Source organism: Streptomyces sp. NPDC091387 (genome assembly GCF_044756945.1).
Taxonomy (GTDB): domain Bacteria; phylum Actinomycetota; class Actinomycetes; order Streptomycetales; family Streptomycetaceae; genus Streptomyces.
Genome location: NZ_JBIVTZ010000006.1, coordinates 286,513 through 401,187 on the forward strand (window position 1 = coordinate 286,513; position 114,675 = coordinate 401,187).

The following is a 114,675-nucleotide window of genomic DNA, read 5'->3' on the forward strand; positions in this document are numbered from 1 at the left end:
TCGTGTGAACCCAGAGCTGGTCGGCGTCACCGGCCTCGAGCCGACCGCGGTAGACATCGATCTCGTGGCCGCTGAGCGGCAGGTTCTCCTGCGACTCGGTGATTCTGGCTGTCGCTCAGGGCCTCGCGAACAGGCGGGCCACACTGTAGGAGTTGACGGCGATCAGGGCGCGGGCTCGGTGGGCGGTGGCCATGTCGCTCGCGGCGCGCCGGAGGTCGCTGATGAGAACGTGGCCACCCAGAGTCTTCCGACGAATCGACCGCGCAGAGGAGGCGGACAGCCCGCTTCCCATCCCTCTTCGTGGGGTTGCCTCCTTGACACCGCGCCGGCTTTTTGGCTTTCTCGGTCCTCGGTCATAGTCGGCGCCATGGACTATGACGTAGTGGTGGCCGGGGGCGGCCCGGTCGGATTGATGCTGGCCTGTGAGCTCCGGCTCGGAGGCGCGCGGGTGGCCGTCCTGGAGCGCCTCACCGAAGTGGACCCGACGATCAAGGGCGGGGCGATCACCACGCCCAGCGCCGAGGCGCTCTACCGCCGGGGCATGCTGCCCGCGCTGGCCGAGGTGCAGCGGCAGGCGATGGACCGCTTCCAGGCATTCATACGCGAACGGAACGGCGGGGACGGAGTCGGGGCCGCGGGCCAAGGGCTCGGGTTCGTCGGGCACTTCGCCGGAATCATGCTCCGCGCCGACCTGGTCGACCGTACGGAGCCGGGCCTCGGCGACGCCGGACCCGCCGCCGAGATCGCTTTCGTGGCACAGCAGGACATCGAGCGGCTGCTCGGCGGGCGGGCGGACGAGCTCGGCGTCGACGTGCGCCGGGGAGTGGAGGTGACCGGCTTCGACGCGGACGACGGGGCAGTCACGGTGCGGACCAGCCGCGGGACCATACGCGCCGGCTGGCTCGTGGGCTGCGACGGCGGCCGCAGCACGGTCCGCAAGGTCGCGGGGTTCGCATTCCCCGGCACGGACCCGGAGACCACCTGTCACCAGGCGGTCGTGGAGATGACCGGCGCCGAGGACCTGACGGTCGGCTGGACCGCCACGGACGCCGGGGTCTACGCCCACGGGCCGATGCCGGGCCGCATCGTCACCGTGGAGTTCGACGGCCCGCCGGTTGACCGGGAGGCGCCGGTCACCGCCGAGTGCCTCCAGGCGGCGCTGCGCCGCGTCTCCGGCGTGGACGTCACGATCACCGGGGTGCGGACCGCGACCCGCTTCACCGACCACGCCCGCCAGGCCACCGAGTACCGCAAAGGCCGGGTGCTGCTGGCGGGCGACGCGGCGCACGTGCACTCCGCGTTCGGCAGCCAGGGGCTGAGCCTGGGTATCGGGGACGCGATGAACCTCGGCTGGAAGCTCGCCGCGGTGATCGGCGGCCGGGCGCCGGAAGGGCTGCTGGACACCTACACCGTCGAACGGCACTCGGTCGGCGCGGGGATCCTCGACTGGACCCGTTCCCAGGTCGCGGCCATGCGCCCGGACCCGCAGTCCCGGGCGCTGCGCGCGATCGTCAGCGACCTGGCGGAGACGGTCACGGGCACCACGTACCTCACCGCCCGGCTCAACAGTGCCGGAGTGCGCTACGCGCTGCCGGGCGAGCACCCGCTGACCGGCCGCAGCGCCCCGGACCTCGAACTCGCCGACGGCAGCCGCCTCGCGGACCACGTCCACGGCGGCCGGGCGCTTCTGCTCGACCTCACCGACGACCCGGAGCTCCGGGCCCTCGCTGTGGGGTATGCCGACCGCGTCGACACTCTGACGGTCGGCTGCGCGGCCCGCCCGGAACTGGCGGCGGTCCTCGCCCGTCCGGACGGCTTCACCGCCTGGGCGGCCGACGCGGGGGCGCCGACGTCGACGGCCGGGCTGGCGGAGGCGCTGGAGGTGTGGTTCGGAGTGCCGGAGGATGCGGTGACGCCGGGCTGATCCGCCGCTCTGCTGACTGACTCGAACCACGAGCCGATTCCGCCCGCACCCCGGTCCCGGCCCAGCGGCAGCCCGGAGCTCTCACCGGCCGCCGACCGTACCCGCCGCCACACATAGTCGCCACGCCTTCCGTCGGTGTTACGGCTGCCGACACCCTGCGAGCCGGTGACCCGTGCAAACGTCACCGCCGGGACAGCCCCGGCGGTGACGGTCACGCACCCGGGTCACGCCTCTTCGGCCGCGTCCGGATCGCGCAGCGGGCGCAGGCCGCCCGGCAGTTCGGGGAGCTTGAAGGAGTACCGGCCGAGCATGCTGGCGTGGTGCCGTACGAACGGGGAGAGCCGGGCCACGTCCTCGTCGCGGACGTCGAAGGCCGAACGGTCCTTTGCTCTGCCGTCGAAGGCCACCGGGCCACGGTGGGCTTCCCGAGGCTCGGTGGCCGGGTCTGATCATTTCGGCCAATCGGTCACTTTGCGTCATCGTTGAGTAACAGGGAGGTGCGGGTGGGGGATCCGGGATACATAAGGGGAGTGGAGCAGCCCGCCCTGTAACGGCCGGGTTCAGATGGTAAGTCCGACCGGGGGCGGGACAGACAGAGTGCTGACGATCAATTTGGGGCTACTGCTCGCCGTCATCGTCATCTTCCGGCTCCGGCGGCGTACGCATGCCCGCAGCCGGACCGATGAGAAGTTCACCGTCGTCATCGTGCTCGCCTTGGGCGTGGTCATCGCTCCGACTCCGTTGGGCGAGGGGATCCTGGATTTCCTGAGCCAGCTCGTCTCTGGTATCTCCGACTCCAGCCGCTGACACCCGGAGCAACCCGTCGCCGCCCCGCGCAGGCCCTCACACCACCCCGTCGTGCGGCGCCGGACTTTCCCCGCTCTCGTAGGCAGCGCCAGCGGCGTGGTTCTCGGGTTCTGCTGCTCGTCGGCACCGGTCTGCTGGTGCCGATCCTGTCGGGCGCGCGGCTGCTGCACGGCCTGGCTCTGCCTGGTCGCCGTCGAGGTGGAGCTCACGCCGAAGCCGACGCCCGCGCTTCGTACGGGATCTCACCCCGCGACCACAGCAGCAGAGAGCTGCGGCATCCTTCCGGATGTGGCAGGGTGCCGCGGCGTGTTGACGGCTCAACCCGTACCTGTCGGAGCGGGCAGGGGCACCTGGCGGTGACGCGGCGTGGGATCAGCCGCAGCCGTGCCGGTCAGTGCGCTGGCTGAGGAAGAGAGCCGCACGGTCCAGTGCCTCGTCTGCCTCGTCCAGGGCGCCGGTGAATGCCTGGAACACGTGCGGCACGTCGGCGGTGATGTCCAGGATGACGTCCACTCCGGCCGACCTCGCACGCTCGGCAAGGCGTGTGGAGTCGTCCAACAGGATCTCGTTGGTGCCCACCTGGATCAGCATCGGGGGGAAGCCGGTCAGGTCGGCGAGGACGGCCGGGCTGAGCAGGGGCTGGTGGGGGTCGGCTCCGGCGAGCGCGTCGCGATCGTCGAACACCTGGCGCACCTGGAGTCGGACCAGTTGGAGTTCACCGCAGGCGTGCTCCGCAACACCTACGACGACACCCTCCAGGTCCTGCGGGAGACCGGCCGCCCGCACAACCCGGCCACCGTGGTCCACCAGGCGGTGCGGACGTTGTAGGTCTTGTCGGCTGGGACGGCTGGGCGGTGCCCGCCCTTCTTGTCCTTGGCTGCGGCGGCCCGGAGCCCGTTGTAGGTCAGCTCTCGTTGGAAGTCGCGTTGGACTTCCTCGGCCGCTACGCCTTCACCCGCCCGCCGGGCTGCGCTCGCTGCGTGACCCGAACACCGACGAGAAAGCGGCCGACGACGAGAACAGCTGACCGCTTCCCAGCGGTCAGGTCGTTCTGTTTGCTACTCGGCCTGCAGGACGAAGAACAGGAAGCACAGGAAGCGCGGCTCGGCCGCTATGGCCTCGGGGAACATCTCGCGGGCGGCGGGATCAGGATCCGGCTCGCTGATAACCGCTATCCGGAAACCGGCCCCGATGAAAGCCTCGATCATCGCGTGCAGCGGCCTGTGCCATCTGCTCACCAGGGCGGTCTGGCCGCCCACGGTCCACTCCACGGTCCAGTTGGTGGTGTCGAAGTAGTCGCACTCGGCCTCGCGGCCGGCCTCGCGGTGTATGAGGTTGACGGCAAAGGGATGGTCGACAGACGCGATCAGCCGACCGCCGGGCCTGAGTATGCGTCGCAGCTCGGCCAGCGCCGGCCCCCAGTCCTCCAGGTAGTGCAGCACCAGGGACGCCGCTACATCGTCGAACGTGTCATCAGCGTAAGGAAGCGGGCTGCCCAGGGCCGCCACCTGCAGATCCGCACCGTCGCCGAGCCGCTGCCGAGCCAACTCCAGCATCCCGGCACTCGTGTCGAAGCCACTCACAATGGCGCCACGGTCGCGCAGCGCGGCAAACAGGGCCCCCGAGCCGCAGCCGGCGTCGAGGATCCGCCGGTCGGCCACGTCTCCAGCGAGGGCCAGCATCGCGGGCCGCTCGTAGTAGGCATTGACCAGGTTGGTTTCGTTTGCGGCCGTGTACGCCTCGGCGAAGCTGCTGTAGTCGTTGGTCTTCGACGGATCCACACTCGCTGCGGACGGCGAGACCAGCTTGGTGGAAATCGCGTGCTCTTGGCGCTCGCTTGAAATCATGGTGCGGGAGACGTGCGCTGCAGCAGTTCGGTTCCTGCCTGCGGCCCACTGCTGCGCTGCGTCGTCGCACGGGTCGATCTCATCTACCTCGGAGTCCTCTCCCTGTCGGGCCGCGCCGGTGTGGCGGGCCCTTCCGGAATACAGCAAGCGCCCCCCGGCGCTGGTGCCGAAGCGCGAGGCTTACCCCGAAGCCGTCGAGCAGGCGCACGGCGACACGCTGACGTCTTACCTCCCTGCTCAGGCGGCGGTCCGCAGATGTTCGTGCGCCCACTCTTCGAAGCTGGTCAGGTCGATGCCCAGCGCACGAGCGAACTGCGGCCGGGCCGGCTGGCCGACGACCTCCATGAACTCGTGCGTGGCACCCATGTCTCCCATTCCGGCGGCGCGGGCCTGTTCCTCGGTCATGTCCGGGGCCGTCAGCGGGACGCCCACGGCCCCGGAGAGGATCTCGGCGATTTTGGTCATGGTCAGGTAGTCGCTGGCGAGCTCCAGTTCCACTCGGTGGAACTCGGCGGGGGCGGACATGGCAGCCGCCGCGGCTCGGCCCACGTCCTTGGCCGCTACGAGTGACAGGTGCGTGCTCGGTTTGACGACGGTGACCAGACCCCCTTCGACGCCGCGGGGGAAGTAGAACCGCATGGACGGCTCGAAGTTCTCCATGAAGAACGACGGCTTGAGCAACGTCCAGTAGGGAAAGTCGAGTTCGCGCAGCCGGTCCTGGATCGCAGTCTTCGTGCCGAGCGGGGCTTCCATCACCGCCCACCGGCCTTCGGCCCAGCCCGGGGCCTCGACGTGCTGTCCCACGCCGCTGGTGGAGGACTGGACGAACTGCTCCACACCGGCGGCCCGCGCAGTCGTCATGAGGTTGTCCGCCTGGCTGACCTCACCGGCGAAGTCGAACTCCTGCCCGGTGTATGCGGGCATCTGCACGGAGAAGACGGCCCGCACACCGTCCATGGCCGCCTCAAGGGTCGCGGGTTCGGTGAGATCGCCCACGAACAGGCTGGCGCCGAGCTCTTCGACGGCCCGCGCACGCGGCGTGCTCGGGTCACGCACCAGGGCGCGCACGGGTGTTCCCTGCGCGAGCAGGGCGCGGGCGGTGGCACCGCCTTGACGGCCAGTGGCACCGGCGACGAGAACCCGCGTTGCGGCAGTGGTCATGTGTGTACATCTCCTCAGCGGTCACGAACAGCGCAAACGGCGGGGCGCGCCGTTTCGTGTTCGCTACAATATGGCGGGGCCCGCCACTAATCAATGTTGGGGAGATCATGACCGGCCAGCGCTCGGACGCCCGCCGCAACTACGCGCACATCCTCGCCGTGGCCGAGGCCGAGGTGGCGGCCCAGGGGGCACAGGCGTCCCTGGAGCGGATCGCCCGCATGGCAGGCGTCGGATCAGCTACCGTGAGGCGCCACTTCCCCACTCGCAAAGCCCTGCTCGAAGCGGTCTTCAAACAGCGCGTCCATGACCTGTGCGACCGCGCTCGTACGCTCTGCGGCGAGCCCGACAGCCGCTCCGCGCTGGTGGAATGGCTGCGCGAGCTGCTCGCCTACTCACTCGCCGCACGCGGTCTGGCGGACGTCCTCTCCTACCAGCCCCTCCAGGACGAGGCCACCCAGGACTCCTGCGCTCCGGCCATCGGTGCGGCCGGCGCCCTGCTCCTGCGCAAGGCCATTGACGACCGGACTGTCCGGGCGGACATCACCATCGACGATCTGCTCGTACTGATCATCGGAATCGCCCTGGCCACCGAGAATTACACCGACCCGGCGACGCCGGCGGACCGCGCCTTCCGGCTCGCCGTCGCAGGCATCGGTGTCAACGGCACCTGAGCACTCACATAGGACCGTCACAGCCCTGGCAGCGGGGGACCGGATGTCGATGCCGTCCGGCCGGGCGGCCTGGGCGAGGGCCGCCCGGCGGGCCCGTCAGCCGGCACCCCCCGCCGCCATCGGATCGAGGTCCCTGCGCCGCCGGCTGATGGAGTCGGGGTCCCAGTCCGGCCGGGGAACGGATGCCAGCAGTAGCTGCGTGTACGGGTGTCCGGGGTCGGAGAGCAGCTCCGCGACAGGGCGGTGTTCCATGGTGCGCCCCCGGAACAGCACGAGCGCCTCGTCGCACACGTACCGAACGACGGCCAGGTCGTGGCTGACGAATATCAGGCCGATGCCGGTGTCGCGGCGGATGTCCGACAGGAGATTGAGCACCTGGGCCTGGACCGAGACGTCGAGCGCGGACACCGCCTCGTCCAGTACGAGCACCGCAGGTTCGACCGCCAGCGCACGTGCGATGGCGGCGCGTTGCCGCTGACCGCCGGAGAGTTTGCGCGGCAGGGCCGCCGCCTCCCGCTCTCCGAGGCCCACCTGGGCGAGGAGTTCCCGCATCCTGGCCGTACGGGCGGCGGGATCGGCGAGACCGTGCAGGCGCAGTGCTCCGTCGATGGTGGCGCCGATGGTGATCCGTGCGTCCAGCGACAGGTACGGGTCCTGGAAGACGATCTGCACCGCCTTGGCACGGGCGAGTCGGGCCGCCCTGCCGCGCACGCTCGTGGCCAGTGGTTCACCCTGGACGAGGATCTGGCCGGTGTCGGGGCGTTCGAGGCCGACCAGCATCCGGGCCGTGGTCGTCTTGCCGGAGCCCGACTCACCCACGATGCCGAGGGCGCCGCCGGCCCGCAGTGAGAACGACAGGCCGTCGACGGCGATGACCTCCGCCTTTCCCGTCCGGTAGGTCTTGCGCAGCCCGCTGACCCGGAGCAGTGTGCGGGCGCTGTTCTCGGCGGTCAACTGCCCTCCTTTGTGGCGGTGTTGTCCATGGAGGTGAGTGACTCTTCCGTGAGGTGGCAGGCGACCAGCGCCTTGCCGTGGCGCTCCAGCCGCGGCGCTGTCCGGTCGCAGACTCCGGGCCGGGCCAAACGGCAGCGCGCCGCGAAGGAGCAGCCGGGCGCCGAGTCGAGCAGTCCCATGGGGGAACCCGGGATCGGGGTGAGCCGGGCGGGCGGTCCGTCCGGGGCCTGGAGAGGTGGCGACGAGCCGAGCAGGCCCGCGGTGTAGGGATGGCGGGGTGTTTCGAAGAGCTGTGCGGTGGGAGCGGTCTCGACGATCCGGCCGGCGTACATCACGTAGATGCGGTCGCAGACCGCGGCCGCGAGTTCGATGTCGTGCGTGATGAGGAGCATGCCCAGGTCGCGTTCGCGCTGCAGCCGCCCGAGGATGGCCATGATCTCGGCCTGGGTGGAGACGTCGAGCGCGGTGGTGGGTTCGTCGCAGAGCAGCAGCCTGGGCCCGGCGGTGAGCGCTCCGGCGATCATGACGCGTTGCAGCATGCCGCCGGAGAGCTCGTACGGGTACTGGCGCAAGTGCCGTTCCGGGTCCGGGAGTCCGACCGCGCCGAGCAGTTCGGCGGCGCGGGCGTTGGCGCGGCCCTTGTCCCAGCCGTGGTTGATGCGCAGCGACTCGGTGAGGAAGTCGCCGATCCTGCGGACCGGGTTGATGCCTGCCCGGGGGTCCTGGAAGATCATCGACGCCGTGCCGGTACGGATCGACCGCAGGGCTGCCGGCCCGGCGCCCACCACCTCCGTTCCGTCGACGCGCACGTGGCCGTCGATGTCGGCCCCGGTGGGGAACAGCCCGAGGGCCGACCGCGCGGTGACCGACTTTCCGGAACCGGATTCGCCCACCAGCGCGACGATTTCACCCGCCGACACGGTCAGGTCGATGCCGTCGAGTACCGGCCGGGCCATGCCGGGCAGGGCGATGCTCAGGTTCTCGTACTCCAGCAGCGCCATCAGGTCTTCCTCCCTGCGAGCCGGTCGCCGACGTTCTCCCCGACGATGTTGAAGGCGACGACGACCACCACGACGGCGACGGCGGGCACGACCGCGGACAGCGGCTGGCCGCGCAGGACGGCGGCCTGGGACTGGTTGATCATGGCGCCCCAGTCCGGCGTCGGCGCCTGCACGCCCAGGCCCAGGAAGGACAGGGCGGCGAGATCGAGCAGCGCGTAGCCGAAGTTGACGGTGGACTGGGCGAGCACGGTCGGGCCGATGTTCGGCAGCAGCCTGCGGACGGCGACGTACACGGCGGAGTGCCCCTGCACACGGTAGGCCGCGATGTACGGCCTGGCCTGCTCCTGCATCGCGAGACCGCGCACCAGGCGTGCGGTGTACGGCATGTAGGCCACGGACATGGCGATCACCGGCGCCGTCATCCCCTTGCCGAAGACCGCCACCGCGAGAATCGCGACGAGCAGTGCCGGGAAGGCGAAGACGACATCGAGCAGCCGCCCGATCACGGTGTCGGCCCAGCCGCCCCGCCACGCGGAGAACAGGCCGATGGCGACGCCGGCGACGGTCGAGACCAGTACCACCAGCAGCGGTCCGACCAGACTCGTACGGCTCCCTTCGACGAGGGCCGAGAATGTGTCGTGCCCACCCTGGTCGGTGCCCAGCCAGTGGTCGGCGCTCGGACCGACGAGCCCCGTGCCCAGCTCTCCGTACGTCGGGTCCTGCGGTGACAGCCACGGTGCGAACACCGCGACCAGCACGAACAGGACGAGCAGGCCCAGGCACAGCTTCTCCAGCCGGCTGCCCCCCATGGAGCGCAGCTTGGCGACCGGTCCGCGGGTCAGTCCCGCCATCGGGGCGCTCATCGTGCACTCCCCGCTGCCGCTACCCGCGGATCGATCAGCGGGTGCACCAGGTCCACCAGGAAGTTGACCACGACGAAGGCGGCGACCACGAGCAGCACGATCGCCTGCACCACCTGGAAGTCCATCTGGTTGACCGAGGTCACCAGCAGGGATCCCACGCCCGACATGCCGAACGCGGTCTCCACGATCGAGGTGCTCACCAGCATTCCGGAGATGAGGAGCGCGGAGACGGTGACGATCGGGCCGAGGGCGTTGCGCAGTACGTGCCGCCGGATCACGGTCCACCGCGGGGTGCCGCGGCTGACCGCGACCTCGACGTGCTCACGGCCCAGTTCCTCCAGCATCGACGAGCGGGTCACCCGAGTGACCATCGCCATGAACGTGACGGACAGCGCGATCGCCGGCAGCACGACGTGGTGCAGCCGGTCGAGAAAGCCGGTGCCGTTCCCGATGGTCGGGAACCAGCCCAGCTTCACTCCGAACAGCGACCGCAGCAGCAGTGCGGCGACGAAGGCGGGGGCCGCGGCCCCCACCGTCACCAGCAGCATCAGCATCGAGTCGGTGCGGGTGCCGCGGCGCAGCGCACCGACGATGCCGGCCGCGAGACCGACCACCGCGATCAGCAGGGCGGAGGCGGCGATCAGCAGCAGGGTGGCCGGCAGCCGCGACCAGATGACCGAGCTGACGTCCTGGTGGAAGACGTAGGAGCGGCCGAAGTCGCCGTGCAGTACGCCGCCCAGCCAGTCCCAGTACCGGACGAGGAACGGCTCGTCGAAGCCGTATCTGTGGCGGATCTGGGCGAGTTCGTCGGGGCCGGCGCTGCGCCCGCGCACCAGGAAGCTCGCCGGGTCGCCGGGCGCCAGGTACAGCGAGGAGAACACCAGGAAGGAGGTGACCAGCAAGGTCGCCGCCATCCCGGCCAGGCGGCTCACGACCCCGAGTGCCCGGGTGGTCGTACGGCTCACTTCTTGGCCCCGATCTCGGCGGCCCACGGGTAGTAGAGGTAGGCGACCGACGGCTGGACGCCGGTGATCCGGTTGCCGAGGAAGACGTTTGTGGGCTGCGTGTACAGGGGCAGCCAGGGAAGTTCGCGCAGGGCGATCTTCTGCGCCTTCGCGCTCGCCGCGGCCCGCGCGGCCGGGTCGTAGGTGCCTGCGGCGTCCTCGATCGCCTGGTCGAACTCCTTGTTCGACCAGCCGCCGTAGTTGGTGAACATGCCGGTCTCCAGGGAGCCGTACAGATCCAGCGGGTCGGTGATCGACGTGTACCAGAAGGTCAGGAAGAGGTCGATTCCCTTGCGGGCGGCGGCGTCGGTGAAGAGCGTCGAGTACTTCTCCGGCGACAGCGTCTCGATCTTGGGGTCGAGGCCGATGGCCTTGGCGGCCTGCTCGACGGCCTGCGCGACGATCGTGGTCTGCGAGTCGAGGGGGCTGGTCGCGATGACGATCCGCTCCCCCTTCACCCCGGCCTTCGCCGCGATCTCCTTGGCCTTCGCCGGGTCGTACGGGTAGTGCGGCACGCCCTCGATGATGGCCCTGCGGTCCGCAGAGGGCGCCTGGTCCCACATGTTGTCGGTGACGAGGGCGTCGGCGACCTCGCCCGTCCCGCCGGCGCCGGCCTTGACGATGCCCTTGCGGTCGATGGCCATGAGCAGGGCCTTGCGCACCTCGGTGTCACCGAGCGGGCCCTTGAGGTTGCTGACGATCTCCTCGGCGACGGTGCTGTTGACGCCGTAGTAGAGCGTGCCGGCGGTGGACGAGCCGAGCTGGTCGTAGGCGTCGGCCGGGACCATCCAGCCACCGTCCACCTCACCGCTCCGGAAGGCGTTGACGCGGGTCGTCGGGTCGCTCAGGAACACGAACTCGACCTGCTTCGCCTTGGGCTTCAGCTCGGTGTTCCAGTAGCCGTCGAACTTCTTCAGGGTGAGCGACTGGCCCGACGCCCAGGACCTGAACGAGAACGGGCCCGTGCAGTTCACCCCGCCCTTGGGACTGCCGTAGTCCTTGCCGGCCTCGGCGAGCGTCGCGGCCGACTCGATGGTTCCCGAGCTGGTGGCCATCTCCTGGTTGAACACCGCGTCCGGCTTCGTCAGCCTGACGGTGACTTCCAGCGGCCCGGTCATGTCGATCGACTTCACGTTGCGGAACGTGTTCTCCCACGCGCTGCCCACGGCGGGGTCCATGTGGCGGCGCAGGGAGGCGACGACGTCCTTCGCGGTGAGGACCGTTCCGTCGTGGAAGCGCACGCCCGGACGGATCTTGTAGACCCATGTGGTGGGAGTCGGATTGGTGAACGAGGACGCCAGGTTCGGCGACGTCGTCAGGTCCGGGTTCCAGCGCAGCAGGCTCTCGCAGACATTGGCGAGGATCTGGTTCGGCGGGTAGTCGTATGCGTATGCGTAGTCGAGCGAGGAGGGCTCGGCGTAGATCGACCAGGTGAAGGAGCCGATGTCACCCGCGGCGGCGGGCGTCTGCCTGGTCAGCTTGTACGACGTGCCGGCGTCGGCGTCCTTGTCCGGGTTCGCCGTGCCGCTGCACGCACTGGTGACGAGTACGGCGCTCGCCGCGAGGAGGGTCCCCGCCACGCGGCGCACCGCCCCCATCCGTGTCGGCCGTCTGGATCCTGCACTCTGCGTTGGCACTGTCTGTCTCCGTCCGGGGTGGGCTCGATGAAGTGGGTGGGGGGCTGCGTCAGTCGGTCGACGCGGTGGGCGCGGTCGTGTTCGCGTCGAACACGAGGCGGCCTTCGACGTACGTCCGGCGTACCCGGACGTCGCCTATCTCGTCGGCGGGGTGCGTGAACGGGTCACGGTCGAGGGCGACGAGGTCCGCGTACTTGCCCACCTCGACCGTGCCGGTCACGTCGTCGAGGTGGTTCACCCAGGCGGTGCCCGCGGTGTACGCGGTGAGCGCCTCGGCCAGGGTCAGTGCCTGTTCGGGGTAGAACGGCGGATACGTCTCGCCCTCGGAGAGTTCCCGGGCGGGGGCGGCACGGTTGACCGCGACGTGGATGGCCCACAGCGGGTTGGGGCTGCTCACCGACCAGTCACTGCCGGCGGCCAGGTGGGCGCCGGCCCGGCGCAGATCCCCGAAGGGGTACTGCTGGGCGGCGCGTTCGGCCCCGAGGAACGGGATGGTCAGCTCGTCCATCTGGGGTTCGTGGGCGGCCCACAGCGGCTGGATGTTCGCGGCGACGCCGAGTTCCGCGAAACGCGCGATGTCATCGGGGTGGACGACCTGGAGGTGGGCCAGGTGGTGCCGGTGGTCATTGGCGCCGTTGGCGGCACGGGCCGCGCCCAGCGCGTCGAGTGCCTCGCGCACGGCGCGGTCGCCGAGCGCGTGGAAGTGCACCTGGAAGCCGGAGCGGTCGAGCGCGCACACCGCTTCCCTCAGCAGTCCTGGCTCGACGAAGCTCAGGCCGGAGTTGCCGGTTGAGCAGCCGCAGCTGTCCAGATAGGGCTCCAGCATCCCGGCGGTGAAGTTCTCCGCCACGCCGTCCTGCATGATCTTGATGCTGGTGGCCGCGAAACGGCCCGCCTGTCCGATGCGGCGGCGCTCCTCCAGCTCCGGAAGCTGCTCCATTTTGCGGTTGCGGTCCCACCACAGGGCGCCGACGACCCGGGCGAGCAGCGAACCCTCGCGGGCCGCACGCAGGTAGACGGGCAGGTTGTCCGGGTAACCGTGGAAGGAACCGATCATGGCGTCCTGCCAGCCGGTCACCCCGAGGGAGAACAGGTACTCCTGCGCTGCCAGCAGCCCGGCGTACGTCTCGTCCTCGGTCGCGACCGGAACGTGCTGGGCCACCAGTTCCACCGCGCCCTCGTGCAGGGTGCCGGCCGGGGTGCCGTCCGCCTCCCGCTCGATACGGCCGTCGGCCGGGTCGGAGGTGTGCCGGTCGACACCGGCGATCTCCAGCGCGCGGGTGTTGACCCAGGCGCCGTGGCCGTCGCAGTTCACAAGCAGCACGGGCCGGTCGGGCACCACCGCGTCGAGCATGGAGCGCGTCGGCGTGCCGCCCGGGAAGCAGTCCATCGACCAGCCGCCGCCACGGATCCAGGCCACGTCCGGGTGGTCCTTGGCGTAGCGGGCCACCACGTCGAGACAGCCCTCGGCGCTGGTCTCCTCGCTCTGGTCGCAGCCGAGCATCTGGGTGCCACCCATCACGGGGTGGATGTGCGCGTCCTGGAACCCGGGTACGAGCAGGCCGCCCTCCAGGTCGACGACCTCCGTACCGGCACCGGTCAGCGCGCGCACCGTACCCACGTCGGCGACGGCGATGATCCGGCCGTCCGCGACGGCGACGGCGGCGTCCACCGGGACGGGGCCCGTTCCGGTGAAGACCCGGCCCCCGACGAAGACGGTGTCGGCCCGTTCGCTGCTGTGCGCCATCGATTCAACCTCCAGCAGGGCGGAATGACCCGCCCGACGTGTTCGTTGAGGAGGAGTGAACGGCAGCGCAACAGTGCTGTCAACAGTGTTGCGCCCGCTGGATCCCGAACCGATACACTGGCCGCACCATGCCGAAGTCACCCGCAGCCAAGGCCCGGAGCAAGCGCGCCGGCAGTCAGCTCACGCCCGGCGCGATCATCGACGCGAGCCTCCGCATCGCCGCCCGCGGAAGCGCGGACGCCTTCACCGTCCGGCGCCTGGGTGAGGAACTCGGGGCGGATCCGACCGCGATCTACCGGCACTTCCGTGACAAGGACGAGCTGTTGCTGTCGGTCGCCGACCACATGCTCGGCGAGGCGCTCGACGCCATCCCCGACGGCCTCGGCTGGAAGGCCCGCATCCGGGCACTCGCCGACGCCTCTCTCGCGGTCGCCCTCAAGTACCCGGTGGTGGGCTCCGCCATGGCGAGCCGGACCACGCGCCGCCCCAACGAGTTCCGGGTCGTCGAACTCATCCTCGGCGCCGTCCGGGAGGCCGGTCTGGAGGGATCCGAGGCAGCCGTCCACTACCGCATGATCGGGGACACCCTCCTCGCGTACGTGGGCCAGCAGGCCGCCTTCCTGCTGTTCGACGCGGACGCCCGCGCGGCCGACGACTCCGCGTGGAACCGCGAGTACCGGCTGGTCGACCCGCAGCACTTCCCCCACATCGCCGGCCTCAGCGGCGAACTCGCCGAGGTGACGGACGAACAGATCTTCGACGCTACGGTCGAGGCCCTGATCTCGACCGTCGAGAAGTGCGCCGCGACTCCTCGGAGCGCGTGACCCGGCTCAGCCCAACGCCAGGCTGTCCGGCTCGGCCGTTCGTCGGTCCGGGGGCCTCGTCGGCCGCGCGCTGACCGGACTCGGCTCCGTCCTCCAGGTAGCCCTGCGGCCGCCGTCGGCCGGGCATGTGCTGGATCGCACCGGTCGGTTTCGCGGTGGCGTGAGTTCGTCCACTTGTCGGGATGGGAAGACCCGCGGCCTCCCGAAGGACTGCCGATCTTCCCCCGAACCCATGCCGATATGGATCTGGATGCGCCAACTCCATTTCTCAGTGGCCGAGTTGTGATGCGAGCTGAGTGGGATTCGTGAAGAGTCCGCGCAGGGCTCCTGGAATCCGGTCACGGGAGCGGAAAGCTCGAAGCACTGCTCGGCGCCTCCGAACAAGTCGGGAGCCGGCCCATGCGACGGGAGACTGATCAACGATGCTCACTCAAATGCGGAGCAGAGCGCGGACGGCCGCGCTCGCGCTTTCGGCCCTCGTGGCTCTCACCCTCGGCGCGCATGCCACGACCGGCGCGGTTGCCGCCCCCGCCCCGGCGAAGCAGGGGCCGACCTCGGTGGCGTACGTCGAGGTGAACAACAACAGCATGCTTGATGTCGGCAAGTACACCCTTGCCAACGGTGGTGGCAACGTCTTCGACGTCGCCGTGATCTTCGCGGCGAACATCAACTACGACTCGGGTGCGAAGGCGGCGTACCTGTCCTTCAACGAGAACGTTCAGCGCGTCCTTGACAACGCAGCCACGGAGATACGGCCGTTGCAGCAGAAGGGCATCAAGGTCGTCCTCTCCGTCCTGGGGAACCACCAGGGTGCGGGTTTCGCCAACTTCCCGTCCCAGCAGGAGTCTTCGGTGTTCGCGAAGCAACTGTCGGACACAGTGGCCAAGTACGGTCTCGACGGCATCGACTTCGACGACGAGTACGCCGAATACGGCAACAACGGCACTGGCCAGCCCAACGACAGCTCGTTCGTCAACCTGGTGACGGCGCTGCGCCTGAATATGCCGGACAAGATCATCAGCCTCTACAACATCGGCCCGGCCGCGTCGCGCCTCTCCTACGGAGGCATCGACATCTCGACCACGTTTGACTATGCCTGGAACCCGTACTACGGCTCCTGGCAGGTCCCCGGCATCGCACTGCCCAAGTCGAAGCTGTCGCCGGCGGCCGTCGAGATCGGCCGGACCTCGCAGAGCACGGCCGCCGACTTCGCCCGACGCACCGTCAGTGAGGGCTACGGGGTCTATCTGACGTACAACCTCGACGGTGCCGACCGCAGCGCCGATGTCTCCGCCTTCACGCGAGAGTTGTACGGCAGCGAGGCCGACTTCACGCCGTAAAGCGGGCTCGGTGCACGCCCGGGACCCCTGCGAGCGGACCGTTCTGCTGACGGCCGCCCGGCGGATCCGTACGGGCCTCAGGACATGCTGCCCCGGCACACCGTCCCCGGGGCCGGGGTGCGGCCCGTGCGGAGGTACTGGTCGACCGTCTTCGCGACGCAGCGGTTCTGCGGGTATGTGCCGTGGCCCTCCTCCTCGGCCGTCAGGAGCACGCCGACACCGTCGCCCAGGGCACGGGCCATGTGGCGGGCGCCGAGGTACGGGGTGGTCGGGTCGCCGGTGCCGCCGACCACCAGAACGGGGGCCGCGCCGTCGGCGCTCACCTGGGGCGTGGCGCGCTCGCCGTCGAACGGCCAGTCGTAACAGAGGTAGACGCCGGTGGACCAGGCCGCGCCGAAGACGGGTGAGGCGGCCTTGACGCGGGCCGCGTCCCTGTCGAGGCGTTCGAAGCCGGGGCGCAGGCTGGAGTCCGCGCAGGTGATCGCGGTCCGGGCGACGTGGCTGCTGTCGCGCGGGGCCGCCGCGCCGTCGGCGGAGCCGATGCCGTCCGCGCCCCTGCTCAGCTGACGGCCGTCGTTGTGGTCGATCAGCGCGGTGAGGGCCTTGGCGAGCGGCGACCAGCCGTCTGTGCCGAGGTCGAGATGGTCGCTGACGGCGTACGCGAGAGCGTCGGCGTCGAGGTTCCTTCCGCCGCCGGCCGGGGCGGGCTTCTTTTCCAGGCGATCGGCCAGGCGCGCCATGCGTCGCGCGGCCTCCTCGGGCCCGTCGCCGGTCGGGCAGTGGCGGATACGGGCCGCGCAGTGCGCGGCGAACCGGTCGAACGCCGCCTGGACCGCCTTGACTTGCGACACCTGCTCCTCGTCGAGGTCCTCGGTCGGATCGACGGACGCTTCGAGGACGAGCCGTCCGACGTGTGACGGGTACAGGTGGGCGTAGACCGCGCCGAGCGCCGTTCCGTACGAGACGCCGAAGTAGTGCAGCCGCTCGTCGCCGAGGAGGTAGCGCATCAGGTCGAGGTCGCGCGCGGTGTGCGAGGTGCCGATGTGGGGGAGGAGGGCCCCTGAGTGCTCGGCGCAGGCGTCGGCCCCGTCGTATCCGGTGTCGTCCGCGGTCTTCCCGCAGCGCACGGGGATGGTCGCGCCAACGCCGCGCGGGTCGAAGGAGACCAGGTCGTAGCGGTCGAGGAGCGGCTTGTACTGGTTGAGGCGCTCGGGCAGTCCGCTCACGCCGGACACGCCGGGGCCGCCGAAGTTGAGGACGAGCGAGCCGATGCGCCGGGCGTTCGGGCCGGTGGCCTTGTGGCGAATGAGGGCGACGTCGATCGTCCTGCCGTCAGGTCTCCGGTAGTCGAGGGGGGCCTTCATGGCGGCGCAGTCGTAGCCGGTGCGCGTGGTGGGAGGCGAGGTGCAGCGGGACCAGTGGAGGCGCTGGCCGGTGGTGAGCGCGGTGGGCAGACCGGCGGGTGGGTTGTTCGCGGTGAACTCCGTACGCGGCTCCGCACTGCGGCCGGGAGCGTGGTGCTGGAGCCAGGCGCCGATCGCCCCGATCGCGGCGAGGACGACCCCGGCGATGATGAGCGCACCGACCGAGAGGCCCGGTCCGCGGCTTCGTCTCGGATATGCGTCACTCATCGAAATCCCCGCGCTCCAGCCCCTGGACGCCTGCCCTTGCGGCACGCCCGTATCCGGGATCGTCCGATCGTCGAATGAGTGCAGGGTACAAGCCGCCTCCGACAGCACGGCTCGCGAGAGTGGTGGTGAACTCGGCCATGGCTTCCGCTGCGCCACAGGGACCGGCGGGCACTCTGTATCGGTGCTCCGAGTGCCCCCGATCAAGCTGAACGACTGCCCCTCGCGTCGGCGTCTCCAGATCTCATCGTGCTGTGCCGGTGAAAACGCGTGGTCGCGCACCTGTGCCTCCACGGTCACGTGATCGTCCGTGGGTGGTGCGTTGATCACTTGAGGGTGCCATGGTTTGCCGAGAGGCCGCCCACGCCGGTTCAAGCGGTCGTATCCCGTCGGCACGAGGTGCCGGTGTGCATGTTGGAAGAGGCGCCGGCGATGACGGAGTCGAGCCGGTCCCGGGTGTGAGCGAGGTCCTCGATGCGCCGGTCGAGGTGGTCGCGTTCCTCTGCCAGGCGCTGGAGCAGCTCGGGTGTGGCCTGGCCCTCGATGACACAGGGCGTGAGCTCGGCGATGGCCTTGCTGGACAGGCCGGCGGCGTACAGCTGACGGATCAGACGGATCCGGTCGACGGCGGCTTCCGCGTAGTGGCGCTGGCCGCTGCCGCTGCGCTCGGAGGTGAGTAGGTTCTGCTCCTCGTAGTACCGCAGAGCCCGGGTGGTGACGCCTGTGCGGCGGGCGAGTTCCCCGATGCGCATGTCCGGTTCCCTTCTTGTGGCGTGCGCCACAGGCTCTTGCCCTTCACGTCAACGTCAAGATTTAGCGTAGCCACATCGGGGCCGACCCGCGGGGGGCCTCGGCGGCGCCGGGGGCGCCCGCGCCTTCGGCGACAGTGCCCCTCTCGTCGGGCAAGGCCGGGCGAAGCTCGCCCACCTCAGCGCCGAGCGCATCCTCAAACTCAAGACCGCCCGAACCCCGCACCACACTGAAAGGCGTACGCATGCCCACGTACCAGGCGACCGGTCTCACCGGTCCCGAGCCCACCCCGACCGTATCGGTCAAGCCTGTCGTGCTGCGCAGGCCGCAGGGCGACGAGGACCTGCACGTACGCGTCTCCGCGCCGGCCACCGGCACCGGTCTGCCCCTCGTGCTGTTCGCCCACGGGTTCGGCTCGGACCTGGACGGCTACGCGCCGCTGGTCGACCACTGGGCTTCTCACGGCTTCGTGGTCGTCCAGGCCACCCACCTGGACTCCAAGCGGATCGGCCTGGCCGCGGACGACCCCCGCAGGCCCCGGTTGTGGCGCTATCGGGTGCACGACATGCAGCGCATCCTGGACGAGCTCGTGACTCTGGAGGCGTCCGTGCCGGGCCTGGTCGGCCGAGTTGACCACAGCCGTGCAGTCGCGGCCGGGCACTCCTTCGGCGGCCAGACCGCGGGCATCCTGGTGGGCCTGCGTGTCAAGGACCCGGACACCGGAGCCGCCGAAGACCTGTCGGACTCCCGGATCATGGGCAGCATCCAGCTGGCGACTGCCGGCAAGGGCGGCGACGAACTGACCCCGTTCGCCCACGAGAACCTTCCCTGGCTGCGCGATCAGGACTTCTCCCACATCACCGCCCCCGGACTCGTCGTCGCCGGCGACAAGGACGACCTCCCGCTCTCTACTCGGGGACCGGCCTGGACGACGGACCCCTACACCCTCAGCCGCGGCAACAAGAGCCTCCTCACCGTTCACGGCGGCGAGCACTTCCTCGGCGGTATCTCCGGCTATCGTGCGGCGGAGACCACTGACGAGGATTCCGGCCGCGTCGCTCTCGTCCAGCAGGTCACCCTCGCCTACCTGCGCCACGTCACGGGGACCGGCCACGCCGACTGGGAGAAGGTCCAGAGGGTTCTGGCCGACGGCCACCCGCTGGGACGACTCGAATCCAAGTGACCCCTGGACCGCATGCAGGTGCCCTTCTGCGTATGTGCAGCCGCTCCCAGCCTGCGGCGCGGGACGGCCGGCGCCCGGCCTTCGGGCTGCGGGACAGGATCAGCGGGGACGGCACGAGGTGCTGCGCGTGCTCGGTGGCCCCTGGGCGCGCGCGTATGCCTACGTGGCCGGGCCCCTTCGGCCGCGGAGATTCAAGACCGGGCCCCCAGCGCGTCGGCGAGGAAGCGTGCCTCGTTGCGTCCGAGCCTGGTCGCGATCACGGCCTCGCCGCCCGTGAGGCGGCCGATGACGGCGACCTTGGCGAGCAGCCGGTCCTCGCCCTGGACGATCGCCAGGGAGTCCGTGGGGGCGGTCCGGCCCGTCACCTTGCCGGTCAGGGTGGTGAACGCCTTGGCGTCCTTGTCCTCGAACGCCACCCGGACCGACCATCCGCCCGCTCCGCCGTCCCCCGTGTCCTCGAACGCCGAGACCTTCCTGAACCTGGTGACCGTCATGCCGGGAGCGGTGGAGACGACCACACACTGCTGGCGGTCGTCCGAGGTGAAGCCGCGGCCGGAGGGCACCCCGGGCTGCGATGTCGCGAAGGGGGCGGCTTCGGACGCCCCGCTGCCGGGGCAGGCTCCGGGCTGCTCGCGCTCCACCTCAAGGAAGCGCACCGGCTGGTCCGGGGCCCCCGCGGCGCCTTGGTCGCCGGACCCGTCCCAGGGGCTCAGCACCAGCAGCGTGCCTGCCAACGCGCCGACCGCGGCCAGCGAACTGGCGATCAACCACACACGCCGGCCCCGTCGGGACGCTGGTGTGGGCGCCGGTCCGGGGAGGCGTGCCGTCCCGGCGGGCCCTGCCACGGCCTGCGTGGGCTTGTCCGGTCCGGTGCGCGGTGGCGGGGCGGCCGCGCCGACGGCGCCGACGTGACGGAGCGCGTCGCGCAACGCGTCGGTGCGCTCGGCCCGGTGTCGCTCGATGGCTGCGGTCCACCGGACGCCCAGCACGCTCCCGTCACTGCGGGCCGCGGGGCCATCACCGAGGTGGGCGGCGCAATGCGCGATCAGCTCCGCCGGCGTGGGCCGCGCCCGCGGATTCAGATCGAGACAGGGCAGAACGAGGGCGTCCAGAGCGGGCGGAAGGCCGGAGACGTCGGTCTCACCGGTTGCCGCGCGCATCAGCAGCTCCAGGGCCGAGATCTCCTCGATGTCCAGGTAGGGCGGCCTCCCCGCCGCCAGGTAGTACAGAGTCGCCCCCAGGGAGAACACGTCGGACGCCTCAGAGGTCGGCTCCCCCCGGGCCTGTTCCGGCGACGCGTAGGCCACGGTGCCGAGCGCCGACTGGGTCCGGGTGAGGTCGTGCGCCTGCGAGATGCCGAAGTCGATCACGCGCGGCCCCTCCACGGGCAGCAGCACGTTCGACGGCTTGATGTCCCGGTGCACCAGCCCTGCCGAATGCAGGGAGGCCAGCGCCTCCGCCATACCGGCGGCCACCCAGTGCAGCGCGTCCGCTCCCAGCGTCCCGCAGTCCTCCACCAGCTCCTTCAGCGAGGGCGCGGGCACGTACTCCTGCGCCATCCACGGCACCTGCGCCGTGGGATCGGCGTCCACGACGCTCGCCGTGTAGACCCCGCGTACCCGCTGCGCGCACGCGACCTCGCGGGCGAACCGGCGCCGGTCGTCCGCGGAGTTCGTGATCAGCGTCTTCAGCGCGACTGTACGTCCCGCCGGTGACCGCGCCAGGTACACCCGCCCCATCCCGCCGCTCGCCAGTTCGGCCAGTACCGTGAACCGTCCGACCTGCTGTCCCGGACGTACTGTTTCCGCCCCACCCCACCGCATGCCCGTGCCCACCTGTCTCCCCATCGTGGGGAAGCCGTAGCCCAAGCGGTCGCGCCGCACTCGACTCGACCACTCTGCATGGTCACGTACGGGACTCGAACTGCGCATGCTTTTGGCCGTGTTCATCGGTGCGAGGCGGCGGACCACCGTGTGCGGCCGCCTCGGTGGTGCGCACCGGTGTGATCCGGGGGTGCGGGCGTATCCGGCGGGACGGCTGTAGTCGTGCTGGGCAGGCCACTGGCCAGGACGCAAGGCGGGCCAGGGCTCGCAGCGGAGCGGGACTCGCCATCCCGGGCTACGGCCACCCGTCCCTGCAGTCGGCCGATCAAGCCGGCACAAAGCTGCTCGCGGTGGCGGAGCGTCGGCCCATAAGCGGTAGATATCTGACGCCTCGTGATCTTATGGGCCGTGAGCTGCTCTGGCCGGTATGGGACGGGGCCGGGATCAGCCCTCACGTCGTGCCGGACTGCCGCCGGTTCTCGGCACCCGTCCCAGGGTCATAAGGAGACTTCGCCGTGAACAGGCAACGCGTGACCACTTTCCTGGGCGTCAATGCCCTCCTCACCGTCACCCTCCTCACCTGCGGTACCGCCGCCGGGGCCGCCGAGCGCACCGACAGCAACTCAGGCACCGTTGCGTCCCCGGACGGCTTCTTCGGCACGGGCGGCGGGAACGGTGACGCCATCGGCCGGTACACCGCGGGTTCCGCGGGTTCCGCGGGCGTCGCGGGCGTCGCGGGCGTCGCGGGAGGTGCGGGCATTCTGGCGCACCCGAACGGTTACTCCGGCACGGGCGGGGGGAGCGGCGGGAACGGGACCCTCGGGGATGCCGGCGGTGCCGGGGGTGTTGGCGGGGCGGGCGGCGCCGGGTTCGGTGACGGCACCGGTGGCGGCGCCGGCATCGGAGGGAACGGCGGCAGTGGCTCCGGCTCCGCCATCGGCGGTGCGGGCGGTGCGGGCGGCGCAGGAGGTGCGGGAGGCGCGACCGGCAACGGCGCCGCTGGAGCGAACGGCGGCACCGGTGGCAGCGGCGGGGTCGGCGGACCCGGCGGGGCCGGCGGAGGAGGGGGTGCCCGCGGCAACGTCTCTCACGCCAGCGGCGCCGGCGGTATCGGCGGCAACGGCGGCGCAGGCTCCCGAGGCGCCGGCGGAGTTGGGGGCGTAGGCGGCGCCGGCGGCGCGGGCGCCTCTGGCGGCCACGGCGGGCGAGGCGGCGCCGGCTGCTTCGGCCTCAACCCCGGTAGCCCCGGGTCTCCCGGCTCAGCCACCGGAACCGGTGGCGCCGGTGGCGCCGGCGGAGCAGCCTGCTGACCGGCGCACCACACGCCTCCCGCTACCAGGACAGACGGTGGGCGGCCTCCCGGCCTCCCTCCCGGCCAGTGCTGTGACCGCGAGGGTTCAGCTCCGAGTCGGGATGGTCTGGTCAGCGGTGTGGGGAGTTTGTCGTGCCCCCGCCTCTGCGACGATTGCCGAGTGAGCAAGCAGGAGTGGGACACGTTGACCAAGTCCGAAGAAGCCTTCATGGTCAATTCCTATGAGATCGACATCCTGGCTGGGGTCTGGGGCGATCTCGACGAGGCCGACCAGTCCCGACCTGTCAACGAGCTGGCGGCGGTCTTGCTCGCTCTCATCGATCGTGGGTGGATCGCGGTCAGCCGACTCGCGCCATGGACCTCCCCCGCCGGGGAGCGCGGGTTCCAGCCCGGCGAGCTGGTGCCTCGTGATCAGCTTCCGGCGATTCTCGAGGACGCGGCCAACTGGGAGTATCCCGAAGACGGGGACTGGATTGGCGCGTTGACCCTGGTCGAGACCGGGGCGGGAAAGAAGATCACTCGTCTTTCTCCCGAGGAGACGGCCGAGTAGGCCGTCGCGGCGGGAAACCGCAGGCTGCGGCCAATGGTCGGCCGCCCTCGCGGAGACCCTTCTCGCTGCGGATGCGGGCTCGTTCGCGGCGGTTGGGCGGCCAGGAGGTCGGGGTGGCGTGCGTCGGCATTGCGCCGGCGTGGATGGCGGTGCAGCTCGCGGGTCTGCATGGTTGCGGCGGAGGTTGACGCCCCAGAGGGTGTCGTCGTCGAACGCCGAAGGCTCCTTCCGGGCCCTGCCACGGCAGGTGGGCGAACCGTCTCTCGGAGTCCCTGAGCCATCCCTCGGCGAAGAGGCCGGGAGCCGTCGCGGAGAGGTGGGCGCACGGCCTGCCGGGACGCGTGCTTCCCGCGGCCTACTGGTCGACGCCGCCCGTGCGTTGTGCGGACATGGATCGGTTGGCAGGTGGTACACGGGGCAAGAGCCGGAGGAGCACTGTTGTTCGACTGATCGGAACGGAGAACGCCCATGCGTGAAGCCACGCAGACGGAGGTACGCCGCGCCTTCGACAGCGGGATGCCCGGCCTACGGCCACCGCGGTCCGTGATCGTCATCGGAGCCGGCCTCGCCGGCCTGGCCGTGGCCTACGAACTCGCCGCGCGCGACTGCGAGGTGACCGTCCTCGAAGCGGACACCCGGCCCGGCGGGCGCGCCTACACGTTACGGGCCCCGTTCGCCGACGGGCTGCACGCGGAGGCGGGTGCGATGACGCTGACGCCGCACTGTCACTACGCGATGCACTACCTGCGCGAACTCGGAGTGGAGACGGAGACCGCCGATCTCCTCGACACCACCTTCTCCTACTTCGCCCGGGGCCGGTTCTTCGACCCCGGCCCGGAGGCGGTGGCGGCAGCGGGACTGGCACTCCACCCGCACGAGGAGAAGCTGGGCGTCGCCGGCATGATCGAGCGGTACGTGACCGCAGTCAGCGACAGCCTCCAGCCGGACCTCAGCGCCCCCGACTGGGAGGCCACCGAGCTGCTCGCCCCCTACGACCGGCGATCGGTGCACCAGGTCCTCACGGACCGCGGCGCCTCCCAGGCGGCCATCGATCTCATGGAGCCCATGTTCCTGGAGATGCGCGGAGGCGACCTGAAGACGGCGTCCGCGCTTTCCTGGCTCCGCCACGAGGCGAGCCCGCACTCGCTCGGCAACGCCGACCCCCGCTGGGCGAAGGTGACGGGCGGCACCGACCGGTTCCCGCAGGCGTTCGCGGAACGGCTCAAGAGCAGGATCCACTACCGCCGTCCCGTGGTCCGCGTCGAACAGGACGAGGAGCGGGCCCGGGTCACCTACCTCGACCACGGCAGCCTGCAGACCATGGAAGCCGAGCGGGTCGTCGTCACCGTCCCGTTCAGCGCGATCCGGCACATCGACTTCACCGATGCGGGTCTCTCCGACGCGAAGCACGACGCGATGCGCCGGGTGAAGTACTCGTCCGTCGTCCGGGTGTACCTCCAGATGCGCCGCCAGTTCTGGCCGCAGCGGAACGCGAGCTTCTCCACCGACCTGGCCATACGCTGGATACGCGACGCGACGCCCCAGCTGCCGGGACCCAGGAAGATCATGGAGTGCCTGATGACGGGGTGGCGTGCCAGGGCGGTCTCCGTCATGACGGAGGAGGAACGCCAGAACTTCGTGCTCACCGAACTCGACCGGATGCTCCCCGGCGCCCGCGACCACTTCGAGACCGGCACGTCCGTCTGCTGGGACGAACGGCCTTACGCGGAAGGGGCGTACATCCTTCCCGAGCGCGGACACAGCGCCCTGCTGCCGGTGATCCGCAGGCCGGAGGGGCGCGTCCACTTCGCCGGGGACCACGCCGGGTTCGAGCCCAACGGCGGCTCGATGACCTTCGCACTGGAGTCCGCGGCCCGCACCGTCCTGGAACTCGGCCTGACTGGTACCCCCTGAGGACGGTCCGGCGGGGCCCGTCCGGATTCAGCGCAGGAGCGAGCGCAGCACATCGGCCCCGCCGGTCGTCATGACCGACTCCGGGCGGAACTGCACGCCCCGGACGGCCGCGCCGTGCATCGCGAGCAGCTCCCGCCGGTCCGGGCCCAGGCACAGGGCGGGCGGATCGTGGCGGCGCGCAGGCGCTGCGCCGGCCGGGCCGGACGTGAGCGCATAGGTGTTGCGGAAGGCCGCCGTGACCGGTCGGCCGAAGACCTCGACGTCCCTGCCGAGTCCGGTGCCGGTCCTGGCCGTGACCCGCGCGTCCGGCAGGGCGGCGAGCGCGAGCAGCTGGAAGCCGAGCCCCACCCCGGCCACCGGGGCGCCCCCGGGCGGCCGCTCCCGCACGAGGGACGCGCTGATCTGCCGGAGCACCGCCATCCGGGGGCTGCCGGGGTCGTCGGGCCGGCCCGGTCCGGAGGCCAGCAGCACGGGCCCCCGGTGCCGCGACAGGGTGTCGCCCGCGTCGGGATCCTCGTACCGGACCACCTCTGCCGGGCCGTGCACCGAGGTCACCATGTGGACCAGGGCGGTCGGGTCCTCCCCGCCCGGGTCGAGCACGAGCACCCGGTCGCCGCGCACCGTCGGCGCGCTCATGCCCTTCGTCCAGAACGACGAGAGCGCCGCGTGCCGCCGGACCAGGAGGTCATGGACGGGCCCGTGGGCATCCGTACCGCCGGGGGCGGTGCCGGCGGGCCCGCGGCGCCGGTGGGAGGCGGCCGGGGGCGGCTGCGTCGTGAGAGCCGTCAGCAGGGCAGCCGCCTTGGTCCGCGTCTCGGCCGCCTCCGACTCCGGCGACGACCGGCTGCCGACCGTCGCTCCCACCGACAGCCGTGCACGGCCCAGGTGATCGATGTCCAGGGTGCGTATCACCGCCGCGGAGTCCAGCTCCTCGTCCCCCCGGTCGTCGCGGCCCATCAGGGCGAGGAGCCCGCCGTAGTAGCCCCGGCCGGTCGTCTCGTAACGGTGGATGGCCCGGCACGCCTCGGCGAACGGGCTGCCCACCGCGGTGGAGGCGAACAGTGCCCGCGAGAGGGTCTCGCGGGCACTCGCCACCGAGGGGCCGCTGATCCGGCACTGCGTGTGCAGCAGATGGGCCATCCTCCGCAGGAACGGCCCCTCCACCCGTACACCCGGGCCGGCCAGCGCGCACAGCACCGTCAGCTCCGCGTCCACCGTGGTCGCCAGCTCCTCGGACTCCTTGCGGTCGGCGAGGAAGGCGAGCAGTTCCCCGGTGCGCGGCCCGTGGGGCGGATAGCGGTACGTACCGCACAGGGGGTTCATCACCACCCGGCGGTCCTCGATGGCCACGTGGCCCTGCGGGGTCGCCCCCACGAGCGTGGTGGGCCGTTCGCCCCCGGTGTGCACGAGGAACGTCCAGTACGCTCCAGACTCGGTGGTCAGCAACCGCCGGAACAGCTCCACCGCGACCGCCGGGCGGAAGCCGGGCAGCCGGGCGGTGCAGTCGCGCCGGAGCAGGACGTTCAGCCCTCCGCGGGCCGCGTCAGAGGCGGCGAACTCCCGTACCAGCCTCTCGTAGTGGGCGTCGTCCGTGGTGAAACCCGCGTCCTGCCACCGCACCGGCGCGCCGAGGCGGCGCGTGAGCGCCCCCTCCGGCAGTACGTGGTGCTCGGAGATCCGCAGGACGCGCAGCGGGGTGTGGTCGTCGTGGCATCGCAGGCCGTGCTCGGCCACCTGCCGGAAGGGCAGCAGGGCCAGGGCGCCGGGGCCCGGGGAGGCGTCGGCCGGTCCGGCCTCGTCCAGCGAGCGGACGGTCTCCATCTCCCCGAACAACACCTCCACCGGGCCCGGTCCGTGCCCACCGGCGCGCTGCCTGCGCAGCAGGGCGAAGGGCGGCGGGGCCGTCCCGTACAGGCGCTCCAGTACGCGAACGCCGCTCATGCCGGTGACATCGAAGTGCGTCGGTCCCATGTCCGGTCCCCTTCCCGGCCCGCCGGACGCCGGCCGATCGGTCTGATTCAACTGGTGCCCCAGCGGACAGGAGGTATGGCCTGACGGGCTTCAAATCGTCCATCAGCAGGGCCACTTGCTGCGGCCGGCCTGATTGCGCAGGTCGGCCGCCAGGTCTGTCCGCGCGCCACCGAGTCACTCGACCGAGTCCCAGTGAGGTGTCATGCGTATCGCGATTATCGGAGCCGGCCCCGGCGGCCTCTACACGGCCGCGCTCGTCAAGCGGCTCCGGCCCGCATGTGAGATCGACGTCTGGGAGACCAACGCCCCCGACGAGACCTTCGGTTTCGGTGTGGTCTTCTCCGAGGGGGCGCTCGGCGGTATCGAGGCGGCCGACCCCCTGCTGTTCGCCCGCCTCGCCGCCGCATGCGAGCAGTGGTCCAGGATCGACGTCCACCACCGCGGCCGGACCGTGCGCAACGGGGGCTACCGATTCTCCGCGATCGGCCGGCGCGTCCTGCTGAGCATGCTGCGCACGCGCTGCACGGAACTGGGCGTGACCATCCGCTACGGCACGCGCGCCCCCGAAGCGGCCCTGCTGGCCGGGACGTACGACCTGGTGGTGGCGGCCGACGGCGTCAACTCCGCGACGCGTGAGGCCCACCGCGAGGAGTTCGGTACCGAAGGGGGCGAGCGCGGATCGCGGTACCTGTGGCTGGGCACCGACCGGACCTTCACCGCCCTGACCTTCGCCGTCGCCGACACGGAGTTCGGCTCGATGCACGCACACGCCTACCCCTACGCCCCCGGGCTCAGCACGTTCATCGCCGAGGTCGACGACCACGTCTGGGAGGCCGCCGGGTTCACCGGGCGAGGAGCCGGCACGCCGGGCGGCGGCCGGGCCGACGCCGACCGGATCGCCGGATTCTTCGTGGACGTACTGGAGGGCCACCGGCTGCGGACGAACAAGTCGCGGTGGGGGCGCTTCGCCGTCGTCCGCAACCGGCGCTGGAGCCACGGCACCGTCGCCCTCCTCGGGGACAGCGCGCACACCACGCACTTCTCCATCGGATCGGGGACCAGGCTCGCCATGGAGGACGGCCTGGCCCTCGCCCTGGCCGTCGACGAACACGGGGCGGTGCCCGAGGCACTCATCGCCTACGAGGCGGAGCGCAGGCCGGACACGGAGTCCATGCAGCGCACCGCGCGGATCAGCCAGGAGTGGTTCGGGGAACTGGACCGGTACACGGACCTCGGCCTGGAGGCGTTCAACGCCCACCTGATCACCCGCAGCGGGCGGCTCACCCAGGACGACCTGCCGTCATGGTCCCCGGACCGCGTCGAGCTGATCCGCGACCGCTTCGCCCGCGCCGACAGCCGGCCGCGCGGCACCGCCGCCCGCTGACCCGGCGCTCACCACCGGGTCACGAGGGGGCGGAGCGCCGCTCGGCCACCGACCTGCCGCCCACGAACCAGTGCGTCGGCGACACCTCCTCCACGATCACCCGCACGGCGTCCTCCGGGGTGCCGAGTGTCTCGTGCACCGCGGCGGTGAGCGCCCGGCTCAGGGACGCCACCTCCCGCGGCGACCGTCCGTCCAGCAGAGTGACGTGGATGAGAGGCATCCCGAACTCCTTCCGGTGCATGCGTGCTGCGGATGAGGCGTGCTTCAGGACGTCGCGTTCTTCCGGTCGCGCAAGTCCGCGGCGAGACTGCGGCCCGTGTGCGAGTCCGCCGTCCTGGCCAGTTCGGCGGGCGTGCCCTCGAACACCACACGCCCTCCGTGGGCGCCGGCCTCCGGGCCGAGATCGACGACCCAGTCGGCGTGCTTGACCACGTCGAGGTCGTGCTCGATCACGATCACGGTGTTGTCGCTGTCCACGAGCCGGTCGAAGAGCTCCAGCAGCCGGCCGATGTCGCTCATGTGCAGGCCGGTGGTCGGCTCGTCGAAGACGTAGACGCTGCCCGTCTCCTTGAGACGGTGCGCCAGCTTGAGGCGTTGCCGCTCGCCGCCGGAGAGCGTGGAGAGCGGCTGGCCCAGGGTCAGGTAGCCGAGCCCGACCTCGGTGAGGAGGGCCAGCCTCCGCAGGGCGGGCGCGTCGTCGAAGAAGCCCGCCGCCTCCTCGGCCGTCATGTCCAGGACGTCGACGACGGTCTTGCCGTCCACGGTGTGGCGCAGGGCCTCGTCGTTGAACCGCCGGCCGTCGCAGCGCTCGCACACGGTGGTGACGGGGTCCATGAAGGCCAGGTCCGTCTCGATGACGCCCTTGCCCTTGCACTCCGGGCAGGCGCCTTCGGAGTTGAAGCTGAACAGGCCCGGCTTCTCGCCGGAGGCGCGGGCGAACCGCCGCCGCAGGATATCCATGATGTCGGTGTACGTGGCCGGGTTGGAACGCGGGGAGATGCCGACCGACGACTGGTCGATCACGATGGCTTCGGGGTACTGCGCGGTGAACACCCCGGAGATGAGGGTGCTCTTGCCGGAACCGGCCACACCGGTCACCGCGGTCAGCACCCCGGTGGGGATGTCGACCGTGACATCGCGCAGATTGTGCAGATCGGCGTCGCGAACAGTCAGGGCACCGGTGGGGGAGCGGTACCGCTTCCTGAGCCCGGGAATGCTCCTCAGCTGCTTGCCGGTAACGGTGCGGGACCTGCGCAGACCGGCCGGGGTGCCCTCGAACGTCACCTCGCCGCCGTCGCGGCCGGCCCCGGGGCCCATGTCGATGACGTGGTCGGCGATCGCGATGACGTCCCGGTCGTGCTCCACGACCAGTACGGTGTTCCCCTTGTCGCGCAGCGCGAGCAGGATCTCGTTCATGCGGCGCACGTCGCGCGGGTGGAGACCGACACTGGGCTCGTCGAAGATGTACGTCAGACCGGTCAGGCTGCTGCTCAGGTGCCGCACCATCTTGAGCCGTTGGGCCTCGCCGCCGGACAGGGACGTGGTCTGCCGCCCGAGGGAGAGATAGCCGAGCCCGACGGACGTGATGCGCTCCAGCGCGGCCCGCGCGCCGGCCACCACCGGCTTGACGGCCGGCGTGTCCACACGGGCGAGCCGCTCGGTCAGCTCGGTGATCTCCAGCGCGGCGAAGTCCGCGATGTTGTCCCCGCCGATGCGCGAGGCGAGGGCCGCCCTGTTGAGCCGGCCGCCGTGGCAGACGGCGCAGGGGCCCCGGGTCACCACCCGTTCGATCGCCTCGCGTTCCTTGCCCTTCGCGTGGTCGAGTCCGGGTTTGACGTACCGGCGGGTGAAGCGCTTGACGATCCCCTCGTACTCGTTCTTGTACACACCGTTGCGGCCGGCCCGGTCGACGGTGAACCCCTGGCCGTACAGCAGAAGTTCGCGGTCCTTCGCGGAGAAGTCGCGTAACGGCAGGTCCGGGTCGAAGAGCCCGGACTCGCCGTAGAGCTGCCACTGGAAGGTGCCGACCGCGAACGACGGGAAGCCGATGGCCCCCTCGTTGAGGCTCTTGCTCTCGTCGAGCAGCCGGTCGAGTTCCAGCCGCACCGTGGTGCCGAGCCCCTGGCACGCCTCGCACATACCGCGCGGGTCGTTGTAGGAGTACAGGTGGGAGGGGCCCGCACTCGGGCTTCCCGCGCGGGAGAAGAGCACCCGCAGCATGGGCAGGATCTCGGTCATCGTGCCGACCGTCGAGCGGGCGTTGCCGCCGACCTGCCGCTGGTCGATGACGATCGCCGTGGAGAGGTTCTTCATCACCTCGGCGTCCGGCCGCTCGTACTTGGGCATCCGGTTACGGACGAAAGCCGGCAGGGTCTCGTTGAGCTGCCGCTGGGACTCGACCGCGATGGTGTCGAACACCACCGAGGACTTCCCCGAACCGGAGACCCCGGTGAAGACGGTCAGCTTCCTCTTCGGAATGCGCAGGTCGATGCCCTTGAGATTGTTCTGCCTGGCCTCGCCCAGAACGATGAAGTCTTCGGGATCGGTCTTCCGGTGAGCCGCCATGTCAGCCCCTTCCATAGCTGGACGGGTGGTTTCCCTGTGGAAATCATTTCATGTGCTCCCCTCCTACCCGGCGACCGCGTAGGCCTGCGCGCCGCGCGGGCTGGCCGCTCCGAGCACCAGGCCGTCGCCCGTCAGGCCGGTGGCGCACACCTTGCTCAGCGAGTAGTCGGGCGCCAGCTCCACCTCGTGGCCCCGCCGCCGCAACAGCTCGAGTTCCTCAGCCGGCCAGCCGCTCTCCAGCACCACGGTTCCGGGGCGGAACCGGCGCGGGGCGAACGACGTGGGTACGTGGTCGGTGTGGAAGGTCCGCGCCTCGATGGCCGCCTGCGGGCTCATGCCGTGGTCCACGTGGTTGAGGAAGAAGCCCAGGGTCCACTGGTCCTGCTGGTCGCCGCCGGGTGTGCCGAACGCCAGGTAGGGCTGCCCGTCCCGCAGGACCATGGTCGGGCTGAGCGTGGTCCGCGGGCGCTTTCCCGGCGCCAGTGTGTTGCTGTGACCAGGCATCAGCGTCGCCATCTGGCCGCGGGTACCGAGGGGGAAGCCGAGCCCCGGTATCACCGGAGAGCTCTTGAGCCAGCCGCCGCTGGGCGTCGCCACCACCATGTTGCCCGCGGCGTCGGTGGCGGTGACGCAGCAGGTGTCGCCGGTGGCGGCGGTCAGCTTCATGATGGCCGGAATGCCCTGCTCCAGCTCACCCAGCCAGGCCGGGTCCGCCGGTGCGGAACTCTCGTCGTGCAGCGGCGGGAGCAGAGGCTCGCGCCGGTCGGGCCGGCCGGGCCGCAGCTCGACGGAGGCCTCGGACCCGATGAGCGCGCGCCGTTCGGCGGCGTACGCGGGGTCCAGCAGGGCTCGTAGCGGCACGTCCGCGTGGGCCGGGTCGCCGTACCACGCCTCGCGGTCGGCGAACGCGAGCTTGGCGGCCTCGACCACCGTGTGCACGTACGCGGCGCTGCCCGGTCCCATCCCGGCCAGGTCGAAGCCCTCCAGCAGCGCCAGTTGCTGGAGGAAGACCGGGCCCTGCGACCACGGGCCCGCCTTGTGCGCCGTATGGCCCCGGTACTCCAGGCTCAGCGACTGCTCCAGCCCCGGCCGCCAGGCGGCCAGGTCCGCGCCGGTCAGCAATCCGCCGTTGCGGCGTCCGGTGGAGTCCATCTCCTCGGCCTTGGCCAGATACGTGTCGATCGCCTCCGCCACGAAGCCGGTGTGGAACGCCTCCGTCGCCGCGTCTATCCGGCCCTCGCGGTCCCGCCCCGACGCCTGAGCCTCGCTGACGACACGCCGGAAGGTCCGGGCCAGTACGGGATTGGTGACCCGTTCCCCGGCCCGCGGGGCGACGCCCCGCCTCAGGTACGTGCGGCCCGACTCCGTCCAGGTGTCGCGGAAGAGTTCCGACAGTGCGCCGATCATGGCCGCCGCCTTGGGCAGCAGGGGGTAGCCCCGTTCCGCGTACCCGATGGCGGGCTCCAGCACGACCTCCAGCGGAAGCGTGCCGTACTCCTTCAGCAGCCGGAGCCAGGCGCTGAAGGCCCCCGGGACCACGGCCGGCAGCAGTCCGGAACCGGGGACCACGGACAGGCCCCGCTCGGTGAAGGCGTCCACGGTCGCCGCCGCGGGCATCGGCCCCTGACCGCAGATGACGTCGACCCGGCCGGACCCGGAACGGTGGGCGAGGATGGGCACGTCACCGCCCGGCCCGTTGAGGTGCGGTTCCACGACCTGGATGACGAAGGCGGCGGCGGCCGCGGCATCGAAGGCGTTGCCGCCGCGATCGAACATGGACATGCCGGCGGTGGAGGCCAGCCAGTGAGTGGACGCCACGGCACCGCGGGTGCCGTGCAGTTCCGGTCGGAAGAGCACGTGGGAAGTCCCTTTCTCCTCGTACGAGATCTCGGCGGGCGAGTCCGGCGGTCAGGGCCGTCTCGGTGCGTTCATCAGGCCGGACGCGGTGGCGGTGACCCTGCCGTGGACCGTGGCGGCCGTGGCCCGGCCCTCCCGCACGTCCACGGTGCACGAGAGGGTGGCCGGCCGGCCCAGGCCCTCGCCCTGGAGGACCCGGTAGGTGTGGTGGCCGTCGGTGCCGGGCAACGCCTTCTCACGGGCCAGCCAGGCGCCGAGCCCCAGGGCGGCGGAGGCGCAGGCCGGGTCCTCCGGCATCCCGTATCCGGGAGCGAACACCCGGACACGGGCGGTCCGGTTCTCGTGGTCGTACGCGACGAGCACCGCGTCGGGGCAGTCCTTCCAGACCGGGTCGGTGAGGTCGGCGCCTGCCCTGGCCAGCGCCTCCTCGCGTACCGGCAGGAAGTGGAAGGCCGGTCCGAAGCCGGTCAGGTGCGGCGTCGCGGAGAGGTCGGAGCCGGACAGGCCGCACGCCGCCAGGAGCGGGTGTGGATCCCACTCGGGCCGCAGCAGCGGCGCGCCCTCGACGGCCAGGGCGGAGCCGTCGGCCCCGGCCGTCACGGTGAGCTGCCGGCCGCCGCACTCCTGCACCGCCTCGCCGGGTGCCAGCCGTCCGGTACGGACCAGCACACTGGCCGTGCCCACCGCGCTGTGGCCCCCGAACGGCGACTCCCCGGCCGGCGTCATCACCCGGACCCGGTAGGCGGATCCGGGTAGGCCGGGCGGCAGGACGAACGCCGTCTCGGTCAGGGCGATCTCCCGGGCGACGGCGAGCATGTCCCCCTCAGAGAGCTCCTGCGCGTCGGGTACGACACCGAGGGCACAGCCGTCGAACGGGTTGTCGGTGAACATGTCGACGATCTCGTATCCGATCATCGTCCGCCTCCTGCCGTGGTCTGCCGTGTGGTGGCGCCCGTGGTCCGCGGGCGGGGGAGGAGCACCTCCTCCGCGACGGCCTCCAGCACGCGCGGATCGCCCTCGTACGGGAAGGACGCGCGCGGCCAGTGCACGACCAGGTCGGTGATGCCCAGCTCGCCGAACCGGCCCACCGCGTCCCGGTAGGACTCGACGGAGTCGAGCACTCCACCGACCAGGGCACCGGTCAGCAGGAGCCGGTTCAGCGTGGCCGGGTCGCGTCCGACCGCGGCGCAGGCCGTGTCCAGGCGGTCCAGCTGGCGAGCGATGTCGGGCAGCGCCTTCTCGTAGGGCAGGGCGTCGAAGCGGCCCGGTGGCCCCGCGGTGACCCAGGTGTCCGCCTGCCGGGCCGCCAGCCGCATGCCGCGCGGCCCGGTCGCGGCGACGGCGAACGGCGCCCTCGGGCGCGTCAGGCACCCCGGGTTCACGGGTACGTCGCGGAAGTCGTAGTGGGTGCCCGCGTACGAGGAGACCCGGCCGGTGAGCAGCCGGTCCAGCGCCTCGACGAACTCGGCGAAGCGGTCGGCGCGTTGCCGCGGGGTGCGTTCGGTGGGGTCCACCACCCGGTCGTCCAGGCCGCCCGCGCCGGCACCCAGGCCGCAGACGAACCGGCCCCCTGCGATGTCCTCCAGCGACATCAGTTCCTTCGCCAGCGTCACCGGATGGCGGTAGGTGGGGGTGGCGACCATCGTGCCCAGTGTGATCCGCGAGGTGACGGCGGCAGCGGCGGCCAGTGTGGGCACGCAGGCGAACCAGGGCTCGTCACGCAGCCACCGCCACATCAACTGGTCGTACGTCCAGGCGTGGTCGAAGCCGAGGTGCTCGGCCAGGACCCACTGTTCGCGGGCCTGCGACCAGCGCCGTTCGGGAAGGATCACCACTCCGTGACGCATTCGTTCCTCACTCCCTTCCGTGTCGGGTGTCTCCGTGCGGCGACGGCCGGTCAGGGTGCCGTGCTGTGCAGCACCTTCGGTTTGAGCTGCCGGGCCGCGACGTCGATCCGGCTCAGGGCCGCGTGGAAGCCCTGCTCGTAGCCCCGCACCTCCGCGCTCCGCAGTTCGGCGGGCAAGGCCGCGTCCTCCTCCGGCGTGAGGCCCGGGTAGAGCCCGTTGGTCGCGACGTCGAGCGAGATCGCGCGCAGCCGGCTCCGTAACTGGTCGACCAGCTCCACCGCGCCGACCGGCGTCCGCAGGGTCAGGAAGTAGTGGTCGTAGAGCAGCGCCTGCGTCTCGGGGCGCGTCGGCGTGGTTTCCGTGGCGGACTCCTGCAGCAGGGACCGGCCACCGGGCACCAGCTTGGCCGCCACCCCCGCGTGCACTGTGTGGTACATCTGCACGGCGTGCTTGAACGCCTGGCCCTCGGTCGTGCCGCTCCACTCGGTCTTCTTGCCCCTCAGCAGTCCCCGTACGGGCACGAAGTCCGGTGCCCAGGTGCCGCTGAAGCTTCGGTGCTGGAGGAACATGCTGGGCCGGATGACCGTGCCGTAGACGTCGGCCGGGCACGAGCTGGTGTAGAGCAGCATCGAGGTGTAGGCGTCGGTGAGGTCCGTCATCACGCGCAGGGACGGGGTGGGATCGGCCCGGACGCGGGCCTGGTACAGGGCGTGCGCGGTCAGCTGCCAGACGGCGAAGGTGGCCTGATGCCCCGTGATCCAGCGGAACCAGAAGAGCTGGTGGGAGAAGTCGGTCGTGGACAGGGGCGCACCCGTCCGATGGCAGACCGTGCTCCGGTCCACCAAGGACTCGTCGGCCGGCAGCACGTCGGGTATGTCGTGCCCGGCTTCGGACGTCGGCGGTTCGGGCAGGGTGAGCGGTTCCAGGCCGTACGGGAAGTCCCCGAAGTCCCAGCCGTCGGGTACGGGCAGTTCGGTCACAGTGCGGTGGACACCCTTGTTCATCGGTCTCCCCCCGGCGGGACGTAGGCGAACTCGAATTCCAGCCCGTTGACGTCCAGGACGTAGCAGCTCTGCACGCCGTCCGCGTCGGTGACGATGTCGGTGGGCCGTTCCTCGCCGGCGAAGGTGTAGCGGCCGGACTCGTACAGGTGGAACCAGCGGTCACGCCAGGCTCGGAGCTCTTCGGCCGATCCGGTGGACAGGCAGATGTGCTGGAACTGGCGGGTGTTGGCGCCGGGGACGGCGTCGTCGTGCCCGGCGCGTTCGAAGAGGTGGAAGCGCAGCCCGGCCACCGCCAGCTCGGTCAGCCGGGTGATGCCGGGCAGACGGCTCAGAGTGAGCTCGGAGAAGGTGTCCAGGGTCCAGTTCGGCCGGCAGCCGAAGAACTCCTGGTACCAGGCGACGGCGTTGTCGAGGTCGCCCGTCTGCACCCCCACGTGGTGAAGCTCCGGTACGAGGTCGAGGCCCGTTGGTCGCTCGGTCGCGGTCTGGGTTCGAGGCATGGTGCTGCGCTCCTTTCGTTCCGAGAGATCTAATCTTTTCTTTTCTCATTCAGGCTAGCGATTGCCCGGAAATCCGGTCAGGTAACGAAGTGGGATTCCTGGATTTCTCTGATGTGGTGGGACGGGATGCCGTGGGAGAAATGATCAGGGCAGCCCGAAGCTGCGGGTCAGGCATTGGTGAAGCGTCATCAATTCTTGTGAAATTTCCTTGACTACTTGCCAGGTGCCATCCTTTCCGGGGAATACTGGTGTCATGACACAGAATCAGTGGAGCGCAGTGGACGACTACTTCGATTCGGTTCTCGGTGACGAGGACCCCGCGCTGGCGGCCGCTGCCCAGGCGCACGTCGCATTCGATCTCCCCGATATCGGGGTCTCTCGGCCCCAGGGAAAACTGCTGCACCTGCTGGCCCGTATCCAGGGTGCCGAGCGCATTCTCGAGATAGGCACCTTCGGCGGGTACAGCACCATCTGGCTCGCCCGTGCGCTGCCCCCCGGCGGGCGGCTGGTCACCATCGAGTGGGAGCGCACGTTCGCCGAGGCCGCCGCCGGCCACCTGGAACAGGCCGGCGTCGCCGGCGTCGTCGACCAGCACGTGGGCAGGGCGCTCGACATCCTGCCCACCCTCGCGGAAGGCGGCGGCCCGCCGTTCGACCTGGTCTTCATCGACGCCAACAAGCCCGACACCCCGGAGTACTTCACCTGGGCGCTCGAACTCTCCCGTCCGGGCGGAGTGATTGTCGTCGACAACGTCGTGCTCGGAGGTGCGGTCGGCGAAGCCGGCAACCCGGACGGAGGCGTCCGGGGAATGCGGCGGTTCCACGAGATGCTGGCCGCCGAGCCCCGGGTCAGCGCCACCTCGATCCAGACGGTGGGAGGCAAGGGGTACGACGGGTTCACCCTGGCGCTGATCCTGCCCTGACGCGCCGCAGGGCCTTCGGGGGCGGCGGACCGGACACCGGCCGCAAGCCGCCCCCGAAGGCGGTCCGCCCCGGTACTCATGCCTGGTCGGGTCCGATCAGGTCGGGAGCGGTCCAGCCGTCCAGGTCGTACTCCGCCATGCACTCCTCCGCGAAACCCCGGTAGCCGTCGACCAGGCCGGAGGCCGTCTGGGCCATCAGGAGCTCGATGCGCACGTTCTCGTGGTTGCCCGAGTAGTTGCGCTCGTACAGTTCGTGCCGCCCCGCGAACTCCGTGCCCACCGAATCCCAGATCAGCTTCATCAGCTTGACCCGCTCCACCGAGTCGTATCCGTTGGAACCGCGCATGTACCGGTCCAGGTACGGCCTCAGCTCGGGGTTCTGGAAATCCTTGGCGTGCGAGTTCAGATAGATGAGACCACTGCTGAGATCCTGCAGAATGATCTCGCGTACGCGCGGATATCCGATGGTCATGAACCACCGGTACGCCATGCCGTAGTCCAGGTTCGGGAGCAGCCCGCCGTCGTGCCACGCATGGGGATTGTGCGCCATCGCGTCACTGAGGCCCCAGAACATGTTGCGCCAGGCGAGTACCTCGCCGACCCGCGTCTGAATTCCCCGGAAATCCTTCGTCCCGGTCACGTCCAGTCCCTTGAGCAGCAGACCGGCCAGGAAATCCAGCTTGACTGCGAGCCGGGTGACACCGTGGAACGTCAGCCGGTGCGTGAACCCGGACGTGTTCAGGAAGGTGCCGGCCTTCGCCGTGTCCCCGTAGATGAAGACGTTCTCCCAGGGGATCTTCACCTTGTCCAGGATGAATATGGTGTCGTTCTCGTCCAGCCGGCTCGACAGCGGATAGTCGAACGGGCTGCCCATGCGGCTGGCGGCCAGCTCGTACGACTGACGGCAGATCAGCTTCACCCCCGGCGCCCCCATCGGCAGTGTGGCCACCAGGGCGAACTCCTTCTTCTTCACCGGCAGGCCGTAGTGCGCGATGAAGTTGAAGTGGGTCAGAGCCGACCCCGTGGCGACCACCTTCGCCCCACTGACCACGAGACCGTCGTCGCACTCCTTCTCGACGTGCACGAACACGTCGTCGACCTCGTCCGACGCCCGGTGGCGGTCCACCGGCGGATTGATCACCGCGTGGTTCCAGAACAGCACCCGCTCCTGCGCCTCGGCGTACCAGCGCCGGGCGTTGTCCGCGAACTCCCCGTAGTACTCCGGGTTCGCACCCAGCGTCACCAGGAAACTCGCCTTGTAGTCCGGGCTCCGCCCCATCCAGCCGTAGGTCAACCGGGCCCACCGGGCGATGGCGTCCCGGTCCCCGACCAGGTCCTCCACACTGCGCGGCACCCGGTAGAACTTGTGCGTGAAGCCGTCGCTGCCCGTGTCGGTGGGCGTGGTCAGCGTGTCGTGGTGCTCCGGGTCGTGCAGGGCGTCGTACAGGCGCGCCGTCATCCGTGCCGTGTTGCGGAACGCCGGGTGCTTGGTGACGTCGTCGACCCGCTCCCCGTACGCCCAGACCTCCCGGCCGTCCCGGATGCTCTCCAGGTACTCGTCACCGGTCATCGGCCGGGTCACGCGGCGCGGTGCCGCGTCCGTCCGGTCGCCGGAGTCCGTCGTGCCGCTCACATCGTTCTTCTCCGTCATGTGCGTCAGTCCCTTGTCTCGTCTGTCTCGTCGCGGGCGTGGAAGTGCTCCACCGGGTCCATACCGTCCAGGCACAGCGACCAGGCGCCGGCGGAATCGTCCGGTGCCAGTTCCGGGAAGGCGCCGCGGTGGAACAGCAGCGGCCGTCCCGGACGGCTCTCGAACTCCTCGACGCCGCCGATGTGCAGCGTGTGGTCGCCCGCGTCGTGCACCTGCCAGGGGCGGCAGACCAGGTGGGCCACCGTGCCGGCCAGCCGCGGATGCGGTCCGCTCTCGTCCACCCACGGCACCGGGCCCGGCATGGGACGGCCGGCGAAGTGCATGGCGAGATCGCGCTGCGTCTCGTCGAGGATGTTGACGACGTACCCGCCGTCCTCCACCAGCAGCGCACCCGCACGGCTGCGCCGGTCCAGGGCCACCAGGGCCAGGGGCGGGTCCAGCGACACCGAGGTGAACGCGTTGACCGTCGTGCCGTGGACGATGTCACCCCGCCGGCAGGTGATCACCGTGACCCCGGTGGCGAACTGGCCCATGCAACTGCGCAGGGCGCGCGGGTCGATCGGGCGGGACGCGGTACGCACGCCGCCGTCAGGCATGTTCATGGGTCCCCCTGCTCTCGTGGACGGCCGCCCGGTCCGCGCCGGCCGGTGCCAGCGCACCGGTGAGCAGATCGGCGAGGATGCCGGGGCCGTCCTCGGTCAGGAACGACTCCGCGTGGAACTGGATGGTGGCCAGGGCCGGTCCGCGCAGGGCGATGACCTCGTCACCGAGGCGCTGCACCTGGACGGCCGAGTCGGACAGGGGCGGACGCAGCCAGTCGTCGTCCGCGCGCACGGTGAAGCTGTTGTAGAAGCCGGCCATGCGTGGCCTGCCCCACAGCGGGACCCGCAGCCGTCTGCCCTGCGCCGGGTCGGGCAGCCTGGCGACGGGCAGTCCCAGAAGGGTGCACACCACCTGATGCCCCAGGCAGACCGCGGCGAGCGGCAGACCGCCCGCGAGCCGTTCGGCGGCCACCGCCCGCAGGGCGAGCACCCGCGCGTTCGCGGAGTCCCGGGGGTCGCCGGGCCCCGGGCCGAGCAGGACGACGCCCCGGGCGCCGAAGGCGCCACCGGACCCGGCGGGTTCCTCCGCGCGGTACCACGGCACCAGGCGCACCGCGCACCCCAGCGACCGCAACTGGTAGGCGAGCATGGAGGTGAAGCCGTCCTCGGCGTCGACGATCGTGACCTCGACGCCCACGGCTTTCGCCGGACCGGTGCCGCCGAGCCAGAAGGCCGCCAGCCCGTCGTTGCGCGCGGCCAGTGCGCCGTGCACCGGAGGGACGTCGGCCAGCCCTGCGGCGGGGGCCCGGACGGGAGCCTTCGCCGTCCGTCGGCCGGACAGCGCGTCGAGCAGGCCGGACAGCTTGGCGGTGGTCTCCGCCGTCTCATGTGCGGGTACTGATTCCCGCACCACCGTGGAACCCGCCGTCAGCCGGATGGCGCCGTCCGTACCGATGTCCGCCGTGCGCAGCATGATGGCGGCGTCCAGCCGGCGCTGCCCGCTCTCGTGGCCGAGCAGCGCGATGACCCCGCTGTAGTAGCCGCGTCCCTGTGGTTCGTACCGCTCGATCACCCGGCAGGCGTTCTCCACCGGGCTGCCCGTCACGGTCGGCGCCGGCATGGTGGTGCGCAGGATCTCGGTGAGCGGGCGCTCCGAGTGGCCGGAAAGGTAGTACTCGGTATGCGCGAGCCGGGACATCCACTTCAGGGACGGTCCGCTGACCCGCACGTCCCGGTCGCACAGGGACGTCATCATCTTGAGCTCTTCGTCCACGACCATGTAGAGCTCGTCGGTCTCCTTGGGGTCCCGCAGGAAACGCAGCAGCCCCGGCAGATCCGGACCCGTTCGCGGGTACCGGTAGGTCCCGCTGATCGGGTTCATCTCCACCTGGTCACCGCGGACGCGCACCTGCTGCTCCGGGGTGCCGCCGATCAGGTACCGGTCCCCGGTGAAGACCAGGAACGTCCAGTACGCGCCGGTCTCCGCCGTCACCAGCCCGCGCAGCACCGAGAGCGCGGCGGCCCGGTCGAAGTCGCGGATCCGGCCGTGCAGACTGCGGGCCAGCACGAAGTTGGAGCCCTCGCCGCCGTGGATCTCGCGGTCGACGATGGTGTCCACCGCGGCCGCGTACCCGTCGTCGTCGATGTCGTAGCGGAGGTCCTCCACCCGCGGCGCCCGGTCCGGCAGGCAGTCCAGCAGCCGGTCCAGCGGTACCCGCCGGTGCTCCCGCACCTCCATGGCCAGCAGTGGCTCGTGGTCGTCGGGGTACGCGAAGCCGCGCTCGCGGATCTGCCGGTAGGGGGTCAGCACCAGGGTGTCCGCCCCGTCCGCTCCCCGGGCCGCCGGGCCGGGGTCGTCCAGGCCCAGGGCGTCGAGGTCGTCCGCGCTGCGGACCGGACCGCTCAGGATCTCGACGGGCGCCGCGCGGTCGGCCCCGGGCCGGTGCAGCACCGCGAACGGCCGGCCCGGCGGCGGCAGCAGCGCTTCGGAGGCCCAGGCCCCTTCGGCGGGCCCGGGGTCCGCGCTCATGCCGCCGCTCCCACGGGAAGACGCCAGTGAGCCGCGGCGGCCACCGCCTGGACGAGGCTGAGCCGGGGGTCGCACAGGCTCCGGTAGCCGGGGCCAGGCACCGGGGAACGGCCTGCTCCCTCGCATTCGGAGATGTCGTCGGGGGACGCCTCCAGATGGAGCCCGGCGCACCGCCCGGAGTTCTCCGACACCACATCGATGCACTGCCGGATCTCGGACATGATCGCGTCGAGCTTGCGCGTCTTGAGCCCGTCGGGCGTCTTGACGGTGTTCCCGTGCATCGGGTCGCACATCCACAGCACGGGGTGCCCGGCCTGCTTCACCGCCCGCACCAGCGGCGCCACCCTGGCGACCTGCCCCGCGCCGAACCGGGCGATGAGAGTGAGCCTGCCGGGCGTGCGGTGCGGGTCGAGCACCGCACACACGGCCAGTACCTCGTCCACCGTGGCTTCCGGGCCGATCTTGCACGCCACCGGGTTGTCCAGTTCGGCCATCAGCCGCACGTGCGCGTTGTCCGCCTGGCGGGTGCGCTCGCCGATCCAGGGCCAGTGCGCGGAGGCCAGGTAGCTGCCGCCCTCCCCGTGCCGCCGGACCTGGGGCAGTTCGTAGTCCAGCAGGAGTGCCTCGTGGCTGGTCCACACCCGGTGCTGCGGCGGCGCGCCCTCGCCGCGCCCGAGCTGGTCGAGGGCGGTGACGGCACGGCGGGCGGCCTTCATCCCCGCGAGGATGCGGGAGGGGTCGGGGGTGCGGGCCGTCCGCTGCGGGTCCGGTGCGTTGACGACCGGGCCCCGGAACACCGGGAGCCTGTCCTCGTACACGGTTTCCCAGTCCTGGGAACGGGGCTTCGAGAACTGGCCGGCTATCCGTCCGACGCGCAGGACGGGCAGCCCGGAACTCGTGCACATGATGTCCCCGAGCACATCGAGCATCTCCACCTTGCGGGCGATGTCGCGAGGTTCGCACTCGGTGGTCAACTCCACGCAGTCGCCGGCCTGGAGCAGGCAGAACTCGCCTTCCGCGGCTCGGGCGAGCAGGGCGCCGAGGGTCTTGACGCTGTCGTACGAGACCAGTGGCGGCTCACCGGCCAGGCGTTCGCGCACCTGGGGGAGGAGGGAGGGGTCGGGCCACTGGGGCTGTTGACGGGCGGGCAGCCCGGCCACCATCGAGGCGATCAACGGATCGTGTTCGGCGCCCGGCATGGGGTTTCGAGACATGCTGTCGGCCTTTGCTATGAGGCGGCCCGTGGGGTGGACGCCTGCGGATGTCTGGAACGGGAGAGCCGCTGACCGGCTGTCCTACGCGGTCTGCCGCGCGTGGTGCGGGCCGGTCAGCTGCCCGGTCGAGCCGAAGTAGCGGATCATGCGGGAGAGGGAGTGGCGGTCGATGTCGGGGTAGTGCAGCCCCAGGCGTTCGAGCAGCCGCGACGTCTTCTCGTTGCCGTAGGTGTTCTCGCCGAGTTCCAGCGCACCTTCCCGGAACAGCGGGACGGCTGCCGCGAGGGCGTTGCCCCCGGGAAGGCGGGCCGATTCCTCCAGGCGCTTCAGCCACTCGTCGGCCGGCACCGTGTCCAGCGTGTAGCCGCACTCGCGGACGGCGGCGTGCACCGGGGTGAAGTCGGAGCCGCGTGGGTGGAAGAGGTGGAACGTCGCGCCGTCGGCGGAGGGATCGCGGGAGAGGGCGACGACGGCCCGGCTGACGAAGTCCACCGGCAGCAGGTCCGTCGTCAGCTCCTCGGCGGGCGGGGCCGAACCGAGTTCGATGAAGCTCTTGATCTGGCGCCACAGGAAGTCGTCGGCCTGGCAGGCGCCGGTGACGCTGTCGCCGGAGATCCGGCCGATGCGGTAGACGGTCACCGGCATGCCGCGTTCACGCGCCAGCCGTGCGATCCCCTCGGCCACCCACTTGCTCCGGGTGTAACCGATGCCGAGCCCCTCGGAGGTTTCGGGCACCGCCTCCTCGGTGATCGGCCCGGCGCCCTGGCCCGGGGCGAACACCGCGATGGTCGACATGTGATGCACCCGCTTGAGCCGCCCCGTGGCGGCGAACTCCAGCACGGACCGCAGACCGTCGACGTTCGCCGGTTTCACCGAGGCGTACGGGAGGACGAAGTTGATGTGCGCCGCCGCGTGGTAGACCACCTGGACCGAACCGGTCAGTTCCGCGTGGGCCGCGTCGGACAGCCCCATGCGCGCGCGGGCGAGGTCTCCTGGCACGGCGCGCACCCGCTCCCAGGCGATGTCGTCCGCGATGCCGTACAGAGTGGCCGTGGCGTGCAGTCGTTGCAGGGCGGCGTGCGAATCGGCTGCGCGTACCAGGCAGTTGACCGCACTGCCTGGTACGGCTGCCAGGTCCCGCAGGAGATAGCTGCCGAGGAAGCCGGTCGCGCCGGTCAGCAGGACCGCGGTCGCGGCGGCCACCGGGGCCGGTTCGCGGTCGCCGGCCCGTACCGTGTCCGGCAGGGTCACATCGCCGCGCAGGTCGGTCGCGGGCGCCGTGAAGGCCGTGGTGTCGCCGGCGCGCCGTTCCTCGATCCGCGCGGCCATGCCGGAGACGGTGGGGTTGTCGAACAGGGTCCGCAGCGGTATGTCGATGTCGAACAGCCGCCGCAGGCGGTAGACCAGTTCGGTGGCGATGATGCTGTTGCCGCCCAGCGTGAAGAAGTCGTCGCCCCGTCCCATGGAGCCGGTTCCCAGCACGTCCGACCACTGGTCGGCTATCTCGCGCTCGGTTCCGGCCCTCGGCTGCTCCGCCGCTCCGGCGCGGTCGTCCGTGCGCCGGTCGCGCAGTTCGCCGGCCAGCCTGGCGGCCAGTCCACCGCGGTCGGTCTTCCCGCTCGGGGTGGTGGGGAGCCGGTCCAGGCGGACGATGTGTGCGGGCAGCATGTAGTCCGGCAGACGGGTGGCCAGCGCGGCCCGCAGCCGCCCGTCGTCATCGGCGCCGTCTCCCGTGACCGCGGCGACCAGCCGTCGGTCGCCCGCTCCGAACCCGACCGCCACCACCGCCGAGCTCTTCACCCCGTCGAGGGCGTCGAGGGCGGCCTCTACCTCGGTGGGTTCGACGCGGTAGCCACGGATCTTGATCTGGTCGTCGGCGCGGCCCAGGTACTCCAGGTCACCGCGCCCGTTCCACCGTACGAGGTCGCCGGTGCGGTAGAGGAGGTCGCCGGCCCGGCCGTACGGATCGGCGACGAAGCGCAGCGCCGTCTCCTCGGGCCTGGCGTGGTAGCCGGGCGAGAGGTGCGGACCGCCGATGTACAGCTCGCCCGTGACGCCGGGAGGGAGGAGTTCACGGTCGGGGCCGAGGACGAGCAGTCGCATGCCGTCGACCGGACGGCCGATGGCCGGTGCCTCGGGCCACTCGCCGGGGTCACCGGACAGCTCGTGCCAGGTGGCCAGATGGGTCTCGGAAGGGCCGTACATGTTCAGCAGCCGGGCCCGGGGGTGCCGGGCGAAGAACTCCCGGATCTGCGGGGAGACGACCAGTGCCTCGCCCACGGAGGTGACCTCGCGCAGGCCCTCGCACCGCAGGCCCTCCGCGACCGCTATCGCGGCGAACCGCTGGAGCGCGACATAGGGCAGGTACAGGCGCGTGACACCGTGCTCGGCGACGAACGCGGCCAGCCGGTGCAGGTCCTTCTGAAGCTCCCCGGGTATCAGGGCGAGCGTGCCCCCGACGCAGAGCGTCCCCAGGATCTCCATCACGGAGACGTCGAAGGAGAGCGTCATGTACTGCAGAGTGGTGCCCTCGGCTCCGCAGGGAGAGATCCGGTGCTGGGCGCCGATGAGATTGCCCACCGTGCGGTCCCGGATGACCACGCCCTTCGGGGCACCGGTCGACCCGGAGGTGTAGACCACGTAGGCCTCGTCGTCGGGCGTCCTGGTTCTGCCCGGCGTCGTGAGGCCGGCCGCAGCCGTCCGGTCGGCTTCCCGGTCGATCTCGAACAACCGTGTTCCGGAGGGGAGTTCCGCGCCGAACGTGCTGTCGGTGAGCACGAGGAGGACACCGGCGTCGTCGAGCATGTACGCCACCCGCTCCGGCGGGTACGACGGGTCCATCGGGACGTAGGAGGCACCCGACTTCACGACGCCGAGCAGCCCGACGATCATGTCGAATGAGCGGGGCAGGCTGATGCCCACCCGGCGGCCCGCCCCCGCCCCCTCCTCGCGCAGGACGTGGGCGAGCCGGTTGGCCCGTTCGTCCAGTTCCCGGTAGGTCCACGAGCGGCCGCCGTCCGTCACCGCGACGGCGTCCGGTGTGGCCGACACCTGCCGCTCGAACAGCTCGCCCACCGGCACGGGGCGCGCGGACCGGTCCACCAGGTCGTTGCGGGCCAGCAGATCCCGCTCCTCGCCGTCGCCCAGCAGGCCGAGATCGCGGACGAGGGCGTCCGGCCCGGCCGCCGCGAACCGGCCCAGCAGCCGGCCCAGACGCTCGCTCATGCTCCTCGCCGTGGGCTCGTCGAAGAGGTGCGAGTCGTACTCGAGCGTGCCGTGCAGCCCGTCCTCCTCGCGGGCGAACACCACGGACAGGTCATACTTCGCGCCGTGCGCCATGTCGCGCCTGATGGTCAGCGGGGTGCCGTCGTGGACGCACTGCGCGGAACCCGGATCGGTCAGCACGAGCATCGTCTGGAGGACGGGGGTGTGAGCGCTGTTGCGCTCGGGCTTCAGGCGCTCGACGACCTTGTCGAAGGGGGCCCACTTCAGCCGCAGCGCGTCGGTGACCTCCGCGCGCGCCTGCCGCAGGGCCTCGCGCACGCTCATCGAGCCCGTGACGTCCTGGCGCAGGACGACCATGTTGACGAAGTAGCCGATGAGGTCCCGGGTCTGAGCGTCGTCGCGCAGCGAGACCGGCGAACCGATGAGCACGCGTTCCTGACGCGTCAGCTTGCCGAGGAACACGCCGTACACCGCGAGCAGGGCCATGAACAGCGTCACGCCCTCGCGTTCCGCCAGCCGCTCCAGCCGCTCGGTCACTTCGGCCGGAACACGCAGGGGCACGGTGGCTCCCCGGTGTTCCTGCGCCGCGGGCCGGGGGCGGTCCGCCGGCAGATCGAGCACGGGCAGTTCTCCGGCCAGCCGGTCGGCCCACTCGTCGAGCAGTTCCGCGGTCCTCCCCGGCGTCAGGTGCTCGCGGTGCCAGTGCGCGAAGTCCGCGTAGTCCGGACGGCCGGGCACCGCCTCCACGGGCAGCCCCCGCCCGTTCCGGTCGTAGGCGTCGAGGAGTTCCCGCAGGAACACGCCGGCCGAGGCGGCGTCCGAGGCGATGTGGTGGATGTTGCAGACGATCGCGCTCTCCTCGCCCGGCCCGAGCGCACAGGTCACCGAGGTCACCGGCCCGTGCTCCAGGTCGAAGCGGATGTTCGCCACCCGCTGGGCGATGGCGTCCAGTTCCTTCTCGCCGCCGTAGTGCTCGACGCGGTAGTGGAAGGCCGTGTCGTCGTCGGAGACGACCTGGAGGAGCCGGGCGTCGCGCAACGTGTAGGTGGTGCGCAGCACTTCCTGCCGGCGCAGCACCCCGGCAACGGAGCGGCGCAGCCGTTCCCCGTCGAGCCGGAACGGCAGCCGGACCAGGAACGGCCCGTTGTACGCCTCCGGCGTGGGGAGGTACTGGTCGATGAGCCAGATGCCGCTCTGGCCGAACGAGGCCTCCGTCGCGTTGCCGGTCCGCGGCGCGGAGCCGGCTTCCACCTCCTGCCCGCGAGTACGAGGGCGCCCACGCGCGGTGCGCTCGGCCACTGTTGCCGCGGTGCCCTCGCGGGCGAGTTCCGCGGACGTCAGGTCGATGGCGAACACGGCCCGCAGTACCGAGCTCAGTTCGTCCAGCCGCCCGGGATCGTCGCAGCACTCGGAGAATTTCTGGTCGGGCCCGAGGCCGGGCGACCGGAGCGTTCTCCGTGCTAATTCCAGTATTGCTGAGGTAAGGGGTTCGTTCACGGTTCTGTCGCCCTCCGGAGACGTCACGCGACCGGCGCAGAGCATGTGCCGGTCGCTGTCGGGAACTCCGTCAGCCGTTGGACGTCGAGGTGCTCCGCTCCTGATCACGGGTCTCTTCGATGAAACGTGCCAGCTGTTCCACCGTGCCGTGCCGGAAAACCGACTCGGTGGTGATTTCGATCCCGAATATCTTCTGCAGGCGGGAGGCCAGTTGCACGAAATGGAGGGAATTCCCGCCATGGCCCAGGAAGGAGTCGGTGGTCGAGAAGTCGTCCATTCCGGAAATCTCGATCCAGGACTGCAGGACGACTGCTTCGAGCGGGTTCTGCATGACTGTTCCGCCTTTCTCTTCGGTGGACTTCTGCTTCGGGGTACCGGATGGCCCGGGAAGGATGAGCGCGGTGCGGTCGATCTTTCCGTTCACGTTCGTCGGCATCTTCTCGAGATGACGGAAGGAGGAGGGGACCATGTAGGAGGGCAACTGCTCCGAGAGCCGGCGGGCCAGGTCCGAGGGGTCGGCCGGCGTGCCGTCACGGGTGGTGTAGAAGGCGACGAGACGCTTTTCGCGGGTGTCGTCCTCGAACGCCTTCACCGCCGCGTCCCCGATCCCGTCGAGGGCGCGCATGGCCAGGGTGACGGCGCTGGTCTCCACCCGGAACCCGCGGATCTTCACCATGCTGTCGGACCGTCCGACCAGCACCACGTCGCCGTCCGCGGTCCGCCGTGCCAGATCGCCCGTGTGGTAGAGCAGCCCACCGTCGGGTGCCGGGGTGAACTTCTCGGCGGTCAGCTCCGGCCGGTCGGCGTACCCCTGGGCCACGCCGGTCCCGCTCACGCACAGTTCGCCCACCTCGTCGATGCCGCAGGGGCGCATCGCCGGGTCGTACACGTCCAGCGTGACCGTGGGGAGCGGCTTGCCGATCGGCACCATGCCCCGGCCGTCCACCTCATCGGCCGACGTCAGCGGGTACAGGGCGGTGATCGAGGAGTTCTCCGTGCAGCCGTAGCCGTTGTAGAGGGTCGCGTCGGTGTGCGCCATAGCTCTGCGCAGGTGGGCGGGGGAGGGGAAGTCGCCGCTGAGCAGCACGATCCGGACGTTCCTCAGACAGTCCGGCTCGTGGTCGACCAGGGCGTTGAACAGGCCGCACGGAAGGCTGAGCACGGTCGCGCCCCGTTCCTCCACGGCCTCGCGCAGCGCGGGGAGCGACGGCAGTCCGGGCGGCATCGGCAGCAGCGTGGCGCCGTGCAGCAGGGCGAGCCAGATCTCGATGGTCGAGGCGGCGAAGGAGAACGCGGCCGACTGCGTCAGGCCGTCCCGCGGGGTGATGTCGAGGGCGCCGTTGTGGGGGCCCAGCCGCGCCAGTCCGCGGTGCGCGATCCGGACGCCCTTGGGCTTGCCCGTGGAACCGGAGGTGTACATGAGGAACGCGGTGTCCTCCGGCCCGATCCCGCGGTCCGCGTCGCCGTCGTCCAGGCCCTCGCTGCGCCGCACCAGGTCGTGCAGTGCGAGTGCGCCTTCGCGGGCGCCGTGGGGAAGGCCGCCCGGGTCGTCGCAGACCACCAGCGACGTGCCGGCTTCGTGCAGGATGCGGCCGACGTACTCCGTGGGATGCCCGGGGTCGAGCGGCACCACGCACCCGCCGGCCTTGAGGGCCGCGAGCACGACGGCGTAGAGATCCGGGGACCGGCCCATGTGCACACCGATGCGGTCGCCTCTCGTCGCCCCCTGGGCGACGAGATGACGTGCCATGCGGTTGGCTCGCCGGTTGAGCTGGTCATACGTGACGCGTAGGGCGCCTTGCGCCAGAGCTACGGCCTCGCTGTTGTCGCGCACCGCTTCCTCGAACAGAGCGGTAAGGATAAGAGGGGGGCCCGGTGATAAATGGGAGGAATTATTTTCCATTATCGCTGATCTCCTCGGCGTGCTGTCCGAAGGAATGGCTTCAGCGATCTCACTGGTGCGGTATGCGAGAAACGCGAGCCGGGGCAGTGGATTCTTCAGCGTGCGGTGCGGAAATATGGTTTCCGTCTGGAAATCGATGTTAACCACAGGTCGGGATCAGTGTCAAATGCCTCTGGTGGAGGGCGGTTTGGGCAAACAATTCCGGTACGTCGCACGCGGTCCCGGCCGGAAGGAATCGAGGCGGGAAGCGCTTTCCGGTCCGTGGCGCAGGCCGGACCGATGCAATTGCTGGCTTCGACGGCTCCCGCGCGGAAGCCGATTAGCCGCCCCTGAAGCGTTATGGTCGGCCGGTTGCCCACCGGCCCAAGGACTCCGGTACCCCGGGTTCGGAGCGCCACGCCCCCCGATGGTGTCTTCAGGGCAACCATTTTTCTTCGGCCCCCGCCGCCGATCTTGACCACGGCCGCGGCACCGGGGCCGGCCGGTGGACCGTCCGACAGCGGGGCCCGCAGGTGTGAGGCCGTGTCATCGGCGGCGCCCCTTGATATCGTTCAACCTCTCAGCACCCGGTAATGCCCCCGTACCGGAAAGCCCCCCATGACTCCACGAGACGGCTCGATGTCCCCCTGGTCCCAGGAACCCAGCGGTCTGGAGGCGGCCCTGACCCACCTGCAGTGTCTTCTGGTCGCACGCCGGTCACGCGCCAACCCCGAAGGCGTCAACTGGCACCAGTACGACGTCCTGGAGCTGCTGCGGGTACGGAGCTCCATGAGGCCCTCCGAACTGAGCGACGCGCTCGACGTCTCCCGGCAGACCACGTCGAAGGCCCTGCGCGTGCTCAAGGACCTGAACCTGGTGACCCAGCAGGCCTTGGGGGAGGACCGGCGCGAACTGAGCACCTCCCTCACCCCCGAGGGGGCGGCGTTCCTCGCCCGGATCGCCCGGGGCCGCCAGGACATCGGGCAGCTCGCCGCGTCCGTTCTGACCGAGGGCGAGGGCGCCCTGTTCGCGGAGTTCTGCGAGAAGGTGGCCGCGGCCATGGAGGCCGAACCCGTACGGTGACTCCCGCCCGGCGCGCCGTTGCCGCCCGGCGGGTCCCTCGTTGCGCCCGGTATGAGCCACGCACCCATTCTCGTTCTCGGCGCCCACGGTTCGACCGGCCGCAGGGTCCTCGCCCGCCTGCGGGACGCACGCCGGCCGGTGCGGCCGGCCTCCCGCGCCACCGGCATCCCGTTCGACTGGAACGACGACACCACCTGGGAGCCGGCGCTGGCCGGGACCGAGCGCGTCTACCTGATGCTCCCGCACGAACTGGCGCTCAGGCAGGACTTCATCCGGTGCGCGGTCACGGCGGGTGTACGGCGGCTGGTCCTGCTCTCCAGCCGTGCCGTCGAGGAGATGGGAGACGACCGCCTGATGGAGGCCGAGCGGATGGTGCGCGACGCCGAGGCGGACTGGACTGTCGTGCGGGCGGACTGGTTCAACCAGAACTTCGACGAGGGCATCTTCCGCCAAGCGGTGCTCGACGGCACGCTGGCCCTGCCGTTGGGGGAGTGCCGCCAGACGTTCGTCGACGCGGACGACATCGCGGCGGTGGCCGCCGCCGCCCTGACCGAGGAGGGCCACGCCGGCAGGACGTACGAGGTGACGGGACCCGATGCCCTGTCCTTCGCGGACGCTCTGGCCGCCATCGGGCGCGCCACCGGCCTGCCCCAGGTCTTCCATGGTGACAAGGACACCTACCGCGCCGGCCAACTGGCACAGGGCAGGCCGGCCGAGACCGTGGAGCGCGAGACCGGCGCGTACACGTCCCTGGCCGCCCTCGGCGACGCCCGGCCGTCGGACACGGTCCACCGGGTCACCGGCCGGCATCCGAAGACGTTCGAGACCTACGTGAGGGAAGCCGCCGCGTCGGGCGCCTGGGCCCCGCGTACCCCGTGAGGCGCACTCCGGCGGCACCGAGCGGGAAGACCTCGTAGGGCGGTTGTCAACAGTGCGAAAGGCGTCAGGGGGGAACGGTGGGGTAGCGGGCGCGTTGTCGGTGCACGGACAATGCCTCGACCCTTCGCTGTCCGGGTGCCGGTCGGCTCCCGGACCTACCCGAGAGGATCCACCATGCGCAAGCCTCTCCTCGCCACTCTGACCGCGCTCACCCTCGGCGCGGCTGCCCTCGCCGGAACCACGGGCACGGCCGCCGCCGCGGTCCCGTCCGGGGGCGGCCAGGCGGCCTCCGCCGTCGCGACGCCGGGCGCGCATCCGGACGAGGGAACGGTGACCCCCACAGGAGTTCGGGCCGCCTCCTTCGCCGGCACGGTCGCGCTCAGCAACTGTTCGGGCTCCCTGGTCCGGATGCCGAACTCACAGCCGGCGGACCTCGCACTGGTCATGACGAACGGTCACTGCCTTGAAACCGGCTTTCCCAGTGCGGGCCAGGTCATCACCGGCAAGTCCTCGACCCGCAGTTTCACGCTGCTCAATGCCTCGGCCGGCAGTGCCGGAACGCTCAAGGCGAGCCAGGTCGTCTACTCGACGATGACCGACACCGACGTGACGCTCTACCGGCTGACCAAGACGTACGCCCAGATACAGCAGTCCAGCGGGATCGCCCCGCTGACGCTGGCCGCCACCCACCCGGTGCAGGGCCACGCGGTCAACGTGGTCTCCGCCTATTGGAAAAAGGTCTACTCCTGCTCGGTCGACGGGTTCGCGTACCGTCTGAAGGAGGATCAGTGGACGTGGAAGGACGCCGTCCGCTATACCCCGGAGTGCCAGGTCATCGGCGGCACTTCAGGCTCTCCCGTCATCGACACGACGACGGGAGAGATCACGGCGATCAACAACACCACGAACGAGAGCGGCGGACGCTGCACCCTCGACAACCCCTGCGAGGTGAACGAACAGGGCACCGTCACCGTCCGCGAGGGCATCGGCTACGCCGAGGAGACATACGGCATCCCGGCGTGTTTCACCACGGGCAACAAGCTCAACCTGGCGGCAGCGGGGTGCGCACTGCCGAAGCCGGCAGGGACACGGTGACCTGAAAGCCTTTACCGCGGGCTCGGCCAGGGCAAGCACGTCACCCGCTCCTCCTTCCCACGGTGGCGGGCCTCGGACGCTTCGACCTGCTGCTTGGCCATCTCGGATCTGCCTGAAGCCGAGTTTTTGGGCTTCGGCGAAGCCGGCGCTGGAGGCGCCGTGGGTGTCAGTGTCCTGCCGGGCCAACAACCGTGCCGCCGTCGCACCGCGGCTGCCCGGCTACGTCCCCCGTCGCCTCCCGCCGGCCCGGATCGACCAGGTCATGGCCCGTTCGGTAACCGTCGGCCACATCCGTACGCTGCCCGCCGCCGCCTCGATCACCCTGCGGGAGATCACCGAAGGCGGCCGAGGCTACCGGGGTACAGGTACTTCCGTTCCGGGACGGTGGTGCCGTGTACCCAGGCGTCGAAGAACCCGGTGAGGTCCGGCCGGCCGGAGACCTTCTTCGCGAGCGCTTCGAACTGTGGCCAGGTGGCGTTGCCGTAGCGGTGCTCCTTCTGCCACTGCCGGAGGGTCCCGAAGAAGGCGGCGTCCCCGATGGTCCGCCGCAGGGCGTGCATCATCATCGACCCCTTGTCGTACAGCGCCGGGTCCAATTCCTTGCCCTGGCCCGGGTCGTAGAGCTTCACGTTCCAGAAGTCGGGGTCCTGTTCGCTCTCCTCCACCATGCCGGCGTAGAAGCCGGTGTCGATGTCGGCGCCGTTCTTCTCTTCCCACAGCTGGTTGGTGTACTGGGCGACGCACTCGGCGATGCAGCCGTCACGCCAGTCCGAGAACGAGACGCTGTTGCCGAACCACTGATGGGCGTACTCGTGCACCATCGAGGCGTCGAACATCATTCCGCTGTACGTCGGACGGCTCTGCGTCTCCAGTGCGAGGGGGCCGTCGCCGCCCCCGTCGGCTTCGCCGTTGATGACGATGCCGCCGGCCGAGGAGAACGGGTACGGGCCGAACTTCGACGCCAGGAAGCCGATGATCTCCGGGAGCAGCGCCTCGGACTCCGGGTCGATCACGGCGCCGGGGCTGTAGGCGTTGATGACCGGGGTGCCGTCGGCCAGCTTCGAGGTGCGAACCGTGAACTCGTCGACGGCGAGGGTGCTGAGGTAGGTGGCGAGCGGCTTGTCCTCGTACCAGCGGAAGGTCTTTCTGCCCTTGGCCGGGGAGGTGGTCGGGCCGGGGCGGCCGTTGCCGATCACGGTCCAGGTGTCGGGGACCGTCGCGGTGAGCCGGAAGGTCGCCTTGTCGGACGGATGGTCGTTGGCCGGGTACCAGGCGGTGGCGGAGTGCGGCTCGCCGGTCACGCTCGCCCCGCCGTTGGTGAGCCGGTGCCAGCTCTCACCGACGGGCTTGCCGGCGTAGCGGACGCGGACGGCGAATTTCGCACCCTTGGCGATCCGGCCGGCCGGGGTGATGACCAGCTCGTGTGCCCCGCTGCGCGTGAAGCTCGTGACCGGGACGCCGTCGACGGTGACCGAGCTGACCTGGAAACCCTCCAGGTCCAGGTGGAAGCGGTCGAGTCTGCCGGTGGCCGTGGCGGTGACGGTGGTGTCGCCGTCGAGGTGGTCGGGGCGGGCCGGGTCGTAGGCCACGCGGACGTCGTAGTGGGAGACGTCGTATCCGGGGTTGCCGTCGTCGGGGAAGTACGGGTCCCCCACACCGGACCCGCCGCCCGTGGTGGCCGCGGAGGGCACGGCGGTCACCAGCACGCTGCCTGCCAGGATGCCCACCAGTGCGGGGTATCGGTGCCGTTTCGTCGTACTGCGCATGTGTCCTGCTCCTGACCGTAGGGGCCGTAGTCGCTGATCAGCGGGTGGCGAGCTGCCAGGTCACGCCGAGCACGGCGTTGGTGCTGACGGTCTCGGTCCGGGGGTCCACGTTGTCGATGCCGTCGCATGCCTCGTGGAGGCAGTCGCCGACGCCGCTGGTGAAGCCGGAGACCGGGATTCCGGCGTCGCCGAAGGACTCGTGGTCCGAGCCGCCGATGCCGATGTCGAAGGTGGGCAGGCCCTTGGCCGCGAAGTAAGCCTCGAACGCGTCCGTGGCCCTGGGGTCGTCGTGGACGACCAGCCACCGCTGCACGTTCCTGCTGCCGGTCATGTCGAAGTTGAGGTAGACGTCGATCTTCTCGCGCCCGGCGGCCGAGAGCTCGTGCACGTAGTCCTTGGAGCCGATCAGGCCCTGCTCCTCCGCTCCCCACCACGCGAACCGCAGATGCCGCTTCGGCGCGGCACCCGCCCGCGACATCGCGACGGCGGTGGCGAGCACGGCGGCCGAGCCGGAGCCGTTGTCGTTCATGCCGGGCCCGGCCTCGACGCTGTCGAGGTGGGCGCCTACGAGCACGACGTGGTCCGGGTCGCCTCCCGGCCAGTCCGCGATGAGGTTGTGTCCGAGGACACCGTTGTGTGTGAAGGGCCGCAGGCTGGTGCGGAAGCCCGCCTTGTCCAGCACGCCCTTCACATACGCCAGCGACTGCTGGAAGCCCTTGGTGCCGTGGGCGCGGTTGCCTCCGGTGCGGTCCGCGATCGACTGCAGCGCCCGCAGGTGCTGCATGACCTGCTCCGTGGAGACGACGGGTATCCGCGGCGTCTTCGGCGCGGCGGGTTCGGCCGACGCCGCGGCGGGGACGGCGATCAGCGCCGTACACAGACCGAGTACCGCGGTCGTGCGCCGCATGCGGCTGAGTATCTCCATGCGTGACTCTCTCCTTGAAGGCAAGGCGGTTTCTTCCGGCGCGGAGCCGGAAGAAGAGAGTCGCTGGGTGATGTCAGAAGAATGTCAGAAACCTGTGGCGGCGCAGTGGTCGTCATCCGTTGCCACGGCTCTCTGCCCCGTGCGTTGTACTGGAGTACCTCGCCCAGCGCCGTGGTTCGTCTCTCCCGGCGGCTGGGTCCGCGGGACGTTCCGTCCGCGGGTACGGCCGGCCGGTACGAGGAAGTACATCGTGCGAGCGGCAGGGGCCACGAGAACGGGACCTGCTGCGGGGCCGAGGCGTTCGAGAGCCTGCAGGCCGAGGAACCGCAATCCTGGACCGCGTCCCAAGCTTTTCCCGCGGCTACAGCGCGGGTTCCGGCTGTGCCGGGACGTCGGACCGGCCGGATCGGGCATTGATCCGGCCGGCCTCGGCCCGCGACGCCGCCGGTGCCGTCAGTCGCTGTAGACGCCTACCTCTTGGAGCGAGTAGCCCCACTTGGTGCCGCGCTCCAGGCCGTGGACCCGTACGTAGCGGGCCTGAGTCCGGGCGAACCGCGCGGTGTCCAGGCCGCCGTCACCAGCGGTCGTGGACCAGGCGGTCTGCCAGTTCTTGCCGTCCTGCGACAGCTCGACGCGGTACGACTTCGCGTATGCCTCCTCCCAGTCGAGGGTGACGTGCTTGACCGGCTTCGAGGATCCGAGGTCGATCTGCAGCCACTGGTCGTTCGTCCACTCGCTGGCCCAGCGAGTGCCCACGTCTCCGTCCACGGCGCGGCCGGGAGCGAAGCTGACGGCCGGGTTCCACCACTCCGTCGTGGACGCCGAGGCGGCCGCACCCGAGGCCAGATTCACCCCGGACTGGTGCTTCTCGGTGTTCCCCCAGGTGCGCAGGTAGGACTCGGCACCAGTGAAGAGATCGTCCACCACCTTTTGGCCGCCGACGATGCGGATGTCCTCGATCCAGTCCGGGACCGTGCCGTAGTGCGCCGCGCCGTCCGTGTTGAAGTTCCACGTGCGCTCGCCGGTGGTCTGCTTGTCGATCACCGAGCCGCCGTCCGTGCTGCGGAAGGGGTACTTCACCGGGTTGGGGGTGTCCCCTCCCCGCGGGGCCGGCCAGCCGCCGACGCCGTTCATGTCGGTGCCGTAGCCGTAGCCGACCTGGTACTTCTCGCGCAGCGCGTCCGTGCGTCCGGCCTCCGCGCTGAACGCCCCGGAGGGGCTCATGTACTGGGCGGCGAACCCGCCGAGCTTGTAGAGCCGCTCGGTCCACCCCAGGTCCATCCAGCTGTGCGAGGAGACGACGCCCGGGTACGACTCGGACTCGAGGACGTCGAAGGCCTGATCCGCGGCCTTGACGCTCATGTGGTCGAGCTCCAGCATCATGTGGCGCTTCATCATCCCCCGCACCGCGTACTCACCCAGGCTGGTCAGCCCGCGGGTGTTGCACTGCGCGTCCGAGGCGTAGGAGGGAACGGCCACACCGCTCGGCAGCATCTTCTCCGCCTGTGCCGCCGCGGCGTTGCCGATGGGGTTGTCGTGCTGCGGGCCACGGCAGGTCTCCGTCTTCCAGAAGGTGCCGGTCGACAGGAACTGGCCCACGTTGATGGCCGTGCCGAGGGCGCCGGAGTCGTACCGCACCCCGCACAGCGCGTTGTCGAACTTGTGGCACAGGAACATGCTGCTCACGCCCAGTTCGTGCAGCTCGTCCAGGCCGCGGTCGATGTCCGCCTTGCTGCACTGCGCGATGTCCAGGACCTGCTTGCAGCCGAACGGCTCGGATGTCTCGACGCCCAGGACGACAGCCAGCTTGCCCTGCTCGACGACCTCGCGGGCCTGCGCGCTGCTGGTGACGATCCGGAACCAGCCCTTGCCCGGGCCGCCGTACATCTTGTCGATGAAGGCCTGCATGTCGTACGACTTCTTCGCCTCAAGACGGATGGCGGTCATCTCGTCGCAGCTGCGGTCCTTGAAGAAGTAGACCGAGCAGATCACGCCGTTGGTGACCAGGTCGTTGACCAGTACCCGCTGTCCGCCGCGCCAGGCCCGCTCGATATTGGCGTAGTAGTTCTGCTGGTGGGTCAGCGAGTCATGTGCGGGCCAGTCCTTGAAGGTGGGCCACCCATTGGGGTCGTGCCTGCCGTCACCGCCCTTGGTGACGAAGTCGAAGACGGCGAGGGAGCCGTCGGGGTAGTGCTCGGGGCAGTCCTTGAGCGCATCGGCGACGCCCTGCTCCGAGAACGGCTTGCCGCAGATCAGCCGGCCGCCGAAGCCCTCGTTGGCCATGATGTGGTTGTGTGCGTCGACGAAGCCTCTTACGCGGCCCTCGGAATCGGTGCCCTTGAAGGGCTCACCCGTGACGTTGATCTGTGCGTCGGGCGCGGGCCGCGAGGTCGGGTTCCACCAGCCGGCGTCAGGCACCGCCGCGGAGCTGGGCATCGGACCGAGTACCAGGGACATCACGGCGAGGAGCAGTGACACCACCGTGAAGGATCTGAGTCTGCGGCGCGGAGGTTGAGCCATGGCCATCACTCGCTTCGATTGACATGTTCACTGAAGTTACTGACGAGTTGCCAGAATCGCGACCACTGTCGGCGGAGTCAACGGTCCGGGCGGGGAAACATGAGAATTTCTCATTTTTTTGTGAACTCGACTTCACTTGTGTTCAGTTGGCTGGCTGCCCGTCAGGCCACGCTGCGGATGCGGTTGACGAGGAGGCCGCCGATGAGGATGACCAGGGCCGCGGTGGTGTAGAGGCCGGTGTAGCCGCCGAGGTGGGTGATGATCGGCGCGGCGAGGGCGGGGGCGAGGACCTGTGGGCCGGAGTTGGCGATGTTGATGACGCCGAGGTCTTTGGCACGGTCGGTTGCCTCGGGCAGGACCTGGGTGACCAGGGCCTGGTCGACGGCGAGGTAGATTCCGTAACCCGCGCCGAGGACGGCTGCGGCGACGATGGCGGACGGCCAGGTGTGGAGCAGGGAGAGCAGTACTGCCGCTGCGGCCATGACCAGTGAACAGAGGACGACGAAGACCTTGCGGCGTCCAATACGGTCGGACAGGGCACCGGCGGGGATTGCTGTGAGTGCGGCGCAGAGCGTGTAGATCACCGTGAGGATCAGTACGCCGGTGCCGGGGTCGCCGTAGTGGACGGCGTCGGCGAGGAAGTAGAACAGGTAGAGGGTTCCGAGGGCGTTGCCGAGGTTGATCAGGAATCGGGTGAGCCAGGCCCAGCCGAAGTCGGGGTGGCGTCGAGGGCTCACCCAGAGCGACCGGGTGAACGTGCGGGCGTCGAAGGCGGGGCGCAGTGCCCGGGGCAGCGGCGGCTCGGAGTGGCGCAGCGTGAAGGGGAGGGCGAGTGCGACGGTGAGCACGGCGAGGGTGACGTAGCCGGAGCGGACGCCGGTGACCAGCAGTGTGGTGATCAGTGCGCCGAGGACGAGGCCGAAAGACTGCATGAGGCCGGTCCAGCCGGAGACCTGGGCGCGTTGAGTCAGCGGTACGCGGTCGGCGATCGGGGTGGTGACTCCGGCCAGCATCGCGTTCAGACCTGCCTGCGCGAGGCACCAGCCGACGGCGACCCCGGTCACGGTGTGCTGGGTGGCGGTGATCGACAACCCAGCCGCCCCGGCGAGGGCGCCGCCGAGAATCCAGGGGCGGCGGCGGCCGAACCGGCTTGTGGTGCGGTCCGACCACGCGCCGGCGAGCGGGTTGGCAAGCACCGCGACCAGCGCGCCGAGGCCGGTGACGAGCGAGAGCGCATCGTTCTTGTCCTGCGGGTCGATGTGCTCCAACTGGAGTGGCAGCAGGATTTGAATGGGGGTCATGAACGCCATGAAGACGGCCAGCGTGGCCAGTGAGAGATTCGCCGTCCAGCCGGCCCTGACCGGGACGGTGGGCTCGGCGAATACGGCGGAGTCGTCCGGGGCTGTGGAGGCGTGGGGCATGACGGCTCCGTTACTCAGGACCGCTGGGAGGCGATCAGGTCGCGGTACCACTCGAAGCTCGCCCGGGGCGTGCGACGTCGGGTGCTGAAGTCGACCTCGACCAGGCCGAAGCGCTGGTGATAGCCCTCGGCCCACTCGAAGTTGTCGAGCAACGACCAGGTGAAGTAGCCGCGGACGTCCACCCCTCGGGACACGGCTCGGGCGATCGCGGTGATGTGTCCGGCGAGGTAGTCGATGCGCGCCTGGTCGTGCAGTCCGGCCGGTTGCGAGCAGCCGTTCTCGGTGATCCACACCGGTGGAAGGCCGTTGCCGTAACGGGTCTTGAGGCCGGTGAGCAGCTCCGTCAGCCCATCGGGAACCACCGGCCAGTCGAACGCGGTTCGCTCGTACGGCTCCGCGGGCTCGGCCAGGTCGAAGGGCAGCGCGGCGGCGGGGTCGGACGGTGCGGTGACCCAGGTGGGGTTGTAGTAGTTGACGCCCAGCCCGTCCAACGGTGCGGCTATCGTGGCGAGATCGTCATCGTGCACCACTCCTCCCCAGCTCGGGTCGGTCATGCCGTAGGCCGACAGGTCGGGATAACTTCCCGTCAGTAGGGGATCGTTGAAGAGCCGGTTGTGCAGGGTGTCATAGGCGGAGGCCGCCGCCACGTCCTTGTGCTGCCGGGCGTCGTCGCGCAGACGGACGGGCGTGCAGTTGTTGGCGATCAGAATCTGCCCCCCTGGAACGGTGTCTCGCAGTGCCGCGGTCGCGAGGCCGTGGGCGAGCAACTGGTGATGTGCGACGGGCAGTGCGTCCAGCATCAGCGTGCGGCCCGGGGCGTGGACGCCGTAGCCGTAGCCGAAAGACATGTGGACGAACGGCTCGTTCAGGGTGATCCACCGTTTGACCCGGTCTCCCAGCCGTTCCGCGACCACCGTCGCATACTCGGCGAACCGGTAGGCGGTTGCGCGGTTCAGCCATCCGCCCTCGTCCTCGAGGGCCTGCGGGAGGTCCCAGTGGAACAGGGTGGGTGTCGGCTCGATCCCGGCGTCGAGCAGCGCGTCGACCAGGCGGTCGTAGAAATCCAGTCCGCGCGGCTCGACCTCGCCCGCGCCGGTCGGCAGGACGCGGGGCCAGGAGACCGAGAAACGGTACGCGTCGAGCCCGAGCCGGCGCATCAGCGCGACGTCCTCGTCGAACCTGTGGTGGTGGTCGCAGGCGATCTCGCCGGTGTGGCCGTCGCGTACGACGCCGGGGCGCCGTACGAAGGTGTCCCAGATGGACGCCCCCTTGCCGTCCTCGTCCGCGGCGCCCTCGATCTGGTACGCGGCGGTCGAGGCGCCCCAGACGAAGTCGGCCGGGAGCCGGGGGAGTCGGGTGGCATCGGTGGAGCTCGTCGTCACTGGCGCCTGCCTTCATTGCTGATGCGCGAGTTGCCCAGGTTCGGCCGCCCGCGCCGCTCCGGAGTTCTGCCGACGGACGCTCTTCGCGCCCCAACGGCAGGGTGAAGAAAGGCTGTTGGTGGGTTGGGGCGCGTCGTCCGAAGTGGGCCGCACCGTAACATGAACTATCGTTCATGTTCTAGGGTTGCGTCCAGCAGGCTGCGTAGCCCGTAGCCCGTAGCCCGTAGCCCGTAATCCGGCCGTTGGCTGCTGTCCAGGCCGTGACCGCAGCGCTCGCCGGGCGGTCAGGCCCGGCTCCACCGGCTCCTGCCGGGCGCAGATGTCAGGCGCTCGAAGCGCACGGCGCGCAGCCCTGCGCGAGGTGCCGGGCAGGGCCTGGCCGGGAAGAGTGCCCGTGTCGGGACGGCCCGGGGTGCGGCTGGTGAGTGGCGGTACGGGCCCTCGGCCCGAGGTCAGATGAGCGGCTGAGCGCCCCGGTTCACCCTTCCGCGGCCGTCAGCCGACCGCGCAGGTCCTCCCAGTAGGCGTTCAGCATCCGCCTGAGCTCGTCCACGGTTTCCACGTCCGGCTCGCCGTCGCTCTTGAAGACTTCGTGCAGCACGGCGTTGGCTGCCCATACCACCATGCGCGTCGCCCGGTGCGCCCGGTCGCCGCCGGGGGCGCCGGTCAGGTGCTCCACGATGCGCTGCAGGCCCTCGGCGATGTGTGTGTTGCTCGCCTCGTCGGCCCGCGCGAGCTCGGGACTGAGGTGCCGCCCGGCCCACAGCGCCATGCCGCCCGACTGGGACCGGAAGAGATCGGCGTAGACGCCCACCATCATGCCGACCGGGTCGGACAGTTCACCATCGACCGCACGTTCGACGAGTTCGTCAATGGCGGCCTTGAAGGCATCGAGGTACCGCTGGCCCAGCGCGTCCACGACGGCGCTCTTGTCCGCGTAGAATTGGTAGATACTGCCGACCGGCGTGCCGGCTTCCTCGGCGATCCGTCGCATCGTCAGCGCCTCGTACCCCTCCTGGGACAGGATCCGGTCGGCTGCGGCGAGGATGGCCTCGACTCGGGCCCGGCTGCGTGCCTGCTGGGGCTGCCTCCGTAGCCGCACCCCCGATGCCGGCTGCGGCTTGCCTGCTTCCGTCACCACGTGCCCCCGGTCCTCCGATGGCGTGAACGTAGCACGCGGCCACGGGCCCATCCTTTCCTGCGCCGCTGGTGTGATCACGGACTGGTCGCGGAGTTCCGGAGTGCGACTGACCCCGACGCATCGCCGTTTCCCGGGATGAGGCCCGAGACCCGTCGGCCGTTCTGATGAAGGCGGTCGGACGGAACCTTGGGATGCCCCTGCAGGCTGCGTCTGAAGGTCGCCAACGGCGTCGGTTCTGCGGCGCGCGCCCCTCCCGCAGCGCCTTGCGGTAGGCCTGCCTGCACATCCACGACCTCAAGCGCCGCCGCCAGGCGGTACGAAACCACTCGTCCGGATCGCTCTCCCCGCCGTCGCGGTACGCGGGCAGCTGTACGACGGCAACGTCCTCTTACCTGGAAGTGCCGGGCGAATCGCGCAGCGCCCAGACTCCGGCCATGTCCGTGAAGGCTGCCGGAGGCGAAACGGGCGGGGCCCACCGGAATTGCTCCGGTGGGCCCCGCCCGCCAAGAATGGTTACACCTGATTACCAGCGGTACCAGCGCCCTCGCTTACCGCCGGCGCCCGCGGAGCGGACCAGGAAGCCCAGCAGCCACACGACAAGCACGATGATCGCGATCCACCAAAGAATCTTGAGTGCGAAACCCAGGCCGAAAAGGATCAGCGCGAGAAGAAGAACGAGAAGCAGGGGAACCATGATTATTACCTCCTCGACCACATGTGCCCTGGTCCGGAGCATCCATACCTCCCGCTGCCCGGCAGGATGACCGGATTCGGTCCTGCGCATGGAGGTGCAGGCAACGGTCGAACCGCGCGTCTACAAGAACCGTCGAATCGGAATGACGGCCACTTCTCGTGCCCGCTGGACGGCCGAGCGCCGCTTCCAGCGGCCCGACGCGATCAGCTCACTCACTTCCAGATCCTGCTCGAAGTGCCCATCCAGCACGGCGGTGAAGTCCTCGTCCAGGACGGCGAGCATGACCTCCTCGTCATGGTCCAGGGAGCGGCGGTTGAAGTTCGTCGAGCCGACGAGAGCCGCGACCCTGTCGACGGTGATCACCTTGGCGTGCATCATCGTCGGCTGGTACTGCCAGATCTTCACCCCGCACGCGAGCAGATCCTCGTAGAAGTGCTGCCCGGCGAGCTGGCACACCCGCTTGTCCGTATGTGGCCCCGGGAGCAGTATCTCCACCGCAACGCCCCTACGGGCCGTCGCGCACAGCAGCTCGATGAAGTAGGCGTCAGGCGCGAAGTAAGCCGTGGACAGGCGGAAACGCTCCTGGGAGGACTCCAGCATCACCCGTAGGAGGGTCTGCATGTCCTGCCAGCCGAAGCTGGCCGAACCGCGCACCACCTGCACAACCGCCTCACCCTGCGGGGCGTGGTCGATGAAGCGGTCCCGCTCGTCGAAGAGTTCGTCGTGACACTCGGCCCAGTTCTGGGCGAACGCAGCGGCCAGTCCATCCACCGCGGGCCCACGCACCTGGACATGGGTATCGCGCCACTCGTTCTCGTTGCGGGCATCCCCGCACCACTCCTCGGCGATCCCCACCCCGCCCGTGAAGGCCGTAGCCTCGTCCACCACGAGCACCTTGCGGTGGCAGCGGTGATTCTGCTTGAGGGGCGAGATCAGCAGCGGCTTGCGGAACCACGCAACTTGCGCGCCGGCCTGCTCCATCAGATCGAGCAGATCCTTCTCGATCAGCCGGCTGCCGAACCCGTCCAGCAGCAACCGCACACGCACGCCCTGCCGGGCTCGCTCGGCCAGCGCGGTAGCGAGCTCACGGGCCACCTCGCCCTTCCAGTACACGAACGTCATCATGTCGATCGTGTACTCCGCACCGCGGACGCTCGCCAGCATCGCCGCGAATATCTCATCTCCATTACGCAGCGGGATCAATGCGTTACCCTCTGTCGCGGCGATGCCGATCAGTCGCTCCAGACGCCGCCGTATCAGCCGACTACGGTCCTCGCCGGACAGCGCCGCCTCCGGTTCCGAAACCGGGCGCTCCTGCGTGCTCGTCATGAAAATCTCCTTGGCCGGCCGGGAAGCGGGAGGACTCTGTGTCACCTCGGCCCTCGGCACCTGGGCAGCACGCAGACTTTACCCGCCCGGGCCCCGGCCGACTTCGGGACAGCAAGAGACACTATCGCCCCCTGTGCCTCCGACGACGTTCCGTGGGTGGAGAGTCGGGCGGCGGAGGAGCTCAGTAGCCCTGGCCGACCAGGAACGAGTCGAAGTCGAGGGCGAACGAGCGGGCTTCGGCCACGTGGCCCTCGTTGTCCCCGTGGGCCAGCGCGAAGATGCACAGACCCTGCCGGGTCCGTACCACCCACATGCTCCGGTCCCCCTCGCGAAGCAGTACCAGGTCGAGTTCATTGCCGGTCACCACGTCCTTGACCTGTTCCAGGCTCTCGCGGCGCCACACGACCTCGCCAAGACGGACGAGCGGAGCGGGTCCGGTCTCCTCGCCGGCCGTCCACAGGGCTTCCAGGCATGCCTGGTCCGAGGCGCCCGAGTGCGGCAGCTGTTCACCCGTTTCCGCGGTGGGGCGGAAGTACCGCCGGCCGTCCTCGCCGTCGCAGCCGGCGATGGCGAAGAATCCGGATTCGGCCGAGAAGACCGCCGCCGCCCGTACGGCGGGCAGTTCTTCGCCGAGGGCGAAGTGGGTTCTGAGCACATCTTCCCATTGCTCCGTCACAGGAGACATCGGTAGTGACCTTCCGTCGGCGTCGTTGCGGTTCACGGACCCGTTCGGTTCACGGACCCGCTCGGGTCGCCGCAGGGGCGGGCGAATTCGGTGGCGCACCCCTGCGACATGACCTCTCCTGCCCGTCAATGTGCAGTTCAGACGGGTGGTCGGAGGGCCGGCCCGTGAGGTACCTCTCCTGCCCATCCGCCACAGCACGCGGAGGTGGAGCGGGGCCGCACCTCACACGTACTGCCGGTCCGGTCCTATCGGACCGGCAGTACCGCGCGTGCGGACCCGGCGGCGGAGTTCACTGCCCGGCCGGCGCCGCTCAGTGCGTCGGACGTGCTCGCGCCCACCGTTTCGATCGCTGAGTGCAGGTGTCCGCCCGCCGCGGCCGTGGCTCTGCCTGCCTTCCTCCGGCCGGAGTGAGCCGCTGCGCGGGCACGGTAGGCGGCCGACGGTTTGCCGTGGGTGTCGGCGGCGGCGAGCAGCAGCGCGCCGAACAGACCGACGCGGCGGGCGAGGTCGAAGCGCTGCTCCTTACGGAGTTCGTGGTCCTCCTCCTTCCACCTTGCGTGCTCGGCGAGGGTTGTCGGCACGAGGCTCGCGGCCAGGACGAGGGAGGCGGCGCGGGGGAAGCGGCCCAGCGCGAGTGCTCCGCCCGCGGCGATCTGGACGGCGGCGTTGAGCCGGACCAGTCGCACCGGATCGTCAGCGTTGGCGCCGAGCTGCCGTGCCCAGGAGGCGGTGCCGGTCGCGAGGGGGCGTGGACTGCGCAGCGCGTGCCCCGCCTCGGTGATGAAGGGGGCGGCCAGCAGCGGGCGGGCGATTCTTCTCAGTACAGCCATGAGTCTTCGTCTGCCCGTGGAGACGGGCGGCATACGCGGCAGACAGGGGCGGGGAAGGCGAGGTGGTCCTACCGGTCACCCTTCGGCACGGTCGTCTGCACCCGCGTGTCGTTCCCTCGGAGCGGGTTCCCCGGGGTGCGTGCCCGTGAGGATGAGCTGATCTCGGCGCGCCCCTCGGGTTCCGTGTCCTCGACGGGCTCACCGGGCGGCCCGCGAACCCCGTTCGCCCGCGCCTTCGCCACCCGGCGTGCCGTTCCCGTAGGTGCTCGGTCGCAGGCAGGAGGTCTGCCGGGCGAGTTCCGGGGCACACGCGGTTTCGGACGATGGAGAGGCCGTCGTGAACGTCAGCCGCCGCGAGGCGTGCCCACACAGGGGAGTTTTGATGCCGATCACCGTGCCGGGAAGACCCGCCGAACTGCCCGATGCGGGCGCCACCGGGACTCCGCGCGGGAGCAGGGCCTTCGCGCTGCCTCGCGGCCTCGGAGGCACGGCAGGCCGGATCGCCGCATTCACCGTCGGACAGGCCGCGCTGATGGTGGGCGCCGGGCTGCTCATCACCGGCCCCGCCGCCCACGTCTGGCCGATGACCGCCGAGGACCGCGTCGACGAGGGCTTCGAAAACCTCCGCACGGGCGCCCTCACCACCGTGTCCTTCATCGGTTCCGAGGCGGGCAACACCCTGACGGTGATCGCCATCACCCTGCTGGCCTGCCTCGGGCTGGTGTTCATACCCCGGCTGCCGATGTGGCGCCAGGCGGCCTTTCTCGCCGTGTCAGTCTCGCTCCAGGCACTCGTGTTCCTGCTCATCACCCTGTCGGTGGACCGCCGGCGGCCGGATGTGGACCGACTCGACGCCTCCCCGCCGACGTCGAGTTACACCTCCGGCCACACCGGTGCCGCCACCGCGCTCTACGCGGGCCTCGCCTTCCTCGCCCTCTCCCGGATGCGCGGCCCGTGGCGCAGGATCGCCGCCACTGTGCTGCTCCTCCTGCCGCTGCTTGTCGCCATGTCCCGCCTCTACCGGGGCATGCACCACCCCACCGATGTCCTCGGCGGCCTGGTCAACGGCGGCCTGTCGCTGATGATCGTGGGGTCCGCGCTGTTCGCCCGGCCCGAGGTGGTCGCCCCGCCCGCCGGGCGGCCGGAGCGTGCCGTCCCGCCGGCCGGGCGCACCGCGGTCGTTTCGGGCCCCGTCACCGTCATCGTGAACCCGACGGTTACCCGGCCGCGGGACCAGGAGGCCCTGCGCGCCGTCCTGGAGCGTCACGGCCTCCACGAGGCGGTGTTCGTGGAGACCACGGCGGACGACCCCGGCGTCGGCCAGAGCGCCCGCGCCCTCGCCGACGGCGCCCGGCTCATCGTGGTCTGCGGCGGTGACGGCACCGTGCGCACGGTCGCGGACGCCCTGGCGGGCAGCGGCGTCCCGCTCGCCATCGTGCCCAGCGGCACCGGCAACCTCCTCGCCCGCAACCTGGGCCTGCCCCTCACTCCTGTCGAGGCACTGGACGCCGCGCTCCGCGGCGTCCCTCGCCCCCTCGACCTGGCCCGCATCGAGGGCGACGAGCTCCCCTCGACCCATTTCACCGCCATGGCCGGGGCCGGACTTGACGCCGCGATCATGGAGAAGACCGCGGAACGGGCCAAGTCCGTCCTTGGCTGGCCCGCTTACGCCCTGGCCGGACTCTCCTCCCTCACCACACCCCCCGTGCGGCTGACCGTGCGCCTCGACGGGGCCCCCGCCCTGCACCGTACGGCTCGCATGGTCCTCGTCGGCAACGTCGGCACTGTGCAGGGCGGTGTGACCCTGCTGCCCTCCGCCCGCCCCGACGACGGCCTCCTGGACCTCATGATCCTGGACCCGCACGGACCGTCCGGCTGGCTGCGGGCGCTCACCACGGTGCTGCGGGGCCGCTCCGGGGCCCCGCGCCCCACCTCCCTGAACACCACGGAGGGAGAGGGCGGAAGCCTCCGCGTGGAGTACTTCACCTTCCGCCGGGCCGAACTGCGGTTCGACGCACTGTGCCCCCGTGAGATCGACGGCGACCCCGTCGCCCCGGGCAGCCGGCTGACGGTGACGGTCGCCACGGGTGCCCTGAGCGTCATGCTGCCGCTGGACGCGGCCTGATGGGCACCGTCGTCAAGGTCCCGGTGACCCGCGACATGTCGGGCGACGAACTCTCCGCCGATGAGGCGTTGCAGTCCCTCCGCCGCTACGGCCGCTGGCCGCTGGTGCGCGACTCCTTCGTCCGGTTCCGTTACGCCGACGGCTTCAGCCACTCCCGTGCGCTGGCCCTGCAGACGGTGCTCGCCCTCATCCCGATGGCCATCGCGTTCGTGGGCCTCTCCTCGGCCATGCACACCGAGAACGTTGGCCGCATGGCGGAACTGACGATCCATCAGCTCGCCTCGGGACCCAGCTCCGAGGTGGTCGACGACGCCCTGCGGCGCAGCCGGGAGGAAGCGGGCGACGGCGCGGCACTCGCCCTCTGGCTGGGGCTGGTCTTCTCGCTCGTCAATGTCACGACCGCGATGTGCCAGATCGAACGCGGCGCCAACCGGATCTACGGCAATGAACGCGACCGCCCCTTCCACCGCAAGTACCTGCGAGGACTGGTGATGTCGCTCAGCGCCGGACTGCCCCTGGGGCTCGGATTCGTCGTCATGGTCGCCGGCCGCGACCTGGCCACCGCCGCGGTCAGCGTCTACCACCTCGACGGCGATGCCCAGACGGCCTGGAACATCCTGCGCTGGCCCTTCGGACTGCTCCTCGCCCTCATCTCGGCGAGCGCGATCTTCCGCCGCTCGCCCCGCCGCGCCCAGCCCGGCTACACCTGGCTGGCGTTCGGCTCCGCCGTCTACCTGGTGCTGTGGACGCTGCTCACCTGGCTGCTGAGCCTCTACCTCCAGGTGAGCCACTCCTTCGACACGGTGTACGGGCCGCTCAGCGCGTTCATGTCCCTGCTGTTGTGGGCCTATCTCACGTCCATCGCCCTGTTCCTGGGCCTGTCCTTCGCCGCCCAGCTGGAGGCGTCACGAGCCCGGGTGCCCGGCCCGATCCACGCCGACCCGGGAGTCTGAATGCCCGTGCGCACCACCGCCCGACGCATCCGCGAGAGCCGTCGCCGCGCGGCCGACCGCCGCTTCGGCGTCCACCTGCTGGGCGCGATCGCCGTGGCCGCCGCCACCGCGGTCCCCTTCGGGCTGCTGCTGGTCCTGGTCAAGGGCCGGTGGGGGCCTCTGCGCCGGATCGACGAGGGCGCGGCCGGCAGTCTCCACCGCACCGCCCTGGAGCACCCCGGCTGGACGACCGTCCTGCAGTTCCTGTCCGACCGCGTGTGGGACCCCTTCACGCTGCGGGTCGCCGTCGCGCTGCTCACCGGATGGCTGCTCTACCGCCGCGCCTGGCGGCTCGCAGCCTGGTCCGCGGTGACGGCCGTCGCCGGAGGACTGATCGGACTGCTCGTCAAGACCGTCGTCGAGCGGGCCAGGCCGTCGTTGGAGAACCCGGTCGCGCACGCCCCGGGCTTCTCGTTCCCCTCGGGGCACGCGATGACCGCGACCACCTCATGTGCCGTGCTGCTGCTGGCCCTGCTGCCGATGGTGCCGCGTGCCTGGCGGACCGTGTGCTGGGGCCTGGCCGTCGTGTCGGTGATCGGTGTCGGCTTCACCCGTGTCGCGCTCGGCGTTCACTGGTTCAGCGACGTGGCCGGAGGCTGGCTCCTCGGCCTGGCCGTGGTGGCAGCCACGTCCTGGGCGTTCGAAACCTGGCGCACCGACGCCGGCCGGGCCCACGCTCCCGTCAGTCAGGGACTGTCGCCCGAACTCACCGGCCCCCACCCCGAGCCCGACGCCGTGGCCGGCGGCCGCTCCCGCCCCGAAGCGCGGCGGCCCGGCTCCGGGGACCGGCCGAACCGTGGCCGGCGCTCGGATTGATCGTGGCCGAACAGCACACATGTGATGACCGATCACGAGCGTTGTCGGATCGCGGGCGTGATCAGTACACCTGGGTTGGAGCCTTCCGTCTGGACCGGGCCGGTTCAGTACGCTGGCCCATCGAGCTGCGGCCCGCCGCGGACAGCAGGCACCCGATCGTGAGGCCGACGCCGAGGTACGGCGCCGCCGAGCCCACCACGGCGGCCGGCGTCGCCGACGTGGTGGGCTCGGCGGCAGCACCATGTCGGCGGTGGCGAGAGCGATGACCCAGGCGAAGAAGGTGGCCGGCTGGGGCGTGGCCGGGATCAGCAGATGCAGCAGTCCGGTCGCCGCCAGAGCGCTCAGGGCGGCCACGACGGCGGTCATCGCGCCGCCCGCCCACAGCCGCGCGGTGTCGACGCGGGGACGCGATGGCTCCGGCGGCACCTGACCGGTCTGCTGTGCCTGCCCCTCGTAACCGTTACGTGGGTCCACGACCGGACATCTCCCCTCGGTTGACCGAACCCCCGATCGTGCAACGGGCGGCCCGCCGCGGCGACCGGACGCGGTCCTTACGGATGATGCCCGGCCGCGACGTGGGGAATTGCTGCCCGCTGATGAACGCTGAGCAACTGGCCGCCTTCCTTGGCACGCCGCTGAACACGGTCTGCGTCTCAGATCACCGACACCAGGGTCCGCGAGCGCACAAGGGCGGCCGCTGTGCGCACTGCCACCGGCCCGCGCCGTACAGCTGGAAGCCCTCGTCGCTCAAGGCCGGCATACGGGCCCGCACCGCGATGTGAACGCCCTGGCTGCCGGTGCCCATGTCGACGGTCACGGTAGTGGTCATCGACCCGACGCCGAGCAGTAAAGACGTTGGCCCTTGAGGAGGATCCGACCGGTTTTTTTGCGGTAGGGACATGTGGCTGTTCAGGTGAGAACGGGGGAGTTACTCAGGGGCCTTGACCACGAGATGTCCGTTCCCAGATCCTCAGGATCCAGTGTCTCGTGTGTCCAACATCAGAGGTCAAGGCCCAAGTCCTCCAGATCACACCGGACCGCAGTCAACTCCTCACTCAGCACGCCCAGTCAACGACACGACCGATCGAGAAGACACGCCATCACGGACCGCACATGACCAAGCACTGTCAGACGCCTGCCGCGAAGGACGCCTGACTGGTAAATGACCTGGTCAGGCTTGGTCAGGCCTGGTCAGGCGCTCTTCTTCGGTGTCTAGAAGAACCCGAGCTTCTTCGCCGAGTACGACACGAGAAGATTCTTCGTCTGCTGATAGTGCTCCAGCATCATCTTGTGGTTCTCCCGGCCGATCCCGGACTGCTTGTACCCGCCGAACGCGGCGTGGGCCGGGTACGCGTGGTAGCAGTTCGTCCAGACCCGGCCTGCCTGGATGGCCCGGCCCGCCCGGTACGCGGTGTTCGTGTCGCGGGTCCAGACGCCCGCCCCGAGCCCGTACAGGGTGTCGTTCGCGGTGCGGATCGCGTCGTCGAAGTCCGAGAAGGACGTGACGGCGACTACCGGGCCGAAGATCTCCTCCTGGAAGACCCGCATGCGGTTGTCGCCCTCGAAGATCGTCGGCTGTACGTAGTAGCCGCCCGCCAGCTCGCCGTCGTACTCGATCCGCTTGCCGCCCGTAAGGATCTTCGCGCCCTCCTGCTGGCCGATGTCCAGGTACGAGAGGATCTTCTGGAGCTGGTCGTTGGAGGCCTGTGCGCCGATCATCGTGTCCGTGTCCAGCGGGTGGCCCGGCACGATCTGCTCGGTGCGGGCGATGCCCGCCTCCAGGAACTCGCTGTAGTGGCCGCGCTGGATCAGCGCCCGCGAAGGACAGGTGCAGACCTCGCCCTGGTTGAGGGCGAACATGGTGAAGCCTTCGAGTGCCTTGTCCCGGAAGTCGTCGTCGGCCGACCAGACGTCGTCGAAGAAGATGTTCGGCGACTTGCCGCCCAGCTCCAGAGTCACCGGCTTGATGTTCTCCGAGGCGTACTGCATGATCAGCCGCCCCGTCGTGGTCTCCCCGGTGAACGCGATCTTCGCGACGCGCGGGCTGGACGCCAGTGGCTTGCCGGCCTCCGCGCCGAAGCCGTTGACGATGTTCACGACGCCCGCCGGAAGCAGGTCCGCCACCAGACTCAGCCAGAAGTGGATGGACGCGGGCGTCTGCTCGGCCGGCTTGAGGACCACCGCGTTGCCCGCCGCGAGGGCAGGCGCCAGCTTCCAGGTGGCCATGAGAATGGGGAAGTTCCACGGAATGATCTGCGCGACGACGCCGAGCGGCTCGTGGAAGTGGTACGCGACGGTGTCCTCGTCGAGTTGGCTGAGCGAGCCCTCCTGGGCGCGCAGCGTGCCCGCGAAATAGCGGAAGTGGTCGATGGCCAGCGGAATGTCGGCCGCCAGGGTCTCCCGTACCGGCTTGCCGTTCTCCCAGCTCTCGGCGACCGCGAGCTCCTCCAGATGAGCCTCCATCCGGTCCGCGATCCGGTTCAGGACCGAGGCCCGGTCGCCTGCCGACGTGGCACCCCAGGCCGGGGCGGCGGCGTGTGCCGCGTCCAGGGCCAGCTCGACGTCCTCGGCGGTGCCGCGGGCGATCTCGGTGAACGGGCGGCCGTTGACGGGGCTCGGGTTCTCGAAGTACTGGCCCCGGGTCGGCGGTACGTAGGCGCCACCGATCCAGTGGTCGTAGCGCGACTCGTACGAGACGATCGCGCCCTCGGTGCCCGGCGCAGCGTAACGGGTCATCTCTGTGGCCTCCCGGATCCGGTGCCGCCCGCCGTTGGACGGCCCTCGGCGCGAGGCTAGGCAGCGCGACGTTGCAACCCCGTTGCGTACCGGGGCGGGCGGTTGTCGCCGCGACCGCATAGGTGCGCCGGGTTGCCGGTTGGGACGGCTGGCCCAGAGAGCGGAGAGCGGGGTCCAGGCAAGCCCGAGGCCTTCCGCCAGATCGTGCGTGTGCACCAGCGTCTCTTGCACCCCCAGTGCCGCGAAGCCTTCGGGGTCCGACACCCCGGCGGCGCGGTGGGCACGGACTTTGCGCACCATGGCGACCAGCAGCGCGTCGCACGCCTCCAGCACCTGCATCAGGCCGGCCGGCCCCGCGTCACGGTCCGCGAAGAGGAAGACCGCGGATCCGGCCGGCGTCTTCCGGCTCAACGCGAAAGGCACATGGGTGTCCAGCGGTGGGCTCTGCGGCCCCCAGCTGCACGGCGTAGTAGAGCAGGTCGTTGGCGAGGTGCTCGGCGGTCTCCCCGCAGTCCCACTCCAGCGAACCGGCCCTACCGTCCCCTCCGGAGGCGCGTCCCGAAGGATGCCCACGGCGAGCCGCACGGCAAGGTCGACGTCGTCCGCGGTGACGGGAGACAGCACTGATCCGGTTTCGACTGATCGAGACATCGCAGCACCGAGCACCGTATCGCGACGGAAGAGGGCATGGGCAAGGCGGTGTTCTGGACGGATAACCGGAGCTGACGTCGCGGACGGTGTCCTCGTCCGCGGCCACCAGCTTCGCGATCACCGGCACGGTGTTCCCTGCGGCCGAGGCCGGCGGCGTTCATCGCCCGCCGGTAGCGCACCGTGCCGGTGGTGCCCCGCCGCACAGTCTGCCGCAGCTTCCGCCCCTCCTGATCGGTCAGCCTGCGGACCTCACGGGTGGCGCCACCGTGCCTCCCCACAGCTGGACGGATGCGACCCACCCACCTATCCAAACCGCGCAGGCGCCGCCACCGGGCAGAAGCCGTGAAGCCATCCGGTCACAGCACTAACGCAGTTCCGCGTCGAGCGTCCTGGCACGGGCCAGCAGGGCGGGCCGCTGCGCCGCAGGCGCGGCCGCGGCCAGGGCCTGCCACGCGGGGAGGTCGTCCTCGCCCCACGGGCTGGACGCCCAGTCCGCCAGCAGTCCCGGATCGCCGCGCGCGATCAGCGCGGCTCGCAGTGAATCGTCGAGCCGGCGCCGCAGCCGGACGACCGACGGCGCCTGTGAACCGGGCAGCAGAGGCCCCGCATAGGCACTCAGCGCCGCGGCCACCGCACCCGAGGCCAGTCGGCGCGCAACGGTGTCGAAGTCCGCGTCGACGGGGGAGGCGAGACGGTAGGGGCGGGAGAGCAGCAGATCGGGGCCGAGTAGACGGCGCAGCCGGGAGAGTTCGGCCCGCAGCGTCACCGGGGTGACCGACTCGTCCTCGTACAGTTCGACGAGGAGTTCCTCGCCGCCGATGCCCTCGGGGCGCCGGGCCAGCGCGACCAGGATCTCGCTGTGCCGCCGGCTGAGGCGGAGCGCCCGGCCGGCCACGATCAGCAGCGCCTCGTCCCTGCCGAGGGCGCTCAGCCGTACCGCCCCGGCGGCCGGGGACGGGGCGAGCAGGGCCAGTTGGGATTCGGCGGCGCGGGCGACGGCCTGCACGAAGGCCAGGCTGTGCGGATGCGCGAGCCCGTTGCCGCCGGTGATGTCGACCGCGCCCAGCACGCGTCCGGTGTGCGGGTCGTGCAGGGGCGCGGCCGCGCACGTCCACTGCTGCACCGGACGCAGGAAGTGCTCGGCCGCGAACACCTGGACCGGGCGGTCCACGGCGATGGCCGTTCCCGGCGCGTTCGTCCCGGCGACGGATTCCGCCCAGCGGGCGCCCTCTACGAAGTTCATCCGCCCGGCACGCCGTCTGGCCACCGGGTGTCCCTCGACCCACAGCAGTCTGCCGTGGGCGTCGCACACCGCCAGGAGGTGTTCCCCGTCCGTCGCGTACGCGCTCATCAGCTCCCGGATCACCGGCATGGCGCGGGCGAGCGGATGGGACTCGCGGTACGGTCCGACATCGTCGGCGTCCAGATCGAGCAGGGCCGCGCCGTCCGGGCAGACGCGGGCCCGCGCCGAGCGGCGCCAGGACTCGCCGACCACCGGGCGGACCGGTCGCTCCAGGCGGCCGGCCGCGGTGAACACCTCATGCGCGTGCCGCAGCTCGCCGAGCCGTTCACCGGGGTCCGCATCGGCCGCCAGGGCCAACCAGGGGTCCGTCAACTCACCCTCCCGTCCAGGGGCGCCGTACACCCCCATCGTCGTCGCAGCGGCCGCCTGCGACAACCGTGGTGCGGAGAGTAATCGGAAGGGCCGGACCGGACGCCGGTCAGGCGGTGCCGAGCAGGTTGACGAGGCGGATGTACCGGACCCAGTCCCAGTTCGGACCCGGGTCGGTGTGGTCGGCGCCCGGGACCTCTGCGTGGCCGAGAATATGCGCACGGTCCTTGGGGATGCCGTAGCGGTCGCAGACCGACGCGGTCAGCAGCGCCGACTTCTCGTACAACGCGTCGGTGAAGTACGCGGGCTGGTCGACATAGCCCTCGTGCTCGATGCCGATGCTCCGGGTGTTGTAGTCCCAGTTGCCCGCGTGCCAGGCGATGTTCTGCTCCCGCACGCACTGGTCGATGTACCCGTCCACCGAGCGCACCACGTAGTGCGCGGAGACCTGCTTCGCCGGATTCCGGAAGATCGCGACCGCGTCGGAGAACGTCTCCTGGGTGACATGGATGATCACATACTGCACGGGGTACGCCGAAGGGCGCTTCGAGACCGTGTAGTTGGAAGTCGATGCCGGTACCCAGTGGGCCGACGGATAGTCCGTGTCGCCCGCGGTCGCCGCGGCGGCCCGCGCGGAGGCGGGGAGCAGCGCCGCCGCAGCCGTGGCCGCGGCGCCCTGAAGGATCCTTCTCCGGTGCATGTGAACTCCAGCTGTGTGTGGGGGAGTGGGAGAGGCGGGAGGGGGCCGGCGCGGACGGATCAAGGAGAACGGTTCGGGCGTCTGCGGCAGCAGGTCCTCGTGAGGGAGGGGCCGCCAACCGATTCCCCCGACATCCGGGATCTCCCTCGTATCCGATGACCGGAATGTGTTGTCCGATGTACGGCCGATCGGCTCGCGGACCTTACCGTACGGGCGCCGCGCGGGTGACGGAAGACGCCAGGGGTCCGAAATCGCCTTGGCGTGGGGGCTGTTGGACCACCCCGCCTACCTGGAAGCCGGGGACGGTGGCGGTTTTCCGGTCTCCCTGTGCCCGCCCGGGACAGTCCCGGCGCTCAGAAGCACTCAGAGGCGCGGGGCGACGGTCAGCGGACTACCGAGCCGCTCCGAGGCGATCCGAGGGACTCGCCGGTCGCCCGGTCGCTGCGCTGCGGCTCCTGGGGAACGCGAGGGCGGGGCGGGAGAGAAGCGCTTGCCCCGCCCGCCGGTGCGCTGTCGTCAGACCTCGGCCTGGTCCGCGTCGGCCAGGGCCGCCGCCGGATCGTCGTCCGGGGGACCGGCCGGGACCCACCGCCCGCTCTCCTTGCCGTACGGGTACCAGCGACCGTCCCGTCCGTAGCGGAGCTGGACCGTGCCGTCCACCGACGTCCAGCGGTTGTGCTCGGCCCGAAGCCGGGGTGCCTCGTCCTCCTCCCAGGCGATGGCGAGCCGCGACCTGGCGTGGGCCAGCGAGGCCGCGTCCGGGGTCCACTGCTCGTCGAGCACGGAGAGCGCCGCGGGGCCGCCGTACTGCCAGGCACGTACGGCGATCCGCAGGCCGGCCGGTGCGCGCCCCGACCCGGTCGCCAGCCGGGTCGCGATCCACGGCACGGGACGCGCGTCCGCGGCCAGCCGCACCGCGTCCTGTTCCGGCGTCAGCCCGACCGGTACGGGCTGCAGTTCGTGGCCCGGGGCCAGCGCGTCCGCGAGCATCCGGTGCGCACGTGCCGCGCTGTCCGTCGCCAGCATCTCCAGTGCCGTCGGGTCCACGCCGGGCTCCGGATCGGTCTCCGTGTCCAGCGAGGGCGACACACCCGCCTCGGAGGGAAGCCGGGGGAGAGGCGGCAGTGGCGGAAGGGCATCGCCGGCGGCGTGGGCCTCCGCTGCCGGAACCCCGCGCACGCCCCGCTTCCCGGACTCCGGTGCGGAGGGCCCGGAAGGTTCGTGGCCCGCGGCGCGGACGGTGATCCGCTCCTGGAGCTCGTCGAGCAGCCGGCGCTCGCCGCGTCCCCGCATGAGCAGCAGGACGAACGGGTCCTGGTCCAGCAGCCGCGCCACCTGATAGCAGAGGGCGGCGGTGTGCGGGCAGTGGTCCCAGGCCTCGCAGGTGCACTCAGGATCGAGGTCACCGATGGCCGGAAGCAGCTCCACGCCCGCCGCGGAGGCGTCCTCGACCAGATGCGGCGGCATCTCCCGGTCGAGCAGCGCCGCGATGTGCCCGGCCCGGTCGGCCGCCATGTCCAGGAACCGGTTCCATTCCTCCTCGCTCAGCTCCTGGAGCAGCACGTCGCTGCGGTACGCGCCCGCGTCCCGGTCCTGGACCACAGCGGTGATCCGGCCCGGTCGCACGGACACGACACCGACCCGGCCCTCCCGGGCGAGCCGGCGCCCCTTCTTGAGCTGCTGGCCGTCCAGCGCGGTGTCCTCCAGCGCCTTCAGCCACGCCCGGCCCCACCAGGAATCGGCGAAGCCCCGGCCGCTCGGGGGTGGCAGGGCGGCAAAGGTGCGTTCCTGCGCGGGGGCCGAGGGCACCGTGTCGTCCTGCTCGTCACCGTCGTACCGGTCGACGTATCCGTCGTGGGCGTACCCATCCGGCTCATAGGCGTCGGGCTCGTATCCGTCACTCATCGTGCGCCCCCTCGCAGCTCCACCAGGTCGGCCAGTTCCGCATCGCTGAGCTCGGTCAGGGCGCTCTCGCCGGAACCGAGGACCGCGTCCGCGAGCCCCTGCTTGCGGGCCAGCATGTCGGCGATCCGGTCCTCGATGGTGCCCTCGGCGATCAGCCGGTGCACCTGCACCGGCTGGGTCTGCCCGATGCGGTACGCGCGGTCGGTGGCCTGAGCCTCGACCGCGGGGTTCCACCAGCGGTCGAAGTGCACCACGTGGCCCGCCCGGGTGAGGTTGAGACCGGTCCCGGCCGCCTTGAGCGACAGCAGGAAGACCGGGGCCTCGCCCGCCTGGAAACGGTTCACCATCGATTCCCGCGCGGCGACCGGAGTGCCGCCGTGCAGGAACTGGGTACGGACCCCGCGCGCCGCCAGGTGCCGTTCGAGGAGCCGGGCCATCTGCACGTACTGGGTGAACACCAGAACAGCCGCACCCTCCGCGAGAATGGTGTCGAGCAACTCGTCGAGCAGCTCCAGCTTTCCCGAACGTCCGGCGATCTGCGGCTCCTCCTCCTTGAGGTACTGCGCCGGATGGTTGCAGATCTGTTTGAGCGCCGTCAGCAGCTTCACCACCAGGCCCCGCCGGGCGATGCCGTCGGCGGCGGCGATCGCCGCGAGCGTCTCCCGTACCACCGCCTCGTACAGGCCCGTCTGCTCGGCCGTCAGGGAGACCGCGCGGTCCGTCTCGGTCTTCGGCGGCAGCTCCGGAGCGATGCCCGGATCGGACTTGCGCCGACGCAGCAGGAACGGACGCACCAGTGCGCCGAGCCGCTCGGCCGCCGCGGGATCGCCGCCGCCCTCCACCGCACGCGCGTACCTGGTACGGAAGGTGCCGAGCCGGCCGAGCAGACCGGGGGTCGTCCAGTCGAGGATCGCCCACAGTTCGGAGAGGTTGTTCTCCACCGGGGTGCCGGTGAGGGCGACGCGGGCCTGCGCGCCGATCGTGCGCAGCTGTTTGGCCGTCGCCGAGTGCGGGTTCTTCACATGCTGCGCCTCGTCGGCGACGACCATGCCCCACCGGGTGGCGGCGAGCTTCGGCGTGTCCAGCCGCATCGTCCCGTACGTGGTGAGGACGAACTCGCCGTCCGCCAGGCTCTCCAGGTTTCGTGAGCCGCCGTGGAATCGGCGCACCGGGGTACCCGGCGCGAACTTCTCGATCTCTCGCTGCCAGTTGCCCATCAGGGACGTCGGGCACACCACGAGGGTGGGGCCCGCGGCCGATTCGATGGTCTGCCGGTGCAGATGCAGCGCGATCAGGGTAATGGTCTTCCCGAGCCCCATGTCGTCGGCGAGACAGCCGCCGAGTCCGAGCGAGGTCATCGTGTGCAGCCAGTTAAGGCCACGCAGCTGGTAGTCGCGCAACGTCGCGGTGAGCGCCGCGGGCTGACCGAGCGCCGGCTGTCCGCCCTGCGCCTGCCGGGACTCCGGATCGGCGACCCGCTGCCGCAGCGCCTCCAGCCAGCCGGTCGCCCGGACCTCGACCCGGCGGCCGTCGACCTCGGTGGAGCCGGTCAGCACCGCGCCGAGCGCGTCGATCGGAGTGACCTTGCGGTCCTGGGTCTCGCGGGCGCGACGCGCTTCGTCGGGATCGATCAGCACCCACTGGTCGCGCAGCCGCACCAGCGGCCGGCCCGCCTCGGCCAGCCGGTCGAGCTCGGCGCGGCTGAGCTTCTGGTCACCGAGCGCGAACCGCCAGTCGAACGCGAGCAGGGCGTCCGCGGACAGCAGCGGTACGGTGTCCGACTCGGTACGCCGGGGCTCCCTGGAATCGTCCGGCCCGCCCTCGCCGTCCTCGGCGTCGGGCGGTCCGATCACTGCGCGTGCCGTGAGCTTGCGGGCCAGCTCCCTGGGCCAGTGCACCTGCACGCCCGTCGCGGCGAGGGCCCGTGCGGCGGGGCCGAGCAGTTCGGAGATCTCCTCGTCGGCCGGTTCCACGGCGTCGGGCACGGCCGCCGACAGCAGTGGGGTCAGGGGCGGCCAGGCGCGGGCGGCCCGGCGCAGCATCAGCAGGGCGTCCATCCGGGCCTTCGGCCCGAGGGCGGCAGCGGCAGGCCCGTTGCCCGTCCAGATCGCGGCGGCGTCCGTGACCAGGGTGGGGTCGCTGACGCTGTGTACCTGCGGGACCACACGGAAGGAGGGGCCGGACAGCTGTCCCTCGGACGTCTCATGGGTCCGGTCGAGTCCGGACACCTCCACGCGCAGCGAGAGCCGGACCCCCGCGTCGTGCCCGGCCGCGACATCGGCGACCCAGGCCCGCTGGTCGGGCAGCCTCCGTGCAGCGTCCGCGGTGAACGCCGGGCCGCCGGTGGCGAGCGCCGCCGCGGGTGTGCGCGGCAGTCCGTCGGCGACCGCGTCCAGGAACTCCCTTACCAGCCACTCCGGTTCGGGCAGCAGCAGAGGCTCAGCCGTCACATCGAGCGGCACCGCGTGGGCACTTGGCGGCATGGAGGCGGCCAGGGCGCGGATCCGGTCCTGGTCGTCGGCGGTGAGCGGTCCGGCCCGCCACGCGTCGTGATCCGTGGCGCTCAGACCAGGCAACAGCAGCCCACGCGCGGTGAACTGAAGGGCCAACAGCCCAGCGGCGCCCCAGAAGGAGGCCGCCGGCGAGGCGTGTGCCAAGGCCCGCGCGCGGGTCAGTACCGGCAGGGCGTCCCGTACGGGCAGCAGTCGCGCCGGTACTTCGTACGGCCGGCCGTCGGAGCCGGTCACGGTCAGGCCCTCGACGGTCCCGGGGGCATCGGGCGGGCTGCTACCGTCGGGGCACCAGAAGGCGACGCGTCCGGTCCGGGAGGGATCCGCGGGCAGGAACACCACCGAACAGCCGGCGAGTGCGGAGATCTCGGAGGGCGTTGCTGCGGGGAGGCTGTGCACAGCGATGTCAGATTCCTCAAATTTGACTAGTTGGCTGAGGTCGCCGAGGGTACTCCATCGCATCCGGCGGCGGGGCCAGTCGTCACATGATTCACATCACACACCTGAGTCCGGTATGTCGGCCAGGTGCAGCCAGCCCCCCTCCGGAATGAGGGGGTTGGCACCAGGAAACCTCGGGTGGTGGCTCCATGGCTGCTATACATCTGCGACCCGTACGTTTCATCAGGTCAGCGCACCTCCAGCGCACCCTTTAAGACCGGAGACATCATGCCTCAGGCCGCAATCACCGTCGCGGATCGAACCCGTGACAGTGCCGGAAGTGCCGGAAGTACAGGAAGTGACTTCGCGCCTCTGCTGCGGGCCGTCAAGGGGCAGGGACTCCTCGAACGCCGCACCGGCTGGTACGCGGCAGGCATCGCCGCCAATCTGCTTGCCCTGGGCGCTGTGATCACGGGAATGGTCCTCCTCGGCAACACGTGGTGGACCCTGCTCCTCGCTCTGCCCCTCGCCGTCTTCTGGTCCCGCACCGCGTTCGTTGGGCACGACGCCGGGCACGCCCAGATATCCGGTGACCGCCGGGCGAGCCGGGCCATCGGCCTGGTGCACGCCAATCTGCTCCTCGGCATGAACGAAGCGTGGTGGAACGACAAGCACGTACGCCACCACGCCAACCCCAACCATGTGGACAAGGACCCGGACGTCGGCGTCGGCGCCCTCGTCTGGACCCAGAAGCAGGCCGCACAGCGCGAGGGCTTCGCCCGCTGGCTCACCCGCAACCAGGCCCGGCTGTTCTTCCCGATGCTGCTCCTGGAGGGCATCGCCCTGAAGATCTCCGGCTTCCAGTACCTGCGACAGCAGCCCGCCCGTGAGCGTGTCCTCTCCGCCCTGCTTCTGGTCGCACACCTCGGCCTCTACGCCACGCTGCTGCTCACCGTCATGTCGCCCGGAAAGGCCGTCGTCTTCGCGCTCGTGCACCACGCGCTCTTCGGCCTCCACCTGGGCATGGCCTTCGCCCCGAACCACAAGGGCATGGAGATGCCCGACCCCGACGGCGACCGCTGGGGGCACCTGCAGCGCCAGGTCCTCACCTCACGCAACGTACGGGGCGCCGTCCTCACCGACTGGTTCCTCGGCGGGCTCAACTACCAGATCGAGCACCATCTCTTCCCGAGCATGCCCCGCCCGCACCTGCGGCTGGCGCAGCCCCTGGTCAAGGCCCACTGCGAGGCGCTCGGCATGCCGTACGCGGAGACCGGACTCATCGAGTCCTACCGCCAGGCCCTCGACCACATGCACGAGGTCGGCGCGCCGCTCAGGTGACCGTTCCCGACGGGTTCGGGCAGGCTGGAACCGATGAGCACGCACAGGCGTTCTCACAGCAGGAGCGGCCACTGGCCGCGAAGGAGGCGTGGACGATGTCGAACAGCGCAAAGATCGCCATCGGGGGAGTTGTCGTCGCAGTCGTCCTGATGCCGCTCATCGGGTTCTGGCTGTCACTGCTGGTGCTCATCGGAGTCCCCGCGATCGCCTATCTGGTACTGGATCCCAGCCAGCGGCGCAGGCTCCGCAGAATCACTCGCAAGGAGATCGGACGCTGAGCGATGCGGTCCTCCCCGATCCGGGCCCCGCGTCCGGATCGGTGCCTCCGGGCCCCGGCTCCCGTGCAGTTGACAGCACTGGGGTCCGGGCGTCTCAGGAGGGCCGTACGGCCAGTGCGTCCAGGGCCTTGAGCAGACCGGGCAGCTCCTCGCCGCGCCCGACCGGAAGTATCTCGCCCGGTATCTCGTCCAGCAGCAGGAAGGCGATGTCGTCGGTCCTGGCCACCATGGACCAGCCGGGACCGTCGGCACGGATCGTCCGGGCATCCCCGGAGGCGAACGCGGAACGGACCCGTCCGGGCGGCGGCGGGGCGTCGACGTAGGCGTGGGCTTCGGCGAGAGCCCGCCGGACGCCGGGATGCCTACCGGAGGAAGCGTTGTGCTGGGCGGCACCTTCGCTCTCCGCGGCGTCCTCGCCGTCTGCGGTGCTGTTGTTCTCGGCGGCGTGGGAACCCGTATCCGTACCGGTCCCACCGCGCGCGCCTGACGCGGCATCGTCGCCTTCGACGGCGCCCTGGCCCTCCGTAACCCGGCCGCCCGCCGGCACGAACGCGGTCCCGTCGTCGATCTGTTCGCGCCAGACCGCCCACTGCAAGGCGATCGCGTCCGCGCCGAGGCGACGCTGGGCCGGGCCCCACTCATCGGTGTCCGGTGGAGCCAGCGGCGGCAGATCCCCGTCCTCCGCCCCGGGATCCGGGGCCGGGTCGTGCGGGGCGGGCACGCCCGGCGCGGCGATCGCCACGGCGAGCGGCCAGCCGGGGAGAGCGCAGACCACCGTGCGGTCGTCGGGCGACAGGTCGTACTCCATGCCGCAGTCCCAGGACGCTATCGCCACGGCCACCAGGGACACGTCATCGACGACGACGGTCCACCTGGCCCCGTCGCCGTCCTGGCCCATGACCAGGCCGAATCCCCCGGCGTACGGCTGGAGGCCGAGCGCCGCGCACGCGGCCGGGTAGTCGTCGCCGAGAACGCTCGGGAACTGCGCGGGGGTCAGCAGGACCGCGGTCAGCACATACAGTGCGTCGTCGTCGGCGACTGTGTCGTCCGTCCCGGTCACTGCACCCTCCTCGTCCGTCATGGTTGTCCGTCGGCGCACCTTAACCAGTGGGTAACCCACTCGTCGAGGCCCTGACAAGGCAGAATATCTGGCACTGGTGCGCCGTGGACGGGCTCCTACTCGTCGGCCAGGCCGAGCAGCGTACGGGCCACCGCTTCGGGTGACTCGTCGCGCTCACGGGCGAGCGCGATGACCGCCCTGCAGGCCAGTTCTCCGACGCCGAAGGAGAGCGCTTCCGGCGACACCCAGCCGCTCGCCTCGTCCATCCGCTCCTGGTCGTCCTCCACCGATGCCGCGACGAACGTGGCTGCCGCATCGAACAGGTTGTGCTGCCGGCGCTCCGGCGCCCTGGTGGCAACGCCGGACCGGCCGCCCTTGCGGCCGGGGCTCACGGCTCTGCGGAGTATGCCGAACATGTCGGTCATGGAGACCGCCTTTCCTGGACATGTATGTGCCGGACAGGGCGTGCGCGCGCTGGGGGGACATGCCACGCCGTGCGCGGCGTCCCTGTCCTCCGTGCGTACTCACGTCCTGCCCGCAGACATAGGGTCGGACACTCGACCTGGACGAAGAGAGGAACGGTGCGGTGAAGCGTTACGACCGGCTCAAGGACATCCAACGCCTGGATCCCGAGAGGGACTTCCTGGAGATCTACCGGATCACGGCCACGTACGAATTCCCCTGGGACATCACTCGCGCCCTCGAACTCGCCCTGTACCGGACGTATGCCGTCCCGAGCATCGGCGGTCTCCTCGCCGAGACAGCGCAGCTGACAGGTCGTTCGCAGAAGAGGTACGACGACACCACGCTGCTCCTGGACGCCGTGGTCGAACACGGTTTCGACAGCGACCCGGGGCGTACGGCCATCCGCCGGATCAACCAGATGCACCGCAGCTACGACATCAGCAACGACGACATGCGCTACGTGCTGTGCACCTTCGTCGTCACCCCGAAGCGCTGGCTCGACACCTATGGATGGCGCCGGCTGTCCGGGCACGAGCTGCGGGCCTGCGCCGCCTACTACCGCACCCTGGGCGCCCACATGGGCATCAAGGACCTGCCGCACACGTACGAGGACTTCGAGCGCACCCTCGACGCCTACGAGAACGAACACTTCGGCTGGGACGAGGGAGCGCGAGAGGTGTCGGACGCCACGCTGGCGCTGATGGCCTCCTGGTACCCGCGCCCCCTGGCGCGGGTCGTGCGCGGAGCGAGCCTCGCCCTTCTCGACGACTCGCTGCTGCGGGCCTTCCGTTACGGGCGTCCGGGCCCGGTGGCGCGAGGCCTCACCCGGGGCGCCCTGCGCCTGAGGGCCCGCGCGGTCCGTCTGCTGCCACCCCGCAGGACCCCGCACTACGCCCGCCAGAATCCGGAGATCAAGGGCTACCCGAGTGGTCACGAGGTGTCCGCGCTCGGCACCTACCCCACGCCCGGTATGGGCGGCTGCCCGGTCCGGCACCTCCGTGGCCCGGACGTCCCGGTGGAGTGACTGAGGGGACCGGCCGGCACGGCACGCGAGGCCCCTCTGGCCTGGCCCCGATCCGGACGGCAGCCCCGAGGAGACTCATCCGGTCCGCTCGGCCAGGACGAGGAAGCGGTCCCTTTCGTCGATGTACGTATTCAGCCGCCAGCCCGAACGGGCCAGCAGTGGGCCGAGGTTGGGTTCCGCCCGCAGATCGTCGTCGGTGAGCGTCCGGCCGTGCCGCGCGGCCAGTGCCGCCCTGCCGATGGGATGGAACAGCGCCAGCAGCCCGCCCGGCCGCACTACGCGCGCAAGCTCCGCCAGGTCCCGTTCCGGCCGCGGCAGATGCGCGATCAGTCCGGCCGCGAACACCGCGTCGAGCGCATGCGTACGCACCGGCAGCCGGGCGGCGTCGGCCTGGAGCAGCAGCCCGCCGCGGTCACGGCCCGCGCGTGCCGCGGCCTCCAGCATGGCCGCGGTGAGGTCGGCGCCCAGCACCGTGCCCCTGGGGCCGACCGCGGCCCGCAGGGCGGGCAGTGCCCGTCCCGTACCGCAGCCCGCGTCGAGCACGGCGTCGCCCGCGCGCAGGCCGAGAGCGGAGACCGCCGCGGCGTAGGCCGGACCGTCGTCGGGAAAGCGGGTGTCCCAGTCCGCGGCGCGGGCCGTGAAGAAGTCCTGGACGTGCGTGTGGTCATCGGCCATGCGGACATGATCGCGCAATGACCGCTCGAACGAACCGGCATCGATCCGGGTGCATGCCCGACTGCGCGGTGCTCTCGTTCGGGAGCGTGTCGGCCTGGGGGTGCCGCGCGCCCGCCGGAATGCCTCTCGCTCAGTGCCGCCGCCCGTCCTTGCGCAACTGGGCCAGCTCGTCGTTCATGGCGTCCAGGAAGCGCGCCACGACCGCGAGTTCGGCCTCGTCGAACTTGCGCCGGGCCATGTCCGTGCTGTCCGCCAGGGGCATGAAGAAGTCGCGGGCCACCGCCTTCGCCGCGGCTGCGTAGTGCAGATGCACCACCCGGCGGTCGCTGTTGTCCCGGACCCGCCGGATGTGCCCGGCGCGCTCCAGCCGGTCCAGACACGCCGTCACCGCCCCCGAGGTGAGGTCCAGCTGCTCACGCAGTCCTCCCGGAGTCATCGCCGCCCCCGTTCCCCTGCGCTCTGCGTCGAGGATCGCGATGAGCGCCTGCACATCCGTGGGGTGCAGGCCCTGGGACTGGGCGAACTCGTGGGCGATGCGATTGAACTCGCTGTTCATTCGGCGCAGCAGCACTGCGAACGACTGGAGCCCGGTGGGTCCGTCGTCCATGCCTCTGTCCGGCCCTGTGTCTGCGGTGCGCATGTCTCCAGAGTAATATCTCTCAATCATTGAGATAATGAATGAGCGAGAGAAAATGATCGTGCACCGACTTCTGGGGAATCAATGAAGCGCGTACCGCGGCACCGCATCGTCCGTTGGCTGGTGCCGGTGGCCCTGCTCGTCGTCTGGCTCGGCATCGGCGGGGCGCTGGGCCCGTACGCCGGGAAGCTCGGCGAGGTGTCCACGAACGACCAGGCCGCGTTCCTGCCGCGCAGCGCGGAGTCGACGAAGGTGTCCGAGGCCCAGAAGGAGTTCCAGCGGTCGGGGACCGTGCCCGCGATCGTCGTCTGGACAAGCGAGCGGGGCCCGCTCCCGGCGGGTGCGCGGGCCGCGTCCACCAGGGCTCTCGCGTCCCTGGCCGGGGTACCGGGAGTCGTCGGAACGCCTTCGCCCGCACTGCCTGCCGACGACGGCGAGGCGCTCTCCGGCGTCGTACAACTCGACTCCGACCTGGGTGACGCGCTGCCCGGCACGCTCGACCGGGTGCGCGAAGCGGCTGACTCGGTGCCGGGCACCAAGGCCGGGATCGCAGGCCCCGCAGCGAGTCAGGCCGACCTCAAGGACGCCTTCGCCGGGATCGACGGGCTGCTGCTGGGTGTCGCGCTCGCCGCCGTCCTGGTGATCCTGCTGCTCGTCTACCGCAGCCTGCTGCTGCCGTTCCTGATCATCATCAGCTCCGTCCTCGCCCTCGGACTCGCCTGCGCGATCGTCTACGCTCTCGCGGCCCACGATGTCGTACGCGTGGACGGCCAGGTCCAGGGCATTCTGTCGATCCTGGTGATCGGCGCGGCCACCGACTACGCGCTGCTGCTCACTGCCCGCTTCCGCGAGGAGCTCACCCGGCACGGGGACCGAACGGCCGCGGCCGTCGCCGCGCTGCGCCGCTCCTTCGGGGCTGTCGCCGCGAGCGCCGCAACCGTGGCCCTCGGCCTGCTCGCCCTGCTGCTGAGCGACCTGACGAACAACCGGGCTCTCGGCCCGGTGGGGGCCATCGGTATCGTCTGCGCGGTGCTGAGCACGCTGACCTTCCTGCCGGCGGCACTGGTCCTGTGCGGCCGGGCCGCCTACTGGCCGGCGAAACCGCGTCCGGCGGACGAGGCGGCCGGGGGGCACGGCATCTGGCGACGGGTCGCGGCCCGCGTCGACCGCACCCCGCGCAAGGTCTGGATCTCCACGTCCCTGGTGCTCGTCGCCTGCGCGGCCTTCGCGCCCACGCTGAAGTCGCAGGGCGTACCGCTGGACGAGATCTTCGTGAACGACGCCCCGTCCGTCTCGGCGCAGGCCACCCTCGGGAAGCACTTCCCGGGCGGATCGGGCAACCCCGCCGTCGTCGTCGCGAACAGCGCCCGCGTCGCCGAGGTGACCGCGGCGGCCGCCGGGACACGAGGCGTCGCCTCCGCGGCACCCGTGACGGCCTCCGGACAGCCGGGCGCAGGGCCGCCCGTCGTGGTGGACGGCCGCGTGCGCGTCGACGCCACGCTGAAGGACGCCGCGGACAGCGATGCGGCCAAGGCCACGATCCAGCGCCTGCGCGCCGCCGTGCACGCGGTTCCGGGAGCCGACGCGCTCGTCGGCGGATACACCGCGCAGCAGTACGACACCCAGCAGACTGCCGGCCGCGACCGCGGCATCATCGTGCCGGTGGTGCTCGTGATCATTCTGGTGATCCTGATGGGGCTGCTGCGGTCCGTGCTGATCCCGGTCCTGCTGGTGGCCACGGTGGGACTCAACTTCCTCGCGACCCTCGGCGTCTCGTCGCTGGTCTTCCGACATGCCTTCGGGTTCAGCGGCACGGATGCCTCCGTCCCGCTGTACGGATTCGTCTTCCTGGTGGCTCTCGGCGTGGACTACAACATCTTCCTGATGTCCCGTGTCCGGGAGGAGGCGTTGGTGCACGGAGCCCGGCAGGGCGTGCTGCGTGGACTGGTCAGTACGGGCGGGGTGATCACCTCGGCGGGGGTGGTGCTGGCCGCCACGTTCGCCGCGCTGATCGTCATTCCGTTGGCGTTCCTCGCTCAGATCGCCTTCATCGTGGCCTTCGGGGTGCTCCTGGACACCCTGGTGGTGCGTTCACTGCTCGCGCCCGCGCTGGTCGTGGACATCGGCCCGAAGGCCTGGTGGCCCAGCGCGATCAGCGGCCGCGGGGCGAAGGCGCGGGAAGCCGCCGGGCTCCGGTGACGCGGTACGGGTCCCGGTCCGCACCCCCGTGTGCTGGGGTGCGGACCGGGACCCGTAGCTGTCCGGTCACCGTACTGAAGAGGTCAGACGTTGACGCCGTAGTCGGAGGCGATGCCCGCCAGGCCGGAGGCGTACCCCTGGCCGACCGCGCGGAACTTCCACTCCGCGCCGTGCCGGTACAGCTCGCCGAACACCATCGCCGTCTCCGTCGACGCGTCCTCGCTGAGGTCGTAGCGGGCGAGCTCCACCCCGTTGGCCTGGTTCACCACACGGATGAACGCGTTGCGCACCTGGCCGAAACTCTGCCCCCGGCTCTGTGCGTCATGGATGGACACCGGGAAGACGATCTTCGCGACATCCGCCGGGACGCCCGCCAGGTCCACATTGATGGACTCGTCGTCGCCCTCGCCCTCACCCGTCAGGTTGTCACCGGTGTGCTGGACGGAACCGTCCGGGCTGTTGAGGTTGTTGTAGAAGACGAAGTGCAGGTCGGAGAGGACCTTGCCGGTGTCAGAGCACAGCAGCGCGCTGGCGTCGAGGTCGTGATCGGCGCCTGTCGTCGTCCGTACGTCCCAGCCCAGGCCGACCGTCACCGCGGTCAGGCCGGGCGCCTCCTTCGACAAGGAGACGTTGCCGCCCTTGGCCAGGGTCACACCCATGAACTTCCTCCAATGATCCAGTGATCCGTTGATCAGTACTGCTTCGGCCGTCACCGAGTTGAACGACGGCCCTTCCCCTGTGGTTCCCTGATTGCGCAAGCCGTGAAGTGTGAGCGCGGCGCAGAGCCTGCGGCCGTGCCGCTCACCGAGGTGTCTCCTCCTTCATGGCCTTCGCCTCACTCTTCAGGATCCGCATGGATTTGCCCAGGGCGCGGGCGGTGTCAGGCAATTTCTTCGAGCCGAACAGCACCAGCACGACGATCGCGACGACAAGCAGGTGCCAGGGTTCGAGGCCGTTGCGCAGCATGCGCTTCACGCCCTTTCTTCGGGTGTCTTCCGGTCAATGTTTCCGGGCAGGCGTTTACGGACAGTGGATCGGACCGACGATGGACGGGTCCGGTGATCCATCCGGGCAGAGACAATTGCTACATTGCGCAACTGTACAACCATGCGTATGCGGTGCGAGTCCGACTCCGTGGAAGCCGGACGATAGCTGGGGTGGACAATGGCTGGCGGTCACAAAGGGGCGGCGACAGGGGGGCGGCGGAGCCGTCTGCGCAGGACAGCCCTGTTCGGACTCTCCTTCCTCGTGCTCCTGGTCGCCGGAGTCGGCTGGGGCTACCTCAAACTCACCGGAAGCATCGATACGTTCAGCGCCGACGGAGTCTCCGGCGACCGGCCGCCCGACACCTCCGAAGGCCAGAACGTCCTCGTCATCGGATCGGACTCACGGTCGGGTGCCAACAGCGGCCTCGGCGGCGGTACGGGCGACGTCGGACGCTCCGACACCGCGTTCCTGCTCCATGTGTACGCCGACCACAAGCACGCCGTCGCCGTGTCCATACCCCGCGACACCCTGGTCGACATCCCGGCCTGCAAGAAGCCCGACGGCGGCTGGACGGCTCCGCAGCACAACGCCATCTTCAACGGGGCGTTCTCGGTGGGGGAGACGGCCGAGGGCAACCCCGCCTGCACCCAGAACACGGTCGAGCACCTCACCGGTCTGCGGGTCGACCACACCATCGTGGTGGACTTCGCCGGCTTCTCCGCGCTCACCTCGGCCGTCGGAGGGGTGCCCGTCTGCCTGCCGCAGGACATCTACCAGCGCGACCTGAATCCCAAGCGCGCCACCCGGGGGTCCCTGATCTTCGGCAAGGGACCGCAGTCGGTCTCCGGACAGCGGGCACTCGACTACGTACGGATCCGGCACGGCATCGGCGACGGGTCCGACATAGGGCGCATCAAGCGGCAGCAGGCCTTCGTCGGCTCCCTCGTGAAGAAGGTCAAGTCCCGCGGCCTGAACCCGACCACCCTGCTGCCGCTCGCCAACGCGGCGACCGACGCGATGACCGTGGACCCGGGGCTCGGATCGGCCGACCGGCTGCTGTCGTTCGCCATGTCGATGAAGAACGTCGACCTGCACAACACCAAGTTCGTCACCATCCCCTGGCGCTACCAGGGCGCCCGCGTCGCGATCGTGGAACCGGACGCCGGCGCGCTGTGGGCTTCCCTCAAGGCCGACCGCACCCTCGACGGGCAGAACGCCGCCGGCAAGAGGGCGGGCGGCGGCTCCGCCGCATCCGGCGGGGCGTCCGCCTCTCCCACCGCTCCCGTCTCCGGCGCGGGTATCGACGTAGCCGTCTACAACGGAACCACCGTGACCGGACTCGCGGCCCGGGCGGCCGAGCTCCTTCGCTCGCACGGCTTCACCGTCACCGGTACGGCCACCGCGAACGCCCAGGACCGGACCGGCACTCTCGTCACCTACGGCCCCGGCCTCCGGGACAAGGCGGAGACCACGGCCCGGCTCTTCCCGGGAGCGCGGACCACGGAGTCGGCCGACGCCGGAATCCAGGTGATCGTCGGCAGCGTCTACGCCGCGAACCCCTCGGCCGCCCCCGCGACACCGACGCCCGACACCGTGCCGTCCGCCGTCGCCGACGATGCCCGCTCGGCCGACGACGACCCGTGCAGCGACCTCTCGTACGGCTGAACCGACCACGGACGGCCTCCGGCCGACGGCCAGGCCGTCCGCGGCTGCGAGGAGGGGTTCGGGGGCAGGCGCGTACAGGCCGTGAGAGCTTCCCCTGCAGACTCCGCCATGGTCCGTCGCCGGTTCCCGAGCGGTCGGTGCTCGCCGTGGTTACGAAAGTCCCCGCTTCCGGTCGTAGCGGTTTCGCGCCGCAGCGAGGCCGCACGCGTACAACGCGAGGACGCTGGCGAGCAACAGGTAGTAGAGCGGCGGCAGCGCGCTCATGCCCAGTGGCGGGCCGAGCGGGGTGAGCGGCAGCAGTACTCCGACGACCGCCAGACCGGCCGCGGCCGCCCGGAGCGGTCCGCCCGAGCGGCCCTCCGCGGTCCGCCGGCCGGTGCGCAGCAGCAGCATCACCAGGGCCTGGGTGAGGAGGTTCTCGGTGAACCATCCGGAGTGGAACGCCGCCTGGCCGTCCGTCCGCGAATCGTGCAGAGCAACGGCGAGCACGGCGAAGGTCGCCAGGTCGGCGGCGGCGTTCAGCAGCCCGAACCCGGTGATGAACCGCAGGAAATCCCGCGGACGCAGCACCGTCGGCCGCCTGAGCACGGAGGACGCGGGACGGTCGAAGGCGAAAGCGAGCTGCGCCGCGTCGAAACACAGGTTCTGGACCAGCACCTGTGCCGGAAGCATCGGAAGGAAGGGCAGCAGCAGACCCGCGGCCAGCATCGCGATCACGTTTCCGAGATTCGAGGAGAGCGTGATGCGCAGATACGTGGCGATGTTGCCGCTGCTGCGCCGGCCCGCGGTGATCGCGTGGTCTATGGCACCGAGGTCCTTCTCGGCGAGGACGACATCGGCGGTCTCCCGCGCCACGTCGACCGCATTGCGCGGGCAGATGCCGACATCGGCGGCGTGCAGGGCCGGCAGGTCGTTGACACCGTCACCGAGGAATCCCGTGGTGCGGCCCGAGGTCCGTAGGGCGGCGACGATCCGGGCCTTGTGCGCAGGGGTGCAGCGGGCGAAGACGGTCGCGCGGTCGGCCGCGCGGGCGAGCTCCGCCGCGGACAGTGCGTCGACCTCCTCGGCGGAGACGACCTGCCCCGGATCCAGCCCGAGATCCCGGCAGGCGCGGGCCGCCGTGCCCGGGTGGTCCCCGGTGAGCACCTTCACGGCGACACCACGGCGTGCCAGTACCTCCAGGGCCTCGGCAGCGCTCGGCGTGAGCGCGTCCCGCAGGGCCACGAAGCCGAGGAAGTCCAGCCCGTGTTCGTCGGCCGGTGTGTACGTACCGAGCCGTGCGGGCCGCTCGGTACGGGCGACGGCGAGCAGCCGCAGCCCTCCGGCTGCCTCGCGCGCCGCCACCCCGGCCAGCCGCTCGCGTTCCTCCGGATCAAGGTCGCACCGCTCCAGGACCGCCTCCACCGCTCCCTTGGTCACCAGCACATGGGTGCCGAGTCCGCCGGGGAGCCGGACGACCGCGGTGGAGAGGCGCCGCACCGGATCGAAGGGCAGCGCGGCCACCGCGTCGTACGACCCGACAGCGGTACGAGGGGTTCCGCCGCCCGTGCGGGACAGCGGGTCCTCCAGCTGCTCCGAGGCGTCCAGCACCGCCTCGTCGAGGGCGTCGGGCGCCGGAAGGTCGGCGAGCTGAAGCGTCCACATCGCGTTGACCGCCGCCCAGTGCAGCGCCTGCGCATCGGGTTCCCCCGCCCGGTCCAGCGAGCGGTCGACGACGGGCCGGTCCTGGGTGAGGGTGCCGGTCTTGTCCAGGCAGAGCACGTCGATGGCGCCCAGGTCGTGCAGCGCGGGCAGCCGTTTGACGATCACCCCGCTGTTCCGTGCGAGCTGCGAAGCGCCCCGGGCCAGCGCAGTGGTGACGATGACCGGCAGCATCTCGGGCGTCAGTCCCACCGCCACCGCGACGGCGAACGGCAGCGTCTCCAGCCCCCGCCCGCGCAGTGCGGCATTGGCCATCAGAACCAGCGGCGGGGTGAGCAGCATGAACCGGATCAGGGTCCAGGAGATCCCCTGCACCGACCGGTCGAACGCGCTGGCCCCGCGGCGGTGTGCCGACCGGTCGTACGCCGCGGCGAACCGGGTGTCCGCGCCGGTCGCGACCACCACCGCCGTTCCGCTGCCGGACGCCACGCTGCTGCCCTGGAAACACAGCTGACGCTGGGCGAACACGCCCGCCGCTTCGTCGGGCACGCTGTGCAGCGCGGCCGCGGCCCCCTCCCGCTGTCCGGCGTCCGCGGGATGTTTCCCGACGGGCGCGGACTCCCCGGTGAGGGCGGACTGGTGCACGGTGAGGCCGCTCGCGCGCAGGAGCTGCACATCGGCCGGTACGAGGTCTCCGGGACCGAGCCTGATCACGTCACCCGGCACGAGCTCGCCGATGGGTATGTCGCGGGCCTGCGGCGCCGCGTCGGGGTCGTTGCGGCGCAGGACCGTCGCGGTCGTCGCGACCAGCTCGCGCAGTGCGGCCGTCGCCCGGTCGGCGCGGTGCTCCTCCGCCGACCGCAGCAGACAGCTGACCACCACGAGCACCAGCGTCACGGACGCCGTACCCCACGCGTCCACCGCGGCAGAGACCAGCCCGAGGCAGAACAGTACGGAAGTGAAGGGGTCCCTCAGGGTGCGCACGAAGCGCAGCGGCCAGGGGACCGGGCGCCAGGCGGGGAGGATGTTCTCGCCGAACCGGGCCAGCCGTTCCTCGGCCTCCGCCTCCACCAGTCCCCGTGGCCCGCTGTCCAGTGAACGGAGGACCTGGAGCGAGGTCGGGGCGGCGGGCGGTCGTGCGGTCGCCGGGGGGCCGGCGGTGGCGCCGGGCATCGGTACGACGACACCCGGCCGGTCGCCCGTCCCCGCCGCGGCAGCGTTCTCAGGCACCGAGCTCATGGAGCCGTACCGGTTGCGAGGCCGGGTAGCCGGCCCGCTCCGCGAGCTGGCCGACCATGAGCCGCACGACCGTCACCACATCGGGGTCGTCGACCAGGTACACCTGCCGGCGGCCCTCGCGCCTGGAGCGGACGAGACCGGCCAGCTTCAGCTTCGTCAGATGCTGGCTCACCGACGGCAGCGTGCCGCCCACCCGCTCGGCGAGGCCCGTCACATCGCTCTCGCCCTGGGCCAGCGCCCACACGATGTGCAGTCGGGCGGGCGTCGCCAGCAGACCGAAGGCGGCAGCCGCCTGGGCCAGCACCTCCGCGGGTGGATCCTGGAAACCGCCGCCGGCACCTGTCGACACTCTTGTACTCCCGTCCGCGTGGGCCGACTCCTCGCACCCGAGGGGACCAGTGTAGGCGCCGGACGCGGCGAGCTTCCGGGGCGAGCCGTCATCGGCCGACGGTGCGCTGAGCACGCTCGGCGCGATCCCGTCCTGTCCGTTCCGCGGAGAGACGCTTGCCCCTACGTGACCGGTGCGCAAGGCTTACACGTAAGTGGGGCACGGGGAACGTATGAACGGGGAGGAACGGAATGGCACTGGACAGGGGACTCGACTGGCTCCTTGACGATCTCACCAGCCGGGTGGAGCAGATACGGCACGCCCTGGTGCTGTCGAACGACGGCCTGGTGACCGGAGCGAGTACAGGTCTGGCCCGTGAGGACGCGGAACATCTGGCGGCGGTGTCGTCAGGGCTGCACAGCCTCGCCCGCGGTTCGGGACGGCACTTCCGTGCCGGAAAGGCCCGGCAGACCATGGTGGAGTTCGACGAGGCACTGCTTTTTGTGACGGCAGCAGGGGACGGCAGTTGTCTGTGCGTGCTGAGTGAGGCCGAAGCCGACGTGGGTCAGGTGGCGTACGAGATGACGCTGCTGGTCAACAAGGTCGGGGAGCACCTCGGTGTGGCGGCGCGGCAGGACGGGAGCGCCGGAATCAACCGGATCTGATCAGACCACCGGATCCGAAGAGACCCACCGGATCTGACGAGACTCACCGGGTCCGACGAGACCCACCGCTCAGCGCTGCCGCCCGGCCCGGGAGTTATCCACAGGCCGGGCGGCAGTCGTTCACCCCGAGCTACCGTGGTCACGGAGAGTATTCGGATCTCGCGGGGGAGAATCGTCATGCCGGTATCGGATGCGGTACGCACGAACGGCACCCACACGGTCGCCGCAAGCCGGGCGGCTGCGGAACTTGTCTTGAAACGAGGGGAGTTCGAGCTGGCCGTACACCTGGGAATTCTCCGGGTGGAGGCGGGGCGCAGCGGTGGGCGGCCCAGGGTCCGCCAGGAAGAGATCGACCGGCTCAGGTCGGAGGACGGCTTCCCGGGGACTCTGCGGGAGCGGGTGCGCACGGTGGGGACGGCGGAGGGCGCCCGGCTGCTGGGAATCAGCCCGGTCCGCTTCACCCGGCTGGCCCGCGCGGGATGTGTCACACCGGTCGCGCTCTATCTCAACCGCTACCGGGCGGTGGTGTGGCTCTATCTCGCCCAGGAACTGGGCGGCCTCGCGGCCCGCTCACCCGAACTGCTGGTGGGCAGGAGTCCGGCCTGGATGCGCGACCGGCTGGACTCCGGTACGGACTGCCGCCCGCGCAACTGGCGCTCACGGCGGATCGAACGGCTGCTGACCCTCACCGGCGATCCCTGGGCGCGTGCGGCGGTCGTGGCCCAGGCGCTGGACCCTGCCCAGTTGGCGGAAGTGGTCGACGACCCGTACGAGCGCGCCTACCTCGCCAGGGTCCTGCCCGAACCGGTCTTCGGGCAACGGGGATCGTCGGTCACGCGGGACGCGTTGGCGCGTCTGATGCTCGCCGATGAACCGGACGAGATCCTCTGGCGGCGGGTCAACCTCATCATGGAACTGGACAGTGCCCGCGAGCTCCGCCAGGCGCCACGCCCCGGAGACGAGCCGCGGCCGGGTCTGGACGCGCTTGGCCGACTGCCCGTATCGGCCGAGCCTTTCGAGCCGGCTGAGCGAGTAGAACCGGCCGAACCGAGCGGATCAGTAGAACCTGGCGAACTGACGGAACCGACCGAACCGACTGGACCGACCGTACTTGGCGAACTGGGCGAGTCAGCTGTGACGGCCGAGCCGGCCCGCGATCCGGCTGGGCCTGTCGAACCGGCCGCGCAGGGAGGCTCCGTCGGCCTGCTGGCCAGGCTCCGGCTGCGTCGGGGGAGTGGAGGTCGGCACCCTCGGATGCGTGCGGGCCGCGCAGCTACCCGCTCCGCCGGGCGCGTTACGCCCGGCGGGCACCGTCCGCTCGCCGGGCCGCGGGGAGGCCCGCAGCGGGAGGGTGCCGCGGGGAGGGAATAAGGGCTCGCGAACGGAGGTCGGAGCGGGCAGTCTTTGCGCCATGTTGATCAGGGAAGCAACCACCGGGGACTGGCCGGCCGTGTGGCCGTTCTTCCACGAAATCGTCTCCGCGGGCGAGACCTTCACCTACCCCCTCGACCTGGGGGAGAGTGACGCCCGTGATTGGTGGCTCGTCAAGTCGCCGAACCGTGCGGTCGTCGCGGTCGCAGACGACGGGACGATTCTGGGTACGGCGAAGATGAACAGAAACCACATGGGCAACGGCTCCCACATCGCGAGTGCCAGCTACATGGTCGACCCCCGGCACACCGGACGCGGCGTGGGGCGGGCCCTGTGCGAGTACACGATCGACTGGGCCCGCACGGCCGGGTACCGCGCGATGCAGTTCAACGCCGTGGTGCAGACGAATACCGCTGCGGTCGGGCTCTACCGCTCGCTCGGCTTCGAGGTCCTGGGCACGCTGCCCGAGGGCTTCAACCACCCGAAGCAGGGGTTCGTGGGGCTGCACATCATGCACCGACGGCTCTGACCGCCGATATCCGGCGTACGGATCCGACTTCTGGCCCCCATCGCTCGCTGCCTCACTCACTCGGTCGACCGGCGGGATGGAGGGGGCCCGAGCGATACGGTCCGGTGCCATGCGCTTACTTCGCGCCACCGCCGGGTCGGCCGACGCCCGTCGATGGTGTCCGGCATGTCCCAACCGGCGACGATGTGCCGTCAGTTGTGACGTCGAATGGTGTGTGGGGCGGGTGCACATACGGGGGACGGGGGCAGTACTGTGCGCCCCACCGCCATTCGGGCGATGAAACATTTGCGGAGGAACAATCCATGACCATACCCAGGAGATCGCTGCGTGCCGCGGGAACCCTCGCTGCCGCTGCGGTTGTCGGCCTGACCGGCGTGGTACTTACCGCCGGCCCGGCCGCAGCTCACACCCCCACCTGGGACGTGACCTGTACCGAAGTGAGCCTTCACCTGACCGCCTACAACGACAAGGTCACCAACCAGGTGACCGTGACCGTTGACGGTAAGGAGCTGCTGCCGACGGAGAGCTTCGGTAAGGGGCTCGACAAGACGATCGACCTGCCCGAGCACGACAAGGCTCTGACGGTGCACCTGTCCGTCAAGGCCGGTGACGGCGACCAGTACTCGAAGGAAGACACCAAGCAGGCGCCGGTGTGCGAGGGCAAGACGCCCACACCGACGCCGACGCCTTCCGAGACGAAGCCGTCGGAGACGCCCACCACGGCGACTCCCAGCCCGACCGACACCCCCAGCGACAGCCCCAGCGAGTCCGCTTCGTCGTCTGCGCCCGCCGCAGCCACGCCGAGCCCGAGCTCGCCGGACCTGGCCGAGACCGGTTCGTCGTCCGCCACCCCCATCATCGGTGGTGCGGCTGTCGCCGTCCTGCTGGCCGGTGGCGGCATCATGTGGTCCGTGCGCAAGCGTCGCACCGCTCAGCACTGACGTAGTCCGGCGGTCCGGGCGCGTTGAGTGCCCGGCGGTCCGGACGAGGGGCGTGCCGCATCGCGTTCGGCGTGGTGGCACGCCCCTCAATGCTGTCCGCCCGGACCTGCCCGCCGCCTCTGCCGGCCGACGGATTCACCGGTTCCGCTGTGTCCCGGTGTCCCGGTGTCCCGGTGGACCGGAGGGGACGTGGGCGGCGCAGCCGGGCCGATCTCGCACCAGACCGCCTTCCCCTCGCCGCGGGGCTCGATGCCCCACCGCGTGGCGACGGCGTCCAGGAGGAGCAGGCCCCGTCCTGAGGTGGCTGTCTCACCCGGTGTCCGGCGTCTGGGCCATACGCTGGAGCGGTCTTGTACCGACAGCCGTACCCGCCGCACCGGTTCGGGCAGCACCTCCAGCGTGAGCACCGCTCCGCCCTCCGTGTGCAACAGCACATTCACCAGCAGTTCCCCCGTCACCAGCTCTGCATCGTCCGCGAGTTCGGCCATGTCCCAGTCGGTGAGGGCCTGGCGCACGATCGTCCGTGCGTCGGAGAGCCCCTCCGGGTCGGCCTGGTGGATGTACTGATGCAGCCGGGGCGCCCGGGGCGAGCCCGGGTCCGGGCTGCGGCGCAGCACCAGCAACGCGACGTCGTCGCCCGATCCCCAGCGTTCCCAGAGCCGGTCCGACAGGTGATCGGCAAGCGCCTCCGCGCCCGCCGGACCCGCGCTCACCTCGTGGACGAGCGTGCGCACCCCCGCGTCGATGTCGGCGCCCGGCTCCTCGACCAGCCCGTCCGTGTACAGGACCAGCGTTTCGCCGGGGACCAGGTCGAGCCGGGTCTCGGGGAACTCCTCGTCCTCGAAATGGGTCGAGATGCCCAGGGGCAGGCCTCCGCGTACCTGCGGGCTGCCGACCCGGCCGTCCATGTGCCGGATCAGCGGACCGAAGTGACCCGCCCGCACCACCCGCACCGTTCCGGTGCCGAGATCGACCTGGGCGTAGGTACAGGTGGCGAACCGGTCCGTGTCCAGTTCGGCCAGGAACCGCGACGCCCGCGCCAGCACCGTCGAGGGCGGATGCCCCTCCCCGGCGTACGCACGCAGCGCGATCCGCAACTGGCCCATGATCGCGGCCGCATGCGTGTCATGGCCCTGTACGTCGCCCACCACGACGCCGAACCGGTCCCTCGGCAGTGGGATCACGTCGTACCAGTCACCGCCGACCTGACGGCCGCTCCACGCCGCGTGGTACCGGACGGCGATCTCTCCGCCCTCGATGTCATGGATCCGCCGGGGGAGCATCGTGGACTGGAGACCGGTGGCGAATTCCCGCTCCTCGTCGAAGAGCGTGGCCCGCTGGAGGGACTGGGCGACGATGGCGGCCAGCCCCAGACACAGATTGCGCTCGTCGGCGTTGAAGGCCGTGCGCTCGCGGTAGAAGAGCGCCAGCACCCCGAGTGGGCGCGCCTGCGCGACGAGCGGCAGGTAGGCCGCGGCCTGGAACTTCAGCTGCCCCGTATACGGTTCCAGCACCGGATAGCGTCGGGTGAGCGCGCCGAGCGAGCTCACGAAGCGTGGCCGGCCGCTGAGAACGGTGTCGGCCAGCGGGAACTTCCGGTCGAGGCGGCCCTGCCCCAGCTCGTCGATGACCTCCAGGGACTCGCCGCTCAGAGCGATGACATTCAGCGCGGCGTTGTCCAGCAGACCCAGCGCGAGCCCGTCGGCGCCGAGTCGGGCCAGCCCGCCCGGACCTGTCAGCGCGGCCGTCACATCGTCCACGGTCACCGCCCGCGACAACGCACTCGTCGTGCGTTCAACAATGTCGGTCTGGCGCTGACGGCGCTTTTCCAGTTCCAGCACGAAGGCCGAATGGGTGACTTCGGCCGTCGCGTCCCGCACCACCCCGATCACCCGGTGCGCCCGCCCGTCGGGGCCGCGCAGAATGCGCGCCTGGATGTGGGTCCACTGCTCGCTGTTCTCGTCGGTCGGGACCCGGAGGTGGACGCTGTACGAGCTGCGCCCGCTCTTGACGGCCTCCTCGATCGCCTCGTCGAGACGTATCCGTTCCGAGGGCTCCAGCCGCTCCACCAGGGACTCCGGCCGTGAGTCGAATGCGGCCGGGTCCAGGCCGAACACCAGCAGACCGGCCTCGTCGATGTCCAGCGTCCGGGCGTCGAGATCCCACTCGAAGCTCCCGGTGCGGTTCATGGCAAGCCGCTCCGCCGTCCCGGTGTCGCCGACGTGCGCCTTCTCGACCAGCGTGCGGGGGCGGGCGGGGATGATCGGTGGCCGGTCGTGATCGGTCATTCCTGCTCCGAAGATCGTCCGGCGGGGCTGCCGTCCTGCGTGACCCAATTGTCCGGTCGGTCGGGTGCGGCTGCCACAGCGGAGATTTCTCCGGACGCCGTCCGGGCCCCCGCCACGTGCCCGGGACACCCCCTCGTACCGGGGCCTCGGGGCCGCCCCGCACAATGGCAGCGGAAGGCCGTCCGTGACCGGCGGACCGGCACGTACTGGGGCTGACCGGAGCGCACGTATGAACCACGAGGATCCCGTCCTGCTGCACACCGAGGGGCGTGTCCGCCACATCACCCTCAACCGGCCCCGAGCCCTGAACGCGCTGAACCACACCATGGTGCTGCGCATGGCGGAAGCGCTCGACGCGGCGGAACGGGACGAGTCGGTTGCCGCCGTTCTGCTCACGGGGGCGGGGGAGCGGGGACTCTGCGCCGGCGGTGACATCCGCGCCATCCGCGACGACGCCCTGGCCGGCGGCGGGACCGCACGGGACTTCTGGCGCGACGAGTACCGGCTCAACGCCCGTATCGCGCGGTTCCCCAAGCCGTACGTCGCGATCATGGACGGCATCGTGATGGGCGGCGGTGTCGGTGTCTCGGCCCACGGCTCGGTCCGGATCGTCACGGAGCGTTCGCGCATCGCGATGCCCGAGACCGGCATCGGATTCGTCCCGGACGTGGGCGGCACCTACCTGCTGGGCAGGGCGCCCGGCGAGCTCGGTACACACCTGGCGCTCACCGGGGATGCCGTCGGCGCGGCGGACGCCCTGCTCTGCCGGCTCGCCGACCACTTCGTTCCCTCGCGAGAGCTTCCCGGCCTGATCACAGCTCTGGATGCCTGCGCCACGCCCGCGGACATCGCCGCCACGGTGGAGCGGTACGCCGTCGCGGCTCCCGGCGGCCGGCTGGCCGCACAGCGCGACTGGATCGATGCCTGCTACGGCGCCGGCACCGTCGAGGAGATCGTCGAGCGCCTCGCCGACCACGGGGTGCCTGCGGCGAAGGAGGCTTCGGTGACGATCCTGGCGAAGTCACCGACCTCACTCAAGGTGACGCTGGAGGCCGTCCGCAGGGCCCGGCGCCTCGACCGTCTGGAAGCTGTCCTCGACCAGGAGTTTCGCGTCTCGTCCACCGCCTTCACCCGGCCCGACATGGTGGAGGGCGTACGAGCCCAGATCGTCGACAAGGACCGTGATCCGCTGTGGAACCCCGCCGAACTCGCCGAGGTCACCGAGGCGGACGTGGCGCGGTTCTTCGCACCGCTGGGTGACGGCGAACTCGGTCTCGGCCCCGGAGCCCCTGCGGCTCGCTGAGGCGCCGCTCGGGTCAGAGGGCGTTCGGCCCGGTCACGGTACGGAACGCGATGCCCAGCAGGTCCGCGACGGCCCGGAAGTCCCCGGCGCGGTGGCCGGTGCACAGCGCCCAGTGGTGACCGATGCCCGTGGCGGACCAGGCATCGGTCCACTCGCCGGGATCGAAGCCGAAATCGACCCGGGAGGTCGTGTTGCCGATCTCCAGCAGGGGACCGGGCACGACCTCCCCCTCGGACGCGATCAGAACGAACGAGCCGTCGGCCTCCTGACCGATCCCGAAGGTGGTGACCGGCCCGTGGACGACGTCGAATTCGACGCTGACGCCCCAGCCCCGCTTGCCGTGGTACACACCCAGACCGCGCAGCAGCGGGTCCTTCGCGCTGATGGCCAGGTGGGCGGGGCCGTCGTGCCCCATCTCCACGACCCGGTCGCGGAAGTTGAGCGCCTGCAACTCGGTGAACGAACCGCCCGCCCCCATCGTGTCGGCGACCAGCATGGCGAGGCTGGTGCGCAGCTCGTACTCACCGGCCATCGGCACCCCGCGGGCGGTCAGCAGCGAGGCGCCCAGGATCATGCCTGCGCCCAGCCGTTCGTGCGTCTCGCCCTCCAGCCCCCGGTGGTAGTAGGCGAGGCTGTCGAGTGCGAAATCCTCCACCAGCCGGTCGAGACCCACCGAGACCCTGGCCGCCCAGGCGAGGTCGCCCTCGTCGACGGAACCGTCCAGGGTGAAGACCTCGCGGGCCAGCGCCACCCGTTCCGCGGTCTCCCCGTCCGTGACGGCCGTGACCCTGACCCGCAGGTCGTCGAACTCCAGGACCTCGACATGACCGCCGAACTGCGTGGAGACCAGCGTCATGTCGGTCGATACGTCGAGCATGCCCGGGTACAGGTGCCCCATCAGCCCATGGCGGCCGTGACGCAGGGCCCCGCGTACGCCGGCGGCCGAGATCCACCGCCGGATCCTGCCCCAGGCGTTCTCGTCACGCAGATGGCCGGAGACCGAGCGGAACGGGATGCCGCTGCGCCGGAACACATTGGCGACCTCCGGCAGCGGGCACTGACCGCAGTACGCCAGCCACTCGCCCGTGCCGGTGTTCGGATGGTCCATGGCCTCGGTCGGCTGGAGGTCGATCACCAGCACCGGTGTATGGGTGCGCTGGGCGATCGGCAGCACCATCGACGCGGTGAGGTACGTCGTCAGGAACGTCACCACCAGATCGCAGTCGGCCCGGCGCAACTGCTCCGCGGCCCTGGCCGATTCCTGCGGATCGGAGACGAAACCCGCGTCGACCACCTCGCAGCCCATCTCCTCGAACCGTGCGGTCACGAACCGGGCCGACTCCCGCAGTTGATCGAGAAGGCCGTGGAACTGCGGCCAGTACGCACCGAGCCCGCCCGAGACCAGGCCCACCCGGGTTCGGCGGCGCGACGTCCGTACAAGGGGACTGCCGGGGTCGGCGGCGCGGTCGTCAGACATCAGTTACTGCCCTTTCTCGTAAGCGTTCCTCGGTCCGGTCCGGCTCTCAGCGGTCCGGCCCGGCGGAGGCCCGAACCGGGAGTGGTCCGGTCCGTGGGGGCCGGTCAGGCATCCGCCGGGACCGGCCCCGGGCTGAGCCGGGCCTCAGCGCGGTCCCAGTGCTGCCCGTTTCCCCGCGGTTCGTAGTGCCGCAACTCCTGCGTACGGGCGACCAGCCGGCGCACCTCGGCGAGGTCGCCCACCAGGCCGTGGGCGCGGGCCTGCAGCAGGATGTTGCCGAGCGCCGTGGCCTCGGCGGGCCCCGCCGTCACCGGCAGCCCGCTCGCGTCCGCCGTCCACTGGCACAGCAGCTCGTTGCGCGAGCCGCCGCCGACCAGATGGATCCGTGTCGGCTCGCGCCCCGCCAGCTCCGCGGCCCGCCGCAACGTCCGGCGATGGGCCAGTGCCAGGCTCTCCAGCACACACCGCACGTACGCCCCGGGGCTCCTCGGAGGCGTCTGACCCGTCCGCAGCAGATACGCGTCGATCCGGGACGGCATGTCGTCCGGCGCGAGGAAGGCCTCGTCATCGGGGTCGATCACCGCGGCGAACGGATCCGACGCGGCCGCGTCCCTCAGCAGCCCCGCCAGACCGCGGACCGGGCCCTCGCGGTCCCACGCCCGGCGGCACTCCTCCAGCAGCCACATGCCCATGATGTTGCGGAGGTATCGGACGGTGCCGTCGACCCCGCGCTCGTTGGTGAAGTTCGACGCCCGGGACTCCTCGGACAGCACGGGAGCGTCCAGTTCCAGACCGGCCAGCGACCAGGTGCCGCACGAGACGTAGGCGAAATCCGGCTCCGTCGCGGGCACCGCCACGACCGCCGACGCCGTGTCGTGCGAGGCGACGGTGGTCACCGGGGTCCCGATCGGCAGACCGGTGGCCTCGGCGACGTGCGCCAGCAGTGTCCCCGCCGGATCGCCCGGATCGCGCAGCGGCGGAAAGAGCGAGCGCGCCAGACCCAGCCGCCCGATCAGCTCGTCCGACCAGTCACCGAGGCGGGCATCGAACAGACCGGTCGTCGACGCGTTCGTGATCTCCGCACCCACCGACCCCGTCAGCCAGTGCACCAGCAGATCCGGCATCAGCAGCAGCGTCCGCGCCGCCTCCCACTGGGCGGTGGACCGGTGGGCCAGCAGCTGGAACACCGTGTTGAACGGCAGATACTGCAGCCCGCTGACCGCATACAGCTCCGCCGCGCCGCAGCCGTCCGGCAGCCCCTCCGACATCCCGCTGTTGCGCCCGTCCCGGTAGTGGAACGGCACCCCGAGCAGCGCCCCGTCGGCATCCAGCAGACCGTAGTCCACCGCCCAGGTGTCGATGCCGATGGAAGCGACCGGACCACTGCGCCCGGCCGCCCGCAGCCCGTCCAGCATCCCCTGGTACAGGGCCAGTACGTCCCAGCGGAGCCCGTCCGGCAGCCGCACCGGTATGTTGGTGAACCGGTGCGCCTCGCTCAGCACCAGCGTCCCGGGACCGACCCGGCCCGTCATCACCCGGCCGCTGGTGGCACCGAGGTCCACGGCGGCGAAGACGGCGTCGCCGGCCGGGTGGTCGAATGAGTTCACAGCCATGGCGATCGTGTCCGGGTCATCGCAGGAAGGCCGCCGCCACACCGGCGTCGACAGGGATGTGCAGACCGGTCGTGTGCGTGAGGTCGCCGCCGGTCAGCGCGAACACGGCATTGGCGACATGCTCGGGCAGCACCTCGCGCTTGAGCAGTGTCCGCCGCGCGTAGAACTCGCCGAGCTTCTCCTCCTCGATGCCGTACGTCGCAGCCCGCTGCGCGCCCCAGCCGGCGGCGAAGATCCCCGAGCCGCGCACCACACCGTCCGGGTTGATGCCGTTCACCCGGATCCCGTGCTCGCCCAGCTCCGCCGCCAGCAGCCGCACCTGATGGGCCTGGTCGGCCTTGGTCGCCGAGTACGCGATGTTGTTCGGACCCGCGAACACGGCGTTCTTGGAAGCGATGTAGATGATGTCGCCGCCGAGATCCTGAGCCAGCATCACCCGGGCGGCCTCCCGTGACACGAGGAAGGAGCCGCGCGCCATGATGTCGTGCTGCAGATCCCAGTCGTGCGCCGTCGTCTCCAGCAGCGGCTTGGAAATGGAGATCCCCGCGTTGTTGACGACGAGGTCCACACCGCCGAAGGCGAGCACGGCGGCCCTGAACGCCTCGGCGATCTGCTCCTCACTGGTGACGTCGACCGTCACCGCGACCGCCCGGTCGGCCCCGCCGATATCCCGGGCGACCGCGGCGGCGTTCTCCGCGTTCATGTCCGCGACGACCACACACGCGCCCTCGGCGGCCAGCCGGTGCGCGATGGCCTTCCCGATGCCCGATCCCGCACCGGTCACCAGCGCGACCCGGGTGGCCAGCGGCTTCGGCTTCGGCATCCGGCGCAGCTTGGCCTCCTCCAGGTCCCAGTACTCGATCCGGAACTTCTCGGACTCCTCGATCGGCGCGTACGAGGAGACGGCCTCCGCGCCACGCATCACGTTGATGGCATTGAGGTAGAACTCCCCGGCGACACGGGCGGTCTGCTTGTCCTTCCCGAAGGAGAACATGCCCACCCCGGGCACCAGCACAATCGCCGGATCCGCACCGCGCATGGCGGGGGAGCCGGGGACGGCGTGCCGCTCGTAGTACGCGCGGTACGCCTCGCGGTACTCCTGGTGCAGCTCCTTCAGCCGCGCCCCGGCCTCGGCCACCGGCGCGTCCGCGGGAAGGTCGAGGACCAGCGGGCTGACCTTCGTACGGAGGAAGTGGTCCGGGCACGAGGTGCCCAGCGCGGCGAGGCGCGGATGCTCGGCGCGGGAAAGGAAATCGAGCACCGGCTCGGCGTCGGTGAAATGACCCACCTGGGGGCGGTCCGTGGACGCCAGACCGCGGATCAACGGGGCGAGAGCCGCTGCTCGCTCGCGGCGCAGCTCTGCGGCCGGTGCCACCCGGTCGGGCAGTACGGGGCCGAAGGGCTCGGCCCTGCCGTGATCCTTCAGGAACGTCTCGGCGGCGCGGATCATCCACAGTGCGTTCTGTTCGCACGCGTCGGACGTCTCGCCCCAGGCGGTGATTCCGTGACCGCCCAGAATCACGCCGACCGCCTGCGGGTTGGCCTCCTTGACGGCCGCGATGTCCAGACCGAGCTGGAACCCCGGCCGACGCCAGCCCACCCAGGCCACCTTGTCACCGAAGCACTCGGCGGTCAGCTTCTCGCCTTCGGCCGCGCACGCCAGCGCGATCCCCGAATCCGGATGCAAGTGGTCGACGTGCGCCGCCTCTACCAGGGCGTGCATGGCGGTGTCGATGGACGGCGCGGCACCGCCCTTGCCGTGCAGGCAGAAGTCGAAGGCCGCCACCATCTCGTCCTCGCGTTCGACGCCCGGGTACACATCCTTGAGGGCACGGACCCGGTCCAGGCGGAGCACGGCGAGACCCGGCTCCGTCAGGGTGCCGAGGTCACCCCCGGAACCCTTGACCCAGAGCAGCTCCGTCCCGCCACCGGTGACCGGGTCGGCGCCGACGGCCTTCACCGACGTGTTGCCACCGGCGTAGTTGGTGTTGCGGGGGTCGGAGCCGATCCGGTGCGCGCGCTCCAGGAGCGCTGCGACCTCGGGGTGCGTCGCGGACGTCATAAGGGTTTCCTTCGGGGTGAGAGGTGCGTGGGACGGCAAGAGGGACGTACGGACGGCTTCAGGCGCCCCAGCCGGCCTGCGTGCCGCCCACCCGGGCGGCGGCGATGCGTTCCTGGTTGCCGGAGGCGAGGTAGGCGGCGAACGGGTCACGGGACAGACCCTGTTCCTCACGCACCTCTGCGAGCAGCGGCCGCACATCCGTGTTGTATGCGTCCATCAGGACGGCGTTCGAGGCGAGTACGTCGCCCGACTTCTGGGCGGCGCCGAGCGCGTCCCCGTCGACCAGCAACGCCTTGGCGGTCGCCTCCTGCACATTGGCGACCGACCGGATCACCGCCGGGATCTTCGCCTCGATGTTGTGGCACTGGTCCAGCATGAAGTTGACGTTGGTCTCGGACCTGAGACCGCCGTTCTTGACCACCTCGTGCATGATCCGGAAGAGCTGGAAGGGGTCGGCGGCACCGGCCATCAGATCGTCGTCTGCGTAGAAGCGGGAGTTGAAGTCGAACGCGCCGAGCTTTCCCTCCCGCAGCAGGATCGCCACGATGAACTCGATGTTCGTGCCCGGTGCGTGGTGCCCGGTGTCCACGACCACCTGGGCCTTCGGGCCGAGCTTCAGACAGTGCGCGTAGGCCGTGCCCCAGTCCGGCACGTCCGTGGTGTAGAACGCCGGCTCGAAGAGCTTGTACTCCAGCAGCAGCCGCTGGTCGTCGCCCAGCCGCTCGTACACCTCCGCCAGGGCTTCCGACAGCCTGTCCTGGCGGGCAACGATGTCGTCCTGGCCCGGGTAGTTGGTGCCGTCGGAGAACCAGAGCTTGAGATCGGGCGAGCCGGTCTCGTCCATGACGTCGACGCACTCCAGCAGATGATCGGTCGCCTTGCGCCGCACCGCCGCCTCGGGGTGGGTGACGGATCCCAGCTTGAAGGCGTCGTCCTGGAAGACATTGGAGTTGATCGCGCCGATCCGCAGCCCCAGGCTCTCGGCGTGCCGGGTCAGTGCGGCGTAGTCCGCCACCTTGTCCCAGGGAATGTGCAGCGACACCTTCGGTGCGACCCCGGTGAACGCGTGCACCTGCGCCGCGTCCTCCATCTTCTCGAACGGATCGCGCGGCACGCCCGGCTGCGCGAACACCTTGAAACGGGTCCCGGAGTTGCCGTAACCCCACGAAGGAGTCTCGATCACCTGAGACTTCAGGGCTGCCTTGACGGCCGACACATCAGACATGAACACCTCGTAAGCAGAGTCATCCGGCGACCGGAGCCGTCAGGATGTGAATCGTTTCATCTGGAACGTACGCTAGGTTTGGCGCCAGCGACTAGTCAAGCAGCTAGCCAGTCTTCTTCTGGGTTTGAATCAATTCACCACGGATCGGGGCGACCCGGCCGAAGACGGACCGGGCGGGCCCGAGGTACTTCTCGGGCCGACCCGATCGGGTCAGGCGGCCTCCGCCGCGTGGGGCGGCCAAGTCAGGTCAGGCGGCCTTCGCCACGTGGTCTCCGCCGGAAACTAGAAGGCGGTGCGGTCGTCGCTGCGGGCGTCCTCGACCAGGTACCCGTCGGCCGCAGAGCGGCTCCGGGGCCCGAAGTCGCTCCCGTGGCCCGCCCGCCCGCACACTTCAGTGTCCGCTGCCCGACATGCTCGGCTGGAGCGACCGGACGAGTTCGAAGAACTGGGACTCGTTGCCCGAGAACCCGGCCCGCCGCAGCGCGCCGTCGGCCTCCTCGATCGGGGCGGCGAGCAAGGGCATGTACAGAGGGGCGTCATCCGGGTCGGAGAGGACAGCCCGGGTGGCCTCCAGTAAACGGACGTACGCCTGCGCCGCGGCGAGTTCGTCATTGCGCATCTCAGCATCTCCATGTCAGAGGTGTCGGATCCACAAGCATCCCCCATGGGTCTGACAAGACTGCGGTGCGACGGCGCGGGGTGAGGCTCTGGCAATGCTTTGGCGGGTGGTGTCGTGGGTCCGGACGCGCGGGGTGGACCTCTCCGGGGGCGGACGTCTGCATCACGCCCGGGGAGATCGCGTTCACCCGAACACCCTGCGGCCCGAACTCCGCCGCCCAGGCCCGGATCAGGGTCTCCATGGCTCCCTTGGTGGAGCTGTGGAGGGCGCCGGGAATGCCCAGTCGTGCGATCCAGGAGCCCAGGTTGATGATCGCTCCGCCGCCACTGTCGACCATGGCGGGTGCGACGGGCGCGGTCAGGAAGAACGGAGCCTTCACGTTGACCGCGTAGACCCGGTCGAAGGTCTTCTCGTCAACGGTCGCCGTGGTGCTGCGGGGATAGACGCCGGCGTTGTTGACCAGGACGTCGATCCGGCCGCCGAGGACCCGGGTCGCCTCCTGCGCCAGTGCCTGCGAGGCAGCGGCGCTTCCGTCCAGATCGGCCCGCACGGACTCGGCGCGCCCGCCGCGCGCGGATCCCCTCGACGACCTCCTTGGCGCGCTCGGCGCTGCAGCCCGAGAAAAATGGCGAGACCGGGCCCACGGCGTCGGGTGAGTGCGCTCGCAAGGCGGGGATCATTCCCGTACGGAACGCACGTGGACGTGGACGACTGGTGTCAACGCGGCGCGTGCGCGTGCCGGGCATGGCGGGTCGGGGCGCCCCGCCGACCCGGCACGAGCTCGGTAGCGGGCGCTACGGGCGGCGCGCACCGGCCGGTGGTTCGACCTCCAGGAATCTTCGGCGGCGCGGCCCCCGGTACAGCAGTGCGGTCCAGCCCGATTTCCGCAGCACCGCCGCGCACCGGGTCAGTTCGGCGTCCTCCTCGTGCGCCGCCCCGCTGCCGGGAGGCCCGAGCCACTCGACCCGTACGGTGCCCGGCGCCGTGCCGGCCTCCACCCGGTACCCGGTCGCCGTGCGCCGCCCCGACGCGTCAACGGCCGACGCGGACAGGCCCGATGCCTCAAGCGCGAGGGCGACGGCCCGTACCGGCCGGTGCAGTTCCCACGGGGCCGGCACAGACTCCGGGGCCGGGTGACCGGTGTTGGTCAGCCGCCGTATCTGCACCATCCCGGCGAACGCGGTCCGCACCGCGGCGGCGCGCCTCGCGGCCGGGCCCGGGGGTGACGGACCCTCCCCGGTGGCCGGTTCGAAACCGGTCTCCTCCTCGGCGCTCATCCGCCTCCCCTTCCGCCCGTACGCACTTGCTGCCAGTGTGCGCCGCCCCACTGACAACGGGCCCCGCACACGGACGGCGAGGTCAGACGCGGCTCCCGAGCACCTTGCCCGGGTTCAGGATGCCGTGCGGATCGAGCGCCGCCTTCACCGCGTGATGCATGGCGAGCACCGCGGGTCCCAGTTCCTTGTCCATGCCGCGCATCTTCAGCAGCCCGACCCCGTGCTCGCCCGTGACCGTGCCGCCGAGCGCGATCGCGTCGTCCAGGATGTCCTCGAAGGCCGACTGGGCGCGGGCGCGTGCGGCTTCGTCACCCGGCGGCGTGATGATCAGGGGGTGCAGATTGCCGTCGCCGGCATGGGCGATGTTGGCGATCAGGATGTCGTGCCGGGCCGCCGTCCGCTCGATCCGCGCCAGCATCTCCGGAACCGCGGTCCGCGGTACGCACACGTCCTCGGTCAGGACCGGGCCGAGCCGCTCCAGTGCCGGATAGGCCAGCCGCCGGGCCTGGAACAGGGCATCGGCCTCCTGCTGGTCGGTGGAGACCGCCGCCCAGCTCGCGCCGGCCCGGTCGAAGCACTCCCGGATCAGTTCGGCCTCGGCGTCACCCTCGGCCCCGGGAGTGTCGACCCGGCCGAGCAGCACCACGTCCGCGTCCGCGGACAGCCCCATCTTCTTCCAGGCGTCCACGGCGGCGAGACAGTGCCGGTCGACCAGTTCGAGCGCGGACGGGATGACGCCGGACGCCGTCACGGCACTCACCGCCTCACCCGCGGCGACCACCGACGAGAAGTAGCCCGCCACCGTGCGTTCCTGGAGCCGTGCCGGACGCAGGCGCACGGTGACCTCCGTGATCACTCCGAGCGTGCCCTCGGAGCCCACCAGCAGCCCGGCCAGGTCGTATCCCGCCACGCCTTTGGCGGTACGGCGGCCCAGCGAGACGACTTCGCCGAGCCCGTTGACGACCTCGAGGCCCAGCACGTAGTCGCGCGTCACCCCGTACTTGACGCAGCACATGCCCCCGGCGTTGGTCGCGACGTTCCCGCCGATGGTGGACCACGGTGAACTGGCAGGATCCGGCGGGTACCAGAGCCCGTGCTCCGCACAGGCCGCCCGGAGATCGTCGTTGACCACACCGGGCTGGACCACTGCCAGCCGCTCGGCCGCGTCGATGTCGACGATCCGGTTCATGTCCTCGAACGACAGGATGACCGCCCCGTCGATGGCGTTCGCGCCGCCGGACAGACCGGTCCCCGCGCCGCGCGGCACCAGCGGAATGCGGTGGGCGACGCAGTGGCGCACCACGTCCCGCACCTCGTCGGTGCCCTGCGGGCGGACCACTGCGAGCGGCATCCCGTACGGAGCCCACTCGGCCTCGTCGTGCTGGTACCGGGCCAGGCCCGCCGGATCGGTCAGTACCCGCCGGGCCGGGATGCTGTCGACTGGTGCGTTCGCCACGATGGTGGCCACCTCCCATAAAGATGTATTACCCACCATTGTCGCGCGGAGCGGCCGGTCCGTGGGACAGGCCCCCCGTTCTGCCTCCGTTTCGGCTTCCGGAGGCTCTGTCGCGGTGCCCGGCCCGGCAGGACCCTTGGCGAAGGACACCACGTGGATCGGGCCCGCGGTGAAGCTCGGTAGGCTCAGTCGCAGTCGCTCATGAACCCCGCCCACCGGAGGATGCAGGCACCGTGCCCGATAACGACCGAGCCCCCGGCACCGACCACGCGGACAGCGCCGGCCGCGTCGGCCTGCGCGCCGACTGCGGGAACTGTTTCGGCCTGTGCTGTGTCGCGCTCACCCTGACCCGGTCCGCGGACTTCGCCATCAACAAGGACGCCGGGAAACCCTGCCGCAACCTTCAGGACGACTTCCGCTGCGGCATCCACACCCGGCTGCGCACCGAGGGCTTTCCGGGCTGCACCGTGTACGACTGCTTCGGCGCCGGCCAGAAGGTCTCCGGGGAGACCTTCGGCGGACAGGACTGGCGCGCGGCCCCGGAGAGCGCCCAGCAGATGTTCCAGGTCTTCCCGGTCATGCGTCAGCTGCACGAGCTGCTCTGGTACCTGACGGAGGCGGCCGAACTGGCGCCGGCCCGTCCCCTCCACGGCGAGATCGGCCGCCTCCTCGACGCGACCGAGCGCCTCACCCACCTCGACGCCGACGCCTTCGCCGACCTGGACGTCGCGGCACACCGGGACGAGGTCGCCGCCCTGCTCTCGCGCACCAGCGAACTCGTACGGGCCGGCGCTCCCCGCAAGAAGAAGCGCAACCACCGCGGCGCCGACCTGATCGGGGCCCGCCTCAGGGGAGCGGATCTGCGCGGCGCCGACCTGCGCGGTGCCTACCTCATCGCGGCGGACCTCACAGGCGCCGATCTCCGGCTCGCCGACCTCATCGGCGCGGACTTCCGGGACGCGGACCTGTCCGGTACCGACCTGACCGGAGCGCTCTTCCTGACGCAGTCACAGCTGAACGCCGCCCGGGGAAACGGCGCCACCCGGCTCCCTGGGGCACTCAGCCGCCCCGCGCACTGGGAGCGTTGAGGGCGGCGGCCGAAAATCAGGCCCGGGGCGCGTCCCCGTTCAGTGGGGCCTCCAGTGCTGCCTTCAGCTGCTGAAGCGTGGTGCGGATGTTGCCGCGCTGGAACTCGGCGAACGTGTGTCCCCGGGTGGCTACCTTGTCGAAGGCGTTGGCCAGGAAGTCCGGCCAGCTTCGGCGGTCGTCGGTCCAGGTCTCGGTGACCCGTGTGCCACCGTCCACGGCCTCGAACCGGTACTCCCACGTGGCGATCGCGCCGGGAAGCCGCGGCCGCCGCGCACCGATCGCGTGGACCCGGAAGGCGAACCGCTCGCCCGGATCGGCCGCGGTCACCGTGCACCGCGTCGTCCAGCGCATCCGCCCACGCTTGTTGCGGCCCTCGAAGACCATGCCGACGTACGCGTCCCGCCGCTCCCCGAGCACCCTCGCGCCCCGGTTCTCCGGACTCCAGCGCCCCATCGCGGTCGGGTCGCTGAGCTGCTCGTACACGGCCGCAGGGGAGGCGAGAACCACGATGCCGTCCGACACGGACATGGTGCGGGGCATGAAGCACTTCCGATCCGCGGCCGACTCCGGCAACCACCGGGCGTCGGGCCGACCGCACGGCCGACGGGCTCCCGGATCCCACACCCTACTCACCGGTCACATAGGCCGTGGCGGCGGGCGCTCGTGCTCTGACCGGAAACGATCACCGGCATGAGTGCTCGGTGCCCAACGCCGGGTCAGGGAACGATGATGAGGAGATGACCGCCGGCTCACGTGCCCTCTCGTTCAGCTCGGCGGCCGCCCAGTAGGAGGCGAGCCGCCCTTCGTGTCCGCCCGCGCTTCTCGACGCCGTTGAGGAGTTCCTGAGCCGTTCGCTGGCGGATGTCCGCGTCGCGGACATCGGTGCGGGCACGGGAATTTCGACCAGGCTCCTGCGCGAGCGAGGTGCTGACGTGATCGCCGTCGATCCTGGTGACGCGATGACCGTCGAGTTTCGTCGGGTGCTCCCGGCTGTGCCGGTGGTCCGGGGTGACGGCAACCCGTCTCTCACGCTGCCGGGGCGACGGATGCTCCGCCCCGGAGGAGGCCTTTCCCGCTGCGGATTCGGGCACGCTCGCGCTGCGTGGCCAGGATGTCGGGGTGGCGGGCGTTGGCGTTGCGCCGGCGCAGGGAGGCATGTGGATGGGTGCGCCGTCTGGGCGGGCGGCGCGGATCGGCTTCAGGGCGGCCAGGGAGTTCGCGGCGCCTTCGTCGCGGTGGTTGACGCCCCACAGGGTGTCGTCGCCGATCGAGCAGCAGCCGTGGAAGTAGGTGACGCCGTGGGTGCGGGGGTAGGTCGCCGGGATGCGGTCGGCCCGGTTCTGCCTTGCCCAGCAGGACCCGGCGGTGGGGCGGATGCCCAGCGGGCCGACTCGCCGAAGGCGAAAGCGCGGTCGGGGAAGTGCTCCAGGACGTATGCGATGCGGTGGACCTTGGTGTCGCGCTCGGGGGCGGTGGACTCCTTCCAGGCCTTGGTGCGCGGGCGGGTGGAAGCCGCATGGATGACGAAGTCCTTGTCGTCATCGCCCAGCAGGCGGAGACGGGCCTTCCGCCCACCGAGGGTCGAGGCACGACAGGCCGATTTCTTGAACCGGCGGATCCGCCAACCCGTCGAACCATCTCGGTCACAGCGCTGACAGAACGCTCCCGGTGGCCCCGCACCCGGGTTGAGAACATCGCGGTACCGAGAACGCCTCCCTGATCGAGAACGGTTCCGGTCCGTGGTTCGTTGCACAGGGTGGCGTATCCGGAACACCACCGACAACCGGACCGAGGAGCCTCGCACATGCCCAGCCGCACAGACCCCAGCCGTACCGAGCCCGGCACCACCGAAGCAGGCCGCACCCGCTTGATCGAACGGCTCATGGAGCAGTTCCCGCACGTGCCGCGGGAGGCCGTGATCAAGGAGGACCTGCTGCGTGGCGGCCTGGCCTTCGACGAGTCCGCGCTCAGCGACAACGAGGGCGGTGACGTCAAGCCGAAGTCGTACTTCATCTTCTCCTTCGACCACGGCACCCTGCCCGAGCTGGGGGCTGCCGCCCTGCGCCGGCCGCCGGAGGAGATCGTCCTCACCGGCGGACCGTACGAGCTGCGCCGCACCGTGGTCTCCGTGCGGGTCAATCCGGCTTCTCCCTACCGGGTCGCGGCCGACGACGACGGAGTGCTCGGGCTCTACCTCGACGGCAGGCGGATCTCCGACGTCGGCCTCCCCCCGATGCCGGACTACTACCGGCACACGCTGGAGAACGGCAAGTCCGTGATGGAGGTCGCGCCCACCATCCAGTGGGGCTACCTCGTCTATCTGACGGTCTTCCGCGTCTGCCAGTACTTCGGTGCGAAGGAGGAGTGCCAGTACTGCGACATCAACCACAACTGGCGCCAGCACAAGGCCGCGGGCCGCCCGTACACCGGAGTGAAGCCGGTCGAGGAGGTCCTTGAGGCACTGGCCATCATCGACCGGTACGACACCGCGAAGACGTCCACGGCCTACACGCTGACCGGCGGTGCCATCACCTCCCACATCGGCGGCCGGGACGAGGCCGACTTCTACGGCCAGTACGCGAAGGCCATCGAGGAGCGCTTCCCCGGCCGCTGGATCGGCAAGGTCGTCGCCCAGGCTCTTCCCAAGGCAGACGTGCAGCGGTTCCACGACTACGGCGTGCAGATCTACCACCCCAACTACGAGGTGTGGGACCCCCGGCTGTTCGAGCTGTACTGCCCCGGCAAGGAGCGTTACGTCGGCCGCGACGAATGGCACCGCCGCATCTTGGACTCCGCCGAGGTCTTCGGCGCCCGCAACGTCATCCCGAACTTCGTCGCAGGCGTGGAGATGGCCGAGCCCTTCGGCTTCACCACGGTGAAGGAGGCCATCGAGTCCACCACCGAGGGCCTGCGGTTCTTCATGTCGCACGGCATCACGCCCCGCTTCACCACTTGGTGTCCCGAGCCCACGACTCCGCTGGGCAAGACGAACCCGGACGGCGCGCCGCTGGAGTACCACATCCGGCTGCTGGACGCCTACCGCTCGACGATGGAGGAGTACGGGCTCAGCTCGCCCCCCGGCTACGGTCCGCCGGGCCCCGGACGCGCGGTGTTCTCCGTCAGCTCCTTCATGGACAGCCTGCCGGCCCGTCCCGACGACGAGAGGCCCTGACCGCCGGTCAGCCGGCCGGCGGCGGATCGGACGCGGCGGCGAGTTCCCGTACGACCTGGGCGAAGCCCCGTACCAGCGCGGTGTCCATGCCGTCCACCCAGGCGAGCACCACCCGCAGCGGTTCCACATCGGTCAGGGGGACCCAGGAGAGGTCCGGCCGCGCGTAGTACCGGGCCATGCTCAGGGGTGCGAAGCAGACGGAGGAACCCTCCGCCACCTGCTCCAGCATCTCCTCGACGTTGTCGTTGGTCGGGCTCCACTTCGGACTCGAACCGTCCGGCCGGGGGTTGACCGCCCACCAGTCCACCCACTCCCGCGGGGCGCGCCGCGTCCACATCAGCGGCTCGCCGCCCACTTCGAGCACCGAGACGCCCGAACGGTCCGCCAGCGCGTGCCCGCAGGGCAGCCCCACGACACGCGGCTCGGTGTGCACCAGCTCGCTGCGCAGCCCGCTCAGATCGTTGGGCAGCCAGACGAAGGCGACATCGGCCAGGCCGTCGCGCAGCGCGTCGGCCTCCTGCCCCCAGTCGTAGCGCTTGGGCGCCACCCGTACTCCAGGGTGGCGCCGGGCGAACTCCGCGCGGGCGCGCGTGGTGAGTTCGCCGGCGCCGCTCGCTTCGAAACCCACCCGCAGCACACCGGTCTCGCCGCGGGTGTGCCGTTCGGCCGCCGCCGACACCCGCTCGGACTGGCGAACGGTCAGCAGCGCCTCGGCGATCACGTCACGCCCTGCCGCTGTCGCCGACACGCCTCCGGCATGCCGGTCGAAGAGCCGGACTCCGAGCTCCGACTCCAGGCTCTTGAGGGCGTACGAGAGGGCGGGCTGGCTGATGAACAGCCGCCG

90 protein-coding genes and 5 pseudogenes (1 of these 95 only partly in view) are annotated in these 114,675 nt (G+C 70.6%); 31 read left to right on the forward strand and 64 right to left on the reverse strand.

Annotated features, from left to right (window positions below):
• Positions 1–367: 367 nt before the first annotated feature.
• A complete protein-coding gene (locus tag ACIQM0_RS15025; protein WP_401286341.1) occupies positions 368–1,924 on the forward strand; it encodes an FAD-dependent oxidoreductase in 1,557 nt (518 codons plus the stop codon).
• Positions 1,925–2,148: 224 nt separating this feature from the next.
• Here ACIQM0_RS15025 and ACIQM0_RS15030 read toward each other — a convergent pair whose 3' ends face one another.
• A complete protein-coding gene (locus tag ACIQM0_RS15030) occupies positions 2,149–2,331 on the reverse strand; it encodes a hypothetical protein (RefSeq protein WP_401286479.1) in 183 nt (60 codons plus the stop codon).
• Between the two features lie 190 nt (positions 2,332–2,521).
• Between ACIQM0_RS15030 and ACIQM0_RS15035 the strand changes: the two genes are divergently transcribed.
• Complete coding sequence (locus tag ACIQM0_RS15035; RefSeq protein WP_401286342.1) at positions 2,522–2,731, forward strand: hypothetical protein; 210 nt, start codon at positions 2,522–2,524, stop codon at positions 2,729–2,731.
• A gap of 372 nt (positions 2,732–3,103) precedes the next feature.
• Here the strand turns inward: ACIQM0_RS15035 and ACIQM0_RS15040 are convergent, their stop codons facing one another.
• The 3 genes from ACIQM0_RS15040 to ACIQM0_RS15050 form a co-directional block, all read right to left on the reverse strand.
• On the reverse strand, positions 3,104–3,415 hold the full coding sequence (locus ACIQM0_RS15040; protein WP_401286343.1) for an alpha/beta hydrolase fold domain-containing protein: 312 nt from the start codon (positions 3,413–3,415) through the stop codon (positions 3,104–3,106).
• A 374-nt stretch (positions 3,416–3,789) separates the two neighbouring features.
• Entirely contained in the window at positions 3,790–4,578 is a 789-nt protein-coding gene (locus tag ACIQM0_RS15045; protein WP_401286344.1) for a class I SAM-dependent methyltransferase, read from the reverse strand.
• Positions 4,579–4,815: 237 nt separating this feature from the next.
• Entirely contained in the window at positions 4,816–5,739 is a 924-nt protein-coding gene (locus ACIQM0_RS15050) for an NmrA family NAD(P)-binding protein (RefSeq protein ID WP_401286345.1), read from the reverse strand.
• Positions 5,740–5,846: 107 nt separating this feature from the next.
• Between ACIQM0_RS15050 and ACIQM0_RS15055 the strand changes: the two genes are divergently transcribed.
• Positions 5,847–6,410 carry a TetR/AcrR family transcriptional regulator gene (locus tag ACIQM0_RS15055; RefSeq protein WP_401286346.1) on the forward strand — a complete coding sequence of 188 codons (564 nt, stop codon included), beginning with the start codon at positions 5,847–5,849 and terminating at the stop codon, positions 6,408–6,410.
• 96 nt (positions 6,411–6,506) lie between these two features.
• Here the strand turns inward: ACIQM0_RS15055 and ACIQM0_RS15060 are convergent, their stop codons facing one another.
• The 6 genes from ACIQM0_RS15060 to ACIQM0_RS15085 all read right to left on the reverse strand — a co-directional run bounded on the left by ACIQM0_RS15060 (position 6,507) and on the right by ACIQM0_RS15085 (position 13,616).
• On the reverse strand, positions 6,507–7,364 hold the full coding sequence (locus ACIQM0_RS15060; protein ID WP_401286347.1) for an ABC transporter ATP-binding protein: 858 nt from the start codon (positions 7,362–7,364) through the stop codon (positions 6,507–6,509).
• Positions 7,361–8,365 (reverse strand): ABC transporter ATP-binding protein, encoded by a 1,005-nt coding sequence (locus tag ACIQM0_RS15065; protein WP_401286348.1) that lies wholly within the window; start codon positions 8,363–8,365, stop codon positions 7,361–7,363. Before ACIQM0_RS15065 ends, ACIQM0_RS15060 begins: the two co-directional genes overlap by 4 nt.
• Positions 8,365–9,228, reverse strand: coding sequence for an ABC transporter permease (locus ACIQM0_RS15070; RefSeq protein WP_401286349.1), 864 nt, complete (start codon positions 9,226–9,228; stop codon positions 8,365–8,367). The genes ACIQM0_RS15065 and ACIQM0_RS15070 overlap by 1 nt, the downstream gene beginning before the upstream one ends.
• On the reverse strand, positions 9,225–10,193 hold the full coding sequence (locus ACIQM0_RS15075; RefSeq protein WP_401286350.1) for an ABC transporter permease: 969 nt from the start codon (positions 10,191–10,193) through the stop codon (positions 9,225–9,227). Before ACIQM0_RS15075 ends, ACIQM0_RS15070 begins: the two co-directional genes overlap by 4 nt.
• Positions 10,190–11,812, reverse strand: coding sequence for an ABC transporter substrate-binding protein (locus tag ACIQM0_RS15080; RefSeq protein ID WP_401286351.1), 1,623 nt, complete (start codon positions 11,810–11,812; stop codon positions 10,190–10,192). Before ACIQM0_RS15080 ends, ACIQM0_RS15075 begins: the two co-directional genes overlap by 4 nt.
• A gap of 106 nt (positions 11,813–11,918) precedes the next feature.
• On the reverse strand, positions 11,919–13,616 hold the full coding sequence (locus ACIQM0_RS15085) for an amidohydrolase (RefSeq protein ID WP_401286352.1): 1,698 nt from the start codon (positions 13,614–13,616) through the stop codon (positions 11,919–11,921).
• A gap of 128 nt (positions 13,617–13,744) precedes the next feature.
• Here ACIQM0_RS15085 and ACIQM0_RS15090 point away from each other — a divergent pair, with 128 nt between their 5' ends.
• A complete protein-coding gene (locus ACIQM0_RS15090) occupies positions 13,745–14,440 on the forward strand; it encodes a TetR/AcrR family transcriptional regulator (protein ID WP_401286353.1) in 696 nt (231 codons plus the stop codon).
• Positions 14,441–14,862: 422 nt separating this feature from the next.
• Positions 14,863–15,780: an endo-beta-N-acetylglucosaminidase H gene (locus tag ACIQM0_RS15095; RefSeq protein WP_401286354.1), complete on the forward strand. Its 918-nt coding sequence runs from the start codon at positions 14,863–14,865 to the stop codon at positions 15,778–15,780.
• 77 nt (positions 15,781–15,857) lie between these two features.
• On the opposite strand, the gene ACIQM0_RS15100 is transcribed toward ACIQM0_RS15095, so the two are convergent.
• Positions 15,858–17,411: an alpha/beta hydrolase gene (locus ACIQM0_RS15100; protein WP_401286355.1), complete on the reverse strand. Its 1,554-nt coding sequence runs from the start codon at positions 17,409–17,411 to the stop codon at positions 15,858–15,860.
• Between the two features lie 368 nt (positions 17,412–17,779).
• On the reverse strand, positions 17,780–18,160 hold the full coding sequence (locus ACIQM0_RS15105; protein ID WP_401286356.1) for a MerR family transcriptional regulator: 381 nt from the start codon (positions 18,158–18,160) through the stop codon (positions 17,780–17,782).
• A gap of 242 nt (positions 18,161–18,402) precedes the next feature.
• Here ACIQM0_RS15105 and ACIQM0_RS15110 point away from each other — a divergent pair, with 242 nt between their 5' ends.
• Positions 18,403–19,341, forward strand: coding sequence for an alpha/beta hydrolase family protein (locus ACIQM0_RS15110; RefSeq protein ID WP_401286357.1), 939 nt, complete (start codon positions 18,403–18,405; stop codon positions 19,339–19,341).
• Between the two features lie 191 nt (positions 19,342–19,532).
• Here the strand turns inward: ACIQM0_RS15110 and ACIQM0_RS15115 are convergent, their stop codons facing one another.
• Positions 19,533–21,164, reverse strand: coding sequence for a protein kinase (locus ACIQM0_RS15115; RefSeq protein ID WP_401286358.1), 1,632 nt, complete (start codon positions 21,162–21,164; stop codon positions 19,533–19,535).
• A gap of 515 nt (positions 21,165–21,679) precedes the next feature.
• Here ACIQM0_RS15115 and ACIQM0_RS15120 point away from each other — a divergent pair.
• From ACIQM0_RS15120 to ACIQM0_RS15130, 3 genes are all read left to right on the forward strand, one after another.
• Complete coding sequence (locus ACIQM0_RS15120) at positions 21,680–22,474, forward strand: hypothetical protein (protein WP_401286359.1); 795 nt, start codon at positions 21,680–21,682, stop codon at positions 22,472–22,474.
• Between the two features lie 162 nt (positions 22,475–22,636).
• On the forward strand, positions 22,637–23,026 hold the full coding sequence (locus ACIQM0_RS15125; protein ID WP_401286360.1) for a hypothetical protein: 390 nt from the start codon (positions 22,637–22,639) through the stop codon (positions 23,024–23,026).
• A 468-nt stretch (positions 23,027–23,494) separates the two neighbouring features.
• Positions 23,495–24,940, forward strand: coding sequence for a flavin monoamine oxidase family protein (locus tag ACIQM0_RS15130; protein WP_401286361.1), 1,446 nt, complete (start codon positions 23,495–23,497; stop codon positions 24,938–24,940).
• A gap of 27 nt (positions 24,941–24,967) precedes the next feature.
• Here the strand turns inward: ACIQM0_RS15130 and ACIQM0_RS15135 are convergent, their stop codons facing one another.
• A complete protein-coding gene (locus tag ACIQM0_RS15135; protein ID WP_401286362.1) occupies positions 24,968–26,911 on the reverse strand; it encodes a chorismate-binding protein in 1,944 nt (647 codons plus the stop codon).
• 202 nt (positions 26,912–27,113) lie between these two features.
• On the opposite strand from ACIQM0_RS15135, the gene ACIQM0_RS15140 reads away from it, so the two are divergent.
• On the forward strand, positions 27,114–28,295 hold the full coding sequence (locus ACIQM0_RS15140; protein WP_401286363.1) for an FAD-dependent monooxygenase: 1,182 nt from the start codon (positions 27,114–27,116) through the stop codon (positions 28,293–28,295).
• Positions 28,296–28,314: 19 nt separating this feature from the next.
• On the opposite strand, the gene ACIQM0_RS15145 is transcribed toward ACIQM0_RS15140, so the two are convergent.
• The 7 genes from ACIQM0_RS15145 to ACIQM0_RS15175 all read right to left on the reverse strand — a co-directional run bounded on the left by ACIQM0_RS15145 (position 28,315) and on the right by ACIQM0_RS15175 (position 36,068).
• Positions 28,315–28,515 carry a 2-hydroxymuconate tautomerase gene (locus ACIQM0_RS15145; RefSeq protein WP_401286364.1) on the reverse strand — a complete coding sequence of 67 codons (201 nt, stop codon included), beginning with the start codon at positions 28,513–28,515 and terminating at the stop codon, positions 28,315–28,317.
• 44 nt (positions 28,516–28,559) lie between these two features.
• Positions 28,560–30,860: an ATP-binding cassette domain-containing protein gene (locus tag ACIQM0_RS15150; RefSeq protein WP_401286365.1), complete on the reverse strand. Its 2,301-nt coding sequence runs from the start codon at positions 30,858–30,860 to the stop codon at positions 28,560–28,562.
• A gap of 63 nt (positions 30,861–30,923) precedes the next feature.
• Positions 30,924–32,717 carry a gamma-glutamyltransferase family protein gene (locus ACIQM0_RS15155; protein WP_401286366.1) on the reverse strand — a complete coding sequence of 598 codons (1,794 nt, stop codon included), beginning with the start codon at positions 32,715–32,717 and terminating at the stop codon, positions 30,924–30,926.
• A 51-nt stretch (positions 32,718–32,768) separates the two neighbouring features.
• Positions 32,769–33,632 (reverse strand): PhzF family phenazine biosynthesis protein, encoded by an 864-nt coding sequence (locus ACIQM0_RS15160; protein ID WP_401286367.1) that lies wholly within the window; start codon positions 33,630–33,632, stop codon positions 32,769–32,771.
• Positions 33,629–34,564 (reverse strand): LLM class flavin-dependent oxidoreductase, encoded by a 936-nt coding sequence (locus ACIQM0_RS15165; RefSeq protein ID WP_401286368.1) that lies wholly within the window; start codon positions 34,562–34,564, stop codon positions 33,629–33,631. The genes ACIQM0_RS15160 and ACIQM0_RS15165 overlap by 4 nt, the downstream gene beginning before the upstream one ends.
• Positions 34,565–34,614: 50 nt before the next feature.
• Complete coding sequence (locus tag ACIQM0_RS15170) at positions 34,615–35,568, reverse strand: hypothetical protein (protein ID WP_401286369.1); 954 nt, start codon at positions 35,566–35,568, stop codon at positions 34,615–34,617.
• Positions 35,565–36,068 (reverse strand): VOC family protein, encoded by a 504-nt coding sequence (locus tag ACIQM0_RS15175; protein WP_401286370.1) that lies wholly within the window; start codon positions 36,066–36,068, stop codon positions 35,565–35,567. Before ACIQM0_RS15175 ends, ACIQM0_RS15170 begins: the two co-directional genes overlap by 4 nt.
• A 253-nt stretch (positions 36,069–36,321) precedes the next feature.
• Here ACIQM0_RS15175 and ACIQM0_RS15180 point away from each other — a divergent pair, with 253 nt between their 5' ends.
• Positions 36,322–36,990 (forward strand): O-methyltransferase, encoded by a 669-nt coding sequence (locus tag ACIQM0_RS15180; protein ID WP_401286371.1) that lies wholly within the window; start codon positions 36,322–36,324, stop codon positions 36,988–36,990.
• Between the two features lie 76 nt (positions 36,991–37,066).
• Here the strand turns inward: ACIQM0_RS15180 and ACIQM0_RS15185 are convergent, their stop codons facing one another.
• From ACIQM0_RS15185 to ACIQM0_RS15210, 6 genes are all read right to left on the reverse strand, one after another.
• A complete protein-coding gene (locus ACIQM0_RS15185) occupies positions 37,067–38,641 on the reverse strand; it encodes a 4-hydroxyphenylacetate 3-hydroxylase family protein (protein ID WP_401286372.1) in 1,575 nt (524 codons plus the stop codon).
• 5 nt (positions 38,642–38,646) lie between these two features.
• A complete protein-coding gene (locus ACIQM0_RS15190) occupies positions 38,647–39,243 on the reverse strand; it encodes a flavin reductase family protein (protein ID WP_401286373.1) in 597 nt (198 codons plus the stop codon).
• The gene (locus ACIQM0_RS15195; protein WP_401286374.1) at positions 39,230–41,212 is read right to left on the reverse strand and encodes an anthranilate synthase family protein; all 1,983 of its coding nucleotides are present in this window, start codon (positions 41,210–41,212) and stop codon (positions 39,230–39,232) included. The genes ACIQM0_RS15190 and ACIQM0_RS15195 overlap by 14 nt, the downstream gene beginning before the upstream one ends.
• The gene (locus ACIQM0_RS15200) at positions 41,209–42,426 is read right to left on the reverse strand and encodes a 3-deoxy-7-phosphoheptulonate synthase (protein WP_401286375.1); all 1,218 of its coding nucleotides are present in this window, start codon (positions 42,424–42,426) and stop codon (positions 41,209–41,211) included. The genes ACIQM0_RS15195 and ACIQM0_RS15200 overlap by 4 nt, the downstream gene beginning before the upstream one ends.
• Positions 42,427–42,507: 81 nt before the next feature.
• Positions 42,508–47,148, reverse strand: coding sequence for an amino acid adenylation domain-containing protein (locus ACIQM0_RS15205; RefSeq protein ID WP_401286376.1), 4,641 nt, complete (start codon positions 47,146–47,148; stop codon positions 42,508–42,510).
• Between the two features lie 70 nt (positions 47,149–47,218).
• Positions 47,219–48,982 (reverse strand): amino acid adenylation domain-containing protein, encoded by a 1,764-nt coding sequence (locus ACIQM0_RS15210; protein WP_401286377.1) that lies wholly within the window; start codon positions 48,980–48,982, stop codon positions 47,219–47,221.
• A 666-nt stretch (positions 48,983–49,648) separates the two neighbouring features.
• On the opposite strand from ACIQM0_RS15210, the gene ACIQM0_RS15215 reads away from it, so the two are divergent.
• The 4 genes and pseudogenes from ACIQM0_RS15215 to ACIQM0_RS15230 all read left to right on the forward strand — a co-directional run.
• Positions 49,649–50,113 (forward strand): MarR family winged helix-turn-helix transcriptional regulator, encoded by a 465-nt coding sequence (locus tag ACIQM0_RS15215; RefSeq protein WP_401286378.1) that lies wholly within the window; start codon positions 49,649–49,651, stop codon positions 50,111–50,113.
• A 51-nt stretch (positions 50,114–50,164) separates the two neighbouring features.
• Positions 50,165–50,992 carry an SDR family oxidoreductase gene (locus ACIQM0_RS15220; RefSeq protein ID WP_401286379.1) on the forward strand — a complete coding sequence of 276 codons (828 nt, stop codon included), beginning with the start codon at positions 50,165–50,167 and terminating at the stop codon, positions 50,990–50,992.
• Positions 50,993–51,166: 174 nt separating this feature from the next.
• Positions 51,167–52,087 carry a serine protease gene (locus ACIQM0_RS15225; protein WP_401286380.1) on the forward strand — a complete coding sequence of 307 codons (921 nt, stop codon included), beginning with the start codon at positions 51,167–51,169 and terminating at the stop codon, positions 52,085–52,087.
• Between the two features lie 226 nt (positions 52,088–52,313).
• Positions 52,314–52,508, forward strand: a pseudogene (locus ACIQM0_RS15230) (hypothetical protein); the annotation flags it as partial.
• Here ACIQM0_RS15230 and ACIQM0_RS15235 read toward each other — a convergent pair.
• The 10 genes from ACIQM0_RS15235 to ACIQM0_RS15280 all read right to left on the reverse strand — a co-directional run bounded on the left by ACIQM0_RS15235 (position 52,420) and on the right by ACIQM0_RS15280 (position 64,780).
• Entirely contained in the window at positions 52,420–53,853 is a 1,434-nt protein-coding gene (locus ACIQM0_RS15235; RefSeq protein ID WP_401286381.1) for a M1 family metallopeptidase, read from the reverse strand. The pseudogene ACIQM0_RS15230 and the gene ACIQM0_RS15235 overlap by 89 nt on opposite strands.
• A gap of 37 nt (positions 53,854–53,890) precedes the next feature.
• The gene (locus tag ACIQM0_RS15240; RefSeq protein WP_401286382.1) at positions 53,891–54,778 is read right to left on the reverse strand and encodes a M20/M25/M40 family metallo-hydrolase; all 888 of its coding nucleotides are present in this window, start codon (positions 54,776–54,778) and stop codon (positions 53,891–53,893) included.
• Between the two features lie 453 nt (positions 54,779–55,231).
• Positions 55,232–57,304 (reverse strand): discoidin domain-containing protein, encoded by a 2,073-nt coding sequence (locus ACIQM0_RS15245; RefSeq protein ID WP_401286383.1) that lies wholly within the window; start codon positions 57,302–57,304, stop codon positions 55,232–55,234.
• 155 nt (positions 57,305–57,459) lie between these two features.
• The gene (locus tag ACIQM0_RS15250; protein ID WP_401286384.1) at positions 57,460–58,719 is read right to left on the reverse strand and encodes an MFS transporter; all 1,260 of its coding nucleotides are present in this window, start codon (positions 58,717–58,719) and stop codon (positions 57,460–57,462) included.
• Between the two features lie 14 nt (positions 58,720–58,733).
• Complete coding sequence (locus ACIQM0_RS15255; RefSeq protein WP_401286385.1) at positions 58,734–60,101, reverse strand: GH1 family beta-glucosidase; 1,368 nt, start codon at positions 60,099–60,101, stop codon at positions 58,734–58,736.
• A 478-nt stretch (positions 60,102–60,579) separates the two neighbouring features.
• The gene (locus ACIQM0_RS15260) at positions 60,580–61,239 is read right to left on the reverse strand and encodes a TetR/AcrR family transcriptional regulator (RefSeq protein WP_401286386.1); all 660 of its coding nucleotides are present in this window, start codon (positions 61,237–61,239) and stop codon (positions 60,580–60,582) included.
• A gap of 526 nt (positions 61,240–61,765) precedes the next feature.
• The gene (locus ACIQM0_RS15265) at positions 61,766–61,936 is read right to left on the reverse strand and encodes a hydrophobic protein (RefSeq protein WP_401286387.1); all 171 of its coding nucleotides are present in this window, start codon (positions 61,934–61,936) and stop codon (positions 61,766–61,768) included.
• A gap of 120 nt (positions 61,937–62,056) precedes the next feature.
• Positions 62,057–63,265 (reverse strand): phosphatidylserine/phosphatidylglycerophosphate/cardiolipin synthase family protein, encoded by a 1,209-nt coding sequence (locus ACIQM0_RS15270; RefSeq protein WP_401286388.1) that lies wholly within the window; start codon positions 63,263–63,265, stop codon positions 62,057–62,059.
• Positions 63,266–63,446: 181 nt separating this feature from the next.
• A complete protein-coding gene (locus ACIQM0_RS15275; protein ID WP_401286389.1) occupies positions 63,447–63,920 on the reverse strand; it encodes a hypothetical protein in 474 nt (157 codons plus the stop codon).
• A gap of 275 nt (positions 63,921–64,195) precedes the next feature.
• Entirely contained in the window at positions 64,196–64,780 is a 585-nt protein-coding gene (locus ACIQM0_RS15280; protein WP_401286390.1) for a DoxX family protein, read from the reverse strand.
• Positions 64,781–65,162: 382 nt separating this feature from the next.
• On the opposite strand from ACIQM0_RS15280, the gene ACIQM0_RS15285 reads away from it, so the two are divergent.
• The 4 genes from ACIQM0_RS15285 to ACIQM0_RS15300 all read left to right on the forward strand — a co-directional run bounded on the left by ACIQM0_RS15285 (position 65,163) and on the right by ACIQM0_RS15300 (position 69,143).
• Positions 65,163–66,905 carry a diacylglycerol kinase family protein gene (locus tag ACIQM0_RS15285; RefSeq protein WP_401286391.1) on the forward strand — a complete coding sequence of 581 codons (1,743 nt, stop codon included), beginning with the start codon at positions 65,163–65,165 and terminating at the stop codon, positions 66,903–66,905.
• Positions 66,905–67,858: a YihY/virulence factor BrkB family protein gene (locus tag ACIQM0_RS15290; protein ID WP_401286392.1), complete on the forward strand. Its 954-nt coding sequence runs from the start codon at positions 66,905–66,907 to the stop codon at positions 67,856–67,858. Before ACIQM0_RS15285 ends, ACIQM0_RS15290 begins: the two co-directional genes overlap by 1 nt.
• The gene (locus ACIQM0_RS15295) at positions 67,859–68,713 is read left to right on the forward strand and encodes a phosphatase PAP2 family protein (protein ID WP_401286393.1); all 855 of its coding nucleotides are present in this window, start codon (positions 67,859–67,861) and stop codon (positions 68,711–68,713) included.
• Between the two features lie 250 nt (positions 68,714–68,963).
• The gene (locus ACIQM0_RS15300) at positions 68,964–69,143 is read left to right on the forward strand and encodes a hypothetical protein (protein ID WP_401286394.1); all 180 of its coding nucleotides are present in this window, start codon (positions 68,964–68,966) and stop codon (positions 69,141–69,143) included.
• 782 nt (positions 69,144–69,925) lie between these two features.
• Here ACIQM0_RS15300 and ACIQM0_RS15305 read toward each other — a convergent pair.
• From ACIQM0_RS15305 to ACIQM0_RS15335, 7 genes and pseudogenes are all read right to left on the reverse strand, one after another.
• Positions 69,926–71,449 carry an aldehyde dehydrogenase family protein gene (locus ACIQM0_RS15305; RefSeq protein ID WP_401286463.1) on the reverse strand — a complete coding sequence of 508 codons (1,524 nt, stop codon included), beginning with the start codon at positions 71,447–71,449 and terminating at the stop codon, positions 69,926–69,928.
• Positions 71,450–71,605: 156 nt separating this feature from the next.
• Positions 71,606–72,100: pseudogene (locus ACIQM0_RS15310) on the reverse strand (hypothetical protein); the annotation flags it as partial.
• A gap of 73 nt (positions 72,101–72,173) precedes the next feature.
• A pseudogene (locus ACIQM0_RS15315) lies at positions 72,174–72,378 on the reverse strand (hypothetical protein); the annotation flags it as partial.
• Between the two features lie 86 nt (positions 72,379–72,464).
• A complete protein-coding gene (locus tag ACIQM0_RS15320; RefSeq protein ID WP_401286395.1) occupies positions 72,465–73,715 on the reverse strand; it encodes a GAF domain-containing protein in 1,251 nt (416 codons plus the stop codon).
• 106 nt (positions 73,716–73,821) lie between these two features.
• The gene (locus tag ACIQM0_RS15325) at positions 73,822–74,412 is read right to left on the reverse strand and encodes an N-acetylmuramoyl-L-alanine amidase (protein ID WP_401286396.1); all 591 of its coding nucleotides are present in this window, start codon (positions 74,410–74,412) and stop codon (positions 73,822–73,824) included.
• Between the two features lie 516 nt (positions 74,413–74,928).
• Positions 74,929–76,317 (reverse strand): SWF or SNF family helicase, encoded by a 1,389-nt coding sequence (locus tag ACIQM0_RS15330; protein WP_401286397.1) that lies wholly within the window; start codon positions 76,315–76,317, stop codon positions 74,929–74,931.
• The gene (locus tag ACIQM0_RS15335) at positions 76,314–79,226 is read right to left on the reverse strand and encodes an SNF2-related protein (RefSeq protein WP_401286398.1); all 2,913 of its coding nucleotides are present in this window, start codon (positions 79,224–79,226) and stop codon (positions 76,314–76,316) included. Before ACIQM0_RS15335 ends, ACIQM0_RS15330 begins: the two co-directional genes overlap by 4 nt.
• 267 nt (positions 79,227–79,493) lie before the next feature.
• On the opposite strand from ACIQM0_RS15335, the gene ACIQM0_RS15340 reads away from it, so the two are divergent.
• Both ACIQM0_RS15340 and ACIQM0_RS15345 read left to right on the forward strand, forming a co-directional pair.
• On the forward strand, positions 79,494–80,546 hold the full coding sequence (locus ACIQM0_RS15340; protein ID WP_401286399.1) for a fatty acid desaturase family protein: 1,053 nt from the start codon (positions 79,494–79,496) through the stop codon (positions 80,544–80,546).
• Positions 80,547–80,641: 95 nt separating this feature from the next.
• The gene (locus tag ACIQM0_RS15345; RefSeq protein ID WP_401286400.1) at positions 80,642–80,824 is read left to right on the forward strand and encodes a hypothetical protein; all 183 of its coding nucleotides are present in this window, start codon (positions 80,642–80,644) and stop codon (positions 80,822–80,824) included.
• 94 nt (positions 80,825–80,918) lie between these two features.
• Here the strand turns inward: ACIQM0_RS15345 and ACIQM0_RS15350 are convergent, their stop codons facing one another.
• Both ACIQM0_RS15350 and ACIQM0_RS15355 read right to left on the reverse strand, forming a co-directional pair.
• Positions 80,919–81,905, reverse strand: a complete 987-nt coding sequence (locus tag ACIQM0_RS15350) for a hypothetical protein (RefSeq protein ID WP_401286401.1) — start codon at positions 81,903–81,905, stop codon at positions 80,919–80,921.
• A 95-nt stretch (positions 81,906–82,000) separates the two neighbouring features.
• A complete protein-coding gene (locus ACIQM0_RS15355; RefSeq protein ID WP_363028237.1) occupies positions 82,001–82,309 on the reverse strand; it encodes a hypothetical protein in 309 nt (102 codons plus the stop codon).
• Positions 82,310–82,470: 161 nt separating this feature from the next.
• On the opposite strand from ACIQM0_RS15355, the gene ACIQM0_RS15360 reads away from it, so the two are divergent.
• Positions 82,471–83,373, forward strand: a complete 903-nt coding sequence (locus tag ACIQM0_RS15360) for an oxygenase MpaB family protein (protein WP_401286402.1) — start codon at positions 82,471–82,473, stop codon at positions 83,371–83,373.
• A 75-nt stretch (positions 83,374–83,448) separates the two neighbouring features.
• Here ACIQM0_RS15360 and ACIQM0_RS15365 read toward each other — a convergent pair whose 3' ends face one another.
• Both ACIQM0_RS15365 and ACIQM0_RS15370 read right to left on the reverse strand, forming a co-directional pair.
• On the reverse strand, positions 83,449–84,048 hold the full coding sequence (locus tag ACIQM0_RS15365; RefSeq protein ID WP_401286403.1) for a class I SAM-dependent methyltransferase: 600 nt from the start codon (positions 84,046–84,048) through the stop codon (positions 83,449–83,451).
• 130 nt (positions 84,049–84,178) lie between these two features.
• Positions 84,179–84,688: a MarR family winged helix-turn-helix transcriptional regulator gene (locus ACIQM0_RS15370; RefSeq protein WP_401286404.1), complete on the reverse strand. Its 510-nt coding sequence runs from the start codon at positions 84,686–84,688 to the stop codon at positions 84,179–84,181.
• Positions 84,689–84,769: 81 nt separating this feature from the next.
• Here ACIQM0_RS15370 and ACIQM0_RS15375 point away from each other — a divergent pair, with 81 nt between their 5' ends.
• Positions 84,770–86,884 carry an MMPL family transporter gene (locus ACIQM0_RS15375; protein WP_401286405.1) on the forward strand — a complete coding sequence of 705 codons (2,115 nt, stop codon included), beginning with the start codon at positions 84,770–84,772 and terminating at the stop codon, positions 86,882–86,884.
• Positions 86,885–86,967: 83 nt separating this feature from the next.
• Here ACIQM0_RS15375 and ACIQM0_RS15380 read toward each other — a convergent pair whose 3' ends face one another.
• Positions 86,968–87,543: a TerD family protein gene (locus ACIQM0_RS15380; protein WP_123466495.1), complete on the reverse strand. Its 576-nt coding sequence runs from the start codon at positions 87,541–87,543 to the stop codon at positions 86,968–86,970.
• 142 nt (positions 87,544–87,685) lie between these two features.
• Complete coding sequence (gene tatA, locus ACIQM0_RS15385; protein ID WP_401286466.1) at positions 87,686–87,850, reverse strand: Sec-independent protein translocase subunit TatA; 165 nt, start codon at positions 87,848–87,850, stop codon at positions 87,686–87,688.
• Between the two features lie 261 nt (positions 87,851–88,111).
• Between tatA and ACIQM0_RS15390 the strand changes: the two genes are divergently transcribed.
• Entirely contained in the window at positions 88,112–89,536 is a 1,425-nt protein-coding gene (locus tag ACIQM0_RS15390; protein ID WP_401286468.1) for an LCP family protein, read from the forward strand.
• 150 nt (positions 89,537–89,686) lie between these two features.
• Here ACIQM0_RS15390 and mgtA read toward each other — a convergent pair whose 3' ends face one another.
• Positions 89,687–92,416, reverse strand: coding sequence for a magnesium-translocating P-type ATPase (gene mgtA, locus ACIQM0_RS15395; RefSeq protein WP_401286406.1), 2,730 nt, complete (start codon positions 92,414–92,416; stop codon positions 89,687–89,689).
• A complete protein-coding gene (locus ACIQM0_RS15400; RefSeq protein ID WP_363028225.1) occupies positions 92,400–92,765 on the reverse strand; it encodes a metalloregulator ArsR/SmtB family transcription factor in 366 nt (121 codons plus the stop codon). Before ACIQM0_RS15400 ends, mgtA begins: the two co-directional genes overlap by 17 nt.
• 230 nt (positions 92,766–92,995) lie before the next feature.
• Here ACIQM0_RS15400 and ACIQM0_RS15405 point away from each other — a divergent pair, with 230 nt between their 5' ends.
• From ACIQM0_RS15405 to ACIQM0_RS15420, 4 genes are all read left to right on the forward strand, one after another.
• Positions 92,996–93,409, forward strand: a complete 414-nt coding sequence (locus ACIQM0_RS15405) for a roadblock/LC7 domain-containing protein (protein WP_385037372.1) — start codon at positions 92,996–92,998, stop codon at positions 93,407–93,409.
• Between the two features lie 252 nt (positions 93,410–93,661).
• The gene (locus tag ACIQM0_RS15410) at positions 93,662–94,780 is read left to right on the forward strand and encodes a DUF6397 family protein (protein WP_401286407.1); all 1,119 of its coding nucleotides are present in this window, start codon (positions 93,662–93,664) and stop codon (positions 94,778–94,780) included.
• A 40-nt stretch (positions 94,781–94,820) separates the two neighbouring features.
• Positions 94,821–95,309, forward strand: a complete 489-nt coding sequence (locus tag ACIQM0_RS15415; protein ID WP_401286408.1) for a GNAT family N-acetyltransferase — start codon at positions 94,821–94,823, stop codon at positions 95,307–95,309.
• A 302-nt stretch (positions 95,310–95,611) separates the two neighbouring features.
• A complete protein-coding gene (locus tag ACIQM0_RS15420) occupies positions 95,612–96,250 on the forward strand; it encodes an LAETG motif-containing sortase-dependent surface protein (protein WP_401286409.1) in 639 nt (212 codons plus the stop codon).
• An 86-nt stretch (positions 96,251–96,336) separates the two neighbouring features.
• Here the strand turns inward: ACIQM0_RS15420 and ACIQM0_RS15425 are convergent, their stop codons facing one another.
• Positions 96,337–98,538 carry a SpoIIE family protein phosphatase gene (locus tag ACIQM0_RS15425; protein ID WP_401286410.1) on the reverse strand — a complete coding sequence of 734 codons (2,202 nt, stop codon included), beginning with the start codon at positions 98,536–98,538 and terminating at the stop codon, positions 96,337–96,339.
• A gap of 229 nt (positions 98,539–98,767) precedes the next feature.
• Here ACIQM0_RS15425 and ACIQM0_RS15430 point away from each other — a divergent pair, with 229 nt between their 5' ends.
• A complete protein-coding gene (locus ACIQM0_RS15430) occupies positions 98,768–99,841 on the forward strand; it encodes an enoyl-CoA hydratase/isomerase family protein (protein ID WP_401286411.1) in 1,074 nt (357 codons plus the stop codon).
• Between the two features lie 13 nt (positions 99,842–99,854).
• Here the strand turns inward: ACIQM0_RS15430 and ACIQM0_RS15435 are convergent, their stop codons facing one another.
• The 8 genes and pseudogenes from ACIQM0_RS15435 to ACIQM0_RS15470 all read right to left on the reverse strand — a co-directional run bounded on the left by ACIQM0_RS15435 (position 99,855) and on the right by ACIQM0_RS15470 (position 109,570).
• Positions 99,855–101,318, reverse strand: a complete 1,464-nt coding sequence (locus tag ACIQM0_RS15435; protein WP_401286412.1) for an arabinose isomerase — start codon at positions 101,316–101,318, stop codon at positions 99,855–99,857.
• 104 nt (positions 101,319–101,422) lie between these two features.
• Positions 101,423–102,931 carry a rhamnulokinase family protein gene (locus ACIQM0_RS15440; protein WP_401286413.1) on the reverse strand — a complete coding sequence of 503 codons (1,509 nt, stop codon included), beginning with the start codon at positions 102,929–102,931 and terminating at the stop codon, positions 101,423–101,425.
• Positions 102,932–102,947: 16 nt separating this feature from the next.
• Positions 102,948–104,993 carry a bifunctional aldolase/short-chain dehydrogenase gene (locus ACIQM0_RS15445; protein WP_401286414.1) on the reverse strand — a complete coding sequence of 682 codons (2,046 nt, stop codon included), beginning with the start codon at positions 104,991–104,993 and terminating at the stop codon, positions 102,948–102,950.
• Positions 104,994–105,051: 58 nt separating this feature from the next.
• Positions 105,052–106,218, reverse strand: a complete 1,167-nt coding sequence (rhaI, locus tag ACIQM0_RS15450; protein ID WP_401286415.1) for an L-rhamnose isomerase — start codon at positions 106,216–106,218, stop codon at positions 105,052–105,054.
• A 391-nt stretch (positions 106,219–106,609) separates the two neighbouring features.
• Complete coding sequence (locus tag ACIQM0_RS15455; RefSeq protein WP_401286416.1) at positions 106,610–106,837, reverse strand: hypothetical protein; 228 nt, start codon at positions 106,835–106,837, stop codon at positions 106,610–106,612.
• A 127-nt stretch (positions 106,838–106,964) separates the two neighbouring features.
• A pseudogene (locus ACIQM0_RS15460) lies at positions 106,965–107,457 on the reverse strand (SDR family NAD(P)-dependent oxidoreductase); the annotation flags it as partial.
• A 174-nt stretch (positions 107,458–107,631) separates the two neighbouring features.
• Positions 107,632–108,114: a hypothetical protein gene (locus ACIQM0_RS15465; RefSeq protein WP_401286417.1), complete on the reverse strand. Its 483-nt coding sequence runs from the start codon at positions 108,112–108,114 to the stop codon at positions 107,632–107,634.
• An 82-nt stretch (positions 108,115–108,196) separates the two neighbouring features.
• Positions 108,197–109,570: an FAD-binding oxidoreductase gene (locus ACIQM0_RS15470; RefSeq protein WP_401286418.1), complete on the reverse strand. Its 1,374-nt coding sequence runs from the start codon at positions 109,568–109,570 to the stop codon at positions 108,197–108,199.
• A gap of 233 nt (positions 109,571–109,803) precedes the next feature.
• Between ACIQM0_RS15470 and ACIQM0_RS15475 the strand changes: the two genes are divergently transcribed.
• Entirely contained in the window at positions 109,804–110,658 is an 855-nt protein-coding gene (locus tag ACIQM0_RS15475; RefSeq protein WP_401286419.1) for a pentapeptide repeat-containing protein, read from the forward strand.
• A 16-nt stretch (positions 110,659–110,674) separates the two neighbouring features.
• Here ACIQM0_RS15475 and ACIQM0_RS15480 read toward each other — a convergent pair whose 3' ends face one another.
• Together ACIQM0_RS15480 and ACIQM0_RS15485 are read right to left on the reverse strand one after the other, a co-directional pair.
• Positions 110,675–111,199: an SRPBCC family protein gene (locus ACIQM0_RS15480; protein ID WP_401286420.1), complete on the reverse strand. Its 525-nt coding sequence runs from the start codon at positions 111,197–111,199 to the stop codon at positions 110,675–110,677.
• A gap of 486 nt (positions 111,200–111,685) precedes the next feature.
• Positions 111,686–112,284 (reverse strand): annotated as a pseudogene (locus tag ACIQM0_RS15485) (hypothetical protein).
• 179 nt (positions 112,285–112,463) lie between these two features.
• Here ACIQM0_RS15485 and ACIQM0_RS15490 point away from each other — a divergent pair.
• Positions 112,464–113,831 (forward strand): radical SAM protein, encoded by a 1,368-nt coding sequence (locus ACIQM0_RS15490; protein WP_401286421.1) that lies wholly within the window; start codon positions 112,464–112,466, stop codon positions 113,829–113,831.
• 7 nt (positions 113,832–113,838) lie between these two features.
• Here ACIQM0_RS15490 and ACIQM0_RS15495 read toward each other — a convergent pair whose 3' ends face one another.
• A protein-coding gene (locus tag ACIQM0_RS15495; RefSeq protein ID WP_401286422.1) for a LysR family transcriptional regulator crosses the window boundary here: on the reverse strand, positions 113,839–114,675 show its 3' portion. Its footprint extends 66 nt past the window's final position; only the last 837 of its 903 coding nucleotides appear in the window; its start codon lies off the right edge, out of view; it ends in the stop codon at positions 113,839–113,841.

Coding starts and splice junctions, on each gene's coding strand:
- ACIQM0_RS15025 (WP_401286341.1), top strand. CDS start 368: ATGGACTATGACGTAGTGGTGGCCGGGGGCGGCCCGGTCGGATTGATG.
- ACIQM0_RS15045 (WP_401286344.1), bottom strand. CDS start 4,578: ATGATTTCAAGCGAGCGCCAAGAGCACGCGATTTCCACCAAGCTGGTC.
- ACIQM0_RS15050 (WP_401286345.1), bottom strand. CDS start 5,739: ATGACCACTGCCGCAACGCGGGTTCTCGTCGCCGGTGCCACTGGCCGT.
- ACIQM0_RS15055 (WP_401286346.1), top strand. CDS start 5,847: ATGACCGGCCAGCGCTCGGACGCCCGCCGCAACTACGCGCACATCCTC.
- ACIQM0_RS15065 (WP_401286348.1), bottom strand. CDS start 8,365: ATGGCGCTGCTGGAGTACGAGAACCTGAGCATCGCCCTGCCCGGCATG.
- ACIQM0_RS15070 (WP_401286349.1), bottom strand. CDS start 9,228: ATGAGCGCCCCGATGGCGGGACTGACCCGCGGACCGGTCGCCAAGCTG.
- ACIQM0_RS15085 (WP_401286352.1), bottom strand. CDS start 13,616: ATGGCGCACAGCAGCGAACGGGCCGACACCGTCTTCGTCGGGGGCCGG.
- ACIQM0_RS15090 (WP_401286353.1), top strand. CDS start 13,745: ATGCCGAAGTCACCCGCAGCCAAGGCCCGGAGCAAGCGCGCCGGCAGT.
- ACIQM0_RS15095 (WP_401286354.1), top strand. CDS start 14,863: ATGCTCACTCAAATGCGGAGCAGAGCGCGGACGGCCGCGCTCGCGCTT.
- ACIQM0_RS15100 (WP_401286355.1), bottom strand. CDS start 17,411: ATGAGTGACGCATATCCGAGACGAAGCCGCGGACCGGGCCTCTCGGTC.
- ACIQM0_RS15105 (WP_401286356.1), bottom strand. CDS start 18,160: ATGCGCATCGGGGAACTCGCCCGCCGCACAGGCGTCACCACCCGGGCT.
- ACIQM0_RS15110 (WP_401286357.1), top strand. CDS start 18,403: ATGCCCACGTACCAGGCGACCGGTCTCACCGGTCCCGAGCCCACCCCG.
- ACIQM0_RS15115 (WP_401286358.1), bottom strand. CDS start 21,164: ATGCGGTGGGGTGGGGCGGAAACAGTACGTCCGGGACAGCAGGTCGGA.
- ACIQM0_RS15130 (WP_401286361.1), top strand. CDS start 23,495: ATGCGTGAAGCCACGCAGACGGAGGTACGCCGCGCCTTCGACAGCGGG.
- ACIQM0_RS15135 (WP_401286362.1), bottom strand. CDS start 26,911: ATGGGACCGACGCACTTCGATGTCACCGGCATGAGCGGCGTTCGCGTA.
- ACIQM0_RS15140 (WP_401286363.1), top strand. CDS start 27,114: ATGCGTATCGCGATTATCGGAGCCGGCCCCGGCGGCCTCTACACGGCC.
- ACIQM0_RS15145 (WP_401286364.1), bottom strand. CDS start 28,515: ATGCCTCTCATCCACGTCACTCTGCTGGACGGACGGTCGCCGCGGGAG.
- ACIQM0_RS15150 (WP_401286365.1), bottom strand. CDS start 30,860: ATGGCGGCTCACCGGAAGACCGATCCCGAAGACTTCATCGTTCTGGGC.
- ACIQM0_RS15160 (WP_401286367.1), bottom strand. CDS start 33,632: ATGATCGGATACGAGATCGTCGACATGTTCACCGACAACCCGTTCGAC.
- ACIQM0_RS15165 (WP_401286368.1), bottom strand. CDS start 34,564: ATGCGTCACGGAGTGGTGATCCTTCCCGAACGGCGCTGGTCGCAGGCC.
- ACIQM0_RS15170 (WP_401286369.1), bottom strand. CDS start 35,568: ATGAACAAGGGTGTCCACCGCACTGTGACCGAACTGCCCGTACCCGAC.
- ACIQM0_RS15175 (WP_401286370.1), bottom strand. CDS start 36,068: ATGCCTCGAACCCAGACCGCGACCGAGCGACCAACGGGCCTCGACCTC.
- ACIQM0_RS15180 (WP_401286371.1), top strand. CDS start 36,322: ATGACACAGAATCAGTGGAGCGCAGTGGACGACTACTTCGATTCGGTT.
- ACIQM0_RS15185 (WP_401286372.1), bottom strand. CDS start 38,641: ATGACGGAGAAGAACGATGTGAGCGGCACGACGGACTCCGGCGACCGG.
- ACIQM0_RS15190 (WP_401286373.1), bottom strand. CDS start 39,243: ATGAACATGCCTGACGGCGGCGTGCGTACCGCGTCCCGCCCGATCGAC.
- ACIQM0_RS15195 (WP_401286374.1), bottom strand. CDS start 41,212: ATGAGCGCGGACCCCGGGCCCGCCGAAGGGGCCTGGGCCTCCGAAGCG.
- ACIQM0_RS15200 (WP_401286375.1), bottom strand. CDS start 42,426: ATGTCTCGAAACCCCATGCCGGGCGCCGAACACGATCCGTTGATCGCC.
- ACIQM0_RS15215 (WP_401286378.1), top strand. CDS start 49,649: ATGACTCCACGAGACGGCTCGATGTCCCCCTGGTCCCAGGAACCCAGC.
- ACIQM0_RS15220 (WP_401286379.1), top strand. CDS start 50,165: ATGAGCCACGCACCCATTCTCGTTCTCGGCGCCCACGGTTCGACCGGC.
- ACIQM0_RS15225 (WP_401286380.1), top strand. CDS start 51,167: ATGCGCAAGCCTCTCCTCGCCACTCTGACCGCGCTCACCCTCGGCGCG.
- ACIQM0_RS15235 (WP_401286381.1), bottom strand. CDS start 53,853: ATGCGCAGTACGACGAAACGGCACCGATACCCCGCACTGGTGGGCATC.
- ACIQM0_RS15240 (WP_401286382.1), bottom strand. CDS start 54,778: ATGGAGATACTCAGCCGCATGCGGCGCACGACCGCGGTACTCGGTCTG.
- ACIQM0_RS15245 (WP_401286383.1), bottom strand. CDS start 57,304: ATGGCCATGGCTCAACCTCCGCGCCGCAGACTCAGATCCTTCACGGTG.
- ACIQM0_RS15250 (WP_401286384.1), bottom strand. CDS start 58,719: ATGCCCCACGCCTCCACAGCCCCGGACGACTCCGCCGTATTCGCCGAG.
- ACIQM0_RS15265 (WP_401286387.1), bottom strand. CDS start 61,936: ATGGTTCCCCTGCTTCTCGTTCTTCTTCTCGCGCTGATCCTTTTCGGC.
- ACIQM0_RS15270 (WP_401286388.1), bottom strand. CDS start 63,265: ATGACGAGCACGCAGGAGCGCCCGGTTTCGGAACCGGAGGCGGCGCTG.
- ACIQM0_RS15280 (WP_401286390.1), bottom strand. CDS start 64,780: ATGGCTGTACTGAGAAGAATCGCCCGCCCGCTGCTGGCCGCCCCCTTC.
- ACIQM0_RS15285 (WP_401286391.1), top strand. CDS start 65,163: ATGCCGATCACCGTGCCGGGAAGACCCGCCGAACTGCCCGATGCGGGC.
- ACIQM0_RS15290 (WP_401286392.1), top strand. CDS start 66,905: ATGGGCACCGTCGTCAAGGTCCCGGTGACCCGCGACATGTCGGGCGAC.
- ACIQM0_RS15295 (WP_401286393.1), top strand. CDS start 67,859: ATGCCCGTGCGCACCACCGCCCGACGCATCCGCGAGAGCCGTCGCCGC.
- ACIQM0_RS15305 (WP_401286463.1), bottom strand. CDS start 71,449: ATGACCCGTTACGCTGCGCCGGGCACCGAGGGCGCGATCGTCTCGTAC.
- ACIQM0_RS15325 (WP_401286396.1), bottom strand. CDS start 74,412: ATGCACCGGAGAAGGATCCTTCAGGGCGCCGCGGCCACGGCTGCGGCG.
- ACIQM0_RS15330 (WP_401286397.1), bottom strand. CDS start 76,317: ATGAGTGACGGATACGAGCCCGACGCCTATGAGCCGGATGGGTACGCC.
- ACIQM0_RS15340 (WP_401286399.1), top strand. CDS start 79,494: ATGCCTCAGGCCGCAATCACCGTCGCGGATCGAACCCGTGACAGTGCC.
- ACIQM0_RS15345 (WP_401286400.1), top strand. CDS start 80,642: ATGTCGAACAGCGCAAAGATCGCCATCGGGGGAGTTGTCGTCGCAGTC.
- ACIQM0_RS15350 (WP_401286401.1), bottom strand. CDS start 81,905: ATGACGGACGAGGAGGGTGCAGTGACCGGGACGGACGACACAGTCGCC.
- ACIQM0_RS15355 (WP_363028237.1), bottom strand. CDS start 82,309: ATGACCGACATGTTCGGCATACTCCGCAGAGCCGTGAGCCCCGGCCGC.
- ACIQM0_RS15365 (WP_401286403.1), bottom strand. CDS start 84,048: ATGGCCGATGACCACACGCACGTCCAGGACTTCTTCACGGCCCGCGCC.
- ACIQM0_RS15370 (WP_401286404.1), bottom strand. CDS start 84,688: ATGCGCACCGCAGACACAGGGCCGGACAGAGGCATGGACGACGGACCC.
- ACIQM0_RS15375 (WP_401286405.1), top strand. CDS start 84,770: ATGAAGCGCGTACCGCGGCACCGCATCGTCCGTTGGCTGGTGCCGGTG.
- ACIQM0_RS15380 (WP_123466495.1), bottom strand. CDS start 87,543: ATGGGTGTGACCCTGGCCAAGGGCGGCAACGTCTCCTTGTCGAAGGAG.
- tatA (WP_401286466.1), bottom strand. CDS start 87,850: ATGCTGCGCAACGGCCTCGAACCCTGGCACCTGCTTGTCGTCGCGATC.
- mgtA (WP_401286406.1), bottom strand. CDS start 92,416: ATGAGCTCGGTGCCTGAGAACGCTGCCGCGGCGGGGACGGGCGACCGG.
- ACIQM0_RS15405 (WP_385037372.1), top strand. CDS start 92,996: ATGGCACTGGACAGGGGACTCGACTGGCTCCTTGACGATCTCACCAGC.
- ACIQM0_RS15415 (WP_401286408.1), top strand. CDS start 94,821: ATGTTGATCAGGGAAGCAACCACCGGGGACTGGCCGGCCGTGTGGCCG.
- ACIQM0_RS15420 (WP_401286409.1), top strand. CDS start 95,612: ATGACCATACCCAGGAGATCGCTGCGTGCCGCGGGAACCCTCGCTGCC.
- ACIQM0_RS15425 (WP_401286410.1), bottom strand. CDS start 98,538: ATGACCGATCACGACCGGCCACCGATCATCCCCGCCCGCCCCCGCACG.
- ACIQM0_RS15430 (WP_401286411.1), top strand. CDS start 98,768: ATGAACCACGAGGATCCCGTCCTGCTGCACACCGAGGGGCGTGTCCGC.
- ACIQM0_RS15435 (WP_401286412.1), bottom strand. CDS start 101,318: ATGTCTGACGACCGCGCCGCCGACCCCGGCAGTCCCCTTGTACGGACG.
- ACIQM0_RS15440 (WP_401286413.1), bottom strand. CDS start 102,931: ATGGCTGTGAACTCATTCGACCACCCGGCCGGCGACGCCGTCTTCGCC.
- ACIQM0_RS15445 (WP_401286414.1), bottom strand. CDS start 104,993: ATGACGTCCGCGACGCACCCCGAGGTCGCAGCGCTCCTGGAGCGCGCG.
- rhaI (WP_401286415.1), bottom strand. CDS start 106,218: ATGTCTGATGTGTCGGCCGTCAAGGCAGCCCTGAAGTCTCAGGTGATC.
- ACIQM0_RS15455 (WP_401286416.1), bottom strand. CDS start 106,837: ATGCGCAATGACGAACTCGCCGCGGCGCAGGCGTACGTCCGTTTACTG.
- ACIQM0_RS15465 (WP_401286417.1), bottom strand. CDS start 108,114: ATGAGCGCCGAGGAGGAGACCGGTTTCGAACCGGCCACCGGGGAGGGT.
- ACIQM0_RS15480 (WP_401286420.1), bottom strand. CDS start 111,199: ATGCCCCGCACCATGTCCGTGTCGGACGGCATCGTGGTTCTCGCCTCC.
- ACIQM0_RS15490 (WP_401286421.1), top strand. CDS start 112,464: ATGCCCAGCCGCACAGACCCCAGCCGTACCGAGCCCGGCACCACCGAA.